Source organism: Streptomyces sp. NPDC051452, from assembly GCF_044454765.1.
In the GTDB taxonomy this organism is placed as follows: domain Bacteria; phylum Actinomycetota; class Actinomycetes; order Streptomycetales; family Streptomycetaceae; genus Streptomyces.
Genome location: NZ_JBITEB010000008.1, coordinates 1 through 115,343, shown reverse-complemented (window position 1 = coordinate 115,343; position 115,343 = coordinate 1). Strand labels below are relative to the sequence as shown.

Below are 115,343 nucleotides of genomic sequence, written 5' to 3'. Positions count from 1 at the left end.
CGATGTACCTCGCGCTGATCCGCCGCACCGGCTGACACGGTTCCCGGGAAACCCCCGTCCGTCCGGGCCGTCGGCGACGACGAGTCGCCCGGGAAGTGGGACAAAACGGCGCGCGCGGGGTCGTGTTGGCGCAGGGGCCGAGCCGGGCCCTCCGTCAAGCGACCCGGGTCTACGGCGGGCGGAAGCCGGATGTCGCAGGGCGGGGTACGCCCGGTGTCGTCCACAGGCAGTCGCATATGGTCGTACAAGTGCGATGAACCGTCTCGCCTGTGGACCAGCGCGAACATCAGTGCCCCGGACATGGCAGGCTTGGGGCATGGCCGTGCAGATCAACCCCAGCATCCTGTCCGCCGACTTCGCTCACCTCGCGGAGGAGGCCAAGGCGGTCCGAGGCGCCGACTGGCTCCATGTCGACGTCATGGACAACCACTTCGTCCCGAACCTGACGCTCGGTGTGCCGGTGGTGGAGTCCCTGGCCCGTGCGACGGACACCCCGCTGGACTGCCATCTGATGATCGAGGACCCCGACCGCTGGGCCCCGCAGTACGTCGAGGCGGGCGCCTCGTCGGTCACCTTCCATGTGGAGGCCGCCGCCGCCCCCGTGCGGCTCGCCCGGGAGATCCGGGCCAAGGGCGCCCGCGCCTCGATGGCGCTCAAGCCGGCGACGCCGATCGAGCCGTTCGAGGACCTGCTGCCGGAACTCGACATGCTGCTGATCATGACGGTCGAGCCGGGCTTCGGCGGCCAGGCGTTCCTCGACATCATGCTGCCGAAGATCCGCCGGACCCGGGAGTTGATCGGCAAGCACGGCCTGGATATCTGGTTGCAGGTCGACGGCGGTGTATCGGCCTCGACGATCGAGCGGTGCGCGGAGGCGGGAGCGGACGTGTTCGTGGCCGGCTCGGCGGTCTACGGCGCGCAGGACCCGGCCGAAGCGGTCCGTGCGCTGCGGGGGCAGGCGGAGGCCACCATCGCCGGTGCGTCGTGGGCATGCGACCACTGAGCCACCGGTAAGTGAACGGTTAAGTGAACGGCGCCCTTCGGGGCGGATCAGTTGCGCCGAATCTGCGAGGATGAACGGCGAATCCACAGTGTGAACAGCAGTGAAGGAGATCGCCGTGTCGGGTATGTCGGCGGGCCGGTCAGCCATGCGGATGGGACCCGCTGAGCTGGTGCAGGCGGCGGCCATGGCCCGCCGCTTCTACCTCGAGGGCAAATCCAAGATCCAGATCGCGGAGGAGTTCGGCGTCAGCCGCTTCAAGGTGGCCCGGGTCCTGGAGACGGCCCTCGAACGGGATCTCGTGCGCATCGAGATCCGGGTGCCGGCCGAGCTGGACGCGGAGCGCTCCGACGCGCTGCGCGCCCGCTACGGCCTCAGGCACGCAGTCGTGGTCGAATCCCCGGCCGAGGCGGAGGAGACCCCCGACCCCGAGAACCTGGGCGAGGTCGCCGCCGACCTGCTCGGCGAACTCGTCAACGAAGGGGACGTGCTCGGACTGGCCTGGGGCCGGTCCACCATCCACATGGCGGCGGCACTCGACCGGCTGCCGCCGTGCACGGTGGTGCAGCTGACCGGCGTGTACGACGCCGGCACCGCCGAACGCGGATCCGTGGAGGCGGTACGCCGCGCCGCGCAGGTGTCGGGCGGCGACGCGCACCCGATCTACGCGCCGATGCTGCTGCCGGACGCGGCCACCGCGGTGGCTCTGCGCAACCAGACCGGGATCGCCCGGGCCTTCGAGTACTTCGACAAGGTCACGGTCGCCTGTGTCTCCATCGGCTCCTGGGAGCCCGGTATCTCCACCGTGCACGACATGCTCAGCGACGAGGAGCGCGCGCACTACGCCTCGCTCGGTGTCGCCGCCGAGATGTCCGCGCACCTCTTCGACGCCGATGGCCGCCGGATCGGGCGTGACCTGGGGGAGCGGTGCATCACGGTCAAGACCGACCAGCTGCGCCGTATCCCGGAGGTCGTGGCGATCGCCGGCGGCCAGCGCAAGGCGTCCGCGATCGACGCGGTGCTGCGCTCCGGCCTGGTCACCAGCCTGGTGACGGACACCTCCGCGGCGGACTACCTGATGACGGCGGGACCGGCGCCGAAGTCCGCGCTCAACCGCGCGGACCCCGACGGGGTCTGAGCGGCGTCCGACAGGCACCCGCCGGGTCCCTCCGGCGGGTCGCGACGTCGTCGTGACGGGACGGCCGTGGCAGCATCGTCCGCATGCTGCTGCGGTTCGTCCCCCGTGCGCTCGCCGGGTTGCTCGTCTGTCTCTGCGTCCTGCTGACCGGATGCTCGTCCCCGTCCGCGGGCACCGCCACGGCCCCCGGCCCCGCCGCCCCGGGCGGCCCCACCCCGGCGTGGGCGAAGGGCATGGACACCGTCCGGGCGTCGCGGCTCCCCGCGGAGGCGCGCGCCACGCTCGCCCTCGTCGACCACGGCGGCCCCTACCCCTACGCCAGGGACGGCATCGTCTTCGGGAACCTCGAGGGCCATCTGCCCCGGCACCAGCGCGGTTACTACCACGAGTACACCGTGCGGACACCCGGTTCCCACGACCGCGGGGCCCGGCGCCTGGTCACCGGGCTCGGCGCGGAGATCTACTACACCGACGACCACTACGACTCGTTCCGGGCGGTACTGCGATGAACGAAGACCTGGCGGGCCGGTTCACGGTCGTGCTGGAGCTGGACCACGTCCGGGACAAGGCCGGCTTGATGGACGCCGTCGCCCGGGCCCTGGCACTGCCCGACTGGTTCGGCCGCAACTGGGACGCGCTGGCCGACTCGCTCGCCGACCACACGGTGTGGCCCGAGGGCGCCGTCGAGCGGGGGCTGCTGATCCTCATCCGGGGCTGGCAGCCGTACGCCGAGGCGCGACCCGGGGAGTGGCGGACCGCGCAGGAGGTGTTCGGTGAGGCGGTGGACCGCACCCCCTCCCTCACCGTCCTGCTCGCCCTTGGAGGATCGTCCCAGGTGATCGGCCACGACCCTGGAGGTTCCGTCGGGGCGTGACAGGCCCCGTGACATGGGACAATGAGGTACGTGCTCTTTCCCCCTGGCACACCTGTCCGGGGGCCGCCTCCGATCCACCTGGGATGTGCAGCACGTGCGTTTCCTCAACGACCTCCAGCCCCCGTACGACCTGACGTACGACGACGTGTTCATGGTGCCGAGCCGCTCCGCGGTGGGCTCCCGTCAGGGCGTGGACCTCAGCTCGCCGGACGGCACGGGCACCACCATCCCGCTCGTCGTCGCCAACATGACCGCCATCGCCGGCCGCCGTATGGCGGAGACGATGGCCCGCCGCGGTGGCCTGGTGGTCATCCCGCAGGACATCCCGATCGACGTCGTCACCGAGGTCGTGTCCTGGGTGAAGAGCCGCCACCTGGTGCTGGACACCCCGATCGTGCTGGCCCCGCACCAGACCGTCGCCGACGCCCTGGCCCTGCTGCCCAAGCGGGCGCACAACGCCGGCGTGGTCGTCGACGAGAACCAGCGGCCCGTCGGTGTCGTCACCGACACGGACCTGACCGGCGTCGACCGCTTCACCCAGCTCGAAGTGGTCATGTCCAAGGACCTGCTGCTCCTCGACGCGGACATCGACCCGCGCGAGGCGTTCAACCGGCTGGACGCGGCCAACCGCCGCTACGCCCCGGCCGTGGACGCCGAGGGCCGGCTCGCCGGCATCCTCACCCGCAAGGGCGCCCTGCGCGCCACGCTGTACACCCCGGCGGTCGACGCGCGGGGCAAGCTGCGCGTCGCCGCGGCCGTCGGTATCAACGGCGACGTCGCCGGCAAGGCCAAGCAGCTGCTCGACGCGGGCGTGGACACGCTCGTCATCGACACCGCGCACGGCCACCAGGAGTCGATGATCAGCGCCATCAGGCTGGTGCGCGCGCTCGATCCGCAGGTGCCGATCGTCGCGGGCAACATCGTCTCCGCGGAGGGCGTCAAGGACCTGATCGACGCCGGCGCGGACGTCATCAAGGTCGGCGTGGGCCCCGGCGCCATGTGCACGACCCGCATGATGACCGGCGTCGGCCGGCCGCAGTTCTCCGCCGTCCTGGAGTGCGCCGCCGAGGCGAGGAAGTACGGCAAGCACGTGTGGGCCGACGGCGGTATCCGGCACCCGCGCGACGTGGCCATGGCCCTCGCGGCCGGCGCGTCCAACGTGATGGTCGGCTCCTGGTTCGCGGGCACCTACGAGTCCCCCGGCGACCTCCAGCAGGACGCGGGCGGCCGCCTCTACAAGGAGTCGTTCGGCATGGCCTCCGCGCGTGCCGTGGCCAACCGCACGTCGGACGAGTCGGCGTACGACCGGGCCCGCAAGGGGCTGTTCGAGGAGGGCATCTCGACCTCCCGCATGTTCCTCGACCCGGCGCGCCCGGGCGTCGAGGACCTGATCGACTCGATCATCGCGGGTGTCCGCTCCTCCTGCACCTACGCCGGTGCCGCCTCCCTCGAGGAGTTCGCCGAGAAGGCCATCGTCGGCATCCAGAGCGCGGCCGGCTACGCCGAGGGCAAGCCGCTGCACGCCAGCTGGAGCTGACCCGCCCCGGCTTCGTCCGGCCCCGCTTCGTCCGGCCCCCGTCCCTCCCGTACCAGGGAAGGGCGGGGGCCGTCGGCGTGCCGGGGTACCCGCCCGTAAAGGCGACCCGTGCGGCTTTCGTGCGGCGGGTGGCGGCCCATGTGCAACGAATGGGCGTTCCTGCGGGAGGAACGCAATGATCATGCGTGGACACGCAAGGTTGCTGCATTACGCCCGCGAAGTCCCGCCTCGTAGGGTGCTCAGCTGTACGTGGCGTGGCGGGGACCCCGCTCGGTGGGTGCCTGCCGTCGCAGAGCCGCCTGCCGTCCCCGTCCACACCGACCGGCAGCGACAAAGGAGCCAGCGCGTGCTCGACCAGGGCGCACCCCCGCACCAGCAGACAACGGCCGCCGCCTCGGCCCCGGGCGTCGCCGCGCGCCTCATGCGCCGCAAGCCGGTGGAACGCCTGGTCGCCGAGGGCGGCCACGGTGAGGGCGGCCAGCTTCGGCGCTCGCTCGGACTGTGGCAGCTGACCATGATCAGCATCGGTGCCACCCTCGGCACCGGCATCTTCGTCGTCCTCGGCCAGGCCGTTCCCAAGGCCGGCCCGGCCGTCGTCCTGTCCTTCGTGATAGCCGGCTTCACCGCCCTGTTCTCTGCACTGTCCTACGCCGAGCTGGCCGGCACCATCCCGGTCTCCGGCTCCTCCTACTCGTACGCGTACGCGACGATGGGCGAGCTGGTCGCCTGGGTCTGCGGCTGGTGTCTGCTCCTGGAGTACGGCGTCTCGGTCGCCGCCGTGGCCGTCGGCTGGGGCGAGTACCTGAACGAGCTGCTGTCCGGCACCATCGGCGTGACCCTCCCGAACGCCCTGGCGCATCCGCCCGGCGTCGACGGCGGTGTGTTCAACCTGCCCGCCCTGATCGTCGTGCTCCTGGCGATGGCGTTCCTGCTCGGCGGCGCCAAGGAGTCGGCGCGCGCCAACACCATCATGGTGTGTGTGAAGATCGCCGCGCTGGTGCTGTTCTGCGCGATCGGCCTCATGGGCTTCAAGTCCGGCAACTACTCCCACTTCATGCCGCTCGGCATGGGCGGGGTCAGCGCGGCCGGCGCGACGCTGTTCTTCTCCTACATCGGCTTCGACGCCGCCTCCACCGCCGGCGAGGAGGCCAAGAACGCCCAGCGCGACCTGCCCCGCGCCATCATGCTGTCCCTGGCCATCGTGACGGCCCTGTACGTGCTGGTCGCCGCCGTCGCGGTCGGTGCCAGGCCGTGGCGGCGGTTCAACGACTCCGAGGCCGCCCTCGCCCAGATCATGAAGGACGTCACCGGGCAGAGCTTCTGGGGCACTCTGCTGGCCTTCTGCGCGGTCATCGCCATCGCCAGCGTCGTCCTGACCGTGCTCTACGGCCAGACCCGCATCCTCTTCGCGATGTCCCGCGACGGCCTGGTGCCCAAGGTCTTCGGCCGGGTGCACCCGAGGTCCGGCGCGCCGCGCGCCAACACGGTCATCGTGGCCCTGTTCTGCGGTGTGCTCGCCGCCGCGATCCCGCTGGGCCGGCTCGCCGACGCCACCAGCATCGGCACGCTGTTCGCCTTCGGGCTCGTCAACGTGGCCGTGGTGGTGCTGCGCCGGACCCGCCCGGACATGGAGCGCACCTTCCGTGTCCCGCTGTCGTGGGTCCTGCCCGCTCTGGGCTTCGTGTGCTGCGCCTGGATGATGGTGAGCCTGTCCGCCGTGACCTGGATCGTGTTCGGTGTCTGGATGGCCGTCGGGCTCGTGTTCTACTTCGTGTACGGCTATCGCCGTTCCCGTCTCGCGACCGACGAGGGTCTCGCGGTGACGGCAGAGAAGTGACCGGACCGAAGAAGTGAACCACCCGACGTGCTGAACGATCTCGACGAACGCATCGTGCACGCCCTCGCCGAGGACGCCCGACGCTCCTACGCGGACATCGGACAGATGGTCGGCCTGTCCGCGCCCGCCGTGAAGCGGCGCGTGGACCGGCTGAGGGCCACCGGAGCCATCACCGGATTCACCGTCCGGGTGGACCCGGCGGCGCTCGGCTGGGAGACCGAGGGATACATCGAGATCCACTGCCGGCGCAACACCTCGCCGGAGACCATCCAGCGAGGGCTGGAGCGGTACCAGGAGGTCGTGGCCGCGTCGACCGTCACCGGCGACGCGGACGCGATCGCCCAGGTCTTCGCCTCCGACATGCGTCATTTCGAACGCGTCCTGGAGCGCATCGCGGGCGAGCCGTTCGTGGAGCGCACCAAGTCGGTGCTGGTGCTCTCGCCCCTGCTGCGCCGCTTCTCCTCCGGGGCGCCCGGGTAGGGCGAAACCGGCAGGGGTGCCCACCGTCCTATTCCGCCGTCTTGCGGGCCAGCGCGTTGTTGCCGATCGAGTTGTACACGCTGAAGCTCACGGCGTCCGAGCGGTAGCGGTCGTCGGACCACTCCACCGGGCGCCCCTCGCGTGTGGTGGTCACCCGGCGGACCCGCAGCAGGGGACTCGTCCGGCGGACCCCGAGCAGCTCGGCGTCCCTGGCTCCCGCCGCCACCGCGTCGATGACGTGCTCGCCGTAGGCGAAGACCAGACCGGTGTCGTCGTACAGACGCTGCGTGACCGACGGGCAGTCGGGCTCGATCGCCGCCACCGCCGGGGAGATCCAGCCGGCGTACACCGTGCGTTCCAGCAGCACCGGTTCGCCGTCCAGCCCGCGCACCCGCAGCACCCGCAGCACCGGTGTGGCGACGGCCACCTGGAGGCGTACGGCGTCCTCGTGGGTGGCCGGCCGGTACTCCTGCTCCACCACCCGGCCGGTGGCCTCGCGGCCCATCGCGCGGGCCCACTGGGCGAAGCTGCGAAGCTCCTCGAAGCTCTGGCTGCGGCGGCTGGCCAGGACCGTGCGCCGCGCCCCCTGCCGGGAGCCGATGATCCCCTCGGTGGTCAGAGCCGACACGGCCTGGCGGACCGTGCCGCGCGAGACGCCGTAGTGCGCGGCCAGCTCCGACTCCGAGGGCAGCAGACTGCCGACCGTGTACTCCTCGCGGTCGATCGCGCGCCGCAGCTCGTCGGCGATCTCCTCGTGTCGCGCCGTCATGCTTCCCCTCTGCTCAAGGTCGCTGTGCACAGCGTGACCAGCCTAGTCGACGTCCACGGGTGATCCATGTCGACCGGAAGACGGCCGAAAGTGTGCAGGGAAACGGGGTCTGGAGTTTCGTCGGTGTTCATGGACAGGACACCGACGCCGGGCGTACTGAGGCCAACTTGTTCAGACAAGTTTTCCGCACTACTCCACTCCCCGTGCGCCCCCTGGAGAGACCGTGACCGTGTCCCTGCCGAGAAACGCCGTCCTCGGCGGCTGCCTCGCCGTCGTCGCCGCGCTGGCTCTGAGCGCCTGCGGCGCCGCCTCCGACAACGCGTCGAACACCACCGAGAACGGCAAGAGCGCCGCCACCGCCACCTCCGCGGCCGACTTCGGCGGCCTGGACGCCCTGGCCAAGGCGGCCAGGAAGGAAGGCACGCTGCACGCCATCGCGCTGCCTCGCGACTGGGCCAACTACGGAGCCCTCATCGACGGCTTCCAGAAGAAGTACGGCATCAAGGTCGCGGTGGAGGCCCCCGACGGCACCAGCCAGGACGAGATCAACGCCGTCACCTCCCGCAAGGGCCAGGACCGCGCGCCCGACGTCCTCGACCTCGGCAGCTCCTTCGCCCTCGGCGCCGCCCAGCAGAACCTGCTCGCCCCCTACAAGGTGACCTCCTACTCCGACATCCCCGAGGCCCAGAAGGACCCGCAGGCCCGCTGGTACAACGACTACGGCGGCTACCTCTCCATCGGCTGCGACGCCAAGCGCGTGAAGTCCTGCCCGACGACCTTCAAGGACCTGCTCAAGCCCCAGTACAAGGGCCAGGTCGCGCTCAACGGCAACCCCACCAAGTCCGGCTCGGCCTTCGGCGGCGTGTACGCGGCCGCCCTCGCCGGCGGCGGCTCCTTCGACGACATCCAGCCCGGCCTGGACTTCTTCGCCAAGCTGAAGAAGAACGGCAACTACACCCCGGTCGAGTCCACCCCGGCCACCGTCGAGAAGGGCGAGACGCCCATCAGCATCGACTGGGACTACCTGAACGCCGGATACGCCGACGAGTTCAAGTCCAAGGGCGTGGACTGGACGGTGGCCATCCCGGCCGACGGGCGGTACGCCCAGTACTACTCCCAGGCCGTCAACAAGACCGCCCCGCACCCGGCGGCCGCCCGCCTGTGGCAGGAATACCTCTACAGCGCCGAGGGCCAGAACCTCTGGCTCAAGGGCTATGCCCGCCCGGTCCTGATGGCCGCCCTGGACAAGGCCGGCACCCTCGACAAGACCGCCGCCGCCAAGCTCCCGAAGGTCACCGGCACGCCCTCCTTCCCGACCGAGGACCAGCAGAGCAAGGCCAAGACGGTCATCGCGCAGGGCTGGGGCAAGGCCGTCTCCGGATGACCGCGACCCTCACGCGTGTGGACGTGGCGCCCGTCGCTTCGGCGAAGCGACGGCGCCGCGCCCCCGGCTGGCTCGCCGTGCTGCCCCTGCTGGTCTTCACGGCCATCGCCTTCGGGCTGCCGGCCCTGGCCGTCCTGGACGGCGCCTTCACCGTCAAGAACCCGACGACCGGGGCGACTTCGTACACCGGCGCCAACATGACGACCTCACTGCGAGGCCCGTACCTCACCGCGCTGCTCGGCAGCGTGAAGCTGTCCGGGATCTCCGCCGGACTCGGCGTCCTGCTCGGGCTGCCGCTCGCCCAGGCCGTGGTCGGCTCCCGCTCCCGCGCGCTGCGCGAGGCCGTGCTGACCGCCTCCGGCGTGCTCGCCAACTTCGGCGGGGTCCCGCTGGCCTTCGCCTTCGTCGCCACCCTCGGCAACGCGGGCGTGCTGACCGTGCGCCTGGGCCTGACCGACCACGGCTGGAGCCTCTACAGCTTCTGGGGCCTGGTCCTCGTCTACCTCTACTTCCTGATCCCGCTGATGGTCCTCACCATCACCCCGGCCCTGGACGGACTGCGCTCCCAGTGGCGGGAGGCCGCGCTGAACAACGGCGCCACCGGTGTGCAGTACTGGCGGCACGTGGCCCTGCCCGTGCTCGCACCCTCCCTGCTCGGCGGCCTGGTGCTGCTGTTCGGCAGCGCCTTCGCCGCCTACGCCACGGCCGCCGCGATGGTCGGCAGCGCGGTCCCGCTGGTCACCCTGCAGATCGCCGACGCCCTGTCCGGCAACGTGCTGGTCGGCCAGGAGAACGTGGCCCTCGCCCTCAGCCTCGACATGGTGCTGGTGGCGGGCCTGGTGATGGCCGTGTACCTGCCCCTGCAACGACGGAGCGCGCGATGGCTCGACGCCTGACCCCCTGGCGCTGGGCCGTCCTCGGCCTGGCCGCCCTGTACTTCCTGGCGCCGCTGGCCGCGTCCGTGGTCTTCACCGTCGACGTGCCCGGCCACGGCGTCACCTTCGACGCCTACACCCGGATCCTGTCCGCCGACGGCTTCGTCCCCAGCCTGCTGCTCTCGCTGGAACTGGCCCTCGCCACCATCGCGGTCGTGCTGCTGCTGATGGTGCCCGCCGTGGTCGCCCTGCGGCTCGGCTCGCCCCGGCTGCGGCCGGTCGTCGAGGTGGTCTGCTCACTGCCGCTGGTGGTACCGCCGATCGCGTTCGTCGCCGGGATCGTCACCGTGCTCAAGTGGGGCCCCGAGCACCTGTCCCGCACCCCGCTGTTCCAGACGTTCGTGGTGATCCAGGACGAGAACTTCCCCGTGGTGCTGGTCCTCGCGTACGTCGTGATGGCCCTGCCCTTCGTCTACCGCGCCCTGGACGCCGGGCTGCGCTCCATCGACGTACGCACCCTCGTCGAGGCGGCGCGCAGCTGCGGTGCCTCCTGGCCGCAGGCGCTGGTGCGGGCCGTCCTGCCCAATCTGCGCGGCGCCCTGCTCAACGCGGCCTTCCTCACCCTGGCGCTGGTGCTCGGGGAGTTCACCGTCGCGCAGCTGCTCGGCTTCCGGCCCTTCGCCGTGTGGATCTACGACGTCGGCGGCTCGCAGGCCCAGATGTCCGTCGCCGTGTCCGTGCTCAGCCTGCTCGTCACCTGGGCCCTGCTCCTCGCGCTCGCCGGTGCCGGCGGCGAACGCAACCGAACCGCTTCTTCCCGGGGATGACCCACATGACCGTCACCACGCTCGAGAAGGCCACCGCAGAGAAGGCCGCCACCGTCGAATTCCGCGGACTGCGCCGGGAGTTCGGTGCCACCGTCGCCCTCGACGGACTCGACCTGACCGTACGGCCGGGGGAGTTCCTGGCCCTGCTCGGCCCCTCCGGCTGCGGCAAGACCACCGCGCTGCGCATGCTCGCCGGGTTCGAACACCCCGACTCCGGAGCGGTGCTCGTGGACGGCGAGGACGTCACCCGCGTCCCGGCCCACCGCCGCGACGCCGGCATGGTCTTCCAGTCGTACAGCCTCTTCCCGCATCTGAACGCCGCCGACAACGTCGCCTTCGGACTGCGCATGCGCGGGGTCCGCACCGGCGAACGGCGGACGCGCGCCGCCGAGTTGCTGGAGCTGGTCGGCCTCGCCGACAAGAGCGAGCGGTACCCGCACCAGCTCTCCGGCGGCCAGCAGCAGCGCATCGCGCTCGCCCGCGCCCTCGCCCTGCGCCCGCGCGTGCTGCTGCTCGACGAGCCGCTGTCCGCGCTGGACGCCAAGGTGCGCCTCACCCTGCGCGAGGAGATCCGCCGGCTCCAGCGGGAACTCGGCATCACCACCCTCTTCGTCACCCACGACCAGGAGGAGGCACTCTCGGTCGCCGACCGGGTCGCCGTCATGCGCGCCGGACGGCTCGAACAGTGCGCCGCGCCCGCCGAGTTGTACGGCCGCCCCGCCACCGCCTTCGTCGCCGAGTTCGTCGGCACGATGAGCCGCGTCCCGGGAGAGCTGACGGACGGCACCGTCGAGGTGCTCGGACAGCGGCTGCCGGCCGACGGCGAGGTGGCGGACGGTCCGGTGGACGTCTTGGTGCGGCCCGAGGCCGTCCGGGTGCGTGCCGACGCGGACGGCGGCGCCCGGGTGGTCGCCACGGCCTTCCTCGGCGCGGTCGTCCGGATCACCGTACGGCTCGCCGACGGCACCGAGGCCAAGGCCGACCTGCCCGCGCACGAGGCCACCGGGCTCGGCGCCGGAAGCGCCGTCAGCGTGTCGCTGCCCGAACGGCCCGTGCTGGTGGCCGAACGCATCCAGAAGTGAGGAAGGACTCCGACGTGACCCCCCGCAACCGACCGGTGCCCTCCCACACCCCCGCCCGCCCGCAGAGCCCGCCCGGGTCGCTGCAGGCAGTCCTCTTCGACATGGACGGCACGCTCGTGGACACCGAGCGACTGTGGTGGGAGGCGGTCGAGCAGGTCGCCGGCCGCCCGCTCACCGAGGCCGACCAGCCCGACGTGCTCGGCCGGCCGGTCGAGCACACCGCCGCCTGGCTCGCCCCCGCCACCGGCCGGCCGGCCCCCGACCTCGCCGCCGACCTGCACCGCGAGTTCGCCGAACGGGTCCGCACCGGCATCGTGCCCCGCCCCGGCGCCCTGGACCTGCTGGACGGGCTGGCCGCCGCCGGTGTCCCCACCGCCCTGGTCACCGCGTCCCCGCGCGCGGTCGCCGACCTCGTCCTCGACGCCCTCGGCGCGACACGGTTCGCGGCCTCGGTCACCGCGGACGACACCGTCCGCACCAAGCCCGCGCCCGACCCCTACCTCGCCGCCTGCCGCGCCCTCGGCGTCGACCCGGCGGCGTGCGTCGCCGTCGAGGACACGGAGACCGGCGTGGCCTCCGCCGAGGCCGCCGGGTGTGCCGTACTGGCCGTCCCCTCGCTCGCGCCGATCGCACCGGCGCCCGGCCGGACCGTCCGCGACACCCTCGCCGGCGTCACCGAGGCGGAACTGCGCCGGATGGCCGCGCCCGGACTGCGCGTCCTGAGCTGGAACCTGTGGCTCGGCGGCAGCAGGGTCGACGACCACCGCGCCAAGCAGCTCCGGGTGATCCTCGACAGCGGCGCCGACGTCGTCGGGCTCCAGGAGACCGGCGGCACCGCCACCGAGGAGCTGGCCGGGGCCCTCGGCTGGCACCACCACCGGGCCGGCGAGAACCTCGGCATCCTCAGCCGCCACCCGATCACGGCCCGCTTCGGCGACCCGGACGTCGGCTTCTACGGCGCCGCGGGCGTCCGTCTCGCGACGGTCACCGGCCGCGAGGTCGACATATGGACCGTGCACCTGCACTACACCCCCTACGGGCCCTACGAGGCCGTCCTCGCCGGGCTGGCGGCGGAGGAGCTGATCGCCCACGAGGAGACGCGGCTCACACAGATGCGTGACGCCCTGCGCCGCATCGGCGAGACCTCCACCGACGGGGTCCCGGTCGTCCTCGTCGGCGACTTCAACTGCCCCTCGCACCTCGACTGGCCGGAGGTGGCCTGGCCGGTGACCCGGGCGGCCGCCGACGCGGGGTTCGCCGACTCCTTCCGCGAGGCCCACCCCGACCCCGCCGTCGAACCCGGGCACACCTGGTCGCCGATCCATCCGGTGCACGAGGACGGCAGCGGACGACCCGAACCGCAGGACCGGATCGACTACGTGCTGCACCGGGGACTGACCGTGCTGGACTCCCGGACCGTCGTCACCGGCACCCCGCGCCCCTGGCCGGACGTGGCGCACAACACATGGCCGTCCGATCACGCGGCGGTCCTCACCACCTTCGCCCTGCCCCTGAGGTAACCCACCGCCGGGCGGGGGCGGGACCGGTCAGGCGGTGCGCCCGCGGGATCGCTTCGACAGACCAGGTCACCGCCATGAAGACCGCCGGCCCGCGACCCGATCCGACGACCCCCCGTGCCGCCCTCCACGGCCCCGCCCGGCGGGGCCTTTCGCGGCATCGGCCACCGCGGTCCCGGGCGCGCGCAACGAATCACCGTCTGAGGCCCGCCGCACGCAACGATTCGCGCACCGGCGCGCAACGGCTCCTTCTTGTCCGCTCGAGCGCGCCGACCGTACCGTTTTTGCGGCCCCCAAAACGCACACAGTTCCGGTGAGGATCCCGCATGCGCACCGCCCTGCTCCAGAGCTCCGGCCGTCCCGGTTCCCTCGTCGAGAACCTCAAGGTCCTCGACGAGGCCGCGGGCCGTGCCGCCGCCGCGGGTGCCGCACTGCTGGCCGCCCCGGAGATGTTCCTGACCGGGTACGCGATCGGCGACGACATCGCGCGCCTCGCCGAGAGCGCCGACGGCGACTCCGCGGACGCGATCGCCGAGACCGCCGCCCGGCACGGGCTCGCCATCGCCTACGGCTACCCGGAGCGCGACGGCGACACCGTCTACAACTCCGCCCAGCTGATCTCCGCCGACGGCACCCGGCTCGCGAACTACCGCAAGACCCACCTCTTCGGCTGCTTCGAACGCGACCACTTCACCCCGGGCGATCAGCCGGTCGTCCAGGCCGAGCTGAACGGCCTGACCGTGGGCCTGCTGATCTGCTACGACGTCGAGTTCCCGGAGAACGTCCGCGCCCACGCGCTGGCCGGCACCGACCTCCTCGTCGTCCCGACCGCGCAGATGCACCCTTTCCAGTTCGTCGCCGAGTCGATGATCCCGGTGCGGGCCTTCGAGAACCAGATGTACGTCGCCTACGTCAACCGGGTCGGACAGGAGGGCGAGTTCGAGTTCGTCGGCCTCTCCACCCTGGCGGGCCCCGACGGCATCGCCCGCACCCGCGCCGGCCGCGCCGAGCAGCTCGTCCTCGCCGACGCCGACCCCGCGTTCCTGGCCGCCTCCCGCGCGGCCAACCCGTACCTGGAGGACCGCCGCCCCGGTCTGTACGGGTCCCTGGCCTGAGCCCCCCCAGCCTTCCCCCGAGTCACCCCCGCGCAAGGAGTCCGTACCCCATGACGTCCACGGTGCCCAACGCCGTCGAGCACACCGACGAGCAGCAGCCGCCGATCACCATGTTCGGCCCGGACTTCCCCTACGCCTACGACGACTTCCTCGCGCACCCCGCGGGCCTCGGCCAGATCCCCGCGACCGAGCACGGCACCGAGGTCGCGATCATCGGCGGCGGCCTGTCCGGCATCGTGGCCGCGTACGAGCTGATGAAGATGGGCCTCAAGCCCGTCGTCTACGAGGCCGACCAGATCGGCGGCCGGCTGCGCACGGTCGGCTTCGAGGGCTGCGACGAGTCCCTGACCGCCGAGATGGGCGCGATGCGCTTCCCGCCGTCCTCCACCGCCCTCCAGCACTACATCGACCTCGTCGGCCTGAAGACCAGCCCCTTCCCGAACCCGCTGGCCGAGGCGACGCCGTCGACCGTCGTCGACCTCAAGGGCGAGTCGCACTACGCCGAGACGATCGACGACCTGCCCCAGGTGTACCGGGACGTCGCCGAGGCCTGGGGCCGGTGCCTGGAGGAGGGCGCCGACTTCTCCGACATGAACCGCGCCATGCGCGAACGCGACGTGCCCCGCATCCGTGAGATCTGGGCGCAGCTCGTCGAGAAGCTCGACAACCAGACCTTCTACGGCTTCCTCTGCGACTCCGAGGCGTTCAAGTCCTTCCGGCACCGCGAGATCTTCGGCCAGGTCGGCTTCGGCACCGGCGGCTGGGACACCGACTTCCCGAACTCCATCCTGGAGATCCTGCGCGTCGTCTACACCGAGGCCGACGACCACCACCGCGGCATCGTCGGCGGCTCCCAGCAGCTGCCGCTGCGCATGTGGGAACGCGAGCCGGAGAAGATCGTCCACTGGCCCTACGGCACCTCCCTGAAGTCCCTGCACCCGGACGGCGAGCCGCGCCCCGCCGTGACCCGGCTGCACCGCACCGCGGGCAACCAGATCACCGTGACGGACGCGAACGGCGACATCCGCACCTACAAGGCGGCGATCTTCACCGCCCAGTCCTGGATGCTGCTGTCCAAGATCGCCTGTGACGACTCGCTCTTCCCGATCGACCACTGGACCGCGATCGAGCGCACCCATTACATGGAGAGCTCCAAGCTGTTCGTGCCCGTCGACCGGCCGTTCTGGCTCGACAAGGACGAGGAGACCGGCCGGGACGTCATGTCGATGACGCTCACCGACCGCATGACCCGCGGCACCTATCTGCTGGACGACGGCCCGGACAAGCCCGCCGTGATCTGCCTGTCGTACACCTGGTGCGACGACAGCCTGAAGTGGCTGCCGCTGTCCGCGAACGAGCGGATGGAGGTCATGCTGAAGTCGCTCGGCGAGATCTATCCCAAGGTCGACATCCGCAAGCACATCATCGGCAACCCGGTGACGGTGTCCTGGGAGAACGAGCCCTACTTCATGGGCGCGTTCAAGGCCAACCTGCCGGGTCACTACCGCTACCAGCGGCGCCTGTTCACCCACTTCATGCAGGACCGGCTGCCCGAGGAGAAGCGGGGCATCTTCCTCGCCGGCGACGACATCTCCTGGACGGCCGGCTGGGCCGAGGGCGCGATCCAGACCGCGCTGAACGCGGTCTGGGGCGTCATGCACCACTTCGGCGGCGAGACCGACGCGACGAACCCCGGTCCGGGTGACGTCTACGACGAGATCGCCCCGGTGGAACTTCCCGAGGACTGACCCGGGAACGCCAAGGACCAAGGCGCGGCCGGCCGGCCTCAGACTCCGGCCGCCCGCGCCTTCTCGAACACCTCGGCGGCGACGTCCGTCAGCTCCCGGGCGTCGCGCGCGGTGCTCTGGAGGTCGACGAGGATCTCGTCCAGACCGATCCGGGCGTGCTCCACGAGGTCCGCCACGATCTGGTCGGCACTGCCCTGGAAAGGCCTGCGATCGGTGCCCTGGTACGGCTCGGCCCGCCAGTCGGTGTTCACCCGCAGCACCGTCCGGATCGGCTCGGTACGGCCCCGCTCCTCGGCGAGGTCGCGCAGCCGCCGCCACTCGGCGGCGAGCCGCTCGGCCCCGGCGCTCACCGGCAGCCATCCGTCGGCCCGGTCCACCAGCCGCCGCAGGGCCCGGTCGCTGCCCGCCGCCAACAGGATCGGGATGGGCCGCGCGGGCTTGGGCCCGACCACGGCGGAGGCGATGTCCGCGGTGGGCCCGCGGTGGACGACCGGATCCGGCCCCCACACCGCGCGGCACAGGTCGATGACCTCGTCGAGCACCTTCCCGCGCTGCTCGAAGGGCCGTACGCCCGAGGCGGCGTACTCGTCGAGGGACCAGCCCGAACCGAGGCCCGCCACCACCCGGCCGCCGCTGGCCGCGTCCAGCGTGGCCAGGGACTTGGCGAGCTGGAACGGCATGTGCAGCGGCGCCACCAGGACGCTGGAGCCCAGCTCCGCCCGTTCGGTCGCCGCGGCGGCCAGGGTCAGGGTGACCAGCGGGTCCGCGACGGCCCGGTAGTCGTCGGGCCAGGGCAGGCCGTCGACGCCGTAGAGGCCCTGGCGGGCGGGTTCCGGGAACAGCGCCCGCTCGAACACCCACAGACTGTCGTAGCCGATCCTCTCGGCGGCGCGGGCCACCTCGGGGACGTCCTCGCCGATCGAGTACTGGCGCATCTGGGGGAGACCGAGACCGAGCCGGGTCGTCATACCGTCGCCCCTTCGCCGTCGGGTGGTGGGCGGTCAACGTCCCGGGGCCGCCCGGCAATTCCGCGGTGGGAGTGCCCAGGGGCGAGATCGGGCCACGTCAGTCGCGCAGCGGGGTCAGCAGCATGCGCCCCGCGAATCCCACGGCCGCGTCCAGCCGTTCGGTGAAGTCCTCGGCCACGTCCGAGCAGTGCCGCAGGGCGTACAGCGCACGCGCCGCCGCCCAGGTCGCCTCCCGGGCCCGCTCCAGGCTCCAGGAGCCCAGCAGATGGGTGAGCGGGTCGGCGATCTGGAGCAAATCGGGGCCCGGCATCAGATCCTCGCGGATCCGTTCCTCCAGCGAGACGAGGAGATCGCCCACGCGGTCGAACTCGTCCTCCAGCTCGGTGGGCCGGCAGCCGAGCGTGCGGCAGGTGTCCACCACGGCGAGCGCCAGGTCGTGCCCGATGTGCGCGTTGATGCCCGCCAGCGCGAACTGCAGCGGCCGTACGCCGGGATGGCGGCGGAGCTGGAACAGCGGCCGCCAGCAGGCGGGCGGACGGCGGTCCGCGTCCGCCGCGTCGACCGCCGCCAGGTACCGCTCGGCGAACCGCACGTCCAGCGTGGTCGCCGCCCGCGCGTCGGTGAACTCCCCGGCGCTCAGACGCCGGCCGACCTCCTCGGTGACGGCGAGGTAGACGCGGTTGAACACGGCGACCCCGTCCCGCTCGGGCAGGGCCGCGTCGAGCGCGCGCATCCGGGAGAGGACCGCGTCGACGGGAGTGGTGAGCTGTTCCAACCGCGCCATGAGGGAAGGGTGACAGGCCACACCCCACCCGGACGCCGACCGGCCCGGCGCTTCGCCGGAACGGGGGAACGCTCCTGGGTCCTGTCCGGCAGGCAGGGCCTAGCGCGGTCCTGCCTCGGTGGCCGGGCCCTCCTCGTCGTAGCGGGACGTGCCCTCGTCCAGCAGGGGGCCTTGTCCCTTCAGATGGGCGGGGGCGAAGGCGCGCAGCGCGTGGTAGCCGGTGATGACGACCAGGGTGCCGAGGGCGATGCCGCTGAGCGAGAAGTGGTCGCTGAACTTCATGCTGACGTTGCCGACGCCGATGATGATGCCCGCGGCGGCCGGCACCAGGTTCAGCGGGTTGCGCAGGTCCACCTTGGCGTTGAGCCAGATCTGGGCGCCGAGCAGGCCGATCATGCCGTAGAGGATCACGGTGATGCCGCCCAGCACACCGCCCGGGATCGCGGCCACGACCGCGCCGAACTTCGGGCAGACGCCGAAGAGGAGGGCGAAGCAGGCGGCGGCCCAGTAGGCGGCGGTGGAGTAGACCCGGGTCGCGGCCATCACGCCGATGTTCTCGGAGTAGGTCGTGTTGGGCGGCCCGCCCACCGCGGTCGACAGCACGGAGGCGACACCGTCCGCGGAGATCGCCGTGCCGAGTTTGTCGTCCAGCGAGTCGCCGGTCATCTCGCCGACCGCCTTGACATGGCCCGCGTTCTCGGCGACCAGCGCGATCACGACGGGCAGCGCCACCAGGATCGCCGACCAGTGGAAGCTCGGCCCGTGGAAGGAGGGCAGGCCGATCCAGTCGGCCTTGGAGACGCCGGACAGGTCGAGCCGCCAGTGGTCGGTGACCTTACCGCTCGGGCTCGTCGAGTGGATCCTGCCGAAGATCCGGTCGAAGGCCCAGGAGATGCCGTACCCGAAGACCAGGCCCAGGAAGATCGCGATACGCGACCAGAAACCGCGCAGACACACCACGGACAGCCCGGTGAACAGCATGACCAGCAGGGCCGTCCACTGGTCCTGCGGCCAGTAGGTGGACGCGGTCACCGGGGCGAGGTTGAAGCCGATCAGCATGACCACCGCGCCGGTGACGATCGGCGGCATCGCGGCATGGATGATCCGCGCGCCGAAGCGCTGCACCGCGAGCCCCACCAGGAACAGCACGACACCGACGACGAGGATCGCTCCGGTCACGGTCGCGCTCGTACCGCCCTGCGCGCGGATGACGGCCGCCACGCCGACGAACGACAGGGAGCAGCCCAGATAGCTGGGGACCCGGCCGCGCGTGGCGAGCAGGAAGATCATGGTCGCCACGCCGGACATCATGATCGCCAGGTTGGGGTCCAGGCCCATGAGCACGGGTGCGACGAAGGAGGCCCCGAACATCGCGACCACGTGCTGGGCGCCCAGGCCCGCGGTACGAGGCCAGGAGAGCCGTTCGTCGGGGCGTACCACCGCTCCGGGCGCGGGCGTGCGCCCGTCACCGTGCAGCTTCCAGCGGACGCCGAGATCCATGGTGGGGTTTCGCTTTCTCTGTACGTGAAGACGGTCCGCACCATTGTCACGGGTACCTGGCGGCCCTACGCTCACACGGTCCTATTCGTGAACACTGTTCATGTATCTGACCTGTCGATCGGAGTGCCCGATGAGTGGAAGACCTCGAACCGCCGTGCTCCTGGCCGCCCTGGCGACCGCCGCGACCCTGCTCGCCCCCTCCGCACACGCGGCCCCGGCCGCCACGCGATCCACCCATGTGACGTCCACGACCGCGCGCACCGTCGTCCTCGACGGCGCCCGCCTGAAGCGGACCCGGGCCCGCCTCGGTCACGACCCCCGGTTGCGGCTCACCCTCGCCGCCCTGACCGCCCGCGCCGACGCCTGGCTGGACCAGGGCCCCTGGACGGTCGTCGACAAGCCGAAGCCCGCGCCCGGCGGCGACGTCCACGACTATCTGAGCCAGGCCCCCTACTGGTGGCCCACGACCGCCCCCACCGCCGGCAACCCCTGGGGCTGCCCGTACGTCCAGCGCGATGGTGAGCGCAATCCGCAGGTCGACAGCGGGACGGACCGGCAGGACGCCGAGAAGGTCTTCGACTCCGTGTACGACCTCTCGCTCGCCTGGTACTACACGGGCCGCCGCGACTACGCCGACAAGGCCGGACGGATCCTGCGCACCTGGTTCCTGGACCCGGCCACCCGGATGAACCCCAACCTGGACCACGCCCAGTTCATCCCGTGCAAGTACGACGGGCGGGCCATCGGCGTCATCGACTTCTCGCAGTCGTACACCAGCGTCCTCGACGCCGAGGCGATCCTCGCCACCGGCGCCCCCGGCTGGAGTGCGAAGGACCGGACCGCCATGGACGAGTGGAACGCCGACTTCCGCGACTGGCTGGAGAACAGCGACTTCGGCCGGCAGGAGGGTGCCGCCGCCAACAATCACGGCACCTTCTACGACATGCAGCTCGCCGCCCTCGCGTACGCCACCGGCGACACCGCCCTGGCCAGGCGTACGGTCCTCGACGCGCGAGCCAAGCGGATCGACCCGCAGATCGCGGCCGACGGCGGCCAGCCGCAGGAGCTGGCCCGCACCCGCAGCTGGCACTACTCGACCTTCGACCTGGTCGCCTACACCCGGCTCGCCGCCATCGGCCGGCACGTGGGCGTGGACCTCTGGAGATACCGGGGGCCGGACGGGCAGAGCGTCTCCAAGGCGGTCGACTACCTCCTGCCCGCCGCGACGGGCGCCGCGGCCTGGCCCCACCCCGAGCTGGAGTTCCACCGCTACGCGGCGAGCGACGTCGTGCACGCGGCGGCGGACGCCGGAGACCAGGCGGCCAGGGCGGCGCTCGGGGAGCTCCAGACACCGCCCGGGGGAGACCTGTGGGCACTACGCCCCGCCGCCGAACAACTGGACTCGATCGCCACCGCCTGACGCCTGGCCGCCGCGCCCCAACCGGGCTCCCGGGGGCGCCTCCACGGCTCCTTCCGGAAGCCACCCGGGCGAGCCCCGCAGGCCGGCGGCCCGCCCCGGAGGATCCTGAGCGGTCGCTTAGTATGGGACGTGTACCGGGGTGTCCGCCCCGTTCCCCGCCGCTCAGGAGTCTTCCCGTGACCGCCGAAGCCCCGTCCGCCCCCGCCGTCTCCCACGGCCGGCTGATCCCCGTCACCGTGCACTTCGACGACCTCGACGCGCTCGGGCTCCTGCACAACGCCCGCTACCCGCTGATGGTCGAGCGCGCGTGGACGCAGCTGTGGCACGGATACGGCGTCCGCTTCGACGGGGACTGGGGCGCGGCCGGGGACGCCTGCAACGCGGTCAAGGAACTGCGGATCACCTATGAGGCGCCGGTGACCCGCCCCGGCGCCTACGCGGTCCACCTCTGGCTGGAACGCCTCGGCACCACCGGCCTGACCTACGGCTTCCGCTTCTGCTCGGCGGACGGGGCGCAGACCTACGCCCAGGGCACCCGGGTGCTGGTCCGGCTGGACGCGGCGACCCTGCGCCCGGCGCCGTGGACCGACGCCTTCAGGGCCGCGGGTCGGGAACTGCTGCGGCCCGCGGACTGACCTGCGCGCGGCCACCCCGCTCGGCGGTGCGCAGTACTCCGGCGAACGCCGCGAGTCCGCACGCCAGTACCGTCACCACGCAGAACGACACCACCAGGCTGGTCGCCTGGGCCACGCCGCCGATCAGGCTCGGCGCGATCAGCCCCGACGTGTAGGTGATCGTCGCCACGCCCGCTATGGCCTGGCTCGGATGGGGGCCGGAGTGCCCCGCCGCCGCGAAGCACAGCGGCACCACCACCGCGATGCCGAGCCCCATCAGCGCGAACCCGCCCATCGCCACGGCCGGATGGCCGGCCACGACGATCAGCAGCCCGCCCAGCACGGCGAGGACGCCGCCCGTCCGGACCGTGCGCACCGCGCCGAAGCGGTTCACCACCGCGTCCCCGGCGATCCGGGCCACGGCCATGGTCAGCATGAAGCCGGTCGTCGAGGCCGCCGCCAGCCCGGCCGACGTGTCCAGCCGGTCCCGCAGGAACACCGCCGACCAGTCCAGGCTCGCGCCCTCGGCGAACACCGCGCAGAAGCCGACCATGCCGATGAGCAGCGCGGACCGGGGCGGGAGGGTGAAGCGTGGCGGCGGTTGCTCGTCCTCGGCGGGCTGTACGTCCAGCACCCAGGCGCAGGCCACCAGCCCGAGGAGCGTGAGGGCGGCCGCGGCGAGCGCGTGGTGCAGCCGGGCGTCGGCACCCCAGTGCGCGGCGAGCGTCCCCGCCGCCGACCCGACCAGCGCGCCCGCGCTCCACATGCCGTGCAGACCGGACATGATCGACTTGTCGAGCCGCCGCTCGATCTCCACGCCCAGCGCGTTCATCGCGACGTCGGCCATCCCCGCGGTGGCGCCGTAGACGAACATCGCCGCGCACAGGGTGTACAGGTTCGGCGCCAGGGACGGCAGGACCAGCGCCAGCGTCCACAGCGCGAGGAGCCCGCGCAGCGCCGTACGGCTGCCGAAACGGTGGCTGATCCGGCCCGCCAGCGGCATCGCGCACGAGGCGCCGAGCGCCGTGAAGGCCAGCGCGAACCCCAACTGGCCCGCACTGAGCGAGGCGTGGTCCTGGATCCACGGCACCCGGGTCGCGAAGGATCCCGTCACCGCGCCGTGCACGGCGAAGACGGCCGCCACGGCGTACCGCGCACGCCGCGCCTCGTCTCGTGCGGAGTCCACGTCACTCATGTTCCCGTCCCTTCCCGGGAGTTCCCCGGACCGCCCTGCAGCACGCGCCGTAAACTATCAGGGACCCTGCCTGATAGATAGGTGGTTTCCTGGCCGCCTGCCCCGTGGCCTTCGCGGGTTCGGTCGGTCCGGTCGCAGCGATCTGGGAGGATTCCCGCCATGCCCGCATCACCCAGCACCGCCCGGGCCATCAACGACCGGCTCGCCCTGTCGCTGTTGCAGCAGGAAGGCCCGCTGACGGCCGGGCAGTTGAAGCAGCTCACCGGACTGTCCCGGCCGACCGTCGCCGACCTGGTCGAACGCCTCACCGCCGCCGGTCTCATCACGGTGGTCGGCGAGTCCGGCGAACAGCGCCGGGGACCGAACGCCCGGCTCTACGGCATCGTCGCCGACCGCGCCCACCTCGCCGCCCTGGACGTGCGCACCGAGGGCGTCCTGGTGCTGGTCTCCGACCTGGTCGGACGGGTGCTCGCCGAGGCGTCGGTGCCGATCGGCGACGACGCCGGGACCGGACCGGCCGTGGAACAGGCGGTGGCCGCCGTGGAACGGGCGGTCAAGGAGGCCGGTGCCGACCGGCTGCACACCGTCGGCATCGGCGCCCCCGGCCTCATCGATCCGGCCACCGGGGACCTGCGCGACTCCGCCGGCCTGCCCGCCTGGCACCGCAGCCTGGCCGCCGCTCTGCCGGAACGGCTCACCGGGGCCCGGGTCACCGTGGAGAACGAGACCAATCTGGCCGCCCTGGCCGAACAGCGCGAGGGCGCCGCCCGGGACCGGGACACCTTCGTCCTCCTCTGGCTCGGCCACGGCGTCGGCGCCGCGGTGGTCCTGGACGGCACGCTCCGGCGCGGCGCCTCGGGCGGCACGGGCGAGATCGGCTTCCTGCCGGTCCCGGGGACGGGCTCGCTGCCCTCGGCGACGGACTGCGCCGGCGGCCTGCACTCACTGACGGGCGCGGCGGCGATCGCCTCCCTGGCGGCGGAGTGCGGCCTGCCCGCGCCGACCGCCGCGGACGGGACGGGTGTGGCGGCGGTGGTGCGGAACGCCGTCACGGCGCAGGCGCGGGCCGCCCGGCCGACCGAGGCCCCCGCAGCCCAGCGCTTCCTGGGTACCCTCGCCGACCGGATCGCCGTCGGAGCCGCCTCCGTCGTGGCCGTCCTGGACCCCGGATGCGTGGTGCTGGGCGGCGAGATCGGCCGGGCCGGGGGAGAGACGCTCGCGGGGCTCGTGGCACGCCGACTGCGCCGGATGTCACCTCTGCCCACGGAGGTGCGGCCCAGCGGACTGGGCGGCACCGCCGTGCTGCGCGGAGCCCTCCTGACCGCCCGCGACCGAGCCCAGGACGAACTCTTCGCCCCACCCGAGCGCTGAGTCGCCGTGGCCGGGCCCGGCCGGCGACCGTCCTCGCCCTCCTCCGCCCGGCGGCTCAGGACTGCCGGGCGGCTTCGGGCAGTCGGGCCAGGTGCTCCTCGAAGGTCACCTTGCCCACGGCCCGTTCCGGCGTCAGGTGGCCGCCCGCGCGGAAGGCGCGGTAGGTACCGCCGAAGAGGCGCACCCCCGCCACCGGACGGCGCCGGCCGGTCGCCCGCAGATAGGCACGGGCCAGCGACCGGAGCGTACGGACCTCGGGGCCGCCCATGTCCGGCACGCGTCCGGCCGGTGCCCCGAGGGCCAGCTCCGCCAGCCGGTCGGCCACCTCGGCGACCTCCACGGGCTGGTCCGACACCCCGGCCGGGACCAGCGCCACCGGCGGCCTGGCCAGCCCCCGCATCAGCGTCACCACCAGGTCGTGGAACTGGGTCGCGCGCAGCACGGTCCAGCCGAGCCCCGACCGCTCGATCTCCCGCTCCACGGCGAGCTTGCTCGCGTAATAGCCGAACGGCACCCGGTCGACGCCGACGATGGAGATGTAGACCAGATGGCCCACGCCCGCCCGGGCCGCCGCCGCGATCAGATTCCGCGCGGCCTCCTCGTCCCCGCCCCGGACCGTGCTCGCGCAGTGCACGACCGTGTCCACGCCCTCCAGGGCCGCGTCCAGCCCGGCGCCTGCCTCGCGCAGATCGACGGCGTACGGCTGCGCGTGCCGACTGAGCACCCGCACCACGTGCCCGTCCGCCCGCAGCCGCTCCGTGACAAGCCGGCCGAGCGTTCCCGTCCCGCCGGTCACCAGGATCGTGGTCATGCTCCACTCCGTCCCCTCGGGTACCCGGGCGCCCCGTCCGGAACGCCCCCCACCCGCTGGGACCAGACAGCACCCCGGAAATGTGACACCCTCGCGCAGCCGCGTTCACCGGCGCGCGAGCTGCCGCCGGGCGAAGTCCAGCTTGTCCGGGTTCACCACGCATCGCAGATGCGCGATCAGTCCGTCCCGTACCTCGAAGGCGACGATCCCCACCAGCGTGTCGCCCGCCCAAGCGGTCAGCGCGCTCGCCCCGTTCACCTCCACCACCGTGAGGTCCAGGCCCGCCGCGAACCGCTGCGAGCCGCCCACCAGGAAGCGCACCACCTTGTCCCGGCCCACGATCGGCCGCCGGGCCGCCGAGACCTTGCCGCCGCCGTCGCCCCACCAGGTCACATCGGCCGCCAGCAGCTTCTCCAGACCGGTGAGGTCACCCTCGCGGGCGGCAGTGAGGAACGAGGTCACCAGGCTCTCCCGGGCCCGCGCAGCCACCTCGAAGCGGCCCTCGGGCACGGCGATCCGGGCCGCCGCCCGCCGGTAGAGCTGACGGCAGTTGGCCTCGCCCAGGCCCAGCACGGCCGCGATCTCCCGATGGCCGTACGCGAAGGCCTCGCGCAGCACGTACACCGCCCGTTCGGCCGGCGTCAGCCGCTCCAGCAGGACCAGCATCGCCATCGAGACCTGCTCCCCCCGCTCGGCCGACTCCAGCGGCCCGAGCGCGTCGTCGCCGCTGACCACCGGCTCCGGCAGCCAGGGCCCGACGTACCGCTCGCGCCGGGCCCGTGCCGAGGTCAGCCGGGTGAGACAGAGGTTCGTTGTGGCCTTGGCGAGCCAGGCGCCGGGGTGTTCGATGCGAGAGCGCTCGGCGCCGCTGAACCGCAGATAAGCGTCCTGCACCGCGTCCTCGGCCTCCGTGGCGGAGCCGAGCAGCCGGTAGGCGAGGCCGAACAGCCGGGCGCGATGCGCTTCGAACTCGTCCGCCGACGATACGGGGCTCATGCCCTCACCCTGTCAGAGAGCCGGCCACGACATGGCGAGGCCCCCGGCCCTCCGGGTTGCCGGCGGCCCGGCGGCGGGCAAGGGCCGTCGTCACCGCCGCCGGGCCCGCCCGCACCCTAAAAGGACTAGACCAGTGTGGTCAATAGGTCCGGACCAAGGGCAACGTCCCGGCCGACGGCGGAAGTTGACCCGGGCGACCGCGCCGCGCAAGTCCGGCGACACGCACTGTGAGCGAGCCCACATCCGAGGCCTGTCTGGGCGGCCGCCCGGCGTGGCAGACTGACCCTGTACCAGAAGCAGCGCACTCCGGGGTCGGTGAAAGTCCGAACCGGCGGTTATAGTCCGCGACCCGGTCGCTTCCAGCGGCCGGTTGACCAGGTGGAATTCCTGGACCGACGGTTAAAGTCCGGATGGGAGGCAGTGCGCGGCGGGCGGGCACGCATGTGCGCGTCGCCGTATCTGGGCTCGTCCGAATCCGGGCGGGTCCCCGTCGGCGTCGCCCCGGCTGTGCTCACCCGTACATGCTGTCGTCATCGACAGGCCCCGGAGTCCGTGCCCGAAGAGGCAGGAGGACCCGGGAAGTGTTCACCGGAATCGTCGAAGAACTGGGTGAGGTCACCGCCGTCGAGAACCTCGGCGACGCCTCCCGCTTCCGGCTCCGCGGCCCCGTCGTGACCGAGGGCGCGCAGCACGGCGACTCCATCGCCGTCAACGGCGTCTGTCTCACCGTCGTCGACCACGCGGACGGCGAGTTCACCGCGGACGTCATGGCCGAGACACTCAACCGCTCCAGCCTGGGCGCGCTCGCCGTCGGCTCCCGCGTCAACCTGGAGCGCCCCACCGCCGTGGGCGCGCGCCTCGGCGGGCACATCGTGCAGGGACACGTCGACGGCACCGGACGGGTACTGGAGCGCGTGCCGTCCGAGAACTGGGAGATCGTGAAGATCTCGCTCCCCGCGGACCTCGCGCGCTACGTCGTGGAGAAGGGCTCCATCACGGTCGACGGCATCAGCCTCACCGTCGTCGAGGCCGGCCCGGACCACTTCACCGTCAGCCTCATCCCGACCACCCTCGCCCTGACCACGCTCGGCCACAAGCAGCCCGGCGACCCGGTCAACCTCGAGGTCGACGTCATCGCCAAGTACGTGGAGCGGCTGCTCGCGGCGGGTCGGGGGGCCGGCCGATGAGCTGGCTGAACTCCGAGGCGTTCACCCTCTTCGGCCAGCACATCATCTGGTCGGACATGGTCGGCAACATCCTCGGCCTGATCACCCTGGCCCTCGGCTGGCGCCGCTCCCTGCTGACCTGGCCCGTGCAGTTCCTGTCCGGCCTCGTCCTGTTCACCGCCTTCTACGGTCATCTGACCGGCAGCGCCGGCAAGCAGGCCGTCGTCATGGTCGTGGCGCTGTTCGGCTGGTGGCAGTGGCGGCGCACCGAGGACCGGTCGGCGGACGGCCACATCACCCCGCGCTTCGCCACCGGGCGCGAGCGCGCGGCGATGCTCGCCGCCGCCGCCGTGGGCACCGTCGCCGTCGCCCTGCTGTTCAAGGCCTACCCCAGCCTCTCCTGGGACCCCTGGCCGGACGCCTACATCTTCGTCGGCACCATCGTCGCCATGTACGCGCAGGCCAAGGGCATGGTCGAGTTCTGGTTCGCCTGGCTGCTCGTCGACCTCGTCGGCGTGCCGCTCAACTTCGCCAACGGCTACGCCTTCTCCGGATTCGTCTACGTCATCTACGGCGCGCTCGTCCTGTGGGGCATGCGCGACTGGTGGCTGCGCTCCCGCAAGGGCCCGCGGCCCGTCATGGAAGGAGCCCCGGCATGACCTCGGCACCGCCGCTGTACGACACGGACGCCCCCGAGACCTTCGCGCTCGACCCCGTCGAGCAGGCCATCGCCGACATCGCGGCCGGCCGCCCGATCGTGGTCGTGGACGACGAGGACCGGGAGAACGAGGGCGACCTCGTCATCGCCGCCGAGAAGGCGACCCCCGAGATCATCGCCTTCATGATGAGCGAGTGCCGCGGACTCATCTGCGCCCCCATGGAGGGCGAGGAACTCGACCGGCTCCGGCTGCCGCAGATGGTCGACGACAACACCGAGTCGATGAAGACCGCCTTCACCGTCTCCGTGGACGCCTCCGCCGCGCACGGCGTGAGCACCGGCATCTCGGCCGCCGACCGCGCCACGACGCTCCGGCTCCTGGCCGGCGGCACGGCCGAACCCACGGACTTCGTCCGCCCCGGCCACGTCTTCCCGCTGCGCGCCAGGCCCGGCGGGGTCCTCGTCCGCAACGGCCACACCGAGGCCGCCGTCGACCTCGCCCGGCTCGCGGGTCTGCGCCCGGCCGGCGCCATCGTGGAGATCGCCGGCGAGGACGGCCGGATGCTCCGGCTGCCCGAACTGATCCCCTTCGCCCGCAAGCACGGCCTGACGATCATCTCCATCGAGGACCTGATCGCCTACCGCCGCGACAGCGAGCCCACCGTCCGCCGCGAGGCCGAGACCCGGCTGCCCACCGCCCACGGCACCTTCACCGCCTACGGCTACCGCTCCACCGTCGACGGCGTCGAGCACGTCGCCCTCGTCCACGGCGAGATCGGCGACGGCGAGGACGTCCTCGTCCGTGTCCACTCCGAATGCCTCACCGGCGACGTCTTCGGCTCGCTGCGCTGCGACTGCGGCCCCCAGCTGGACGCCGCCCTGGACCGCATCCACGACGAAGGCCGCGGAGTCGTCGTCTACTTGCGCGGACACGAGGGACGCGGCATCGGCCTGCTCTCCAAGCTGCGCGCCTACCAGCTCCAGGAGCAGGGCCACGACACCCTCGACGCCAACCTGGAACTCGGCCTGCCCGCCGACGCCCGGGACTACGCCGCCGGCGCCCGGATCCTCGCCGACCTCGGCGTGCGCAGCGTCCGGCTCATGACCAACAACCCCGACAAGACCGAGGCGCTGCTGCGCCACGGCCTGCGGGTCACCGGCCGGGTCTCGATGCCCATCCAGGCCGGCGAGCACAATCTGGGGTACCTGCGCACCAAGCGGGACCGGATGGGCCACGACCTGCCGTGGCTGGACACGCCCGCCGTGCCGGCCCCACCGGCCGCACCCGCGGCCACCTGCGGCAATCAGTAAGACGAGAACGCAACAAGGAGAGACGTGAGCGGCAAGGGTGCACCGGAGCTGGCCGTACGCAACGCGAGCGACCTCAGGGTCGCCGTCATCGCGGCACAGTGGCACGAGAAGGTGATGGACGGTCTGGTGAACGGCGCCCTGCGCGCCCTGCACGACCTCGGGATCGACGAGCCGACCCTGATCAGGGTGCCGGGCAGCTTCGAACTGCCCGTCGCCGCGAAGGTCCTCGCGGGCCGCGGCTACGACGCGGTGGTCGCCCTCGGTGTCGTCATCCGGGGCGGCACCCCGCACTTCGACTACGTGTGCCAGGGCGTGACCCAGGGCCTCACCCAGGTCTCCGTCGAGACAGGCGTGCCCGTCGGCTTCGGCGTCCTCACCTGCGACACCGAGGAACAGGCCCTGGACCGGGCGGGCATCGAGGGCTCCACCGAGGACAAGGGGCACGAGGCGGTGACGGCGGCGGTGGCGACCGCGGCCACCCTGCGTTCAGTATCCGAACCCTGGCACTAGCCCGGCCGCCACAACGGCTAGGGTGGGGCTCACCATGTCCAAGAAGACGTTCGAGGAGCTCTTCACCGAGCTCCAGCAGAAGGCCGCCCAGGGCGATCCCGCCACCTCACGCACCGCCGAACTGGTCGGCAAGGGCGTCCATGCCATCGGCAAGAAGGTCGTCGAAGAGGCCGCCGAGGTCTGGATGGCCGCCGAGTACGAGGGCAAGGAGGCGGCCGCCGAGGAGATCTCGCAGCTGCTCTACCACGTCCAGGTGATGATGGTCGCCCGCGGGATCTCCCTGGACGACGTCTACGCCCATCTGTGAACCGCGCCGGTTCACGATCCACTCCCCACGCGAAGGAAGCCGACCCCATGCTGCGCATCGCCGTCCCCAACAAGGGTTCCCTGTCCGGACCTGCGGCGGAGATGCTGCATGAGGCCGGCTACCAGCAGCGCCGGGAGGCCAAGGAACTGCGGATCGTCGACCCGGAGAACGAGGTCGAGTTCTTCTACCTCCGCCCCCGCGACATCGCGATCTACGTCTCCTCGGGCCGCCTCGACATCGGCGTCACCGGCCGCGACCTGCTGGTCGACTCCGGCGCCGAGGCCGAGGAGATCCTTCCGCTGGGCTTCGCCCGCTCCACCTTCCGCTTCGCCGCCAAGCCCGGTACCGCCGACGGCATCGCGGACCTCAAGGGCCGCACGGTCGCCACTTCCTACGAGGGCATCGTCGCCAAGCACCTCGCCGACAGCGGCGTCGACGCCTCCGTCGTCCACCTGGACGGCGCCGTGGAGACCGCGATCGAACTCGGTGTGGCCGAGGTCATCGCCGACGTCGTGGAGACCGGCACCAGCCTGCGCAACGCGGGCCTGGAGGTCTTCGGCGAGCCGATCATGAGGTCCGAGGCCATCGTCATCCGCCGGACCGGCGCCGGAGCCGAGGAGGCGGCCGAGCCGAAGGTGCAGCAGTTCCTGCGCCGCCTCCAGGGCGTCCTGGTCGCCCGGACGTACGTGATGATGGACTACGACTGCCGCGTGGAGCAGCTGGAGAAGGCCGTGGCGCTGACCCCCGGCCTCGAATCGCCCACCGTCTCCCCGCTGCACAACGAGGGCTGGGTCGCGGTCCGCGCCATGGTGCCCGCCAAGGAGGCGCAGCGCATCATGGACGACCTCTACGCCATCGGCGCCCGCGCCATCCTGACCACGGCCATCCACGCCTGCCGCCTCTAGGGAGGTACGCACCGAGATGTCCGACATCCCCACCCTTCCCGTCACCTTCCGGCCGGGGCGCACCCGGGCCATCCTGCTCACCGCCGGTGTCGCGATCCTCGTGGTCCTCTCCGGGATCGCGATGCTGCTGGAGTTCACTCCGGGGGAGCGGGTCAGCTTCATCGTCACCGGGGCGCTCATCTTCTGGGCGCTGGCCCAGCTGGCCCGGGTCAAGGTCGTCGCCGACGAGAGCGGCGTCACCGTGGTCAACATCGCCGGAAAGCGGCACCTGGACTGGGCGGAGATCGTCCAGGTGAACCTCCGTCCGGGCGATCCCTGGGTGTTCCTGAACCTCAGCGACGGCACCAGCCTGCCCGCGCTCGGCATCCAGCCCGGCGTCGCCAAACAGCGGGCCATCGCCGACGCCGGGGCCCTGCGCGCCCTCGCCGAAGCCCATGCGGCGACCCGCCAGGGACAAGATCAGCGCTGACTCGGGGGCGCCCGCCCTGCCCCTACCGCCCATGTCTTGATTAATCTGGTGACGGAGGCCCTTTCGCTGCGCCTCCGCCCCTGTGCGCCGCCCGGTGCCAGGGGTTCCTGCAACCCGAGGAGTGACTCCCTCCGGCGATGGACGGATCGTCCTGTAGTACCTGCGCCGCCCCGACCCGACATACCGGGAAGGCGGTGGCCGCGTGACCAGCTCCCTGCTGCTCCTAGGAGCGGCGTTCCTGCTCATTCTGGCCAACGGCTTCTTCGTGGCCGCCGAGTTCGGCCTGGTGACGGTCGAGCGACCGGACGCCGAGCGGGCCGCCGCCGAGGGCGACAAGCGCGCCCGTACGGTCGTCGAGTCGCTGAAGGAGCTGTCCTTCCAGCTCTCCGGCACCCAGCTCGGCATCACCATCACCTCCCTGGTCGTCGGCATGCTCGCCGAACCGGCCCTGGCCGGGCTGCTGCACGCCCCGTTCGCCGCGCTCGGCCTCCCCGAGGGCGTCGTCTCCGGCGTGGCCGTGGTCGTCGGCATGCTGTTGGCCTCCGCGATCCAGATGGTGATCGGCGAACTCGTGCCCAAGAACTGGGCCGTCTCCAAACCGCTGCAGGTCGCCCGCTTCGTGGCCGGCCCGCAGCACCACTTCTCCCGCCTGTTCCGGCCGGTGATCGCCGCGCTCAACACGGTCGCCAACCGGCTGGTCCGCGCGCTCGGCGTCGAACCCGCCGTGGAACTGGCCTCCGCCCGCACCCCGGGCGAGCTCGTCTCCCTGGCCAGGCACTCCGCGCAGGCCGGGGCCCTGGAACAGGACACGGCCGACCTGTTCGTGCGCACCCTGTCCCTGGGCGAGCTGACCGCGCAGCACGTGATGACCCCCCGGGTGAAGGTCAGCGCCCTCCAGGACTCGGCCACCACCGAGGACGTCGTCAACCTCACCCGGGCCACCGGCCTGTCCCGCTTCCCCGTCTACCGGGAGAAGATCGACGAGATCGTCGGGATGGCCCATCTCAAGGACGCCCTGGCCGTCCCCGTGCACGACCGGCTGCGCACCCCGGTCGGCCGCATCGCCCGCAAAGCGCTCCTCGTCCCCGAGACCCTGCCCGTCCAGCCGCTGCTCGCACGCCTGCGCAGCGAGCAGCCCATCGCGGTCGTCGTCGACGAGTACGGCGGCACGGCCGGCGTCGTCACCCTGGAGGACATCGTCGAGGAACTCGTCGGCGAGGTCCGCGACGAGCACGACGCCAAGGACATGCCCGAGCTGGCCACCGCCCAGCCCGAGGACGGCAAGCCGGCCTGGGACGTCGACGGCAGCTGCCGTGTCGACATCCTGCGGCGCATAGGCCTCGACGTGCCCGAGGGTCCCTACGAGACCGTCGCCGGCCTCGTCGCCGACCTGCTCGGCCGCATCCCGGCCCCCGGCGACCGGGCCGAGCTGCCCGGCTGGCGGCTCTCGGTCCGCCAGGTCGGCCACTACCGCGCCGAACGGGTCCGCCTGGTCCGCACGGCCACGGTCAACGTCATGGAGGCGGCCCGATGAGCGTCCTCCAGCTGTTCTTCGCCGCCCTGCTCGTGCTCACCAACGGCTTCTTCGTCGGCGCCGAGTTCGCGCTCGTCTCCGTGCGCCGCAGCCAGATCGAGCCGCTCGGCACCGCACGGGCCCGTCAGGTGCTGTACGGCCTGGAGCGGCTGCCGCAGATGATGGCCGCCGCGCAGTTCGGCATCACCGTCTGCTCCCTGACGCTCGGCGCGGTCGCCGAGCCGACGGTGGCGCGTCTGCTGGAGCCGGTGTTCGAGGCGATGCACCTCCCGCAGGGCATGATCCATCCCCTCGGCTATGTCATCGCCCTGGCCGCCGTGGTCTTCTTCCACCTGGTCATCGGCGAGATGGTGCCGAAGAACCTCGCCATGGCGGCGCCCGAGAAGGCGGCCATGTGGCTCAGCCCGGGGCTGGTCTGGTTCGCCCGGCTGTGCAAGCCGATCACCGTGGCCCTCGGCGCCTGCGCCCAGGGCATCCTGCGGCTCTTCCGCGTCGAGCCGAAGGACGAGGTGGAGGCCGTCGTCACCAGTGAGCAGCTCAACCGGCTGCTGGAGGACTCCGGCCAGGCGGGGCTGCTCGACCCGGAGGAGCAGGAGCGCCTGGAGGACGCCCTGGAGCTGGGCTCCCGCCCGGTGACCGACGTGCTGCTGCGCCGGGAGACCCTGGTGACGGTGGCTCCGTCGGTCACGCCGGGCGAGATCGTGCGGCTGACCGCCCGCACGGGCTACTCCCGCTTCCCGGTCGCGGCATCGGAGAAGGGGGCCTTCATGGGGTACGTCCATGTGAAGGACGTCCTCGACCTCGAGGACTCCGACCGTGCCGTGCCCCAGCACGTGTGGCGCCCCATGACCACCCTCCGCGCCGAGCTGCCGCTGGACGACGCGCTCACGGTGATGCGCCGGGCGGCCACGCACCTCGCCCAGGTCGCCGACGCGTCCGGCAAGGTGCTCGGTCTGGTGGCGCTGGAGGACGCGCTGGAGCTGCTGGTCGGCGAGGTGCGGGATCCCGCCCACCGCGAACCGGCCGACGTGCGGCTGACGGAGCCGCGGGTCAGCGGCGAGCCGGAGAGCGCGCTGGCGACCTGAGGGCCGCCCGCCGGCGCCTGTACGGCCGCGGGCGCGTGGGGGCCGGCCGCACGGCTCCCCGCGCCCCGGACGGGTGCGGTGCGGGCGGTCGGGGGGCCGGCGGTCCGTCTACATCGTCGACGGGTCCTGCGGGCCGCGGCCCGACAGGACCTCGCCATAGGCCTGCATCAGGTCGGGCAGCCGTAGGGTGGCCAGGTCCTCGCGGGCGAGTGTGCCGGCGTACGTCGAAAGCCGTAGATCCCGGTACGCGCAGCTCTTCTCGTACAGCGTCCGCAGGAACCGCCCGTTGCCCAGCTCGTCGATCCACCCCTGAGCGACCACGTGCCCGGCGACCGACCGCAGCTCCTCCAGCGCCTCCCCGTCCCACGCGTCCCCGTTCTCCCCGGCCAGCACCTTGCCGATCTCGGTGAGTTCCTGCGGCCGGTAGGAGGGGAAGTCGACCCGGGTGGTGAACCGCGAGGACAGCCCGGGATTCGCCGCCAGCAGCCGGTCCATGCCCTCCGGATAGCCGGCCAGGATCACCACCAGGTGGTCCCTGTTGTCCTCGGCCCGCTTGAGCAGCACCTGAAGCGCCTCGTCGCCGTACGCGTCGCCCTTGCCGTACCCCGAGTTGGACAGCGAGTACGCCTCGTCAACGAACAGCACCCCGCCGATCGCGGAGTCGATCAGCTCGTTGGCCTTCACGGCCGTCTGCCCGAGGTACTCGCCGACGAGGTCGGCCCGCTGGGCTTCCACCAGATGGTCGCCGCCCAGCAGACCCAGCGCGTAGAACACCCGCCCGAGGATCCGCGCGACCGTGGTCTTCCCGGTCCCGGACGGCCCCGAGAAGACGAAGTGCCGTTTCGGGGGCTGCACCGGCAGCCCCTGCCCGGTCCGCAGCCGGGCCATGTTCAGCTGCGCCGACAACGCCTTGACCTGGCGTTTGACCGGCTCCAGCCCCACCATGCGCTCCAGCTCGGCGAGCGCCTCCTCCAGGAGGGCGGGATCGGTCGGCCCGGCCGGCATCGCCGACGAGGACACCCCGGTCTTCACCCGCACCGCCGCATCGGACACCGACGGCAGGGGACCCGTCGGCAGATCCGGTTCGGACAGCCGCAGATCGCGGCCGTCCAGTCCGAAGAGCGGATCGAATCCGTCCGCCCCGTCCACGGTGTCCTGCCCGGAGCCGGTCAGGGTGATCGCCGCGAGATCGACCGCCTCGTCGTACCCGTCGCCCTCGGCGATCGCGGCGAGTCGTGCCGAGGTGTCCATGAACGCCGGGTCGACCCGGTGCACCGCGCGGTACAGCGGGAGCGCGGCGGCCGAGCGGCCGGTGCCCTCGTGAGCGCGGGCCAGCCAGTACCGCAGCTCCTTGCGCTGCGGCTGCTCGCTGCGGCACCGCATCAGCGCCGCCGACAGCAGCGGCTCGGCCTGGCCGTACATCTCCAGCCTCACCCGGGCCATGCCGCCGAACAGACCGGCCTCGATGCCGAGCAGGGGATCGTCCAGCAGGGAGTCGGTGTGCCGGACGAGCTGGTCCCAGTCCTTGACCAGATAGGCGCGGCAGGCGTGCAGAAAGCGGACCTGCGGGTCGGTGTCGACCGGGGGCAGCCCGGCGAGCGCCCGGTCCAGCTCGGGCACATGCCGGCCGTCCAGCCAGTGCGAGGCGTGCGCGAGCAGCAGGTCACGCGGGCTCTCCAGCACCGGCTGCACCCACCAGCCGAGCCAGTACCAGGAGTTGAGGGTCCGGCGGTGCCGGGCGCGCTGCTCGCCGAAGCGCTCGCGGTGCCGGAACATCCGCAGCAGCGCGGTCGTCGTGTCGACCCGCAGCGCGTGTAACCCCAGCCAGGCGTCCGCCATGCCCGGATCCATCCGCACCGCGGCGCGGAACTCCTCCTCGGCCTGCGGGTAGGCGCCCATCGTGTAGGCGTCCACACCTCGCAGCCAGGCGAGGTCGGCCGGGGCCTCGGGGCCCTGCGTGCCGAAGTCCATCACGTCCCCCCACAAACCGTGCCCCCGTGGTTCACCACCGGGCAGTCGCCCGATGGTCGCCGCGGTCGAACCGCTGTGCCGCGGACCGGAGTTGCAGGTGCGCGAGGCAGCCGCTCGAAGGTCGCACCGAGGGCATCGTACCCGTGGGGCCACCGCGTGCCGAAGGGTGCCGCACGGGCCGTTCGCCGAGGTGGGAGCAGACGGGGCGCACGCCATGTCGTGACCGAGGGTGAGCGGATCGATGCGCGGGGCGGCCGGAAAACGGGCCGCGGGCAGAACGAAGCCCCCGATCACGGGGGAACAACCGGGGGCTTCGCGTCACTGGGCGGCTCCCAAGGGCCGCACATTGAGAACGTAAGACCTGTACGGGCCCCCGGTCAAGCGCAGTTGAGGCACTCGGGAAAGTTCACCGGCGCGCCTCTTCGCAACCTCACCACATGGGCGACGGGTGTTCACTCTGTGTAGTGATTTGGTCCGGTCCAGCGGCCGACTCGGGTCCCGGCAGCACCTCGTACCCCTCGCGTGTCTGCCGTACCAGGAGCCCGGCGTGAGGGCGCGAAGGATCCTCGGTGAAGTGCGCCCGCTCCGCCTCGACCCAGCCGTTCCAGAACTCGCGCTGGCTCTCCCCGTCCCGCGAGCGGCCGCGCGCCCAGGACCGTGCCGCCGGCAGGTCCATCCACAGCAGCTCCGCCAGATGCGGCCGCAGTGCACGGCGGCCCGCGCCCACGCCCTCGATCAGCACGACGGGCGCGGGTGGCAGCGGGCGGGGCGCGCCGAACGCGCGGGCCTGCCAGTCGTATGGGGTGTATCGCGCGCTCGCCCCGCGGGCCAGGGGCTCGATCACCTGGGTCAGGAGCCGGTCGGTCCAGGCGAAGAGCTGTTCGTGGCTGGCGAGGTCGTCGAGGTGGAGCACCGGCGCTCCGCCCAGCGCGGCGGCCAGTCGCCCGGCGAAGGTGGACTTCCCGCTGCCGGCGTGCCCGTCGACGCCGATCAGCCGGACCGGCCCCAGGGAAGGGGGAAGCCCGCGCAGCCGGGCGGCGAGGTCGCGAATGGTGGTTCCCGGGGTGTGATGCGGTGTGTGGGGACTTTCGGGAATCAGTCTAGTGGTGGCCCGGGGCGGGGGAGCGGACGTGCCGTCGGGCCGGAAGCAGTCGCGTTTTGAACGACCGGCCGGCAGCCAGTCAATCACACCTATAAACAATCCGAATCCCCTGACCGATATGTCGAATTCGGCGTTCCAGGGGTGGCCGCCGCTGAGTAAGGTGCCTCCTGCGCAACTGCGACGCGTCGAACGGGGATGGGCGGGTGGACATGGCCGCGGAGTTATTCGAAGGGCACTATGTATGGCATCCGGCGGCCGACGACCGTGTCTTGGCGAGCGTTTGCGTCGACGTGCGCGCCGGACGTTATCGATACGCGCACGAGGCGCTCGCCGAGACGCGTACCGACTTCGCCCTGCGGGCCCACCGCTCGCTGGTGCTCGCGTCCGAGGCGGCCGGTACCGACCTGGTGGAACGCTGGCTGGACGAGGAGCCGACGCCCGAGGCGTCCCTGATGTGGGCCCGGGTCGCGGTCCAGCGCGCGCTGCGGGCCGCCGACGCGCGGGACGAGCGCGCCGAGCGGCTGGAGCGGATAGCGCTGACCGCCTGTGACCGCGCCGCCGCCATGGCCCCCGACGACCCCACGCCCTGGGTCGCCAAGCTGGCCATGGCCCGGCTGCACCGGCTCCGCGACCCCGCCCCGAAGGGGCTGCTCACCGCCCCGCCGGGCCCCTGGCGGCTCTTCGCGCACGTGCTCTCCCTCGACCCGTGGCACCGCGAGGCCCACCACCGCTTCCTGTCCTGCTTCTTCACGCGCTACGGCGGCTCGGTCAACGCCGCCTGGGACGTGGCAGCCTTCCTCAGCCAGCGGGCGCCCGCCGACTCCGCCCTGCGGCTGCTGCCGCTGGTGTCCCTCGTGGAGAGCTATAACCCCACCCAGCTGCTGGCCGACCGGGTCTGGGAGCAGCCGCAGTGGCGCTCCACCGCGCTGGCGATCTACCACAACTGGCTGCCCGCAGCGGCCGGTTACCGCTTCACCCCGGTGCTCGACCTGGCCTACCTCGCACACGCGCTGGTCATGGCCCAGCGCGAGTTCGAGGCCCGGGCGGTGTTCACGGCGATGGGTCCCTACGCCTCGCGTATGCCCTGGAGTGCCTTCGGCGACCCCGTCGAACAGCTCTCCCGGGCCCGACGCGCGTGCGGGCTGCCCGTCCCGGGACCCGTCTGACCCCGCTCGTCCGCCCTTTTCCCCCACCGAGAGAAAGGCCGATCCGTGTCGGAACGGACATCGACGCAACGCGCAAAGGCCCGCGCGGGCGACGACCCGGTCGTGCTAGACGACGACGCGACCCTGCATGCGATGGGTTATCCGCGAAAACTCACCCGGCGCTTCCGGGCTTTTGACAATTTCGCGATCTCCTTCACCATCATCAATGTCCTTTCGGGTATCTTCTCATCCTTCGGATTCGGTATGAGCGCGGGCGGCCCCCGCATTCTCGTATTCGGCTGGATAGGCGTGTCCGTCATGGTGCTGCTCATCGGTGCGGCCATGGCGGAAGTCGCCTCGGCCTATCCGACGAGCGGCGCTCTGTATTTCTCGGCCGGAAAACTCGCCAAGCGGCACAAGGGCGCCTGGTCCTGGTTCACGGGCTGGCTGAACTTCGTGGGCCAGATCGGCGGCACCGCCGCCACCGGCTACGCGGCCGCCACCTTCATCCAGGCGTTCGCGCAGCTGCAGTGGCCCTCCTACCAGCCGACCGCGCACCAGACGGTCCTGATCACCGCCGTGATCATCGTGCTCCAAGGACTGGCCAACACTTACACGGTCCAGCTCGTCGCCCTGCTCAACCGCATTTCCGTGTGGTGGCTGCTGGTCGGACTCGTCGTGATCGTGGGCGCACTCATAGTGATGCCCGATCATCATCAGCCGGCGTCCTTCGTGACGCATTTCGAGAACAACACCGGCTTCACGAGCGGACTTTACGGCGGCATGCTCGGGCTGCTGGTCACCAGTTGGACCTTCACCGGGTTCGACGGAAGCTTCCACATGTCCGAGGAAACGGTCGGCGCCACGGTCAACGCGCCGAAGGGGATCACCCGCGCCATCGGCTATTCGGCGATCACCGGCCTGATCCTGATGCTTGCACTGGTCTACAGCATTAGCGACTACGCCAAGGTGGCCGCGGCCGGTACGCCACCGGTCCAGATCCTCATCGACGGCCTCGGTCTCGGCGTCGCCAAGGTCATGCTCCTGATCGTCATCGGCGCGATGCTCTTCTGCGGTCTGGCCAACCTGACCAGCAACACCCGGCAGATCTTCGCCTTCTCCCGGGACGGCGCCATGCCCGGCTCCCGCTGGTGGCACTCGGTCTCGCCGCGCACCCGTACGCCCGTGAAGGCGGTGTGGTTCGCGGTGGCCTGCTCGCTGGCCCTCGTGCTGCCCGGCTGGTGGTCCCACACGGCGTTCACGGCCATCGTCAGCGTCAACGTGGTCGGGCTCTTCCTCGCCTACGCCGTACCGATCTTCCTGCGGCTCCGGCTCGGCGACGCGTTCCAGCCGGGGCCCTGGCACCTGGGCCGCTGGGGCCGGCCGATCGGCTGGCTCGCGGTGGTCTGGATCATCCTCAGCAGCGTCCTGTTCATGCTGCCCCAGGCCTCGCCGATCACGGTCGACTCCTTCAACTACGCGCCGATCGCGCTCGCCGCCGTCCTGCTCGTGGCCACGGTGTGGTGGTTCGCCACCGCCCGCCGCCGCTTCCAGGGCCCGGTCAGCTACGGCCGCCCCGACGAGGTCGCCGCGATGGACCTCGTCTGACCGACGGGACGCCGAGGCCGAGCGGTCCGACGGCACGGCTACGGTTGGAGCGTCCACGGAGCCGGCCTGCCGGACCAATGGGTTCGGCCGGAGCTGCCCAGAGGACCGGCCGGACCGGCCACCGGTCCGGCCGACGGGAGTTACCGGTCTCGTCGACGGAGTCATTGGTTCGGTCCGCGGGGCCGATGGTCCGTCTGCTCGGACCGGGCCGTCGGGCGGACGTATTGCCCGGCAGTCGGGTCGGCCCGCTCGCCACCGGCCCTGATTGCCCGGCCGGATCGGCTCTCCGGCCGGGCAATCAGGGCCGGCGGCCACCGGGTCGGCTCGCGTGGCCGTCGGATCCGGGCCCATCTGGCCACCGGCTCGGATTGTCCGATCGGACCGGCCGCCGGCGGCCGGCCGTTCCCGTGCCCAGTCGCCGCATGGCGCGTCCCCGTCCCTCGGCCTTGGCGTAGGGGACGCGTCTGCCAAGATACGCAGTCGCACGCCGGGGCGGTCGGGGACGGGAGCCCGGTGCGCAGATGAGCCAGGGTGACCAGTACGCGGTCGGCCCCGCCGCCTGAATCCCTCAGCGCCGAGTGGCCAGATCTCGTCCTCGAACTGAGACCACGGCCAGGGAAACCCAGGCGCCCGGCCGACTGGAGGATTCAACACGCGAAGCGCGCGGACTCGTCAGTCGCTGTCCGGGATGTCGGCTTCTGCGAGGAGGCGCGTCGCGAGGTCGTCGGCCCACTCCAGGGCCCAGACGCGCAGCGCGGTGATGGTGGCACCGTCGAGCCCATAGGCGGCGAAGGCTTCGTCGTCAGTCCACTCGGCGCCCGTCAGATTCGACTGCAGATCCTCACGCTCGAAGCGGCCGCGGGCGTGACGGCGGCCGAACTCCTCGAGCTCGACATTGCTCCAGCGACGGGAGGCCGCGTACACGTCGATCAGGTCGCGGGGTGCTCCGCGGTCGGCAAGGGCACGGACCTTGGCCCCGATCACGTCTTCCTCCGCGAGGACAGGTCCGTAGGGGCTCTGGGCGGCGGGCCGCGAAAAGATCTCCTTGAGGCCAGCCGCGGGCTTCCAGGCCGACGCGGAGCGTGGCCGCGATATCGGCCATGGGCGCCGGGTTCTCGGTGGCAACATCGAGATCCTGGCTGGGGCGGTTCACGAGGCGGTGTGCCCGCACGGCGTAGCCACCGGTGAGAACCAGCGGATACCGCGATCCGAGCGCGATCACATCCGCCAGGAGCCGCGTGTGCAGCTCCGGCATCTCCGTCACGCCGCTGCTCGGCTGCGGGCGGCGAGCTGGGGGAAGGCCTCTTCCCACACGGTGCGTACGGTGCGACCGACGAGTGTGCGCAGCACCGGCCACATCTGCAGGAGGAGATCCCGGTTGAGGAACTGGGGCAGATCGTCGCGCAGGCCCTCGTGCAGGACGGTGCGGTAGAGGCCCATGCGCTGACGAGGCTTGCCCAGGTCGTACGAGGTCATCCCCGACCAGGCCACGTGCAGCGGCAGCTGCACGATCCCCTGGGTCGGACCCCGCAGCTCCTCCAGCGACTCCGGCAGACGCCGCCGAAACTTCTCCCGGTACAGCGCGAGATCCTCGGCGACCGCTCCCGAGAGGTCGCTCACCGCGGTTCCGGGGAGCTGAGGGCTGAACGACATGCACCCATTATGGCGGCAGTGGAGTGGTGAGGGGCATGATCCGTGAGCTCGCGTCCGCAGCAGGCGGGATGGGCGGGCGGCTTCAGTGATGTCCGTACCCGGTCGGGCCGCAGAGGCAGGTCGGCGACTCAGCGCACGGAAGGCGTGCTGAGTCGCTGACCTGCACTTATGTGCAGTTCCTCGTAACGTGCAGGTCAGAGCCTTGCGATCGTCGTGCAGGCTGCTCGATGTGTGAGGACGGGGGTCAGGAAGGCTTGACCGCCGAGACCGGGGTGACGGTCACCTTGTTGTCGCACTCGGCCCACCACCCGTCGTTCAGGGCGACCTGGTGCTTCCCGGAGTGCGGCAGCCCGATGACCATCGTCGGATACACCTTCGGGGTCGTGCCCGACACGCAGTAGCCGTCGGCCTCCCCTTGGACCTGGACGAAGGTCAGCTTCACCCACGCCTTGCCGTGCGGCCGGACCGTCACGTTGGCCGCCCTGCCGGTGCGGGTGACCTTGAGCGGGGTGTTGTGGGCGGGGGAGCCGTTGCCGGCGCCCGCGACCGTCGGGTGGCCCTTCAGGATGCATGTGTGCCGGGAGACGTTGGTGAACTGCACGACCGCCGCCCCCGTCCCGGTCCCGACGGGCCGGTGGGCGGCCTGCCAGGCGCTGACCTTGAGGGCGGAGGCCGCGCAGGCGGGCGGCGGGGTGGAGGTGGTGGTGGTCGCCGCCATGGCGGTGCCGGGCAGGATGCCGGCCACCGCCGCCGCGACGGCCGTGACCGCCGTCGTCGCCAGAGCCGCCCTGCGAATGCCGTTGTTGTGCTGCCGCATGCTGTCGTCCCCCTGAGTCGTCTCGTCCGCGGGTTTCGGTCGTCGGTTGTTGCCCCGCGGTACGCGTGTCGTGGTACGTGAGTGCAGACAGGGCGGGAGAGCGGCGGGGTTCCGTGCGGCGACTCTTGTGACGGAACGGTGACAACAGGCCGCACCCGCGCGGATGGTGGTCAGGGCAGACAGAAGCACCTCCAGGTGGCGGGTGCCGCTGCCACCGACCACGTCAGCCTCCAACGCGCGATGGCGGGTCAGTGGTCGACGGACACGGCGTGAACGGCGCCGTCCGGCCCGGGCCGGCCCTCCTGGCCCCCTACCGGACTCACCCGGCCACCGGCCCCGGCTAGTCCGGCCACCGGCCCCGACTCGTCTCCGCCGGCCCCGGCTAGTCCGGCCACCGGCCACCGGTCCCGACCCGCCCGGCCGCCGGCCCCGGTCCGCCCGGTCGCCGGACCCGGGCCGCCAGGCCACCGGCCCTGACTCGTCGCCGCCGGCCCCGGCCAGTCCGGTCGCCGGCCCCGGCCCGCCCGGTCGCCGGCCCTGGCCCGCCAGGCCACCGGCCCCGGCTAGTCCGGCCACCGGCCCCGGCCCGCCCGGTCAGCGGACCAAGGCCGCCCGGCCGCCAGCCGCGGTCCGCCCGGTCGCCGGACCCGGGCCGCCAGGCCACCGGACCCGCCCCGTCCCGTCACCGAAGTCCGGCGTGCCGCACGGGGACCGCGTCGGGGGCTTCGTGAATGCCGGGAACCCTCTTCAGGGGTCCAGACCAATATTGGTGGCGCGGCATGCGCCGAAGTGCTGGCCGGGGCCCGCGGCCTGATCCATAGTTGGCGCACAACCGTGCACCGGACCAGCCCCGACTCGGATACCTGGGGGGATTCGCGCCCATGAGCAGAGCCGAACAGCCGTCCCGTAGAACCGTCCTGGCGGTCGCCATCGCCGCGGCGGTGACCGGCACCGCGACCCCCGCCGCCGCCACCGCCCGGCGGACGCCCCGCGCGGCCGACTCCGGCCGGGCGCAGGTCCGCCCGATCGAGTACCACGGCTGGACCACCGCCCGCGAGTGGCGCTCCGGCACCGGACAGGGCACGCGGGTCGCCGCCGGGCACCGTCCGGGCCTGGTGATCGGCGCCCCCGCGGGCCGCAGCGACTACACCGACCCGCACACCGGCACCACCGCCACCTGGGAGTTCGCCACCTGGACCACCCCGGCCCACCGGCTCGCCGTCCCCGCCACCGAGGTCGTCGCCTCCTGGAACGCCGACACCCCCGAGGGCACCTGGATCCAGGTCGAGCTGGGGGGCACCTACTCCGACGGCACCGACACCCCCTGGTACGTGATGGGCCGCTGGGCCGCCGGCGACCAGGACATCAAGCGGACCTCCGTGGACGGTCAGACCGACGGCAAGAGCACCGTCTGGACCGACACCTTCTCCATCGACGACGCGAGCACCGGCCTGCGCCTGGCCGCGTACCGGCTGCGTCTGACGCTGTACCGCAGGCCTGGCACCCGGCTGACCCCCACCGTCTGGCGGCTCGGCGCGATGGGCTCCGACGTCCCCGACCGCTTCACCGTCCCGGCCTCGACTCCCGGCCTCGCCCAGGAACTGGCCGTCCCGCGCTACTCCCAGGAGATTCACAAGGGCCAGTACCCGCAGTTCGACAACGGCGGCGAGGCCTGGTGCAGCCCCACCTCATCGCAGATGATCATCGAGTACTGGGGCGGCCGGCTCACCGCCGAGCAGCTGTCCTGGGTGGATCCGTCCTATGCCGACCCCCAGGTCGACAACGCCGCCCGCTTCACCTACGACTACCAGTACGAGGGCTGCGGCAACTGGCCGTTCAACGCCGCCTACGCGGCCACCTACCCGGGTCTGCAGAGCGTCGTCACTCGGCTCGGCTCGCTGACCGACCTGGAGACGCTGGTCGCGGCGGGTATCCCGGCCATCACGTCCCAGTCCTTCCTCAGCAGTGAGCTGACCGGCGCCAGCTACGGCACCTCCGGCCATCTGATGACCGTGATCGGCTTCACGGCGGACGGGGACGTGATCGCCAACGACCCGGCCTCACCGAGCGACGCGGCCGTACGGCGGGTCTACCTGCGCCGCGAGTTCGAGAACATCTGGCTCAGGACCAAGCGGCACAACGCCTCCGGCGCGGTCGTCTCCGGCACCGGGGGAGTCTGCTACCTGTACTTTCCCGCCCATCCGAGCCCGCGCCAACGCAAGGCGCTCGCCGCCGTGGGCGTGCGCTGACCCGGCCCGTGTGAGCAAGGTCTCGACCGCGAACACCGTCGCGGGTGGCAAGGTGGACAAATGGGTGGGGAAGCCCCGTACGTCCGACCTCTGTGAGCAATCATGACCGCACACCCGGCCACCGCCACCCGCGTCCGCACCGGCGGGCCCCAGGAAGACGGCCCGAAGATCCTCGAGCACGTCATGGGCTGGGTCCTCGTCGTGGTGACCGCGATGCTCGTGACCCAGCTGGGCCTGCTCTGAGCCGCCCCTGGGCGGTCGGCATGTTCTGACATACTGCGGATGTCCCGCCGACTCCGAGACCAGGGTCGAGAGTGAATATGCCTCAGCAGCGTGCCGAAGCCGGTCCCCAGGCTCTCGACGCGACGCGCGCCGGGGAAGCGTCCGGCCGGGCGCGGGGCACCGAGCGCTCGGTGGCCCGGCGCGCCGAACTCATCGCCGTCGGGCGCAAGCTGTTCGCCGACACGTCCTACGACGCGCTGTCCATGGACGACATCGCCCGCCAGGCGCAGGTCGCCAAGGGGCTGATCTACTACTACTTCCGCTCCAAGCGCGGCTACTACCTGGCGATCATCGAGGACTCCGTCGCCGGTCTGGTCTCGTTCGCCGCGAGCGGTCTCGAACTGCCCGCCGTGGACCGCGTCCACCGCACCATCGACGGTTATCTGCGGTACGCCGAAAGCCACCAGGCCGCCTACCGCACCATCGTCGGCGGCGGCGTCGGTTTCGACGCCGAGGTGCACGCCGTCCGGGACGGCGTGCGCGCGGCGATCATCACGACCATCGCCGAAGGCGCCTACGGCCGCCGCGACATCTCCCCGCTCGCCCGCATGGGCCTGCTGACCTGGGTGTGCGGCGTGGAGGGCGCCACCCTGGACTGGATCGGCCGCCCCGAGCTGACCCGGGCCGCCATGTGCGAGCTGCTGGTCAAGACGCTCGGCGGGGCACTGCGCGCCATCGAGGAACTGGATCCGTCCTGTCCGGCGCCGCCCCCGGCCCGCCGCGACGGCTGACGCACGCGAGGGAGCGGAGGCTCGTGGTCCTCCGCTCCCAAGCCCCCCGTGGTCCGGGTCAGTTGATGGCCCTGATCAGCTCACCGTTCGCGGTGTCGCCGCTCAGCTCCCAGAAGAACGTGCCGCCCAGTCCCTGCTGGTTCTTGTACGTCATCTTCGTGGCGATCGTGGCGGGGGTGTCGTAACTCCACCAGTCGCTGCCGCACTTGGCGTAGGCCGTGCCACCCACCGTGCCGGTCGCCGGGCACTTGGCCTTGAGCACCTTGTAGTCGTCGATGCCCTGCTCGTAGGTGCCCGCCGCCGGTCCGGTCGCGGTGCCGCCGGGCGCCGTCTGGGTGACACCGGTCCAGCCGCGCCCGTAGAAGCCGATGCCGAGCAGCAGCTTGGAGGCCGGGACGCCGAGGCCCTTGAGCTTGGCGATGGTGGCCGAGGTGGAGAAGTCCGCCTTGGGGATGCCGGAGTAGGACGTCAGCGGGGAGTGCGGCGCGGTCGGGCCGGTGGCGTCCCAGGCGCCGAAGTAGTCGTACGTCATCGGGTTGTACCAGTCGACGTACTGGGCGGCTCCGGCGTAGTTCGCCGCGTCTATCCTGCCGCCGCTGCTGGCGTCCGCGGTGATCGCCGCCGTGACCAGGCCACCGGAGCCGAACTTCGCGCGCAGGGCCGCCAGTACGTTCTTGAACGCCTCCCGGCCGCTGGTGTCGCAGGTGTTACCGCAGGCGTTCGGGTACTCCCAGTCGATGTCGATGCCGTCGAAGACGCCCGCCCACTTGGAGTTCTTCACCAGGTCGTAGCAGGACTGGGCGAAGGCCGCCGGGTTCTTCGCGGCCTCCGCGAAGCCGCTGGACCAGGTCCAGCCGCCGAAGGACCACAGGACCTTCAGCCCGGGGTGCTTCTTCTTCAGCTTCAGCAGCTGGTTGAAGTTGCCCCGCAGCGGCTGGTCCCAGGTGTCGGCCACGCCGTCCACCGACTCGGCGGCCGTGTAGGCGCGGTCGGTGGCCGCGTAGGAGTCGCCGAGTGCACACTTGCCGCCGGTGACGTTGCCGAACGCGTAGTTGATGTGGGTCAGTCTGGCCGCCGAGCCCGAGGTCTCGACGTTCTTGACGTAGTACTTGCGGTCGTATGTGCCCCATTCGGTGAAGTAGCCGACGACCTTCGAGCCGGCCTGGACCCGCGGGGTGGCGGGAGCGGCCGCGCTCGCGGTGCCCGCGCCGGCCAGCAGTCCGGCGCCCAGCACGGTGGAACACGCCGCGGAGACGAGCGCCCGGAACCGGGTGCGATTGCGGAGGGGAGAGTGCATCGGGGTGGCTCCTCGTGGGGGTGGGGGAACGCGCGCCGATTGGCATGAACGCGGTAAAGCGTTGGTCATGCACAGTAGGAGGACTAGACCACTAGGTCAATGGTTCGGACCAATACAACCGGGTGGGTGACCTGGATCCGGCTTCCTGAAGTAAGCGGTCGTTAACTGGTGACGCCGGGGCGCGGATCGGGCATACTCACAGCGCACAGCCGCTGGTCAGCAGCTTCCGAGACCCGGAAGCGGGCCCCACGGCCGACCGGAGCGACCGCGTGGAGCCGCCCCCACCCCGGGCCGGACCGCCGGTGCCCGAACAGGGAGGAGACCGACGCCATGTCCGACCGCGATCCGCAGCCGGTGGAGCGTCAACTGCCGACGGAAGAGGCGAGGGATCTGCTCGCGCTCGTCCGGGAGATCGGCCGGCGCGAGATCGCGCCGAGGGCCGCTCAGGAGGAGGACGCGGAGCACTTCCCGCGTGAGGTCTTCACCCTGCTCTCCGAGTCCGGCCTGCTCGGCCTGCCGTACGACGCCGAATACGGCGGCGGCGGCGGCCAGCCCTACGAGGTCTACCTCCAGGTCCTGGAAGAGCTGGCCGCCGCCCGGCTCACCGTGGGTCTCGGGGTCAGCGTGCACACCCTCGCCTCCTACGCGCTCGCCGCCTACGGCACCAAGCAGCAGCAGGTCGAGCACCTGCCCGCGATGCTCGGCGGCGGACTGCTCGGGGCGTACTGCCTGTCCGAGCCGTCCTCCGGCTCCGACGCGGCCTCCCTGCGCACCAAGGCCGTCCGGGAGGGCGACGAGTGGGTGATCGACGGGACCAAGGCCTGGATCACCCACGGCGGCATCGCCGACTTCTACACCGTGATGGCCCGTACGGGGGAGGACGGCCCGCGCGGGATCACCGCGTTCCTTGTGCCCGGTGACGCCCCGGGGCTCAGCGGTGCGGTGCCCGAGAAGAAGATGGGCATGAAGGGCTCGCCCACCGCGCAGGTCCACTTCGACGGCGTCCGGGTCCCCGACGGCCGGCGCATCGGCGAGGAGGGCCAGGGCTTCGCCATCGCCCTGTCCGCCCTGGACTCGGGGCGGCTCGGCATCGCGGCCTGCGCCATCGGCGTCGCCCAGGCCGCGCTCGACGAGGCGGTCGCCTACGCCACCGAGCGCCGGCAGTTCGGCCGTCCCATCGCCGACTTCCAGGGCCTGCGCTTCATGATCGCCGACATGGCGACCCAGATCGAGGCCGGCCGCGCGCTCTACCTGGCCGCCGCCCGGCTGCGCGACGCGGGCAGGCCGTTCGCCAAGCAGGCCGCCATGGCCAAGCTGCACTGCACGGACACGGCCATGAAGGTCACCACCGACGCCGTGCAGATACTCGGCGGCTACGGCTACACGGCCGACTTCCCGGCCGAACGCCTGATGCGCGAGGCCAAGGTCCTGCAGATCGTCGAGGGCACCAACCAGATCCAGCGGATGGTCATCGCCCGTCATGTGGCGGGACCCGAGGGTCGCTGAACTGGCCCGCCAGGACCGTCGGGGCCGCCAGTCTGACCCACTCCGGGTCGTGGCGCCCCGGCAGCGTCCGGCCCCGGTCGGCCCAGGTGCGCAGGAGATCCCGGTAGATGGGCGGGTCCTGCGGCACGGGTGGAGGCGGAACCGATTCTGCGGGCCGGGGGACGAAGATGCGGCGCTGACGCCCGGTCGCCGAGTACGTGGGGGTCATGTCCGGCCAACGCCCCGGCGGCCGGACAGGTCACCCCCCGGCGGAATCGCGCGTCAGTTCACGCCCGTCCGGCTCCCCTCTCTGGTCACCTCCCGCGATCTGACGTACCGTCAGCGAATCGTCTCCCAGGGGGTGTCCGTGGCCGACGACCGTCCCGTACCGCTCGACGAGTACCCGGTGCACCAGGTGCCGCTGTCCATGAAACACGTGGCCACCGGCGACCGGAACGCCTACGACCGCTGCATCTTCCACGTCCTCGACCACACGGGCCGGGCCCTGCTCATTCTCGGCCTCGGCGTCTACCCCAACCTCGGCGTGATCGACGCCTACGCCACCTTCCGCACGGGCGACACCCTGCACGCGGTCCGCGCCTCGGACGCGCTCGGCGAGGACCGCACCCGGCTCGCCGTCGGCCCGCTGCGCATCGACGTCCAGGAGCCCCTGCGCCGGCTGCGGCTGCGCTGCGCGGACGAACTCCTCTCCTGCGACCTCACCTGGACGGCCGCCTTCCCGGCGCTCTGGGAGCCGCACCACCTGCAGCGCCGGGGCGACCGGCTCACCCTGGAGGGCCGCCGCTTCGTCCAGGCCGGGACCGTACAGGGCGCGATCCGGGCCGGGGGTGAGCGGTTCACCGTCGCACCCGGGAGCTGGACCGGCACCCGGGACCGCAGCTGGGGCGTCAGGCCGTTGCCGGGCGAGGACGGCGGACGGCTCGCCGGTGACCATCCCACCGAGGGCTTCCACTGGATCTGGTGCCCGGTCGCCTTCGAGGACCGCTTCCTGATGGTCGTCACCCAGGAGGACGCCGACGGCTACCGCTCCCTCAACGACGCCACCGTCGTCCGACCCGGTCACCGCGACCGCCAACTCGGCTGGCCCCGGGCCCACATCACCTATCTCCCGGGCACCCGCCACCCGGAACGCGCGCTCATCCGGCTCGGGGACCCGCGCGAGCCCGGGGAACTGGAGGTGGAGATCCTCGCCTCCTCCCCGCTCGCCGTCGGGGCCGGCTATCCGCCGGCCGGGGACTGGCAGCACGGGACGTGGCGGGGCCGGGGCTGGGTGGACCGCCGTACCTACGACATGAAGTCGCCCGACCCGCTCGCCGCGTACGGCGTCACCGACCACTCGGCCCGCTTCCGGCTCGACGGACGGACCGGGTACGGCATCTTCGAGCACGGCACCTTCGGACGGCACGATCCGAGCGGGTTCACCGGATTCGACTCGGTCGCCCCCTGAGCCGCGCTTCGAGGGAGGACACAATGGCCCCCGCGCCCCGCCCGCGCACCACCACCCGCGACCCCGGGGAACTCGCCCGGCGCCTGACGGCCTGGCTCGGCACCCGGCTGCCCGGCGCCAAGGCCACCGGCGTCACCGTCCCGGCCTCCAACGGCATGTCCAGCGAGACCCTGTTGTTCGAGCTGGAACACCCCGGGCCCCCGGTCCGCGCCTGCGCGTTGCGGCTGGCGGCCGACCCGGCGGCGTACACCGTGTTCCCGGAGTACGACATGGTCCGGCAGTACCGCACCCTGCGGCTGGTGGCCGAACACTCCGACGTGCCCGTGCCCCGGGTGCTGTGGCTGGAGGAGGACCCGGGCCCGCTGGGGGCGCCGTTCTTCGTCATGGAGGCGGTCGCCGGACGCGTGCCGCCGGACGTCATGCCGTACACATACGAGGGGAGTTGGCTGCACGCGGCGAGCGACGGCGAACGCGAGCGGCTCGAAGCCACGACCCTCGGCGTCCTCGCCCGGCTGCACGACCAGGTGCCCGTCGCCCAAGCCGGCTTCCTCGCCCCGCCCGGCGAGGGCGACCCGCTGCGCCGGCACGTGAGCGCCCAACGCGCCTACTACGCCTGGGTGGTCGACGGCCTGGCCCGCTCCCCGCTCATCGAGGCCGCGTTCGAGCGACTGGAGCGGATGTGGCCCCGCGATCCGGGCGACCCCGTCCTGAACTGGGGTGACGCCCGGATCGGGAACGTCGTCTACGACGGCTTCGAGCCCGTCGCCGTCCTGGACTGGGAGATGGCGGCGCCGGCCCCGCGCGAGGTGGACCTCGGCTGGACCGTCTATCTGCACCGCTTCTTCCAGGACCTCGCGGTCGGCTCCGGACAGCGCGGCCTGCCCGAACTCCTGCGCCGCGACCGCGTCGAGGGCCGCTACGCCCGGCTGACCGGCCACACCCCGCGCGACATGGACTTCTACACCCTCTACGCCGCCCTGCGGCACGCGATCGTGATGCTTCGCATCGCCTACCGGCAGGCGTACTTCGGGGAGGTCGCCGTCCCGGCGGACCCGGACGCGCTGATCCTGCACCACGACACCCTGCGTGCCATGGTGCGGGGCGACTACTGGGACCGAGTGGACCGAGGGGACTGATGGACTGAGCCGGGGAGGCCGGCCCGGCGGCGCGTCAGGCGGCCTGGCGGCCCATCACCGACACGCGCATCGGGCGCGAACCCGGGCCGCCGACGTGCGAGAACGGCTGCGTCCGCCAGTCAAGGCCCTGGGGGAGCGTGAGCAGCAGGGCGGTGTCCTGCTCCTGCGGCGTGGCCGACTCGTCGGCCGGGCGGGCGTCGGCCGCCGCACGGCCGGTGCCCGCGCAGACCGTGAGCCCGAACGGGTTCCAGGGCGAGACGCACAGCGCGTGCTCCGGCAGGACCTCCTCGTCCGCCAGCAGCGCGATGGGCTGCGCGCAGTCCGGGCAGATCACCCGGAACATCTCGAAGGTGTCGTAGGCGTCCAACTCGTCGTCGAAGGCGTCGGGTTCGACGCCCTCCGGCTCGGGTTCGACGACGGGCTGCTGCCGCTTGGACGCGGATCGACCAGGGCGCTTGACACTCTGCATGGGTTCTCCCCCTAAGGCTGGGCCGTGACGGCACTGCGGCCTCGACCACACCAAGCACTTCCCGTCCGACCTCCGGGGTAATCACGAGACCATCACGGAGCGCGTCCGAGACGTGTGGTGTTCGTCACATGCCCACCGTGACCGGCCGATGCGGGCGCCGGTTCGGGGTTTTTCGCCGGGAACCTGCCATGACCTGCGCTCTCCGCTATCCGTGGAGATCAGCGACACGGTAGGTTCTGGCGCCATGGAGGAGCTGGACCGACAGATCGTGCAGCTGCTCGTCAAGGACGGGCGGATGAGCTACACAGACTTGGGCAAGGCCACGGGCCTGTCCACGTCGGCCGTGCACCAGCGGGTGCGCCGGCTCGAACAGCGTGGCGTCATCCGCGGCTATGCCGCGGTGGTCGACCCCGAGGCCGTGGGGCTGCCGCTCACCGCGTTCATCTCGGTGAAACCCTTCGACCCCAGCGCCCCCGACGACATCGCCGAGCGGCTCGCCGACGTCCCCGAGATCGAGGCCTGCCACAGCGTCGCCGGCGACGAGAACTACATCCTCAAGGTGCGCGTGGCCACCCCGCACGAACTGGAGGAACTGCTGGCCCGCGTGCGCTCCCTGGCCGGGGTCTCCACCCGGACGACGGTGGCCCTCTCAACGCCGTACGAGGCACGACCGCCGAAGATCTGAGGACACGCCCGCCCCGTGGCCCCGGTGCCTCGCGTGCCCCGCGCACACGAGAGACTGTCGGCATGAGTGAGCAGTCCGCCGAGCCCCAGACCGTCCTGCTGCGCCGCGGGGAGGTGCACAGCCCCGCCGACCCCTTCGCCACCGCGATGGTGGTGGAGCGCGGCCAGGTCGCCTGGGTCGGCTCCGAAGGCGCCGCCGACGCCTTCGCCGACGGGGTGGACGAGGTGATCGACCTCGACGGCGCCCTGGTCACGCCCGCCTTCACCGACGCCCATGTGCACACCACCGCCACGGGTCTCGCCCTGACCGGCCTGGACCTGACCGGCGCCGCCTCCCTCGAGGCGGCCCTCGCCCAGGTCCGCGAGTTCGCCGCCGCCCGCCCTCGCGACCGGGTCCTGCTGGGCCACGGCTGGGACGCCGCCCGCTGGCCCGGCGGTCGCCCGCCCACCCGCGCCGAGCTGGACGAGGCCACCGGCGGCCGCCCCCTGTACCTCTCCCGGATCGACGTGCACTCGGCGGTCGTCACCACCGCCCTGCTCGACCTGGTCCACGCGGAGGTCCCGCGCGAGGACGCCCCGCTCACCCGGGACGCCCACCACACCGTGCGCGCGGCCGCCCTCGCCGCCGTCACCCCCGCCCAGCGCGCGGAGGCCCAGCGCACCGCGCTCGCCCACGCGGCCTCCCTCGGTATCGGCTCGGTGCACGAGTGCGGAGGGCCGCAGATCTCCTCCGAGGACGACTTCACCTCGCTGCTGCGCCTCGCCGCCGAGATCCCCGGCCCCCGGGTCGTCGGCTACTGGGCCGAGCAGGCCGACGAGGGCGTGACCAGGGCGCGGGAACTGGGCGCCCTGGGCGCCGCGGGCGACCTCTTCGCCGACGGCGCCCTCGGCTCGCACACCGCCTGTCTGCACGAGCCGTACGCCGACGCCGGCCACCAGGGCACCGCCTACCTGGACGCCGACGCCGTCGCCGCCCATGTCGTCGCCTGCACCGAGGTCGGACTGCAGGCCGGCTTCCACGCCATCGGCGACGCCGCCGTGACCGCCGTCGTCGAGGGGGTGCGCGCCGCCGCCGAGAAGGTCGGCCTCGCCCGGATCCGCGCCGCCCGGCACCGCGTCGAACACGCCGAGATGCTCACCCCGCGGACCATCGCCGGCTTCGCCGAGCTGGGCCTGACCGCCTCCGTGCAGCCCGCCTTCGACGCCCTGTGGGGCGGTGAGGACGGCATGTACGCCCGCCGTCTGGGCGTCGAGCGGGCCCGCACCCTCAATCCTTACGCGGCCCTGCTGCGGGCCGGTGTCCCGCTCGCCTTCGGCTCCGACAGCCCGGTCACCCCGCTCGACCCCTGGGGTACGGTCCGCGCCGCCGCCTTCCACCACACACCCGAGCACCGGGTCTCCGTGCGCGCCGCCTTCACCGCACACACGCGCGGGGGGTGGCGGGCGGTGGGCCGGGACGACGCGGGGGTGCTGGCGCCGGGCGCACCCGCCGACTACGCGGTCTGGCGCACCGACGAACTGATCGTCCAGGCCCCCGACGACCGGGTGGCGCGCTGGTCGACCGACCCGCGCTCCGGCACCCCCGGTCTGCCCGACCTCACGCCCGGCCGCGACCTCCCGGTCTGCCTGCGCACCGTGGTGGGCGGACGGACGGTGTTCGTACGGCCGGGCGAGTGATCTCCCGGGGTGGCGCGGCGGCGTCGGGTCCGGGCCGCCCCGTCGTCCGACCTGCGCATCCTTTGCGGCCGTCGCCCGGCAGGTAGCGTTCGCACTGGTCAGGAGGCTGTTGACAGTCGGCGGCCGGGGGCCGGTAGGTTCGGCCGGGTCCACCACCGGACGCCCGACCGGGGAGTGTTCGCGCAACTCGTCGCAGCGCCGCTGGGTCAGGGACGGTGTGCCGCACCGGGGCACCGTCACTGGGAGCCAGGCTCAGCGCCCGCGCCGGCGAGGGATTCGTTCCGGCCGGTCGGCAGGGTGTGACCCGGGTGGGGCCCGGGCGCTCAGTAGACAACGGCTTTCGGTCGACCCGCAGCCAGCGGGCCCCAGGTCGGCCCGAAGGGCGCCGGGCCCCCATCCGTCGCGGCACGCGCGGGTACCGAGAAGGTTCCGAAACCGCTGTTCTTACCCCATCAATGGGGAATCCACACCACCACACGACCGAGTCGGCAGGTCATCCCAGGCCGCGGCCACTATGGTGGTTGCCTGCGTACGACACGAAGGGGCAGCAGTGAACGACGGCGACGGGACCCGCGCGGCCAAGGCCCAGGGAAGGCAGTTCGGTCCGCTCGGCACGGCCTTGGTGATCATCCCGACCTACAACGAGGCGGAGAACATCAAGAGCATCGTCGGCCGGGTACGCGAAGCCGTCCCCGAGGCCCACGTGCTCATCGCGGACGACAACAGCCCCGACGGCACCGGCAAGCTCGCCGACGAACTGGCCGCCGGGGACGAGAACGTCCAGGTGTTGCACCGCAAGGGCAAGGAGGGCCTCGGCGCCGCCTACCTCGCGGGCTTCCGCTGGGGTCTGGAGCACGACTACGGCGTGCTGATCGAGATGGACGCCGACGGCTCCCACCAGCCCGAGGAACTGCCCCGGCTGCTCACCGCGCTTAAGGGCGCCGACCTGGTGCTCGGGTCGCGCTGGGTGCCCGGCGGCCGGGTGGTGAACTGGCCCAAGTCCCGCGAGTTCATCTCCCGCGGCGGCAGCCTCTACTCCCGCCTCGCCCTGGACCTGCCGCTGCGCGACATCACCGGCGGCTACCGCGCCTTCCGTCGCGAGACCCTGGAGGGCCTGGGACTCGGTGAGGTCTCCTCGCAGGGCTACTGCTTCCAGGTCGACCTCGCCCGCCGCGCGGTGAAGGCCGGCTACCACGTGGTGGAGGTGCCCATCACGTTCGTCGAGCGGGAACTCGGCGACTCCAAGATGAGCAAGAACATCGTCGTCGAGGCGCTGTGGCGGGTCACCGCCTGGGGCGTGGGCGACCGCGTGGACAAGATCACCGGTAAGGACAAGCAGGCCTAGGGCCGCCTTGACCCCGCCCGCCGATCACCCCCTTATCCCGCGCTGAGCCGCTGCCAGGCACACTGGGAGCATGACGACTGGCGCTCCGAGCTCCCCGCACACCGACCGGCCCCGGCGCTCCCGGCTGCGCAGGTATCTGCCCCTGGGCGTCGCCCTGTGGCTGGTGCTGGAGATCTGGCTGCTGACCCTGGTCGCGGGCGCGGCGGGGGGCGCCACCGTGTTCCTGCTGCTCGTGGCGGGCGTCGTGGCCGGCTCCGTGGTCATCAAGCGGGCGGGACGGCGGGCCTTCAGGAACCTGAACGAGGCGTTGCGGCGGGGCGGCTCGCCCGAGCGCGGCGGCAACGGCAACGGTAACGGCCTGACGATGCTCGGCGGCCTGCTGCTGATCATCCCCGGCCTGCTCTCCGACGTGGCCGGACTGCTCCTGCTGCTGCCGCCGGTCCAGCGGGCGGCGAGCCGCTCCACCGAGAGCGCGCTGGAGAAGAGGCTCCGCGCGGCCGTCCCGGGCAGCCTGGGCGGCGCCTTCCAGCAGGCCCGCATCCACCGCCCCGACGGCAAGGTGGTGCAGGGAGAGGTCATCCGGGAGGACCGCCGCCCCGAGCCGGGCGGACAGCGACCCCCGCTGACGCACTGACACCCCGTATGCGCTGACATGCCCGGCATACCGACATGTCCGGTGTGCCACCGGGCCGAGCGCGTCCGGCGGGCACGCGAAAGCCGCGGGCGCCGTACGTGAGACTCACGTACGGCGCCCGCGGTTTTCGTGCGTATCCGGTGTTACGCGGACTTGCGGCTGTCCCGGGGATGAACCGCGATGTTCATCGCTCCCGAGCGCAGAACCGCCAGACGCTCCTCGAGGACCTCTTCGAGCTCCTCGCGGGTGCGTCGCTCCATCAGCATGTCCCAATGGGTACGCGCGGGCTTGGCCTTCTTCTCCTCAGGGCCGTCGCCGTCGACGAGGAGTGCCTGAGCCCCGCAGACCTTGCACTCCCACTCCGGCGGGATCTCCGCCTCGACCGAGAAGGGCATCTCGAAACGATGCCCCTTCTCGCATGCGTACTCCACGGCCTGGCGCGGGGCCAGGTCGATACCGCGGTCCGTCTCGTAGCTGGTCACTACGAGGCGTGTACCGCGAAGAGCTCGCTCACTCATGAATCGTGCCTCCCGGGCTTGTCGCCCACAGGACAGGTGTCGCTGTCGTCGTCATCCGGTCAACGTCCGGTCGGCGGTAAAGATTCCCGTTCCGGGTCTCGTTCCGGGTCATGCGTCGCCGTCGTAGCCGCCCCTTGTTCTACCCACAGGCGCCCGGTTTGTCACATCTGCTAGCAGATGTCACCCAGCGTTTCGGCATCTTTGACGCGCAGTAACGGTACGCCTGGCAGACCAAACGCGTACACTACCGCCCTTTCGTGTTGAACGCTAAATCGGCGCTAGATCTTTTCCGGAATCGCGTTGCCCGCCTCTCCGATCGCCCGCCGGACGGGCACCCGGGCGAGCAGGGCGAACCCGATCACGAAGAAGACCACCAGCGAGACGATCGCGGACCGATAGCTGCCGGTCAGCTGGTACGTCACCCCGAACAGCAGCGGGCCGAGCCAGCTCATCCCGCGGTCGCTCATCTCGTACGCGGCGAAATACTCGGCCTCCTTCCCCGGCGGCACCAGATGGGAGAACAGCGACCGGGACAGCGCCTGGCTGCCGCCCAGGACCAGGCCGATCCCGCAGGCCAGCACGTAGAACCACACGGGTGCCCCGGCGGGCAGGAACCAACCGGCCGCGAGTGTCACCGTCCAGGCGACCAGCGAGCCGAGAATCGTCCGCTTGGCCCCGTACGCGCGGGCCAGCCGACCCATCGCAAGCGCCCCGGCCACGGCGAGCACCTGCACCATCAGCACGGCTCCGATCAGCGTCGACTGCCCGAGCCCCAGCTCCTGCGAGCCGTAGACCGACGCCTGGGAGATCACCGTCTGGATGCCGTCGTTGTAGACGAGGTACGCCAGCAGGAACGCCAACGTGAGGGGGTGCCGGCGCATGTCCCGGACCGTCGCCGCCAGCCGGCGCGGCCCCGGAGCCATGGCCCGCTCGACGCCCACGCCTACCTGCCGGTCCCGCAGCTGGCGCAGCGGCACGAGCGTGAAGGCACCCCACCACAGACCCGCCGAGGCCAGACAGACCCGGACCGCGGCCGTCTCGGACAGGCCGAAGGAGTCGTGTGCCGTGTACAGCGCCAGGTCGGCCACGAGCACCAGGGCGCCGGCCGCGTAGCCGAAGGCCCAGCCCCGGGAGGAGACCGCGTCGCGCTGCTCGGGCGGGGCGATCTGCGGGAGGTAGGAGTTGTAGAGCATCATCCCGACGGACTGCGCCGCGTTGGCCACGACGAGCAGCACTCCGCCGAGCAGATAGCGGTCGCCGTCGAGGAAGAACATGCCGGTGGTCGCGGCCGCCCCGGTGTACGCCGCCGCCGCGAGCAGCGGCTTTCTGCGGCCCGTCCGGTCGGCCACGCCGCCCACCAGGGGCATCACGACGACGGCCAGGACCACCGACAGCGACACCGAGTAGGCGAAGAACGAGCCCGCCCGGACCGGGACGCCCAGGGGATGCACATAGCCGTCGGCGTCGGCGGCGCGCTCCGCGACCGCGGTGAGATACGGGCCGAGGAACACCGTCAGCACGCTGGTGGAGTAGACCGAGCACGCCCAGTCGTAGAAGTACCAGCCGCGCTGTTGGCGTCCGAGGTCCGCGCTCTCGTCCGTCGCCTGTGTGCGCACGGTGTCGGTGCCCACCCGTGCCCTCGCTTCCCCGCCGAAGTGTCGTGCGAAGGCGCGGTCCGCCCGGCCGGTCAGACCCAGACGCCCCGGTCCTCCATGACCTTGCGCAATGTGTCGATGTGATCGGTCATGATGCCATCGACTCCCAGGTCCAGAAGCCGGTGCATCCGCCGTGCCTCGTTGACGGTCCACACGTGCACCTGCAGCCCGCGCGCGTGGGCGACCCGTACGAAGCGCTGGTCGACCACCGGGACGCCCGACTGGGCCTCGGGCACCTGAGCCGCGACGGCCGACCGGCGCACCGCGGCCGGCAGCCCCCACGAACGCAGCCGCAGGCTGAGCACTCCCCAGGTGCCGAAGGAAGTGGCCAGGCGCGGCCCCGCCAGCCGCTGCGCCCGCAGCACCCGGGCCTCCGAGAAGGAGCCCACGCAGACCCGGTCCCAGGCGTTCGCGCGCTCGATCAGCTCCAGCAGCGGGCGCAGGGCGGGCTCCGTCTTGACGTCGACGTTCCAGCGCACGCCGGGAAAGGTCTCCAACAACTCCTCGAACAACGGCACGGGTTCCCTGCCGCCCACGCGCGCGTGCCGTACGTCCTCCCACGACAGCTCGGCGATCCGGCCCGCGCCGTCGGTGACCCGGTCCAGGGTCGCGTCGTGGAAGGCGACGAGCCGGCCGTCCGTCGTCACGTGCACATCGGTCTCGATGTACCGATAGCCCAGCTCGACCGCGCGCCGGAACTGGGCCACGGTGTTCTCCAGGCCGTCGGCGGCCCCGCCCCGGTGGGCGAAGGCGATCGGGCCCGGGTGGTCCAGGTAGGGGTGGCGCGGGCGCGGTGTCGTGAGGGTCACCCTGGCAGTATCGCCCGTTCCGGTGTCGGGCCGGCGACGACCGTGCTGCCGGCCGATGCCCGCGGGACGGCGAACACCCTCAGGAACAGCTGGGCCAGCGGTCCGATGGCCACGGCGTACAGCACGGTGCCCACCCCGATGGTGCCGCCCAGCGCGAACCCGGTGACCACCACCGCCACCTCGACCACCGTCCGCGTCAGCCGGATCGAGCGGCCGGTGCGCCGGTGCAGCCCCGTCATCAGTCCGTCGCGCGGGCCCGGACCGAACCGCGCGGCGATGTACAGACCGGTCGCCGCGCCGTTCAGCAGGATCCCGGCGAGCAGGAGCGGGATCCGGACGGCGAGGGAACGCGCGTCCGGGACGAGCGTGAGCGTGCCGTCCATGGCGAGGCCGATGACGAAGACGTTGGAGACGGTGCCGAGCCCGGGGCGCTGACGCAACGGGATCCACAGCAGCAGCACCAGCGCGCCCACGATGATCGACACGACGCCGATGGTCAGCCCGGTGCGCCGCGCGATGCCCTGGTGCAGCACGCCCCAGGGTTCCAGTCCGAGACCCGCCGCCACGAGCAGCGCGGAACTGACGCCGTACAGCGAGAGCCCGGCGTACAGCTGGATCAACCGACGCCCGAGACCGGCTCTATCGGACATGACATACCCCCCGGGGTGGTGGCTGTGGCCTGACGCATGTCACTCTGTGGCTTGGGATGCGATGCCATCCATGGCCAATCCGGGGAAGGTGGACTGATCTTCATGGCGCAGTGGACCTCGGCGGTGGGAGCCGCGCAGCTCGCCCGGCTGCTCACCTCCCAGCAGGACCGGCCCGCCGGCCCCGGCACCCGCCGTCCGCCCGCCTACCGCGCGCTGGCCGACGGCGTCCGGCTGCTGGTGCTCGAAGGCCGCGTCCCGGTGGCCGCCCGTCTGCCCGCCGAGCGGGAACTCGCCCTGGCCCTCTCGGTGAGCCGCACCACCGTCGCGGCCGCCTACGAGGCGCTGCGTGGCGAGGGTTTCCTGGAGTCACGGCGCGGAGCGGGCAGCTGGACCGCCGTACCGGCCGGAAACCCGCTGCCCGCCCGCGGCCTGGAACCCCTGCCCCCCGAGGCCCTGGGGTCGGTGATCGACCTCGGCTGCGCCTCGCTCCCGGCGCCCGAGCCGTGGCTCACCCGTGCCGTGCAGGGCGCGCTGGAGGAACTGCCGCCGTACGCCCACACGCACGGCGACTACCCGGCCGGCCTGCCCGCCCTGCGCGCGATGATCGCCGAGCGCTACACCGCGCGCGGGATCCCCACGATGCCCGAGCAGATCATGGTGACGACCGGCGCGATGGGCGCCATCGACGCGATCTGCCACCTCTTCGCGGGGCGCGGCGAGCGCATCGCCGTGGAGTCCCCCTCGTACGCCAACATCCTTCAGCTGATGCGCGAGGCGGGTGCCCGGCTGGTGCCCGTGGCGATGGCCGAGGGACTCTCCGGCTGGGACATGGACCGCTGGCGCCAGGTCCTGCGCGAGGCCGCGCCGCGCCTGGCCTACGTGGTGGCCGACTTCCACAATCCCACCGGCGCGCTCGCCGACGAGGACCAGCGGCGGCGGCTGGTGGACGCGGCCCGCTCGGCCGGCACGGTCCTCGTGGCCGACGAGACGATGACCGAGCTGTGGCTCGACGATGACCTGGGGGAGAGTGGCCTGCCGCGCCCGGTGTGCGGGTTCGACCCGGCCGGCTCCACGGTCGTCACGGTCGGCTCGGCCAGCAAGGCGTTCTGGGCGGGCATGCGGATCGGCTGGGTGCGCGCGGCACCGGACGTCATCCGCAGTCTGGTCGCGGCGCGCGCGTACGCCGACCTGGGCACGCCGGTGCTGGAGCAACTGGCCGTCAACTGGCTCTTCAGTACGGGTGGCTGGCAGCAGGCCGTCGCCGTGCGCCGCCACCAGGCCCGGGGGAACCGGGACGCCCTGGTGGCCGCCGTCCGCCGGCAGCTGCCCGACTGGGAGTTCGAGGTGCCCCGCGGCGGGCTGACCCTGTGGGTGCGCGCCGGCGGGCTCTCCGGCTCCCGTCTCGCGGAGGCGGGCGAGCGGGTCGGCGTCCGTGTCCCCTCCGGCCCGCGCTTCGGCGTCGACGGCGCCTTCGAGGGGTATGTCCGGCTTCCGTTCACCGTCGGGGGAGCGGTGGCGGAGGAGGCGGCGACACGGCTCGCCGCGGCGGCCCGGCTGGTGGAGAAGGGTGCGACGGGCGGCACGGAGGCTCCCCGCACGTTCGTGGCGTAGGGGGTGCGGGTGCCCTCCAGGAGCGGGGAGGCGAGGGCTCCGGGCGCGTCCTTGGTGCGGGCCGGTGCGGGCCGGCCGCGCAGTTCCCCGCGCCCCCGGGGGGTGTGGTCGGGGGCGGCGCCCGGGTGGGGTCAGGTCTCGGCTGCCAGGGCCTCTGTTGCCAGGGGGGTTGCCTCGATCCTCGTTTTGGTGAGGTCCGCCGGTTGCGCGGCGCGCTCGGGCGTCTCCACCGGCTGGGCGTCCGCGGGGGTGCTGCGGGGCGGCAGCAGGGCCAGCACCGCCTGCCGGTCGGCATCGCTGGTCGCGTCGTCGTACGGATCCGGTGTGCACGGCACCTGGAGCCGGTGCACCGGGCCCGACCCGAGCCGGGCGTATCCCCGGCCCGGCGGCACCTGGGCCGGAGGCGTGGTGTGTGGCGGCACCCCGAGCACCGCCTCCACCTGCCGCTGCGCGGCGGGGCCGAGCACCACACGCGCGCGCGTGTGCTGCCGTACCGCGTCGTCGAGCACGTCCGCGCTGTCGAACAGCTCGGCCACGACCACGGTGACGTTCGCCGCGCGGCCGTGCCGCAGCGGAACCTGGAGCAGCGTCTGCGGATCCTGGCGTCCGTCCGTCAGCGCGAGGTGCGAGAAGACGCTCGGGTGGTCCACCAGGATCCACAGCGGGCGCCGGGTGTCCTCCGGCGGCGGGTCGCCCGCCTGCCGGGCCTGGTTGATCGCGATGAGCCGCCGCTCGGTCTCCTGCGCGGCCCACTCCAGGCTGGCCAGCGCCCCGGGCAGGGCGCACTCCACGGCCAGCACGCCGTCCCGGCCGCTCAGGCACGCGTACTCGCCGGTGCCGCCGCCGTCGACGATCAGGACGTCGCCGTACCGCAGGGCCTGCAGGGCGATGGAGCGCAACAGGGTGGAGGTGCCGCTGCCCGGGTGGCCCATGACCAGCAGGTGCGGCTCGGTCGAGCGGACGCCGGTGCGCCACACGACCGGCGGGATGTCGATCCGCTCCTCCCCGTAGGCCAGCGGGAGTGTGCGCTGGACCTCGCCCGGGTCGGTGAAGCCGAGGACCGTCTCGCCGGGTGCGCTCACGAAGCGCTGGGCGCCGATGTCACCGGGGAGCGGGGCGAGGACCCTGACGGTGAGCTGGTTGCCCTCCTCGTCCCACGCGAAGTGGTACTCGCGGCCCCGCCCGGCCTTCGCGGCGAGCAACTGCTCGATCCGCGCGCGGGACGCGGGCTCGCCGTCCGGGAAGTACGCGGGATAGCGGATCTCCAGGTGGCCGACCCGTCCGCCGTCGTCGAACTCGTGCGCGGTGAAGGCCTTCTGCCACTCTCCGCCGTGCGCGTACAGCGGAGCCGGGTCCTCGGCGCCGGCGAAGTGCGGAACCAGGGCCTCGTACAGCGCCCGGAGCCGTTCGGTCTGGGACTCGTCGGGCCCCTCGGGCGCCGACGGGGCACGGTCGCGGCCCTGCCAGGCCGCCGCCGCCATCACGGTGACGACGGCGAGCAGCGGCCCGTACGGCATCAGCGCCACGACCAGGACCCCGGAGGCCATGAGGAACAGCAGCGGCCCGCGTTTGTCCTTGGGCGTGTCCGCCCATCTGCGCCGCCCGGCCGAGGCCAGCCGGCGCAGCCCGCGCGAGACGGTGATCAGCGGGTGCAGGACATCGGTGGCGCTGTCGGCCGCCGTCCGGGCCAGCTCCCGGCTCCGGGCGATCTGCATCCGGGCGATCTGGGCGCTGTCTTTGCTCAGAATGCGGGGGAGAGGGCGCCGGGCCACTGCTGTCTCCTGAGGGTGCGTACGGGCGGGACGGGCGGTCAGAACTTGATGCCGCCGAGGAGGCTCGCCAGGCTCTCCCCGCCGGCCTTGATGCTGGGGGCGATACCGGTGCTGGCGAGATAGAAGCCGAACAGCGCCGAGGTGCACGCGTGCGAGCCCTTGAGGCCGTCCTTCCGGAAGAACAGGAAGACGATGACGCCGAGCAGCAGGACGCCTGACAGGGAGAGGATCATTTCGGTCTCCTGGTGTTCGAGAGGGGACAGTCACCATGAGTACTTCCAGGATCACAGGATGTATCCATACGATTAAAGGTGCAACTGGGTGAAATACGGGTGATTTCGCCCGCTCGGCGGAGCCGTCCCGCCCTGTTCGACCAGGTCTGTAGCCTCTCGAGGGGTCTGTCGCTGATCTTTACCTGGGGCACATCGGGTCATGTGCCGCGTCAGCCAGTACTCTGGCGATTCACTCGTACGGCCGCGCTCCGCGCACTGCCGTACGCTCCCTGACGTTCACCGGAGTTCCAAGGAGAGGCGGTTCGGCCGATGAGTGAAGCCCCCGACCCCGAGGTCGTGGAGCTGGCGACCAAGATCTTCGATCTGGCCCGCCAGGGCGGGACCGAGGCGCTCGTCGCGTACGTCGACGCCGGCGTGCCGGCCAACCTCACCAACGACCGGGGCGACTCCCTGGTGATGCTCGCCGCCTACCACGGCCACGCCGACGCGGTGCGCGCGCTGCTCGCCCGCGGCGCGGAGGCCAACCGGATCAACGACCGCGGCCAGACCCCCCTCGCGGGAGCCGTGTTCAAGGGCGAGACGGACGTGATCAAGGCCCTCCTGGAGGGCGGGGCCGACCCGTCCGCCGGGACGCCGTCGGCCGTCGACACGGCCCGCATGTTCGGCAAGGCGGAGCTGCTGGAACTGTTCGGCGTCAGCTGACCCGAACATCCTGACAAGGTACGACACGGAAAACGGGGGAGGCGGTACCAGGCCGCCGGAAATAGGTCGCGGCAGGACACACCGCGGGTCATCATGACGACGTGATTCACGGACGCGATGGCTGGGCAGGTGTTGCCGCACCGCGCGGGCCGTGAAGCGGTCCGCATGGGCCACCGACGAGAGGCAGAGAGAGATGGTCTACAGCAAGCAAGAGACGGCGGGCGCTCCGACGTTGTGTCACGCGGCCAGGTAGTGCGTGTTCCCCGGTTGCGTCGACGCTTGATGTGAGGCTGTTTCCCATGTTCGATCCGGTCATAGCGCCCAGCGGTACGCTGCTCGGGCTGCTCCAGCGCGGCCGTGGCGACGGCACGCTGCACGCGCTCACCGCCCCGCGGGCCGAGGCGCTCGCGGCCCTGAACCACTGTGTGCTGCGCGATCCCCGCCACGACTGGCAGGTGGAGAACCGCTCCCTCTACTACGCCCGGCTCTACCTCGATCTGGGCGGTGGCCTGGACGCCGTCGAGGCGCACCTCTTCGACGCCGAGGACGTCCTCGACACCGACGAGTCCCGCACCGGCCTCGCCCTGGCCGTCCTCGGGCACCTCGCCTCCTACGGCCGGCGCGACGCGCTCGACCTGCTGCGCCGCTACGCCGCCCACGGCTGCAACTGGGCCTGGGCCCTGGACGAACTGGCGCTCCGGGACGATGACGCGGGCCTGCGCGCCCTCGCCGCCCCCGTCCTGGCCCGCTTCCCGGCCGATCCGGAGGGCGAGGCCGAGCTGGCCGCCGCCGTACGCGACGCCTTCGAACCACGGCCCTGGCGGCTGTGGGCCGAGGATCCCCGCGCATCGGTCGCCACGCGGGTGCGCGCCGCCCAGGAGACCGGCTGCTTCGACCGCTGGCAGCGGCAGATGCGGCCGACCGGGCCACGCCCCGGCTGGAGCGTGCGCGCCGTCTTCGAATGGGCCCAGCAGGGCCTGGACCGCGGCGCCGCCCTGCACGTCCCGGCCGCCCGCTGCCTGGTCGCCGTGGCCGGTCCCGAGGACCGCCCCGAGATCCTCCGGGCCGCCCGCGAGGGCGACGACGGCGCCCGCTGCACCGCACTGCGCTACCTCGCCGACAGTGCCGACCCGGATGCCCTCGCCCTGATCGAGGCCGCCGTCGCGGACGGCACGGCGCCCGTCGTGGAGGCGGCCCTCGACGCCTTCGAACGGATGCGCGGCATCGCCGCCGTCGAGCGCGCCCGCCGCTGGGCCCAGCGCCCCGACGCGCTCGGCGCCGCCGCCGGACGCATGCTCGCCTGCCGCGGCGGCGCCCAGGACAGCGACCTCGTGCTCGGCGCCCTCCGCGAGGCCGTACGAGGCGAGGGCCCCGACGCGCCCACCCTGTGGACCCTCGTCGACGGCGCCGGACGCCTCGGCATCGTCTGCGCGGCCCCCGTGCTGCGCCACGTCTACCGCGAGACGGCCTCCTCCCATCTCCGCGGCCGCGCCGCCCGCGCCCTGGCCGCCACCGACCCCTCCTTCGCCGCCGGGTTCGCCGTCGAATGCCTGTGGGACTGTGAGGAGACCACCCGCGAGATCGCCGCCCGGCACGCCGAGACCGGTGACACCCGCGTCGTGGAACGCCTCCGCCGCCTGGCCGCCGACCCGGCCGAGGAGGACGAGGTGCAGACGGCGGTACGCAGCCGCTTCGGGCCGGACATCGCCGCCGGCTGACCCCGGGTATACGCCCGATAACGGGGTGACTCCGGGCCCGCGCCTACTCCGGCACCGGCCGACCCGCGCGTGCCACGTGCCCGGCCCCTGCGGACCACCGCCCGCCGTGTGAACACGGGATGACCCGCGGGTCAGGCGGCCATGACGGCCGTCTGGCCCGCTCGGGTGCGCAGCCCAACGCTCATGGGACGTTCCCCGCGCGGAAAGATCGAAGTTGACGCGACCACGTGCGGCACGGCGACAACACCCATATGCGTGTCGTCATCGTGACCGAATCCTTTCCCCCCGATGTGAACGGCGTGGCCCACTGCGCGCTCCAGACCGCCCGGCACCTCGTAGATCGCGGTCACCTCCCGCTCGTCGTCGCGCCTGCCCCCGCACCCGGCAGCGCACCGGACAACGACGCCCCCTGCCCGGTCGTCCGCGTCCCCTCCCTCCCCCTCCCCGGCTACCCCCAGGTGCGCGTCGCCCTCCCCAGCCGACGCCTCGCCCAGGCGCTCCTCGACCACCGCGCCGACGTCGTCCACCTGGCCAGTCCCTTCGTTCTCGGCGTCCGCGGCATGGCGGCCGCCGCCCGCCTCGGGGTCCCCGCCGTCGCCGTCTACCAGACCGACCTGGCCGGCTACGCCCGCACCTACATGGGCGCCGGAGAGACGGCCGCCTGGCGTCGGATCCGTTCCGTGCACGCCGCCGCCGACCTCACCCTGGCCCCCTCCAGTGCCGCCCTCGGCGACCTCGAAGCCCACGGAGTACCGCGCGTGCGGCTGTGGCGGCGCGGCGTGGACACCGTACGTTTTCGGCCAGAGCGCCGGGACGACACCCTGCGCCGCGAACTCGCCCCGAACGGCGAGGCGATCGTCGGCTACGTCGGCCGGCTCGCCCCCGAGAAGCACGTGGAACTCCTCGCCGGAGTCGCCGGCCTGGCGGGCGTGCGGCTCGTGATCGTCGGTGAGGGGCCCAGCCTGCCGCACCTGACCGAGGCGCTGCCCGGCGCGGTCTTCCTCGGCCGCCGCACCGGCGACGACCTCGCCCGGATCTTCGCCTCGCTTGACCTGTTCGCGCACACCGGCCCCTTCGAGACCTTCTGCCAGACCGTCCAGGAGGCCATGGCCAGCGGCGTCCCGGTCGTCGCACCGGCCGTCGGCGGCCCCCTCGACCTGGTCGCCCACCGCCGCACCGGCCTGCTCGTCCCACCCCGTGACGCCGACGCCCTACAGCGGGCCGTCGGCGACCTGGCCGCCGATCCCGCGCGACGCGCCGTCTACGGGGCCGCCGCCCGCACCCTGGTGGAGGGCCGCACCTGGGCCGCCGTCGGCGACCGGCTCATCGCCCACTACGACGACGTGCTCGCGGCTCGCAGGACGGCGGTGGCGGCATGAACGGCCGGCCCCTGCGCATCGTGCGGCTCGCCAACTTCGTCGCACCCGCCTCCGGCGGACTGCGCACCGCCCTGCGCGAACTCGGCCGGGGCTTCCGGGTGGCGGGCCACGAACCGGTGCTCGTCGTGCCCGGCGCACGGCACACCGACCGCGACACCGAACAGGGCCGCGTCATCACCCTGCCCGGACCACTGCTGCCCGGCACCGGCGGCTACCGCGTCCTCACCGACAAGCGGCGCCTGGCCGCCCTCCTCGAAGAGCTGGCCCCGGACCGGCTGGAGGTCTCCGACCGTACGACCCTGCGCTGGACCGGCCGCTGGGCCCGCCGCGCGCGCGTGCCCGCCGTGATGGTCTCCCACGAGACCGCCGACGGCGTGCTGCGCACCTGGGGCCTGCCCGAAAACCTCTCCCGGCGGGCCGCCGACGCCCTCAACACCCGCACCGCGCACGTCTACGCCCGGGTGGTGTGCACCACCGAGTTCGCCGAGCGCGAGTTCGTGCGCATCGGCGCGCGCAACGTCGTACGCGCCCCCCTGGGTGTCGACCTCACCGCACGCCACCCCGCACTGCGCGACCCCGGCTTGCGCGCACGGTACGCGCGCGGGGACGAGGTGCTACTCGTGATGTGCTCCCGGCTGTCGGTGGAGAAGCGCCCCGGCACGGCGCTGGACGCGCTGGAGGCGCTGCGGCGGCGGGGAAGGCGGGCGGTGCTCGTGGTGGCCGGCGACGGACCGCTGCGCGGTCGTCTCGAGCGGCGCGCCCGGGAGCGCGGACTCCCGGTGACCTTCCTCGGGCACGTCCGCGACCGGGCCGCCCTGGGTGCGCTGCAGGCGTCCGCCGACGTCTGCCTCGCGCCCGGGCCCGCGGAGACCTTCGGGCTCGCCGCCCTGGAGGCCATGGCCTGCGGCACGCCGGTGGTGGCCAGCGCGTCGTCCGCGCTGCCCGAGCTCATCGGGTCCGCCGGGGCCGCCGCGGCCGACCACGCGCAGGCGTTCGCGGACGCCGTGGACATGCTCCTGGAGCGCGGCGAGCCCGAACGCCGGGACGCGGCACGCGCGCGTGCGGAGTGCTTCGGCTGGGGAGCGGCCGTGGAGGCGTTCCTCGCGGCCCACGACGCACAGGTGCCGCGCCGCGCGGGCCTCGCGCGCACCGTCCCGGAGGGGGTGGCATGAGACCCGTCCGCTTCGTCGCCCTCGGCGATTCGCTGACCGAGGGCGTGGGCGACCCCACCGGAACCGGCCGACGAGGCTGGGCCGCACTGCTGGCGGCCTCGCTCGTCGCGTCGGGGGAGGCCCGGGCAGGTGAAGGCGCCTCGGCGGAGGCGGGGGTGGCGGGAGCCGCGCTCGCGGAGGCTGGGGTGGCTGCGTCGGGGTCGGCCGAAGTCGCCCTGTCGGAGGCCGCATCGGGCTGGGCCGTGCCGGCAGGGACCGTAGGGGAGGCCGGGGCAGGTGGAGGCGCCTCGGCGGAGGCGGGGGTGGCGGAAGCCGCGCTCGCGGAGGCTGGGGTGGCTGCGTCCGGGTCGGCCGAAGTCGCCCTGTCGGAGGCCGCATCGGGTTGGGCCGTGACGGTAGGGACCGTGCCGGCAGGGGTCGTGACGGTGGGGCGGGGCCGAGGGGCCGTGGGGGTGGAGTTCACCAACCTCGCGGTCAGCGGGGCGCAGACGAGGGACGTGTGGGAGCGGCAGACCCCGGCCGCCCTCGCGCTCCACCCCGACCTGGCTTCCGTGGTCGTCGGCGTCAACGACACCCTGCGCCACACCTTCGACATCCACGCCGTGGCCGCCGAACTGGACCGGGTCTACGCCGCCCTCACCGGGCAGGGCGCCACCCTGCTCACCGCCTGTCTGCCCGACCCCGGCGCGATGCTGGGGCTGCCCGGTGCGCTGGCCCGCCCGCTTGCCCGGCGGCAGCACGCGGTCAACGCCGTCGTGCACGCGCTGTCCGACCGGTACGGCGCCGTCCACCTGCACGCGGCGGACGGTGACTGGGTCGACGACCGCACTCTGTGGAGCGTCGACCGGCTGCACCCCGGTGAGCGCGGGCACCGGCAGTTCGCCGTCCGCTTCCACGCCCTGCTCGCCGAGGCGGGACACGCGACGGGGCAACCACCCTCGCCCGAACCGGAGTTCCCCGCTCCGACCCGGACGGCCGGCCTGTGGTGGCTCGCCACCGCCGGCACCGGCTGGGTGGCCCGGCGGTGCGGGGACCTGCTGCCGCAACTGCTGCGCCTCGCCGCCGACGAACTGCGCCATCATGCCCGGGGCACCGGCGCCCGCCTCGACCTGCGAGCCGCGGCGACGGTCTCGGCGGCCCTCGCGGCCCTGCCCGCGCCCGCCCCCGAGGATCAGCGCCGCCGCACCGGAACAAACCGGACGGGGGTTCCCGGCACGGCCTGCGCGGCCGCCGGGAGGTCGGCGGCGCGGACCACCGCGATCACCGGATAGCCCCCGGTCGTCGGATGGTCCGCCAGGAAGACCACCGGGCGCCCGTCCGGGGGCACCTGGACCGCGCCGAGGACCATGCCCTCGCTGGGGAGTTCACCGGGCCGTGCCCGCTCCAGCGCGGGCCCCTCGGTACGCAGACCGATGCGGTTGCCGGCCGAGGAGACCCGGTACACGCGCGTGGTGAGGTCCCGCACCGCCCCGGCCGTGAACCAGTCGGCGCGCGGCCCGGGCGCCACCCGGAGCACCAGCTCGGCCGGCGGACACGGCTGCGGTACGCCGTCCACGCGCGCGGGCGCTCCGGCCGGCGCCCCGAGCGGCAGCAGCGTGCCGTCGGTGAGCGGCGGCGGGCCCAGACCGGACAGCAGATCCGTGGCCCGGCTGCCGAGCACCGGCTCCACGGCGACACCCCCGCCGACTCCCAGATAGGCGCGCACGCCGGCCGTGGTCGTGCCCACCTCCAGCAACTCGCCCGCCGGGACGACGACCGGGGCGCCCCATGCGGCCGGCCGGCCGCTCACCCTGACCGGACAGGGCGCGCCGGTGACCGCCACGGTCACCGTGGAACGGGGCCGCAGCGCACAGCCGTCGAGGGTCGTCTCCAGGACGGCCGAGTCCGGCCCGTTGCCGACGAGCCGGTTGGCGAGCGCCGCGGCGGGCGGGTCCAGTGCCCCGGAGCGGGGCACGCCGAGGTGCGCGTACCCGGGCCGTCCCCGGTCCTGCACGGTGGTCAGCGCTCCGGAGCGCACCACGACGAGGGCGCGATCACTCACGGGGCCTCCACCGGCACGAACCGCACCCGGGCCCCCGGGGACAGCAGGGCGGCGGGTACGCGCGTGTGGTCCCACAACACCGCGTCGGTCGTGCCGATCAGCTGCCAGCCGCCCGGCGAGGCACGCGGGTACACGCCCGTGTACGGGCCGGCCAGGGCCACCGAGCCGGCCGGGACCGCCGTGCGCGGGGTGGCCCGGCGCGGGACGTCGTAGCGGGCCGGCAGCCCGGTCAGATAGCCGAAACCGGGGGCGAACCCGCAGAAGGCCACGGTGAACTCGGTGTCCGCGTGGATACGGGCGACCTCGCGCGCGGGCACCCGCCAGTACGCGGCGACCTCCGCGAGGTCCGGGCCGTCGTAGCGCACGGGCAGTTCGACCAGCTCGCGCGCGCGTGCGGGCGGCGGCGGCGCCGTCGGGGAGGTCAGTTCGGACATCCAGCGGGCCGGGTCCTCCAGGCCGTCGAGCAGGACGGTCCGTGCCGCCGGGACGATCTCGCGGACGGTCAGCGTGCCCGCCGCCCGGCGTCTCGACAGCTCCGCGTGCAGGGCTTGCGCCTCTTCACCCGAGGACACCTCGACGAGCAGCGCGTCGTCGCCGACGGGAAGTGCTCTCACGCGAACGCCTCCACCCGCACACCGGCCGCGACCAGTCGCTCGCGCACCCGCCGGCCCAGGTCCACCGCGCCGGGCGTGTCGCCGTGCAGACACAGCGAACGGGCGCGCACGGCGATACGCGCGCCCGAGTGCGCGATGACCGAGCCGGAGCGCGCGAGGCTCACCGAACGCTGCACCACGGCCTCCGGGTCGCTCACCACGGCGCCGTCCCGGCCGCGGGGCACCAGCGTGCCCTCGTCGGTGTACGCGCGGTCCGCGAACGCCTCGGTGACGGCCGGCAGCCCCGCCCCGGCGGCCAGCTCCAGCAGCCGCGAGCCGGGCAGGCCGAGCACCGTAAGCTCGGCGTCCGCGAGGAGCACGCCCTCGACCACCGCGCTCGCCTGCTCCTCGTCGTGTACGACCCGGTTGTACAGGGCGCCGTGCGGCTTGACGTACGCCACGCGCGCCCCGGCCGCCCGCGCGAACACCTCCAGGGCGCCGATCTGGTAGGCCACCTCGGCGGCCAGCTCGGCGGGAGGTACGTCCATCGCGCGCCGCCCGAACCCGGCGAGATCCCGGTAGGACACCTGCGCGCCGATCGTCACCCCGCGCTCGACGGCCAGTTCGCACACCCGGCGCATCGTGGCCGCGTCCCCGGCGTGGAACCCGCAGGCCACGTTGGCGCTGGTGACGACCGACAGCAGTTCCTCGTCGTCGGTCAGCCGCCAGCGGCCGAAGCCCTCGCCGAGATCGGCGTTCAGGTCGACCGGGCCCGCGTCGGTGCCGCGCACACCGATCGGGGTCACGGCGCGGGCGGTCGCCTCGTGTCCGGTCGCCTCACGCGCGGGCGCGCCGCTCGCGGTCGTGACGTTGGTGGTCGTGTCCTTCGTGGGCGTGACATCCGTGGCCATCGTGGTCTCGTGCCTCCGGTTCTCTTACGGCTTTCTCGCGGCCGCCCGCGTGCGCGCGGGCGGCCGATCAGCGGTCTCAGTCGATCCCGGACAGCCGGTACTGCTCGTCTCGGGCGTCGGTCAGGAACATCCGGCCCGGTGCGTGGGTGATGGCGAACGGCGGCCCGGACGCCGCCACCGCGGCCTGCGGGGTCACTCCGCAGGCCCAGAACACCGGAATGTCCCCTTCGGCGAGGGAGACCGGGTCGCCGAAGTCGGGCCGGTCGAGGTCCTCGATGCCGAGCGCCGAGGGATCCCCGCAGTGGACGGGGCCGCCGTGCACGGCCGGCATCATGCTGCTCTCGCGGATCGCGGCGGGCAGCGCCTCGGGCGGCACCGGACGCATGGACACCACCATCGGTCCGCGTAGCCTGCCCGCCGCCCGGCACTCCCGGCCGGTCACGTACATCGGCACGTTGCGGCCCTGCTCCACATGCCGGATCGGCACCCCCGCGCGGGCCAGCGCCCACTCGAACGTGAAGCTGCATCCCAGGAGGAACGACACCAGGTCCGGGCGCCAGTGCGCGCGCACGTCCGTGGGTTCCTCGACCAGCTTCCCGTCCTGCCACACCCGGTAGCGCGGCAGGTCGGTGCGCAGGTCGGCGCCGTCGGCGAGCACGGTCGTCCAGGCGCCGGCGTCGGTGACGTCGAGCACCGGGCAGGGCTTGGGGTTGCGCTGGCAGAACAGCAGCATCTCGTAGGCCCAGTCGGCGGGAACCGCGATCAGGTTGGCCTGCGTATGGCCCGCCGAGACACCGGCCGTGGGACCGGCCAGGCCCGCCCGGAACCGGGCCCGCGCGGCGGCCGGGCTCCACGCGTGCGCGTGCTCGTCGACCACGACGACCGGGCGGTCGTCGACCGGGCCGGGCACCGCCACCCCGGAATCCCCCGGCGCCGCCGCGGCTCCCCCCAGCGCCGCCCCGGCGCCTTCCCGCGTCACACCGGCTCCTGACCGGGTCACCTGGGCACCTTCCCTGGCCACCTGGGCACCTTCCCTGGCCACCTGGGCACCTTCCCTGGCCACCTGGGCACCTTCCCTGGCCACCTGGGCACCTTCCCTCGCCACCTGGGCACCTTCCTGGGCTGCCTCCGCTTCCGACCGGGTCACCTGGGCACCTTCCCGCGCCGCTCCCGCTTCCGACCGCGTCACGCCGATCCCCTCCCGAGTCACGTCAGTTCCTTTCCGCGGGTCTCCGGCAGCCCGAACAGGGCCAGTGCCGCGAGGCCGTAGCCGAGCGCCCCGAACACCAGCGCGCCGCCCACCCCCCAGCTGTCCGCGAGGAAGCCGACCAGGGTCGGGAAGACCGCGCCGACCGCGCGGCCGGTGTTGTAGGTGAAGCCCTGTCCGGTGCCACGCACCGCCGTCGGGTACAGCTCGCTCAGATAAGAGCCGAAGCCACTGAAGATCGCCGACATGCAGAAGCCGAGCGGGAATCCGAGCACCAGCAGCAGGGTGTCGGCGCCGTGCGGGATGTTCGCGTACGCCAGGACGCACCCGGCCGACAGCAGGGCGAACAGCCAGATGTTGTTCCGCCGGCCGAGCCGGTCGGTGAGATGGCCGCCGGTGAGGTAGCCGAGGAACGCGCCCGAGATCAGGAAGGTCAGGTAGCCGCCGGTCCCGACCACGGACAGGCCGCGCTCGGACTTCAGGTACGTCGGCACCCAGGTGGCGAGGGTGTAGTAACCGCCCTGCACGCCCGTGGACAGCAGGCTCGCGAAGAGCGTGGTGCGCAGCAGGCCGGGGGCGCCGTCCCGCGCGGGACGGAAGATCGCCGTGAACGAGCCCCGCCGCGGGTCCTGTTCGCGGGCCGTCGTCGCCGTCGGGGCGTCGTGCACCCGGCGGCGCATCCACAGCACGAACAGCGCGGGCAGCGCGCCGGTCCAGAACATCACCCGCCAGGCCAGGTCGTCGCCGACGAAGGAGAAGACCAGCGTGTAGCTGATCGCCGCCAGCGCCCAGCCGACCGCCCAGGAGCTCTGTACCGCGCCGAGCGTCCGTCCGCGGTGTCGGGCGCCGGCGTACTCGGCCACCAGGATCGCGCCGACCGCCCATTCGCCGCCGAAGCCGAGCCCCTGCAGCGCGCGGAAGACCAGCAGCGTCTCGTAGGTGGGCGCGAAGCCGCAGGCCACCGTGAAGACCGCGTACGTGAGCACCGTGATCATCAGTGCCCGGACCCGGCCCACGCGGTCCGCGAACACCCCCGCGACGGCCCCGCCCACGGCGGAGACCACCAGCGTGACGGTGGTGAACAGCCCTGTCTGGGCACTGTCCAGACCGAAGTACGCCGAGAGCGCCACCATGCTCAACGGCAGCGTGAAGTAGTCGTAGGAATCCAGCGCATATCCGCCGAAGGCTCCGGCGAAGGCGCGTCGTCCGCGCGGGCCGAGGGCGCGCAGCCAGCCGAACGCGCCGTCCTCCGTGGCGTGTTCACCTCGCACGGGTCGTACGGCGGAGGGCGCGGACCGTGACGGTGGGGTCGTGCTCATGGGCACCTCGCAGAAGGGGACGGAGAGTGCTGGGAAGTGAGCCGTGCGGAGCACCGTAGGGGATCGTTCAACGATCCTTCAATACCCACGTTGTCTCGTCCCGGTGTCTGCGATTGAATTCCGGGCATGACAGAGCAGCCGGCGGGACTGGCCGACGACCGTGCCCTCCTGGGGCGCACGAGCACGGCGGAGCGTGTTTCGGACATCCTGCGAAGCCGCATCGCCGACGGGTACTTCCCGCCCGGCACCCGGCTGTCCGAGGACAGCATCGGCGGGGCGCTGGGAGTGTCCCGGAACACACTGCGCGAGGCGTTCCGGCTGCTCACACACGAACGCCTGCTGGTCCACGAACTCAACCGGGGCGTGTTCGTCCGGGTGCTGACGGTCGAGGACGTCGAGGACATATACCGCACCCGCTCCCTCGTCGAGTGCGCTGTCGTCCGAAGTCTGGGCGAGCCGCCGTACCCACTGCGGGGGCTGGCCGCGGCGGTCGAAAAGGGGGACGCGGCGGCCGTCGAGAATGACTGGAAAGCGATGGGCACAGCCAACATCCACTTCCATCGGGAACTGGTGGCCCTGGCGGGCAGCGAGCGCACCGACGAGCTGATGCGCAGCGTCTTCGCCGAGCTACGGCTCGCCTTCCACGTCGTCGACGACCCGCGCCGGCTGCACGAGCCGTACCTCGCCCGCAACCGGCGGATCCTGAAGGCCCTGGAGGAGGGCGACCGCACGGCCGCCGAGCGACTGCTGCGGACCTACCTCTCGGACTCGCTGGAACGGGTGGTGGAGGTGTACCGCCGCAGGGTCGGCGAGGACAACACCCCCTAGCGGCACGGGCAGGGCCGCCCGTGACGGAAGGCCGGTCCGTGCCCGGAGACCGGCCCGTGCGGCTGCCGGGCAAATCGGCGGAGCCTCTCGTTTGGGTCGATGTCAGACCGAGGACCTAGTCTGTGCACCGTGACTTCGCCTGCATCGACGGACAGCGTTCCGCCCCAGCTCAGCGCGGGGCCGCGCCCGGCGCCGGGCCCGGCCGCCGACGAGGGGCTGGCGCGTCGGCTGCGCGCGCTCGCCTGCACGGCGCCGCTGCACGACCTCGACGCGCGCAAGGCCAATCTGGCCGGCGAGTACTCGGTGTACGGGATGGCGGAGGTGGCGCTGTCCGCCATCGACCTGGTCACGCTCAACATGGACTTCGACACCGGCGCCGACCACGAGCAGATCGTCGCCCGGCTCGTCCCGCGCATCGCCGCCCAGGCCCCGCGCCGGGCCGCCGCCGAGCACGAGCGCGTGGCCCGCTGGGTCCTGGAGAACCTGATCAACGTCGGCAGCGTCGACCGGGGTTTCCGCGCGGTCTACGGCACCTTCGCGCCGGACGGCACCTACGTCCGGCGGGACTACGACTTCAAGCTGATCGAAGAGGTCCCCGGCCCCGGCGGAACCGTCTACCTGCGCACCACCGACGAGGCGGTCAACGTCCTGGTCGGCGCCCTCGACACCGACGTCACCAGCGCCCAGATCGCCGCCGAGGTCAAGCTGGAGGTGCTGATCAACCGAGGCCGCCTCGCCGACGCCCAGCTCGCCGCCGAGCAGGCCCGCTACCGCACGGTGCAGTACTCCGAGACCCTGCGCCGCGCCCTGGACGCCACCCGGCGCAACGTCCGCGCGGTCGACTGGCTCAGCGCCGTGCCCGACATGATCGCCGAGGCCCTCGACCACGTGGCCGAGCGCTACCGCCACGAGAACGCGATCCTCACCAACATCCGCAAGGCCCGCGACGAGACCGAGGACCCCGAGCACAAGCGCCGCGCCGCCGAACTCGTCGACATCGTCAAGGACTGCATCCGGCGCCACACCCAGCTCCAGTCGCGTCTTCTGGAGGCCGGCCCGCTCTTCCGGGCCGAACAGGACCGGCAGGCCTTCGCCACCCCCGCGTCCACGTCCGGCATCGACCTGTACGGCCATCTGGTCGCCCCCGTCCTGCCCTTGCCGGTGGAGCACGCCATCCGGGTCACGGACGCGTTCTTCGCCCAGGGCACCGGGCTGCGCACACCGGTGTCGGTGCGGGTCGGCGACCTCGTGGAGATACTGCTCACGCCCCCGGTCGAGCGGGAGCACCTGGGCGCGGAGATGCCCGAACCCGATCTGATCGCCACGCCCGACGACAGCCGGTTCAGCGAGGAGCAACTGGCCGCCGCCATGGAACTGCTGGACCTGCCCGCCGACGCGCCGAGAAGACTGTCCGGACTGCTGGCGGAGGCGCGGCGGACCGGAGACCCGGACCTGGCCTACCTGGTCGCGCTGCTGGCGGTCCACGCGGCCAGCCCCGCCGTCGGCACGGCCTACCGACAGGGCGAGGAGAAACTGCTGTTCGCGGTGGACGACGGCACCGAGCTGGACGATCCCGAGTTCGGCGGGGCCGATCTCATCGTGGGAACCGCCCTGCTGGACGCCGTCGGGATGGCGGCGGACCGGACGGAAGCAGCATGAGCCGATCAGCGAACGACAGCCGGTCGGAGAACGACAGCCGATCAGTGAACGACAGCCGGTCGGAGAACGACAAGGAGTCACAGCCGTGAGCGAGCACGTCGAGTGGAGTGACACGGAGGCCCAGGCCCCGTCGGCATCCGCCGCCGTCACCCCCGCCGACGCCGCCGACGCGGCGCGGCTCGTCGCCTTCGGGCTGCAGCCCAAACTGCAGCCCGCCCGCGACCAGGAGTACGCCGAACTGCTGCGCCGCCACCGCGACGACCCGGCGTTCGCGCGGCTCGCGGACGCCGTCGCCGCAGGCCTCGGACTCGTCGTGCTGGAGGTGTCCCCGCGCGCGGGGATGGCCGTCACCGCGGCCGAGGACTCGGTGTTCGCGGTCCGCATGGGGGACTACGCGCGTCGCACCGCCGCCGACTCCGGCGACCGGTTCCTGCACGGCCTGGCCCATCTCGCGGCCGCGGCACTGGCCTTCCCGCGCCCCGAGGACCTGGCCGACGACACCTACTTCGGCCGGGTCACGGTCAACGGCGTCGACGCCTTCGTACGGCAGGCCTGCCGCCGGCTGGAGGAGCGAGCCGAGGAACTCGGCGAGAACACCGACCCGGCGACCGACGCGCCCGGCCTGGAGGCCGCCTGGCGGATCTGGGCCCGCCGCAGCGCCACCGGCGCCACCAAGGACGCCCGCCGCCCCGCCGCCTCCACCACCGGCATCGTGGCCAAGGCCCTGGCCTTCCTCACCGACTCGGGTTTCCTGCAGCGCACCGGCGACGACAGCGGCGGCACCTACCGCACCACCGCCCGCTACCAGCTCCAGGTCCGCGACATGGCCGGCGCCGCCGCCATGGCCGAACTGCTGGAGCTGGGCGTCGTCCCGGTCACGGACGGCACCGCCAGCCTGCTGCCCGCCGAGGACACCGACGACCTGGAGCTGGTGGCCGACGCCGGGCTGCCCTTCCACGCGCCGTCGCACTCCTGACCACCTCCCCGATCCGCCAGAAAACTGACGAGAGTCCGCCATGTACGAGCTGTCCCGGGTCCGCCTCTACTCCATCGGGCCCGCCGGTGCGCGCTACGCCGACACCGTGCTTGACCTGCGGGGCGTGGGGCAGCCCGTGCCCGACCCGGCGCCCACGCAGGCGGAGTTCTTCCAGGAGGAGCCGACCGGTCCGCCGCGCCGGCCCGCACCCGCCGGCGTGCTGTTCCTGGAGAACGGCGGCGGCAAGTCCGTCCTGCTGAAGCTGATCTTCTCGGTGATGCTGCCGGGCCACCGCAACACGCTCGGCGGCGCCAGCTCCGGCGTGCTGCGCAAGTTCCTGCTCGCCGACGACTGCGGGCACGTGGCCCTGGAATGGCAGCACGTGCTGACCGGCGAGTGCGTCGTCGTCGGCAAGGTCAGCGAGTGGCGCGGCCGGCAGGTCTCCAACGACCCGCGGAAGTTCGCCGAGGCCTGGTACTCCTTCCGGCCCGGCCCGGGACTCGGCCTGGACAGTCTGCCCGTGGCCGAGACCACCGCCGTGCGCCCGCCAGCCGAGGGGACGTCCGGAGCCCAGGGCCGCCGCCGCACCATGAAGGGCTTCCGCGACGCCCTCATGGAGGCGGGCAAGGCCTACCCGCATCTGGAGGTGCACTGGGAGGAGATCCACGACCGCTGGATCGAGCACCTCGGCGATCTCGGCCTCGACCCCGAACTCTTCCGCTACCAGCGGGAGATGAACGCCGACGAGGGCGAGGCCGCCGGTCTCTTCGCGGTCAAGAAGGACTCCGACTTCACCGACCTGCTGCTGCGCGCCGTCACCGACACCCGCGACACCGACGGCCTCGCCGACCTGGTCGCCGGCTTCGGCAACAAACTCGGCCGGCGCGCCGAACTCATCGCCGAACGGGACTTCACCGCCGGCTCCGTCGATCTGCTCGGCCGGATCGTCGAGGCCGCCGAGACCCGTTCCCGCGCGCGTGACATCCACGCCGGCGCCGAGCGCCGCACCCGCACGCTGGCCCGGCGGCTGTCCGCACGGGCCGTGCGGGAACGGGTGCGCGCCACCGACCTCGCCCAGCGGGTCACGGCCGCCGCCTACGCCGTCACGCACTCCGAGGGCGCGCGCGAGCGCAGCGCCCTGATCGCCGCCGAACTCGCCTACCGGCACGCCTCCCTGGCACTGGCCGCCGCCGAGAAGTCGGCCGCCGCGCAGAAGCGGGAGCTGGCCGACGCCCGCACCCTGCACTCCGCCTGGCAGGCGGCCGAGGCCGTGCTGCGCCACCGCGCCGCCGCCGACCGCGTCGCGCGCGTGTCCGCCGCCATCCAGGAGGCCGAACGGGACGCGGCCCCCGCGCTCGCCGCCCGTGCCAAGGCCGCCGTGGACCTCGTACGGGCACTGCACGCGGCCGCGGAGAGCGCCGAGACCCTCGCCGACGAGGAGGAGGAGCGCTCCGCCGCCCTCCAGGAGGTCGGCGACTTCGCCCATCGGGACGCCACCGCCGCGGCCACCGACGCGCAGCGCGCCCGCAGCGAGGCCGGGCATCTGCGCCAGCGCCTCGCCGAGGTCGAGCAGGAGACCGCCGAGGCCGTCCGGGCCGGCTGGCTCGACGACAGCTCCCCGGACGCCGACCCGGCGCGTGCCGCGCTCGCCGCAAGCGACGCCGAGAAGACCGCCGTGGCCGCCTGGGACGCGGCCCGCGAGGCCGCCCGCAAGGCCACCGAGCACGCGCGCGAGACGGCGTCGGCGGAGTCCCGCGCGGAGCTGACGGCGGCCCGCGCGGCCGACGCGGCGACCGCGGCCGGACGCGCCTGGGAGGCCGAGCGGCGCCTGGCCGAGTCGCTGGCCACCGAGGAGCGGCTCGCGGAGCTGCTGAGCCTGCCCGGCGCCCCCGGGACGCGCCGCGTGGCCGTGCCCGCACCCCGCACGGGCGCGGACGACGGCACACCCGACGCCCCGGCCACCGACCCCGCCGAGGGCCCGCTCACCGCCGAGGAACTCGACCGCTTCGCCGACGAACTGCGCGACCTCCTCGACGACGCCGTGGCGAGCGCCGAACGGCATCTCTTCGAACTGCGCACGGCCGCCGCCGACGACTCCCGCATCCTCGGTGCCCTCGGCGACGGCGGACTGCTGCCGCCCGGCCCCGACGTGTTGGCCACCGTCGAATTCCTCGGTGAACAGGGCATCCCCGCACTGCCCGGCTGGCGCTACCTCGCGCAGGCCGTCGACCCGGCCGACCACGCGCGCGTGCTCGCCGCCCGCCCCGAACTGGTCGACGGCGTGATCATCACCGACCCGGACACCCACGCGCGGGCCCGCGAAGCCCTCGGCGACGCCGCCCTGCTGCCCCGCTCCGCCGTGGCCGTCGGCACGGCCGCCGCCCTGCTCGCCCCGGCCCCCGCGGACGACGCCGGACCCGGTGACGTCTTCCTCGTGCCGCCGAACCCGGCCATGCACGACGAACACGCCGCCGACGAGGAACGGCAGACCCTGCGCGCGCGGGCGGGGGAGCGTGACGAGGAGATCCGCGCCCTCGCCGCCCGGCTCGGCAAGGACCGCGAACTCGCGGCCCGGCTCGCTTCCTGGCGCACCGGCTGTCCCGCCGGACGCCTCACCGAACTCCACCGGGCCGCCCAGGACGCCCGCACGTTCGCCGAGGAGGCCGAAGCCGAACTCGCCGAGGCCCGCACCGCGCGCGCGGAGGCCGACGAGACTGCGGCCGAGGCCGCCCAGGTCCGCGACGAGCGGCAGGAGGCCGCGCAGAAGGCCCGCCGCGCCGCCGACGCCCTGGCCGGACTCGCCTTCCGGCTCCGTGAACGCGCGGGCTGGCAGGTGAGACTGCGCGAACTCGCCGACGAGGCCGCCGAGTCCGAGGCTCGGGCCCAGGCATGCCTGGAGCGCGCCCGCGCCGCCGACGAGGACCGCCGTGCCGCCCAGCGCGCGGCGGACGACACCCGCCGCACCGCGCGTGCCCTGCGCGCCGAACGCTCCGAGATCGCCGGCGCCCCCGACGACGTACCGGTCGAGGACTCCGACGCCCCCCGGACGTCGCTGCCCGCTCTGCGCGAGGCCTACCGGGCCGCCTCGCAGGTGTACGAGAAGGTCGGCGTCGGCGCCGACCTGCGCGCCGAGCAGGCCCGCGCCGAGAGCGACGAGAGCGCCGCCCGCGCCGATCTGGACCGGCTCAGCAACAAGGTCCGCACCCGCGCCGAGCAGCTGCTGCAGTCGACCGACGGCTCCGACGGACCCTCCCGGCAGGCGGCGGCCGCGCGCGCGGAGGAACTGGTGCAGCTCCTGGAGACCCGCGTGTCGACCGCGAGCGAACAACTCGGCCGGCTGCGCGGCGAGACCGAGCGGCACGCACCCGAGGACGCCGAGGCGCACACCGAGCTGCCCGGGGAACTCCTCCCGCGCGACGCCGAGCACGCCCAGGCACTCCTGCGCACGGCGACGGCCGAACTGGCCACCCGCGCCGAGGCGCTGGCCGGGGCCCGCGACGCGCACGCGGAGCTGCAGGCGGCCCACCGCGCCGCCGAGGACGCGGCAGGCGGCTTCGACGAGATCGCCGCGATGCTCCGCGACCTGTTGCGCGAGCCCGCCCCCGAGGAGGAGCGGGAGGAGTCCGAGCCGTACCCGGGCAGCCTGGAGGAGGCACGGCAGGCCGCGGCCGAGACCCGCCGATCACTGCGCGGCTGCGCGGGAGACCTGTCCGCCGCCGAGTCGTCCGTGCGCGAGGCGAGCGACGTCCTCGTCCGGCACGCCAACTCCACCCGCTACGAGCAGGTCCGCACCCCCGCCCGGCAGCAGATCCGCGAGCTGCCCGCCGCCGCCCTGCCCGAGCACGCCCAGAAGTGGGCCGACGCCTTCGCACCCCGGCTGCGCGTCCTGACCGACGAACTGGCCCAGCTGGAACGCAACCGGGACTCGATCGTGGACCGGCTGCGCGGTCTCGTGGAGTCGTCCCTGGCGACCCTGAGGTCCGCCCAGCGGCTCTCCCGGCTGCCGGAGGGACTCGGGGAGTGGTCGGGACAGGAGTTCCTGCGCATCCGCTTCGAGGAACCCGACCAGGCCACGCTCACCGAACGGCTCGGGGAGGTCGTCGACGAGGCCACGCGCGCGGCCGTGAAGAAGAACTCGGACCTGCGCCGCGACGGCGTGTCCCTGCTGCTGCGCGGAGTGGCGGCGGCGCTTCAGCCCAAGGGCGTGGCGGTCGAGATCCTCAAGCCCGACGCGGTGCTGCGCGCCGAGCGCGTCCCGGTCGGCCAGATGGGCGACGTCTTCTCCGGCGGCCAGCTGCTCACCGCGGCCATCGCGCTGTACTGCACGATGGCCGCGCTCCGGTCGAACGACCGGGGCCGGGACAAGCACCGGTACGCGGGCACGCTGTTCCTGGACAACCCGATCGGCCGCGCCAACGCCACGTATCTGCTGGAACTCCAGCGGGCGGTCTCCGACGCGCTGGGCGTACAGCTGCTCTACACCACGGGCCTGTTCGACACCACCGCGCTCGCGGAGTTCCCGCTGGTCATCCGGCTGCGCAACGACGCCGACCTGAGGGCCGGCCTGAAGTACATCAGTGTGGAGGAACACCTGCGGCCCGGGTTGCCGCAGCAGCCCCAGACCGGAGAAACGGTGCGCAGCGAGATCACGGCGACACGGATGTACCGGAAGCCGGCCCCGAGCATGCCGTAGCGGGGGCCGGCCAGGCCGGTCGACGCCCAGGAGCGCTCAGCTCCTAGTCGGCCGGCGGAGCGCTGAGGGGGGTGGCCGGGGCGGCGGCGGACGACGACTCCAGCCGGTGCTCGGCGAGGACGCCGGTGCGATGGCGCTGGACCAACCAGTAGTAGGCGAAGCCACCGCCCGCGATGACCGCGACGAACAGCACCGCTCCCCAGCGCAGGTACCAGTGGTGGGGAGCGGTCGCGTTGTACACCGCGGCCCGGGGCCAGATCAGATTGACCGTCATGCCCGCGCCCCACACCACGGCCACGACGTTCACCGGCAGCCCCCAGCGCCCCATCGAGAACCTTCCCCCGCCGGCCGGCCGCCACCTCCCGCGCAGCCGGGCCACCAGCATCGGCGCCGTGACGCCGAGGTAGGCGAGGTAGATCATGATGATGCCGATGCTGGTGACGACCGTGAAGATCTGCGGCTGGCGGATGTTGACCACGAGGATCGCCAGCGCCAGCACACCGATGATCACGGCCGGCAGTACCGGGGTCCGGAACCGCGGGCTGACCCGGGCGATCAGGGAGGACGCCGGCAGGTTGGTGTCCCGAGCCATCGCGAACGCCAGCCGGATCGCCGCCGTGTGCACGGCCAGCGCGCACACCGTGACCGCGATCAGCACACACCAGAGCATCGCCTTGCCGGCCGTCGGACCGAGCACGTCCAGCACGGCGTACTGCAGGCCGTCCGTCGACAGCTTGGCGCCCCGGAGACTGGAGACGCTCATGAGCGCCAGCAGCAGCACCAGACCACCCAGCACGAACGAGGCGACGATCGCCCGGATGATGGCGCGCGGCGCGTTCCGGGAGGGGTCGAGCGACTCCTCACCGAGCGAGGCGGCGGTGTCGAAGCCGTACATGACGTAGGCCGACGCCAGCGAGGCCACCAAGAACGCGCCGAGATATCCGGTGGAGTGGCCCGTGCCGGTGTGGTTCGTCTGCATGACGACTTGAGGGCCGCGGGTGATGTGGACGGCGAACAGGATGATCAATACAACCGTCGCGATCAACTCGATGAAGACACCGGCCGTGTTGATCGTGGCCATCAACTTGACGCCGAAGGCATTGACCAGCGTGGTGAACAGGATCAACACCGTCGCCAGAACGACCGCGTTGGTCGCCACGTCGTACTTGCCCGTGCCGTCCCCGACGAGCTGGAACGTGGACGAGATCTGCGGCAGCGTCAGCTGATACGCCAGCGCCACCGCCGCGATGGACACGATCGACGCGACCAGCATCATCCAGCCGGCCAGCCAGCCCAGATGCGGACTGCCGACCTTCTTCGACCAGTTGTAGACCGAGCCGGCCACCGGATAGCGGGCGGCCAGCTCGGCGAAGCACAGCGCCACCGCGAACTGGCCGGCGAACACCATCGGCCACGACCACCAGTACGCGGGGCCACCACTGCCGTACCCGAAGTAGAACAGCTGGAAGGTGCCCGTGAGGATCGAGATGTAGCTGATCCCGGCGGCGAAGGTGTGGAAGTTGCCCAGGGTGCGTTTGAGTTCGGGTTTGTAGCCGAACTCGGCGAGCTCGGCGTCGTCGTGGTGGTGCGGGCCCGCGCTGTGCGGGCCCGGCGATGGATCGGTGGTCGTCATGAGCGGACTCCTGCGGCTGTCGGTCGGACCGGAGCTGGGGTGCCGGCGCGGTATCGCGCCGGATGCGGTTCGTCTAGAGGTGGATCAGGCGTCGGCGTCCCCCAGCCGGTTCAGCAGCCACGCGTGGAAGACCCCGATGTGGTGTTCGTTGGGGACCAGTACCCCGCCCGCGCGGTACGCGCGCGAGGACATCGCCGGCTGGGTGCGCTCACAGGCCTCGAAGTCCTGGACGTTGACGCGGTGGAACAGCTCCACGGACCTCGACACGTCCGCGCCCGAGGCCACCACCTCCGGCGCGTACAGCCAGTCGCACTCCACCACCGTGCGGTCCTCGGCCAAGGGGAACATGCGGTGCAGGATCACATGATCGGGGACGAGGTTGACGAACACGGTCGGCTTGATCGTGATGGCGTAGTAGCGGCGGTCCTGATCGGCACCCACCTCGGGCAGTCTGGCGAAACCCGGGCTGCCGTCCACCGTGAAGCCCTCGATCCCCGCGCCGAACTCCGCGCCGTGGCCCACGTAGTACTGGGCCGCGTACCCTTGCGCGAACTCCGGCAGCACCTCGGTGAGTTCCGGATGGATCGTCGCGCAGTGGTAGCACTCCATGAAGTTCTCGACGATCAGCTTCCAGTTGGCCCGCACGTCGTAGGTGACGCGCTTGCCGAGAGCGAGTCGCTCGGTGCCGTAGCGCTCCAGGACGGCCGCGTCGCCGAGCCGCTCCACGGCCGCGTGCGTCACCGTGTCCTCGAAGGACGGCGGTTCGTCGGCCAGGCACACCCAGGCGTAACCGAGCCATTCGCGCAGGGACACCTTGATCAATCCGTACGCGAGCCGGTCGACGTCCGGCATCTTGATCAAGTTGGGTGCGGCGATCAATGTGCCGTCAAGGTCGTACGTCCATGCGTGGTACGGGCACCGCAGGGCGCGGCCTGCCTCGCCGGACTCCTCCAGGCACAGCCGGGCCCCGCGGTGCCGGCACACATTGAGGAACGCGCGCAGCGCCCCGGCACGGGTGCGGATGACGATGACGCTCTCCCGGCCCACCCGGACCGTACGGAACGCGCCCGGCCGGTCCAGATCGGCGGTGCGGACCGCGCAGAACCACATCGACTCGAAGAGGGTCTCCTGCTCCCGCCGGAAGACCTCCGCATCGGTGTAGTAGCGGCCCGGCAGCGTAGCGATGAGACTCGCGGAGGCGGAGGTCGCGGAGGTCGGGGGGATCGGGGTCGTCGGCACGGGCGGGCTCCTCAGGCGGGCGCGGCGGTGAGGCGGGCGGGGTCGAACAGACCGATCGGGTGCGCGGTGGAGCCGGTGAGCGCCAGGTCGGCCAGGATCTCGCCGACGACCGGCACGAACTTGAAGCCATGCCCGGAGAAGCCGCAGGCCACGGTCACCGACTCCGGATGGAGCGGGTGCCGGGCGATCACGAAGTGCTCGTCCGGGGTGGTGGAGTACATGCAGGTGGCCGCCTTGAGGAAGGTGCCGGGAAGGTCCGGGACGTGGCGGGACATGTGGTCGGCCATGGCCCGGACCTCGTCGTCGTGCACCGTCCGGTCGATGGTCTCCGGCGTGGTGACCCGCCCCTTGCGGAAGAAGGCGACCTTGGCGCCCCCCTCCGGCCCGTCGATGGCCGGGAAGCCGTACACCTGGACACCGGCCGTGTCCTCCCAGACGTAGATCGGGTGGCGGCGGGGAACGAACCGCTCGATGCCGCTCCTGGGCTGGAACCAGTACATGACCTGCCGCTCGACGGTGACCGGTACGCCGATGTCATCGAGCAGCCGAGGCGCCCACGCGCCCGGGCAGATCACCAACCGCTCGGCCGTGTAGGTGTCCTCGGCCGTGTGGACGCGTACACCGTCCCGGTACGGCTCCCAGCGCAGCATCGGCTCCTCGAAGTGCAGCCGGGCACCCTGGCGGGTGGCCAGTTGAAGATGCGCGGCGACCGTGTTCTCGGGGCGGAGCAGGCCGGCCTTCCGCTCGTACAGCGCCACCTCGTCGTCGTCCGGGGCCAGAGTCGGAAACCGGCGGCGGATCTCCTTCGCGTCGAGCATCTCGTGCGGCAGGTCCCACCGCCGGGCCGAGAGCAGGGAGCCCGAGACGGTCCGGGACTCCGGCCGGCCGACCATCACCCCGCCGCTCAGCACCGCGATCTCCCGGCCGGTGGCTCGCGCCAGGTCCTCGTACAGCTCGTAGGCGCGCAGCAGGAGCGGCACGTACGCCGGGTCCTCGAAGTAGGACTGCCGGGTGATCCGCGAACCGCCGTGGCTGGAGCCCCGGTTGTGCACCGGGCCGAACCTCTCCAGGCCGAGGACGCGGGCACCGCGCGCGGACAGATGGTGGGCGGCGGCGCTGCCCATGCCGCCGAGACCGATGACGATGACGTCGTAGGACGGGGACACGGGCGCCTCCTAGCGGCGGATGCGGGTCATCTCCGGGTCGACCAGCGGCTCGTCGGCGACCGTGGCCGCGATCTTCTCGCCGAAGTACTCGATGTGGACGTCCGTGCCGGTGGGGAGCCCCGCCGGCAGCCAGGCATAGGCGACGCAGCGACCGAGCGTGTAGCCGTACGCCGCGCTGGTGACGTGGCCGGCCGGGGCGCCGTCGACCCGGACGGGCTCCTTGCCGAGCACCACGGCCGCGGGATCCGTCAGGAGCAGCGGGGTGAGACGGCGCGTGGGCTCGGCCAGGTCCCGCAGAGCTGCCTGGCCGGTGAAGCCCTCCTTGTCCATGCGGACGGCGAAGCCGAGTCCGGCCTCGAAGGGAGTGTCCTCGGCTGTCATGTCGGTGCCCCAGGCCCGGTACCCCTTCTCCAGCCGCAGGGAGTTGAACGCGGAGCGCCCCGCCGCGACCACCCCCAGCCGTTGCCCGGCCTCCCACAGCGTGTCCCAGAGCCGCAGCCCCGAATCGGCGGTGGTGTACAGCTCCCAGCCCAGCTCGCCGACGTAGCTCAGCCGCAGTGCCGTCACCGGTACGTGCCCGATGTGCGTCCGCTTCGCGCGGAAGTAGCCGAAGCCCTCGTGGGAGAAGTCGTCGTGGGTGAGCGGCTGGACGAGGTCGCGGGCCAGGGGGCCCCAGACGCCGATACAGCAGGTGCCGGAGGTGACCTCCCGGATCCGGACGTCCGCCGGCGCGTGGCGCAGCAGCCGGTCCAGGTCGGCGGGGGAGTTGGCACCCACCTGGAAGTGGTCGGGAGCGAGGCGGGCCACGGTGAGGTCGGAGCAGATGCCTCCGCCCTCGTCCAGAAGCAGGGTGTAGGTGACCGCGCCCGGCTTCCTGCGCAGGTTGTTGCTGGTCATCCGGTCGAGGAAGGCGAGGGCGCCGGGGCCGGTCACCTCCAGGCGGCGCAGCGGGGTCATGTCGTACAGCGCCACCCGCTCGCGCGTCGCCCTCGCCTCCGCCGCCGCGATCGGGGACCAGTACCGCGCGGACCAGGCGTCCCGCTCGGGCAGTTCGCCGAGGGTGTCGACGAGCGGGGCGTTGGCCTCGTACCAGTGCGGGCGCTCCCAGCCGCCGCCCTCCAGGAAGAAGCCGCCGAGTTGCTGCTGCCGGGCGTAGAACGGGCTGACCCGTAGCGGCCGGGCCCGCTCCGCCGGCTGGAGCGGATGGAGGACGTCGTACACCTCGACGAACTGCTGCGCGCCGCGTTCACGGACGTACGACGGTGAGCGCTGCGCCTCCTCGAACCGGGTGAGGTCGCACTCGTGCACGTCGAGGGACGGCCGCCCGTCGACCATCCACTCGGCCACCGCCTTCGCCACCCCGGCGGAATGGGTCACCCAGACCGCCTCGGCCAGCCAGAAACCCCGCGGCTCGCGCGCCTCGCCGAGGAGCGGCATACCGTCCGGGGTGAAGGAGAACACCCCGTTGAACCCGGTCTCGATCTCCGTCTCCCGCAGGGCGGGCAGCAGCCGCCGGCACTCCTCCCAGCTCGGCGCCCAGTCCTCGGCGGTGAACGGGTAGGAGGACGGCATCTCCCTGTCCTGGGCACGCGCCTCCTCGTAGGACGGGACGGCGAACGGGTCGACGGGCAGGGGCCGGTGGGCGTACGAACCGATACCGATGCGGTCGGTGTGCTCACGGAAGTACAGATCCCGGTCCTGGAAGCGGAGGATCGGCTTCGAGGCCTCGGCCGTGGCGCCACTCAGCTCGGGGAGCGGCGCCGTTCTCGCGTACTGGTGGGCAAGGGGCTGCAGCGGTACGTCGACTCCGGCCATGCGCCCGATCACGGGTCCCCAGAAGCCGGCCGCCGAGACGACGTGGTCCGCCGGGAAGGTGCCCCGGTCGGTGACGACCGCGGTGACCCGGCTGTTCTCCCGCTCGATGCCGGTGACCGTGTGCCGGTCCAGGAAGCGGGCACCGCGCGTGGTGGCCCGGTCCATCTGGGCGCGGGCCGCGAGCAGCGCCCGGGCCAGGCCGTCGCCGGGGGTGTGGAAGCCGCCGAGGACGACCGACTCGTCCAGCAGGGGCCACAGTTCCTTGCAGCGGGCGGTGCTCACGATCTCGCCGCGGATGCCCCAGGCGGTGGCGTAACCCGCCCTGCGGTGCAGGTCGGCGAGGCGTTCGGGGGTGGTCGCCAGCTCCAGACCGCCGACCTGGGCGAAGCAGGGCACACCGTCCACTTCGAGAGTGCGGAACTTCTCGATCGTGTACGCGGCGAACCGCGCGAGCGTCTTCGAGGGACTGGTCTGGAAGACGAGGCCGGGAGCGTGCGAGGTGGATCCCCCCGGAGCGGGCAGCGGACCCTGTTCCAGCACGGTGACGTCGGTCCAGCCACGCACGGTCAACTCGTCGGCGAGGGAGCAGCCGACGATCCCGGCGCCGATGACGACGACCCGGGGGCCCACGGTCCGGCCCCCGGCGACGACAGGGGAACGCATGCCGGGCGATGGGGGGTGGGATTCGGCAGTGCTGGACATGCCTCTCCTCGTGGTGGCGGGGACGGCGGTGAGCGGGAGCCGTTCGGACGGCGGGGGAAGCCGAACCACCGAGTGGCGACGGTCGTCCCGGCCGTGGCCCGGGTGGACGACGGCTCCTCCGCTGTTGCGCATTGCACGATGGGTTGCGTGGTGGGGAACATCTTGAGAACGGCGTCATGGGGCCGTCAAGGGGCCCGCGTTAACCCTTGGCAAAAGGAACCCGCGGAGCGAAACGTCTCGGTCACACGAGGGCGGGGCCGGGGGAGACACGGCCCCGCGCTTGCCCGCTCAGAAGCCGTACCCCATACGGCGGGACAACTCGGCGCCCGCCGCCACCGCCCGCTTGGCCACCTCCGGCAGCCGGTCGGCGGTCAGCCGGTACACCGGTCCGGAGACGCTGATTGCCGCGATCACCTTGCCGTCGTGCGCGTGCACCGGCGCCGCGACGGCCGCGAGCCCCGGCTCCAGCTCCTCCAACGTGACGGCGTAGCCCTGTTCGACCACGGCCTCCAGTTCCGCCCGCAGCATCGACGCGGCGGTGAGCGTGCGCTCGGTGAACCGCGGCAACGGCCGTGCCAGCAACCCCTCGCGCAGGGTGGCCGGCAGATGCGCGAGCAGCACCTTGCCGCTGGAGGTGGCGTGCAGCGGGGTGCGTCTGCCCAGCCAGTTCTGCGCGGTGACCGAAGCGGTGCCGCGGGCCTGCATGATGTTGACCGCCGCGTCGTCGTCGAGCACGGCGATGTTCACCGTCTCACCCAACTCGTCGGCGACTTCCCGGCAGACCGGCACGCCCTCCTGGGAGATGTCCAGACGCACCGCCGCCGCCCCGGCGAGGCGCAGTACGCCGGCCCCCAGGTAGTACTTGCCGCGATCCTTCGCCTGGGCCACCAGGCCCCGGTTCTCCAGGACGCCGAGCAGCCGGAACGCGGTGGACTTGTGGACCTCCAGCTCGTCGGCGATCTCGGTGACGCCCGCCTCGCCGTGCCGGGCGAGGATCTCCAGCACACTCACCGCGCGGTCCACCGACTGCACCGCACCGGCCGTGCCCCGGCCGTTGCGGCTCGCCGGGATGCGTGGGCTCCGCGTGCTCTCCTCGCCGTGGTCGGACGGCTCGCGCGTGCGGGTCATGGCTCAACTCCCACCACTTGTGGGCCCGGTTCGGGCCGCATCCGCGGGAAGCCCTTGACGCGACGCTCGTCCCGCGCGGATTCTGTTGCGCACGGCGCTGGAGCGTGCGCCATGCGCAACATCATGTTACTGAAGCGCCTCGGTCCCGGAAGGGTGCCGGACTGTCCTGCGCAGCGCCGCGCGCACGGTCCGGAGCACTCGACCAACGCAAGTACCCGGACCAACGTAACTACCAGCGACGGAAGCACCAGGACCACTCGGAGTACCGGACCACCCGGATCACTCGGGCTACTCGGGAACGCCCCGACCGAGGACGCCACGGGCGCTCCCGATTCGCTTCACCGGGCCGGACCGGCCGAAGTCCCGGTTTCCGCCCGCCATCCCTGACGCCTGCATCGAGCAGGTCCCGGACCCGAGTGTCCCGGACCGAGAGGGGGGCCCGTGATTCCCGTCTGCCGCCTCGAAGACCTCCCCGAGGGCGAGTCCGTCCGCGTCGAGACCACCCCACCCATCGCCGTGTTCCGCACCGAGCAGGGCGAGCTGTACGCCATCGACGACACCTGCACCCACCAGGACGCCTCGCTCTCCGAAGGCTGGCTGGAAGGCTGCCAGGTCGAATGCCCGCTGCACGCCGCGTCCTTCGACCTGCGCACCGGCGAACCGACCTGCCTCCCGGCCCGCCGCCCCGTGCGCACCCACCGGGTGACGGTCGAGGACGGCGTCGTCCACGTGGACCTCACGGCGAAGGAGGGCACGGCCGCGTGACCGCGGCCGACGACCGCCGTGGGCCGCCCGGCGCCGGCCGCCCGCCCTTCCGCCCGCGTCGCGAGTGAGACCGGTGGGCTGAACCGCTCCCGATCCGCCGCGCCGGCACGCACCGGCCGCTCGCGTCCCGCTCCGTCGGCGCCGGCCCGTTGGACTCGAACCGGGGATCCGGCCCCGCGCTCAGGGATGCGACAGCTGTCCGGCGCCCCCGCGCCTGCGTATCCGCTCCTGTTCACGCAGGGCCGTCCGCTCCTGGCGGTGGCGGGCGCGACGCTCGCGGCGCAGCGCCCGGGCCGTGCTGCTCGGCTCGGAGACCACGCCGTAGCGCTGGCTCCACACCTGACGGGTCACCCATACGTCCACCACGGCCCAGGTGGCGACCACCGTGCCGACCACGCCGCCGATGACCATCGGGAAGGCCGTCCAGGACCCCGCCATGGTGCACAGGAACGCCACCATCGCCTGGATCAGGGTCACCGCGATGACGATGACCGCGCGCACCGCCGCCGTACGCACCGGATCCGGCATCGGGTGCCGTCGCGCGGGCTCCTCGACCCACAACGGCCGGGACATCCTCGACTCTTCTTCAGCGTCCGGCCCCCCGCCCCGCCAGGGCGACGGAATGCCACCTTCCACTGCCTTCGTGCCCGGCCGCGCCGCCGAGCGCACCGCCACGCTCTCCTCGGGCGCCTCGCGCCGCTCCGCCGTGCCCATCACCGTGTCACTCCCCACCGCCGGCAGACCATTCGCCCGGTGTCCGACGACACCCGACTCCCCAGTGGCTGCCCGGCTTGCGCTGCTTTACGCCGCCGGGATGCGGGATGCGGCTCCTATGTCCCATTCCGCCCCCGTCTCCCACGGGTAAGGACGCGCGAGATCACGCAAAGATTCCCGCCTGGCGAAAAAATCCAGCCAACCGCCCGCCCGGACGCCACCCCCGATCGCGGAACTCCCCGCCGAAACTCGGTGGCAATCTCCCCCAATGCACGGACAACTCCCCATGTCTCGCCGCTGATACGGAAGTTCGCCCTCCGGACACGTCTTCGAGTTAGCCGCGCGTCGGTAGTAGGCTCGCGCCGTTTGTTGACGCACATATGCACCCCCGGCCGGCGGGGGTCGAGCTGGGGGAGGCCATGCGCTTTCGCGGGAAGTCGATCCGCCGGAAGATCGTGGCGCTGCTTCTCGTGCCGCTGGTGTCCCTGGCCGCCGTATGGGGTTTCGCCACGGTACTCACGGGGCGTGAGGTCGCCCGGCTGTTCCGGGTGTCCGATGTCGTACAGGACATCGGCTATCCCACCGAGGACACCGTCCGCGTCCTGCAGCAGGAGCGTCGCCAGACCCTCGTCTACCTCGCCGACCCGCGGGCCGCCGACGCCCTCGCCGCTCTGCACCGCACCCGCGGCGCCACCGACCGGGCGGTCGGCGAGATCCGCAGGAACGCCGACCACGACACCCGCGACGGCATGGACGCCGCCGACCGCGAGCGTCTCAACGCCGCCCTGGACGCCTTCACCGGCCTCGGCTCGCTGCGCCGCAGCGTCGAGGAGGGCACCGTCACCCGGGCCCAGGCGTACGACCTCTACAACCGTCTCGTCGATCCCTGCTACACGCTGCTCGCCGCTCTCGAGGGCATCGACGACGTCGACATGGACAAGCAGTCGCGCGCCCTGGTCAACATCACCCGCGCCCGCGAACTGCTCTCCCGGGAGGACGCCCTCCTCGGTTCCTCCCTCGTCGTCGGCCGGCTCACCCGTGACGAGATCCGGGACATCTCCGACCTCGCCGCCCAGCGCAGCCTCCTGTACGACATCAACCTGCCGCTGCTGCCCGACGCCGAACGCGAACGGTACGAAAGCTTCTGGAAGAACGCCACCACGGCGCCGCTGCGCGTGGCCGAACAGGACGTCATCGACGCGGGTGCCGGTACCCCCCACGGAGTCACCGCCAAGAGCTGGGACTCCGCCGCGGCCGGAGTGCTGAAGGAACTCGGCACCCTCGACGACCAGGCGGGTGACCGCTTCCAGGACCGGATGCGCCCCGTGGCCATGGGCGTCATCGCGCAGGCCGCCGTCGCGGGCCTGCTCGGCCTGGCCGCCCTGCTGTTCTCCCTCTTCCTCTCCGTCCGGATGGGCCGCACCCTCATCCGCGATCTGCGCCAGCTGCGCATGGAGGCGCACGAGGCGTCCGGTATCCGGCTGCCCAGCGTGATGCGCCGGCTGTCGGCCGGTGAACAGGTCGACGTCGAGACGGAAGTGCCGCGCCTGGAGTACGACAAGAACGAGATAGGCGAGGTGGGGCAGGCCCTCAACACCCTGCAGCGCGCGGCGGTCGAGGCGGCCGTCAAGCAGTCCGCGCTGCGCTCCGGCGTCTCCGAGGTCTTCGTCAACCTCGCGCGCCGCAGTCAGGTGCTGCTGCACAAGCAGCTCACCCTGCTCGACACCATGGAACGCCGGACCGAGGACACCGACGAACTCGCCGACCTGTTCCGCCTGGACCACCTCACCACCCGCATGCGCCGCCACGCCGAAGGCCTGGTGATCCTCTCCGGCGCCGCGCCGTCCCGGCAGTGGCGCCGCCCGGTGCAGCTGATGGACGTCGTCCGCGCCTCCGTCGCCGAGGTCGAGGACTACGAGCGCATCGAGGTACGGCGTCTGCCCCGCATCGCGGTCACCGGGCCGGCCGTCGCCGACCTCACCCACCTCGTGGCCGAACTCCTGGAGAACGCCACGGTGTTCTCGCCTCCGCACACCGCCGTCCAGGTCCTCGGCGAGCGGGTCGCCAACGGATTCACGCTGGAGATCCACGACCGGGGTCTCGGCATGACGGCCGAGGCACTCCTGGACGCCAATCTCCGCCTCGCCGAGACGCCCGAGTTCGAACTCTCCGACACCGACCGGCTGGGTCTGTTCGTGGTCAGCCGCCTCGCCCAGCGCCAGAACGTCCGCGTCTCCCTCCAGCCCTCGCCCTACGGCGGCACCACCGCCGTGGTCTTCGTCCCGGACACGCTGCTGACCGACGACGTACCGGACACCAACGGCATCGGCTTCCGCCTCGACAGGGCCCGGCCCTCAAGGGAGCCCGGGCCGGCGGTGAGCCGTGCCGCCGGACGGTCCCAGGCGCCCGTGCAACTCCCGGGCATGCCGACCTCCCTGCTGGACGGCCCGGTCGAGCTGGAGCCGCCCGTCGACCTGGACGCCCTCGACGACTTCCCCGGCGTCCTCGCGGACGAGGACAGTGAACGCGGGGGGCTCTTCCGGCCCCGCCGCTCCCTGGCCGGCGGCGAGGACCGGACGGCGAACCTGCCGGACGACCTCCCCTCGCATGAGGGCGGCGTCGACCGCGGCGCCGTGCCCCTGCCGCGACGACAGACCCCCAAGCTGGTCAGTTCACACGGCAAGCCCGTCACCGACCAGCGCTCCCGCCGGGCGGACGGACCGGACGGGCAGCACCCGCACCGCACGGAACCGGACCAGCAGCCCTCCGGCGGCCCCCGCCGAGTCGACACGGGCGGCCTGGCTCCGCTGCCCGCCCGGCGCCGGGGCGCGGCCTCCCGGCGCCCGGCCGAGGTCGCCGACCACGTGGACGAGCCCGGTACCGCTCCGGCCGCCGGAAGCGGCGAGTCGTCCGAGCCCCCGGTGCTGCCCATGCGCGGCCGGCCCCCGACGCTCCCGCCCGGGGGCCGGGGCGACGCGCCCCGCCAGGCACCCTTCGGTGACACGCCCCGGTACGCAGACGCCGCACCTCGGTCCGACGGCACTCCGTCCCTTCCCGCACGCGACACGCCGTGGTCCGCGGGCGGCACACCCCGCACCACAGCCGGCACGCCGGTGGGCGCGGCGGCCGACGGACAGAGCACCGGGGCACTGCCCCGGCGTATCCGCCAGGCCAGCCTGGCCCCCCAGCTCAAGCAGGACACCGAACGCCGCTCCACGCGCGCGGCCCAGCCCGCCGACCGCGACGCGGACGAGGTCCGCAGCCGGATGGCCTCGCTCCAGCGCGGCTGGCAGCGTGGCCGTGAGGAGAACGCCACGGGCGACGGGGCCCAGAACGACACAGCACAAGGAACCACTAAGGGGGACGGTCGATGACCGCACCGAAGGCGACCGACCACACCGCGACGACGAACAGGGGGGAGCTGAACTGGCTCCTGGACGAGCTCGTCGACCGGGTCGCCAGCATCCGGAAGGCCGTCGTCCTGTCCGGCGACGGGCTGCCCACCGGGATCTCCAAGGACCTGACCAGGGAGGACAGCGAGCATCTGGCCGCCGTCGCGTCCGGCTTCCACAGCCTCGCCAAGGGGGTGGGACGCCACTTCGAGGCGGGCAGCGTGCGCCAGACGGTGGTCGAGCTCGACGACGCCTTCCTGTTCGTCACCGCCGCCGGTGACGGCAGCTGCCTCGCCGTCCTGTCCGACGCCGACTCCGACGTCGGACAGGTCGCCTACGAGATGACGCTCCTGGTCAAGCGAGTCGGCGTGCACCTGGCCAGCGCCCCGCGCACCGACACGCCCGCAGGCGGGTAGTGGGATGACATGAGCGGAGACGGTCAGGGAAGCAACCACTGGTTCGACGACGAGGCCGGACCGGTCGTCCGCCCGTACGCCATGACGCGGGGCCGCACCACGAGTGTGGCCCAGCACCGCCTCGACCTCATCGCGGTGGTCGTCACGGAGCCCGACGCGGGCGACCCGGAAGCGGACCCGACGCTCTCTCCCGAGCACGTGGAGATCGTCGGGCTCTGCCGGGACACGCCACAGTCGGTGGCCGAACTCGCCGCGGAACTCGATCTGCCCACCGGGGTGGTCCGGGTCCTCATCGGCGACCTCGTGCACGCGGAGTTCGTCCATGTCACCCGTCCGGTGCCGCCGGCCGAGCTGCCGGACGAGAGTATTCTGCGCGACGTGATCAACGGCCTCCGGGCGCTGTGACCGGCGCGGAAGCGGAGTACTGACGTGACAGGCTGGCAGTTCTGGGTCGACCGAGGCGGCACCTTCACCGACATCGTCGCGCGGCGCCCGGACGGCCGGCTGCTCACCCACAAACTGCTGTCCGAGAACCCCGCCCGGTACGACGACGCGGCCGTCGCCGGCGTACGCGAACTCCTCGGCGACTCGACGGAACCCGTCGAGTCCGTCCGCATGGGCACCACGGTCGCCACCAACGCCCTGCTGGAACGCAAGGGCGAACGCACCCTCCTCGTCATCACCCGCGGATTCCGTGACGCCCTGCGCATCGCCTACCAGAACCGCCCCGACATCTTCGCCCGCCGTATCGAGCTGCCCGAGCTACTCCACGAGCGGGTCGTCGAGGCGGACGAGCGCGTCGCCGCGGACGGCACCGTCCTGCGCGCCCCCGACCTGGACGCCCTCGCCGGCCCACTGCGGCAGGCGTACGACGACGGGATCCGGGCGGTCGCGGTCGTCTGCCTGCACAGCCATCTGTATCCCGCCCACGAACAGGCGATCGGCGACCTCGCCGCCCGCACCGGCTTCCCGCAGATCTCGCTGTCCAGCGAGGTCAGTCCGCTGATGAAACTCGTGCCGCGCGGGGACACCGCTGTCGTCGACGCCTACCTCTCGCCCGTGCTGCACCGCTACGTCCGGCGGATCGCCGACGAACTCCACGGCGTACGGCTGATGTTCATGCAGTCCAACGGCGGACTGACGGAGGCCGGACAGTTCCGCGGCAAGGACGCCGTGCTCTCCGGGCCGGCCGGCGGCATCGTCGGCATGGCACGGATGTCGCAGCGCGCCGGCTTCGACCGCGTGATCGGTTTCGACATGGGCGGCACCTCCACCGACGTCTCGCACTTCGCCGGCGACTACGAGCGCGTCTTCACCACCCGCATCGCGGGCGTCCGGCTGCGCGCCCCCATGCTGGACATCCACACCGTCGCGGCCGGCGGCGGCTCCGTCCTGCACTTCGACGGCTCCCGCTACCGCGTCGGCCCCGACTCCGCGGGCGCCACCCCGGGCCCCGCCGGCTACCGCGCGGGAGGGCCGCTCACCGTCACCGACGCCAACGTGATGCTCGGCCGGATCCAGCCCGACCACTTCCCGGCCGTCTTCGGCCCCCACGGCGACCAGCGGTTCGATCGCGACCTGGTGCGCGACCGGTTCACCGCCCTCGCGGGCGAGATCCACGACCGCACCGGCGACGACCGCACCGCGGAACAGGTGGCCGAGGGCTATCTGCGGATCGCCGTCGCCAACATCGCCAACGCCGTGAAGCGGATCTCCGTCCAGAAGGGGCACGACGTCACCCGCTACGCCCTGACCACCTTCGGCGGAGCCGGCGGCCAGCACGCCTGCCGGGTCGCCGACTCGCTGGGCATCCGCACCGTGCTGGTGCCTCCCATGGCAGGCGTCCTGTCCGCGCTCGGCATGGGGCTCGCCGACACCACCGCCATGCGGGAACAGTCCGTCGAGGCACCGCTGGAAGCCGCCGCCATGCCGGCTGTCCGCGACACCGCCGACGACCTGGAGAGCGCGGCCCGGGCCGAACTCCTCGACGAGGACGTGCCCCAGGACCGCATCCGGGTCACCCGGCGCGCCCAGCTGCGCTACGACGGCACCGACACCACCCTCACCGTCGAACTGGCCAATCCCGACACCATGCGGCGGGCCTTCGAAGAACGTCATCGCGCCACGTACTCCTTCACCCTCGACCGCCCGATCGTCGTCGAAGCCCTCTCCGTCGAAGCCACCGGCATCACCACACCCCCCGAACTCTCCGCCCTCGCCCCCTACGAGGGCCGGCCCGCCACGCCCGACACCGTCCGCCTCCACACCGGCGGCGCCTGGCGCGACGTGCCCCTCCACCGCCGCGAGGCCCTTCCCCCCGGCGAGACCGTCACCGGCCCCGCGATCATCACGGAGGCCGGCGCGACGACCGTCGTCGACGACGGCTGGCGGGCCGCAGCGACCGACGACGGGCATCTGGTCATGGAACGCACGACGGTCACGCAGAGTTCCGATCTCGGCACTCGAGCCGATCCGGTTCAGCTCGAGGTGTTCAACAACCTGTTCATGTCGATCGCCGAACAGATGGGCGCCCGGCTGGAGTCCACCGCCCAGTCCGTCAACATCAAGGAACGCCTGGACTTCTCCTGCGCCCTGTTCGACCCCGACGGCGGCCTCGTGGCCAACGCCCCCCACATCCCCGTCCACCTGGGCTCCATGGGAACCACCGTCAAAGAGGTCATCCGACGGCGCGGCACCGCCATGCGGCCGGGCGACACGTACGCGGTCAACGACCCGTACCACGGCGGCACACACCTGCCCGACGTCACCGTGATCACCCCGGTGTTCGACACCGAGCGGGCGACGGACACGCCCGCGGACACGGGGAGTGACACGCCGGGGGAGCCGAGGATCCTTTTCTACGTCGCCTCGCGCGGCCACCACGCCGAGATCGGCGGCATCGCCCCCGGCTCCATGCCGGCCCACAGCCACACCATCGACGAGGAGGGCGTCCTCTTCGACAACTGGCTCCTCACCGAGAACGGCCGCTTCCGCGAGGAGGAGACCAGCCGTCTGCTCACCGAGGCACCCCACCCCTCCCGCAACGTACGGACCAACCTCGCCGACCTGCGCGCGCAGATCGCCGCGAACCGCAAGGGCGTCGACGAAGTCCGCCGCATGATCGACGACTTCGGCCTCCCCGTCGTCCAGGCCTATATGCGGCACGTCCAGGACAACGCCGAGGAGGCGGTGCGCCGCGTCGTCGACACCCTGGACGACGGCGAGTGCGCCTACGAGACCGACTCGGGCGCCGTCATCCGTGTCCGCGTCCGCGTCGACCGCGCCGAACGCCGCGCGACCATCGACTTCACCGGCACCTCCGCACAGCTGACCACCAACTTCAACGCCCCCCTCGCGGTCGTCAACGCGGCCGTCCTGTACGTCTTCCGCACGCTGGTCGCCGACGACATCCCGCTCAACGACGGCTGTCTGCGCCCCTTGGACATCGTCGTGCCGCCCGGCTCGATGCTCGCTCCGGAGCCGCCCGCCGCCGTGGTCGCGGGCAACGTCGAGACGTCCCAGGCCATCACCGGCGCCCTGTACGCCGCGCTCGGCGTCCAGGCCGAGGGCTCCGGCACCATGAACAACGTCACCTTCGGCAACCAGCGCCACCAGTACTACGAGACCATCGCCTCCGGATCGGGAGCCGGCGACGGATTCCCCGGCGCCGACGTCGTCCAGACCCACATGACCAACTCCCGGCTCACCGACCCCGAGGTCCTCGAATGGCGGCTGCCGGTCCGGCTCGAGGAGTTCGTCGTCCGGCGGGGGAGCGGCGGCGCCGGACGCCGGCGCGGCGGCGACGGTGCGGTGCGCCGCATCCGCTTCCTGGAACCCATGACCGTCTCCACACTCTCCCAGCATCGCCGTGTGCCCCCCTACGGCATGGCGGGCGGTGCGCCCGGAGCGCTCGGCGCCAATCGCGTGGAGCGGGCCGACGGCACGGTCACCGACCTCGGCGGCAGTGGTTCGGCCGACGTCGGTCCCGGCGATGTACTCGTCATCGAAACCCCGGGTGGCGGAGGCTACGGCCGTCCGTCACCCGACCACCATCAAGCGGGAGAAGAGATCGATGATCTTCGGGCGTTCTGAGCGCGGCAAGCCCCCGGTCGAGCCCGTCACGCTCAAGATCCTCGTGGCCGGCGGCTTCGGCGTGGGCAAGACGACCCTCGTCGGCGCGGTCAGCGAGATCAGGCCGCTGCGCACCGAGGAACTGCTGACCGAGGCCGGTCGTCCGGTCGACGACACCAGCGGGGTGGAGGGCAAACACACCACCACCGTGGCCATGGACTTCGGCCGCATCACCCTGCGCGAGGACCTGGTGCTCTACCTCTTCGGCACGCCGGGGCAGGAGCGGTTCTGGTTCATGTGGGACGAGCTGTCCGAGGGCGCGCTCGGTGCCGTCGTCCTCGCCGACACCCGTCGCCTGGAGGACTGCTTCGCCGCCGTCGACTACTTCGAACGGCGGGCGATACCCTTCATCGTCGCCGTCAACTGCTTCGCGGGCGCGGCCCGTTACCCGGTCGACGCCGTACGCCGGGCCCTCGACCTGGACGCCGACGTGCCCGTCCTGCTGTGCGACGCGCGCGACCGGGAGACGGTCAAGGAAGTGCTCATCGGCGTCGTCCAGCACGCCATGGACTACGCGGCCGAAACGCGCCAGACCGTCAGCGGCTGAGGCACCCGCACGGCCCGCGCCTCGGGGAGACACCGGGACGACCTGCGCCGCGTGGCACACCGACACGACCTGTTCCCCCTCGGGCACCGGCGCGACGGCGCGGCCCGTACCCCCGCCGACTGGGGTACGGGCCGCGGTCCGGGGCGGGTGTGATCACGCGCGCGTACGATCACGCGCGCGTGCCGTGACGTCTACGCACCGTCCTCCTCCAGCCAGCCGAAGCTCTTCTCCACGGCCCTGCGCCAGTTGCCGTACTCCCGCTCGCGCGTCGAGGCATCCATGGCGGGCGTCCACTCCGCGTCCTTGCGCCAGTGCGACTTCAGCTCGTCCAGGTCGTCCCACACACCGGTCGCCAGCCCGGCGGCGTAGGCGGCGCCCAGGCAGGTGGTCTCCGACACCCGGGGCCGGATCACCGGGACGCCGAGCACGTCCGCCTGATGCTGCATGAGCAGGTTGTTCTTCGTCATGCCGCCGTCGACCTTCAGGGTCGTGATCCGCACCCCGGAGTCCTGGTACATGGCGTCCACGACCTCGCGCGTCTGCCAGCTCGTCGCCTCAAGCACCGCGCGCGCGAGGTGCGCCTTGGTGACGTACCGGGTCAGCCCGGTGACGACACCGCGCGCGTCGGATCGCCAGTAGGGCGCGAACAGACCCGAGAAGGCAGGCACGATGTAGGCGCCGCCGTTGTCCTCGACACCGGCCGCCAGTGTCTCGATCTCGTCGGCCGTGCGGATGATGCCGAGTTGGTCGCGGAACCATTGGACCAGCGCGCCCGTTATCGCGATGGACCCCTCCAGGCAGTATACCGGCGCGGCACCGCCGATCTTGTAGCCGACCGTCGTCAGCAGCCCGTTCTTGGACGGGACCGGCCGGTCGCCGGTGTTCAGCAGCAGGAAACTGCCGGTGCCGTAGGTGTTCTTGGCGGTGCCGACGTCGTAGCAGGCCTGCCCGAACACGGCGGCCTGCTGGTCGCCGAGCGCGGAGGCCACCGGCACCCCGCCCAGCTGCCCGACCGCGGTGCCGTAGACCTCCGCCGAGGACACGATCTCGGGCAGCACCGCCTCGGGGAGGTTCATGGCCGACAGGATGGAGGAGTCCCACTGGAGGGTCTCCAGGTTCATCAGCAGGGTGCGGCCGGCGTTCGTGACGTCGGTGACGTGCCGGCCGCCGTCCGTGCCGCCGGTGAGGTTCCAGATCAGCCAGGAGTCGATGGTTCCGAACGCGATCTCGCCGCGCTCGGCCCGCTGCCGCAGACCCGGCACCTGGTCGAGCAGCCAGGCCGCCTTGGGGCCGGAGAAGTAGCTGGCCAGCGGCAGTCCGGTCCGGTCGCGGAAACGGTCCTGGCCGTCCCCGCCGCCCAGTTCACGGCAGAGAGCGGCGGTGCGGGTGTCCTGCCAGACGATCGCGTTGTGCACCGGCTTGCCGGTTGTGCGGTCCCACAGGACCGTGGTCTCCCGCTGGTTGGTGATACCGAGCGCGCTCAGCTGATCGGCGCGCAGTCCGGCCTTGGCGAGTGCCCCGGCCACCACGGCCTGCACCTTGGACCAGATCTCGGTGGCGTCGTGCTCCACCCATCCGGGTTGGGGGAAGATCTGGCGGTGCTCACGCTGGTCGACGGCGACGATGGCGCCGCCGCGGTCGAAGACCATGCAGCGGCTGGACGTGGTGCCCTGGTCGATGGCGGCGACGTACTTCTCGGTGTCCGTCATGGCTGTCCCTGGGTCGCTGGTCGCTGGGATCGGGTCGCTGGGCAGAGGGCCGGCAGGCTCGGGCCCGCGCGGCCCCGGCGGAGCTGTGAGCGGGTCGGAGGGCCACGCCTCGGAAAGCGTCGTCAGAAGGCCACGTTGTAGAGGAGACCGGCGAGCGCCCCGCCGATGAGCGGCCCGACGACCGGGATCCAGGCGTAACCCCAGTCGGACGTGCCCTTGTTGGGGATCGGCAGGAACGTGTGCACGATGCGCGGGCCGAGGTCGCGGGCCGGGTTGATGGCATAGCCGGTCGGGCCGCCGAGCGAGAGCCCGATGCCGACGACGAGCAGCGAGACGATGAGCACCGTGGTGCCGGACTCGCCGAGCCCCTTCGTGAGCCCGAAGGCGAGGACGGGCAGCACCAGGGCCATGGTCGCGATGATCTCGGTGACGAGATTGGCGACGGGCTTCCGTATCTCCGGGATGGTCGAGAAGATGCCGAGCGTCGGCACCGGTTCGCCGGCCCCGCCCTCGGGTGTGCCCTCCCCGCGGACGTTGGCCTGGAACTGCGCGAGGTACACCAGGTAGGCCAGTACGGCGCCCAGCACCGCGCCGACGGTCTGACCCAGCAGGTACACCCAGACCTTGTCCCACTTGCCTGTGTCCACGGCGATGCCGATGGTGACCGCGGGGTTGAGCTGGCCGCCGGACAGGGGAGCGGCGGTGTACGCGCCCGCGAGAACGCCGAAGCCCCAGCCGAACGCGATCACCACCCAGCCCGCGGCCCGTGCCTTGGAGTACCTGAGGGTGACGGCGGCACAGACGCCCGCACCGAACAGGATCAGGATCGCGGTGCCGATGACCTCGCCGACGAAGATGTCTCCGTTGCTCATGGCGGCTCCCTTGACGCGGTGAGGGCGATCAGCCCAGGCCTTCGTGCAGGAACGGTTCCCTTGGCGACTTCCGCCGAAGGCAGGGAGGCCTCGCGCCCCGCTCGGCGTCCGTGGCGAGCGTGCCGTCGCAGCCGGATCGCCCTGGAAGGGCGGCCCCTGGAACAGGACAGACCCGTCGAGCGGTGCCCCCATGACACTCGTGTACGGGGCGAGGTCGGCTGACACCGGGAAGTGTTCACCGGCGCCCCGGGGGCGTCAAGGTTGCCGACGGCAAACGGTGTCAGGGCTGCCAGGACGACGGCGGCCGAGCCTCGGGCGGCCACGTTCGGGGCGGTTCACCGGCCCGGCTCGGTGGTCCGTCATCAGGCTCGGTTGTCCGTCATCCCGGCCCGGTGGTTCACGACCCCGGCCCGGTGGTTCACGACCCCGGCTCGGCGGCCGCGTACCCGACACGCGCCGATCCCGCTCCCGGGACGCCACGCCGTACCTCGTGGCCGGGCAGCCCGGCACGGCCGAGAACCCAGCTCGCACCGGACAGCTCCTTGGCCGCCTTCTTCAGCGGTGCGAGGTGGGCGGCGGCCTGACGGTGATCGCCGACGCTGCCCGGGGCGCACACGACGGTCGCGAGCGAGAGTGTGACCGGCCGGCCGGCCACCGACCAGGGCGCGTCGAGCACGGAGGCGACCAGCGTGACGGGTACCGCCTCGTCGGCCAGCACCAGGAAGTCGTCACCGCCGATGTGCCCCACGCGCGCGTGCCCGGCGACCGTCTGCTGCAACGCTCGCCCCACCGACCGGATCAGCTCGTCGCCGGCCGCGAAACCGGCTCCGTCGTTGACCTGTTTGAAGTGGTCGATGTCCAGCCAGCTGAGCGCGAACGCCCGCCCTCCGGCGATCCACCGGTCCACCTCACCCGTGATCGCGTCCGAACCGGGCAGCCGGGTCAGCGGATTGAGCCCGGCGGCCTCCTCGACCCGGCTCTCGGCCAACGCCCGCACGAGGTCCGCGAGCCGCACGGTTCCCACGCACCGACCGTGTTCGTCGACCACCGCCACGTCGTCGGAGGTCCGGTCGCTGCCACCGACGGCGACCACGTCCAGCACCTCCCAGGCGGTGGCGTCGACGCCGACCGTGCGGGGCACGTCCCCGAGTTTGCGGGCGGGGCGGTCGGCGTACAGGGCATGGCCATAGGGGCCCGACATCGACAGCAGGAAGCGCGAGCGGTGCACCGAACGGACCGGCCTGCCCGCCTGGTCGACCAGCAGCACACCGGAGACGTCCGGGGAACCGGTCAGCAGTGCCCGCACCTGCCCCGCCGATGCCGTCATCGGCAGGATGGCGGCGGGACGGACGAACTCCCGTACCGAGGGTCCCGACCTGGGCATCGCCGGCGATCCCGGCGAGCGGGGCGGAACGTACACGTCCGCGACGGGGATCCGGGCCGGCGGCGCGAACAGCTCACCCTGCGCGAGCTGCGCCCCGGCCGCCACCGCCGCCGCGCACTGCGCTTCGGTCTCCACGCCCTCCACCGCGACCAGGGCACCCAGCTCCTCGCACAGCGTGCGCATCGCCCGCACGGCGGCCGGCCGGGCCAGCAGTGAGGCATCGAGTTTGACCAGGTCCGGCGAGAGGTCGGTCAGCAGCCTCAGCGGTATGTCGCCCTCCCCGATGCCGTCGGCGCAGATACGGAAGCCCTGTTCGCGCAGCGCCGCCACCGCCTCCAGCAGGGCCCGCTGTGGCACATGCGTACAGGGCGGCACGATGTCGAGCGTCACTTCCCAGGGCAGGCGCCCCACCGCGCGCACGGCGTCGTGCAGCGGTGTGAGGCCACCGAGGTCGGCGAGCGTGGCCGCGAACACGTTCAGGTGCAGCGGCAGCATCGTCTCCCTGCGCGCCACCGCGCGAAGGGCCAACACGGCGAGGACGCCGTCGAGTTCGGGGTCGCGGCGGGCCTCGGCGAGGATGTCGCCGCTCTCCGGGCGGGCAAGCGTCTCCAGTGCGGCGACCGCGCCCGTCCTCAGGTTGACCACCGGCTGGAAGGCGAAACGGAGAGTATCCGTCCAGGAGTACACGGCAGCATGATGGCGCTGCCCGCTCACGCCCAGGCGCAGTTCATAAGACGTTCACAGAGGATTCCGAGCCGATCACACAGCGTGTGGATCCCCGTGGCTCCTCCCGTCGCACGGAACCCGTCCGCCGCGCGTGGTGCGCTCGGCACCCTCCTCTCAGCCGACGGCGACCACCGACGATCCATGCCCGAACAACCCCTGGTTGGCGGCGATGCCCACGCGCGCCCCGGCGACCTGCCGGTCACCGGCCGAACCTCTCAACTGCCAGGTCAGCTCGCAGACCTGCGCGATGGCCTGGGCCGGCACCGCCTCACCGAAGGAGGCCAGGCCGCCGCTGGTGTTGACGGGTATGCGGCCGCCGGGTGCCGTCGCCCCCTCGCGCAGCAGCTTCGCCGCCTCGCCCTCGCCGCAGAGCCCCAGATCCTCGTACCACTGCAACTCAAGTGCCGTGGACAGGTCGTACACCTCGGCCAGGTCCAGGTCCTGCGGGCCGACTCCCGCCTCCTCGTACGCGGTCCGGGCGATGGACGCCCGGAAGGTCTCGGCCGGCGGTGCCACCGAGGCCGCGCAGTCCGTGGCGATGTCGGGCAGGTCCAGCACCGTGTTGGGGAACCGTGGCGTCACCGTGGACACGGCCCGGATGCGCACCGGGCGGGCCACGCCGTGCCGGTGCGCGAACTCCAGGCTGGACAGCACCAGCGCCGCGCCCCCGTCGGAGGTGGCACAGATGTCGAGCAGCCGCAGCGGATCGGCGACCACCGCCGAGGCGGCGACCTCCTCGACGGTGACCCGCCTGCGGTAGCGGGCGTACGGGTTCAGCGCGCCGAGCGCGGCGTTCTTCACCTTCACCAGGGCGAAGTCCTCCGGCGTGTCTCCGTGCACCGCCATGCGCCGCCGGGCGTACAGCCCGAAGTACGCCGGGTTCGTCGCGCCCAGCAGGTGAAAGCGCTGCCAGTCCGGATCGTCGGGCCGGTCGCCGCCCGCGGGGCGGAAGAACCCCTTGGGCGCGGCGTCCGCTCCGACCACGAGCACCACGTCGGCGAGCCCGGCGAGGATCTGCGCGCGGGCGGCGGCGATCGCCTGCGCACCCGACGCGCAGGCCGCGTACACACTGGCGACCCGGGCACCCTGCCAGCCCAGGGCCTTGGCGAACGTCGCCCCCGCCACATAGCCGGGGTAGCCGCCACGCACGGTGTCCGCCCCCACGATCGAGCCGACGTCCCGCCAGTCGAGCCCGGCGTCCGCGAGGGCCGCCCGGGCCGCCGCCGTCCCGTACTCGACGAAGTCGCGGCCCCACTTGCCCCACGGGTGCATCCCCGCACCGAGCACCGCCACGTCCGCCGTCATGCCGCCACCTCCCTGGGCCGCCAATGCCAGATCGTCCAGCTCGTCTCCGCGTCCTCGTACAGCACCCCCGAGACGACCTCCACCTCCATGCCCACGCTCAGATCGGCGGCGGTGACCCCCGGAACCGCCTGCCCCAGCACCACGATCCGCTCGGATTCCAGCTCCACCGCGATCAACGTGTACGGCTCCCACGGAAGTTCCCGATTGCTCACATAGGGTGACGGTGGCCGGTAGCGGCTGTCGGTGTACGACCAGATGCGGCCCCCTCGCGACAGCGGAACCTCCTCCAGGCCGCCGCCGACGCAGTGCGGGTTGCGGCAGTGGGCGTCCTCGCGCGGGAAGAAGACCGAGGCGCAGGACGAGCAGCGGGTGCCCAGCAGCCGGAAGGCGTCCCCCTCACCGGCGAACCAGCCGGCGACGGCGGGTGTGCGTGTGCGCGCCAAAGCCCCTCCCCAGGAAAGTTCTGACGGATCGTCAGGAGTTTGTCACGGCTCGCGGGAAATCGGCAGGCCGCCCGGTGAACCAAAACGCCCCTCGGGACGTCGTGGTACGGGAGGGGCGGGCGGGCTCGACGGGGGTGACTCCGGCCGCCCCTTCCGGAGCCGTCGTTTCCCGTACGCCATTGCCGGAAGACGACCCTCCTCTGATCGGATACAGTCCGCGCGTGTCCGAAATTCAACTCCCATCCGCCAACTCCGCGCCCGGATCCCACTGTTCGAGCTGCGGAGCGCCCTTCGGCGAAGGCGTCTCCGGCTGGCCGCGCAGCTGCCCGGTCTGCGGCTCGGTCGCCTATCGCAATCCGCTGCCGGTCGCGATCGCGCTCCAGCCCGTGTACGACACCCAAGGCACCGCCCTGGTCGTCATCACCCGAACCATCGACCCCGCGCGCGGAGGCATGGCCCTGCCCGGCGGTTACGTGGACGACCGGGAGGACTGGAAGCAGGCGGTCGTACGGGAACTCGAGGAGGAGACCGGCATCGACGCGGCCACCCGTGACGTCCGGCTCGTGGACGCCATGAGCTCGCCCGACGGGCATCTGCTGCTCTTCGGACTCCTCCCGGAACGGCCGGCCGACGGACTCCCACCGTCCGGCCCGACCGACGAGACCGAGGGCTGGCACCTGCTGCGCAGGCCCGTGGAACTCGCCTTCCCGCTGCACACCGTGGCAGTGCGCGCCTGGTTCGAGGGCCGGTACATCTGAGCGGCCCAGGGGCGTACATCCCCGTGTGCGCGGGCCCGGTACGGCTGAGCGGGTGACTCGGGCCCGGCGCCCCTCACAGGCGGCGCTCGCGACGAGCCGACCCCACGAGGGCCGGCTCAGTCCAGCCCTCGTACCCGCACCGGACGGCCCGGCTCGCCCGATCCGTTCTCCCCTTCCCTGGTGATCACCACCTGTCGCCCCTGTCGGCGGACGGCGTACCGTTCGACCTCCGGCTCGTCCCAGCCGTCTCCCGCGTCGGGCACCACCAGGCCGCCTCCCGTGCGGCCCGGTGCGGGCGCCCACACCTCCAGCTCCGACTCACCGTCGGCGCCCCGTACGGGCACGACCGCTCCCGCGCGCGCGAAGACCGGTATGCGTGACAGCGGCGCGTCCACGACAACCTGCCCGGGCCCCTTGTACGCCTCCTCCGTGACCGTGTCGTACCAGCGGCCCCGGGGCAGACGCACCGGACGGCGGGTGGCCCCCGGCTCCAGGACCGGGGCCACGAGCAAGCCGTCACCGAGCAGAAACGTGTCCTCGCAGTCGCGCAGCGCCCGGTCCTCGGGCGCCCCCCACCACGGCGGCCGTACATAGGGCGCGCCCGTGCGCCGGGCCAGATGCGCCAGCGTCACGAAGTAGGGCGACAAACGCCGGCGTCCGAGCAACGCCGCGCGCGCGTGCTCCAGGATCTCCACACCGAAGTCCCACGGCGCCCCGTGCCCGGCACGCGCGCTCGCGTGCGTGCGGAACAGTGGCAGATACGCGGCCAGCTGCAACGACCTCAGATACAGCTCCGCCGACGGACCGCCGTCCTGACCGCCCACGTCCGCGCCCGAGTACGGCACCCCGCACAGCCCGAGCCCCAGCACCAGCGACAAGGACGCCCGCAGTCCGGGCCATCCCGGGGCCACGCCCCCCGACCAGATGCCCCCGTAGCGCTGCGATCCCGCCCACCCGGAGCGCGAGAACACGAAGGGGCGCTCCCGAGGCGACAGCTCCCGCAGCCCCTCGTAACCCGCCTGGGCCATGCACAGCGCGTACACGTTGTGCGCCTCGCGATGGTCGCCGCCACGCCCCTCCAAGGCGTGCCGGGCCGACCGCGGCAACGTCCGCTCACCGAAGGCGTTGAACGACGTCGGCTCGTTCCTGTCGTGCCAGAACCCCGCGAACCCCTGCCCAAGCCGCTCCTCGTAGAGGCCACCCCACCACTTGCGCACGCGCGCGTGCGTGAAATCCGGAAAGGCCGACTCCCCGGCCCGCGTCACACCCCGCACCGTGCACCCCGAGGCGTCGCGCACGAACGCGTCCAGCGTCGAACCCCCGTCGTGGACGGCATCGCCAGGCGCCGCCCGCACCGCCGGTTCCACGACCGACACCAGCCGTACCCCGTCCCGGCGCAGCTCCTCGGCGAGAGCGGGCAGCCGGGGAAAGCGCTCCCGGTCGACGGTGAACACCTGACGGTCGGCATGGTGATCGAGGTCGAGATGGACGGCGTCCAACGGCAGGCCACGCTCCTGGTAGCCCGCCACGATCCGGCGTGTCTCCCGCTCGCCGCCCAGACCCCGCCCCGCGTGATGGTGACCCAGCGCCCACGACGGCGGCACCGCCGGCGCCCCCGTCAGCGAGGCCCAGGTGTGCAGTACACGCGCGGGAGTGCCCACCAGCACCCAGCAGCGCAGCGGACCGCCGTCCATCCGCACCTCACATCGCCCCACCCGGTCGTGCCCGGACCCGGCGCCCTCCTCACCCTCGCGCAGAACCACCGTGCCGTCCCACGTGGTGTCGTGAAACACCAGATGCGTGCCCGCGTCGGCCACCACGAGCTGTACCGGCATGGTCACGGACAACGGACCCCCATCCGGCCCGAACACGCGACCCGGATCGGTGTTCCACAACCGGTACCTGCCGTCGCGCAGACGGGGCCCCGACGACCGCCCGCCCAGGCCGAAGAACCGGGCGTCCGCCGGCACCTCCGAGCGCTGCATCCACCGCGCCGCACCACCGTCGACCGGTTCCCACCAGCGCGGCGGCAGGTCGCGCCGCAGCGTCAACCCGCCGGGCGTGCACACCTGCACCGCGCCGTGCCGCGAGACCACGAGCGTCGCCCGCTCGGCGACCACCCGCCAGCCGCCGTCCTTGTCGGGCTCCAGCACCGCCCGCGGATCCGGCTCCGGACCGCTGCCGGCCAGCGCGTACGACGGCAGCGGACCCGCCCCGTCCCAGCCCCAGAAGAGGGCCCCGTTCACCGCGACGGTGATCCGCAGCTCGGACCGGCCGAAGCGGATCAGCCCGCCCCCCGGCCCCGGCTCCACGTCCCGCACCTGCCCCGGAACCCGCGCCCGCTCGGCCCCCCGCTGCGGCAGCCAGACAGCGTCGATACGCCGCCTGCGCCACGCGGCCCGCACGGTACGCAAGCCCCGAGCCGCCCTCCCCGCATTGCCCACACCCACCGAACGCACCAGGTCACGACCGTCCATGCCGCTCACCCTGCCACCGAGCGCCCTGCACCCGTGTGTCGTTCAACTGCCGTTCACCTGTGCCAGGACCACATCTTCACGACATGGACTGTGTGGGGCTCACCCTGGTGCAGAAGTCGATCACGTGGCATCGTCCCTGTCAGCCGCGTCACGCGCACACCCCAGCCCGTGCGCGGACCGACGCCCACGACGCGCACAGCCGGGAGCCGCCCATGTCCACCGCGAACCCCCAGCCACTCTGGCAGCCCGCCCCCGAGCGGATCGCCCAGGCCCGCATCACCCGCTTCCAGGCCTGGGCCGCCGAACGCCACGGCGCTCCGGCCGAGGGAGGCTACCCGGCTCTGCACCGGTGGTCCGTCGAGCAGCTGGACACCTTCTGGAAAGCCGTCACGGAGTGGTTCGACGTACGGTTCTCGACCCCCTACGCGCGCGTGCTGGGCGACCGCTCCATGCCGGGCGCCCACTGGTTCCCCGGCGCCACCCTGAACTACGCCGAGCACGCCCTGCGCGCCGCGACCGACCGCGCGGACGAACCCGCCCTGCTGCACGTGGACGAGACGCACGAACCACGCCCGGTGACCTGGTCCGAGCTGCGCCGCCAGGTCGGCTCCCTGTCCGCCGAACTCCGCGCCCTCGGCGTACGCCCCGGCGACCGCGTCAGCGGCTACCTCCCCAACGTCCCGCAAGCCGTCGTCGCCCTCCTCGCCACGGCCGCCGTCGGCGGCGTCTGGACGTCCTGCGCGCCCGACTTCGGCGCCCGCAGCGTCCTCGACCGCTTCCAGCAGGTGGAACCGGTCGTCCTGTTCACCGTCGACGGCTACCGCTACGGCGGCAAGGAACACGACCGCCGCGAGACCGTCGCAGAGCTGCGCCGCGAGCTGCCGACCCTGCGCGCCGTCGTCCACATCCCGCTCCTCGGCACCGACGCCCCCGACGGCGCCCTGGAGTGGTCGGCACTGACGGCCGGGGACACCGCACCCGTCTTCGAACAGGTCCCCTTCGACCACCCCCTGTGGGTCCTGTACTCCTCCGGCACGACCGGCCTGCCCAAGGCCATCGTCCAGTCCCAGGGCGGCATCCTCGTCGAACACCTCAAGCAACTGGGGCTGCACTGCGACCTGGGACCCGAGGATCGTTTCTTCTGGTACACGTCGACCGGCTGGATGATGTGGAACTTCCTCGTCTCCGGCCTGCTCACCGGAACGACGATCGTCCTCTACGACGGCAGCCCCGGCTACCCCGACACCGGCGCCCAGTGGCGGATCGCCGAACGCACCGGAGCCACCCTCTACGGCACCTCGGCCGCCTACGTCATGGCCTGCCGCAAGGCCGACGTCCATCCCGCCCGAGACCACGATCTCTCCAAGGTGCGCTGCGTCGCCACCACCGGTTCGCCCCTGCCGCCCGACGGTTTCCGCTGGCTGCACGACGAGGTACGCGACGACCTGTGGATCGCCTCCGTCAGCGGTGGCACGGACGTCTGCTCCTGTTTCGCGGGAGCCGTCCCCACCCTCCCCGTGTACACCGGCGAACTCCAGGCATCCGGTCTGGGCACCGACCTGCAATCGTGGGACCCCAGCGGCAACCCCCTCCTGGACGAGGTCGGGGAACTGGTCGTCACCAACCCCATGCCGTCCATGCCGATCCGCTTCTGGAACGACCCCGACGGCAGCCGCTACCACGACAGCTACTTCGACACCTACCCCGGCGTCTGGCGCCACGGCGACTGGATCACCGTCACCTCACGCGGGTCCGTGATCATCCACGGCCGGTCCGACTCCACCCTCAACCGGCAGGGTGTACGCATGGGCTCGGCCGACATCTACGAAGTCGTCGAGCGACTCCCCGAGATCAGGGAATCCCTCGTCATCGGCGTCGAACAGCCCGACGGCGGCTACTGGATGCCGCTGTTCGTCCATCTCGCACCGGGCACCGACCTCGACGAGGCCCTCCTGAACCGCGTCAAACAGGCCATCCGCGCACAGCTGTCGCCCCGGCACGTGCCCGACGAGATCATCGAGGTGCCCGGCATCCCCCACACCCTCACCGGCAAGCGCATCGAGGTCCCCGTCAAACGCCTCCTGCAGGGCACCCCGATGGAGAAGGCCGTCAACCCGGGATCCATCGACGACATCGCCCTCCTCGCGTTCTATGAGGAACTGGGCCGCAAGCACGCCTGACCCACCGCCCCCTCTCCTCCGGGTGGGCTGCCTCGGACTCGCCGAGCACGACATCGCGTCACCGAGTCCGAGGCCGCGCCCGTCGCCGCCACGGTCGCCACCGAGGCGACCTCCTCGGCGGAGGCCGTTGTCAGTGCCGCCGGTTACGGTGAGTGAGCATTGATCGACTGCGCATCAGGGGGAAAACATGGCGCACACCGACCAGCGGACCATGCGACGCGTCCTGCGCCGCGAGATCGCCGGCACCATCGGCCTGCTCACCGACGAACACGACTTCCGCGCCATGCGGCGCTACCGCAGTTTCGTCTTCGACGACCACACGACCTACCTGCGGCAGGTTGAGGCCCTCCTCAAGTCCCGCGCCGCCCAGGGCAGCCACACCACACTCGCCCTGTTCGACCCCGAGGACTACGCCGCGTACTGCACCGAGACCGGCCTCGACCCGGAGAGCCCCGCCAACCGCACCCGGTTCACCGCGGAACTCGCGGCCACCGGCGCCACCATCCCCTACGACGGCCGGCCACTCGACACCCTCCCGCCCGCCCTCGTGGACGAAGCCGTACGCCAGGCCACCTGGGAGTACGCGACCACCCTCCTGACCCGCCTCGGCCCCTGTCCCACCTGCGGCGAGGACATCGGCAGGGCGGCCTTCACCCGCGCCTCCGAACTCCTGGCGCGCATCCTCACCGCGGCACCGCCCGGCGAACGGCACCTCGTGTGCAGCGTCTCCGGACCACCGGAGACGCTCGTCTCCGCTCTGCACGCCGACCAGGACACCCAGGGCAACCTCCGCCTCGACGAAGCCGAGAGCCTGGAGTTCACCAGCGTCCTCGCACTCGGCCTCGGCACCCGCAGCCCCGGCGGACTCGTCATGCGCGCCAGCGCCCCCGGCACGGCCGACCGCGTCTACGGCTGGCGGATGCGCGTCGGCGGACTGGAACCGCTCACCGCTTCCGAGGTCTTCGACGCCTACTGCACCGACGTCGAGACCGGCGACCTGATCTCCCCGGAACCCGGCGTCGACTACTGCGAGCCGCCCGACCTCGGAGAGGAGAGCACCGCGAACGGGCACCGCCACTGAACGCGCGCCGAGGACGAACCGAGGACAAGACGTACCGAAGACGACCGAAGACGAACGAGCACGCACCCCGAGAACGCACCCCGAGGACGAACCGAACGCGCCAGGGGCGCCCCACCCGAAGGCGGGACGCCCCTGATCACCCGGCACACCACGGGCGCGCCGGCGTTGCTACTCGCCGGACAGCACCGCCTGCGCCGCGGCGCGCGCCTCCTCGGCGCTGTCGGCCGCCCGGGCGGCCGCGGCCGCCCGCTCGCACTGGGCCAGCGTGTGCTTCGCCAGCGTCGCCCGGACATAGGGGAGCGACGCCGCACCCATGGACAGGGAGGTGACACCCAGGCCGGTCAGCACACAGGCCAGCAGCGGGTCGGACGCGGCCTCGCCGCACACACCGCAGCTCTTGCCCTCGGCCCTGGCCGCCTCCGCGGACAGGGCGACCAGGTCGAGCAGCGCCGGCTGCCACGGGTCCTGAAGCCGCGAGACCGCACCGACCTGGCGATCCGCCGCGAAGGTGTACTGCGCGAGGTCATTGGTGCCCAGCGAAAGGAACTCGACCTCCTGCAGGATCGAACGCGCCCGCAGGGCGGCGGAGGGGATCTCCACCATCGCGCCGAACTTGGCGCGCAGCCCCGCCTCGCGACAGGCGTCCGCGAACGCCTTCGCGTCCGCCCGGTCGGCCACCATGGGCGCCATGACCTCGAGGTACACGGGCAGCCCCTCCGCGGCCTTCGCCAGGGCGGTGAGCTGCGTGCGCAGGATGTCGGGGTGATCGAGCAACGTGCGCAGACCACGCACACCGAGCGCGGGGTTCGGCTCGTCCGCGGGCGTCAGGAACTCCAACGGCTTGTCCGCACCCGCGTCCAGGACGCGCACGACCACACGGCCCTCGGGGAACGCCTCCAGCACCTGCCGGTAGGCCTCCACCTGCTTCTCCTCGGAAGGAGCGCTCTTGCTGTCGTCCAGGAACAGGAACTCGGTCCGGAACAGACCGACACCCTCGGCGCCGGCCGCCACGGCCGCCGGGACGTCCGCCGGGCCGCCGACGTTGGCCAGCAGCGGCACCTTGTGCCCGTCCGCGGTCGCGCCAGGCCCGGTCGAAGCGGCCAGCGCGGCCTTGCGCTCGGCGGCCGCGGCCCGCAGCTCCGCCTTCTTGCGCTCACCCGGGTTCACGAAGACATCACCCGTGCTGCCGTCCACGGCGACGACCATGCCCTCGGCCAGCTCACCGGCGCCCGGCAGCGCCACGACGGCCGGTACGCCCAGAGCCCGCGCCAGGATCGCGCTGTGGCTGGTCGGACCGCCCTCCTCGGTCACGAAGCCGAGCACCAGAGAGGGGTCGAGCAGTGCCGTGTCGGCGGGCGCGAGATCGCGCGCCACAAGGACGTACGGCTCGTCGCTGTCCGGCACACCCGGCATGGGCACGCCCAGCAACCGCGCGACGATGCGGTTGCGCACGTCGTCGAGGTCGGCCACCCGGCCGGCGAGGTACTCCCCGGCCGCCGCCAGCAGCTCGCGGTAGGAGGCGAACGCGTCGTACACCGCACGCTCGGCCGTGCTGCCGACGGCGATCCGCCGGTCGACGTCGGCCATCAGCTCGGGATCCTGGGCCATCATGGCCTGCGCCTCGAGCACCGCCTGGGCCTCGCCCCCCGCCAGGTTGCCGCGCGCCACCAGATCGGCGGCGACGGCGTCCACCGCCTGACGGGCGCGGCCCTGCTCGCGCTCCGCCTCCTCGGCGGGGATCTGCTTGGCCGGCGGCTCCAGCACCGCCGTACCCATGTGCCGAACCTCGCCGATCGCCACACCGTGGCTCACGCCGACGCCTCGCAGCGTTGTCTCCATCTCACCCGTCTCCGATAGTGCGGCGGACCCCGCCGCCGCGGTGGTTGTCCTGTCGCCGTCCCGGGACGGCACCGCCGTCAGTTCCAGGCGAAGAGGCTGTCGCCGGCCTTCACGTCGCCACTGTCACGGAGGTCGCCGAGGGAGTCGGCGGTGGCTTCGAGCGCGACGACGGGGCACACCGGGGACTTGCCCGCGGCCTCCACCGCGGCGGGGTTCCAGCGCACGACGCTCTGCCCCCGCGTCACGGTGTCGCCCTTGTTGACGAGCAGCTGGAAGCCCTCGCCGTTGAGCTGCACGGTGTCGATGCCGAGATGCGTGAGCACTCCGTGTCCGCTCTCGTCCACTACGACGAAGGCGTGCGGGTGCAGGGAGACGATGACGCCGTCCACGGGCGCCACGGCCTCGGAGGGCTCACGTACGGGATCGATGGCGGTGCCCGGGCCGACCATGGCCCCGGAGAAGACCGGGTCCGGCACTGCGGCCAGTCCGATGGCGCGTCCGGCAAGAGGGGACGTCACGGTGGTCATGGGAAGCCTCCCAAGGAGTGGAGCTGCTTACGGGCCGTCACTACCAGTCCCGGACGGCATCTGAGCAGCAGGGTATGTCAGATGAAGTGGCGGTTCCGTTTTGAAGCTACCAGTTAGTGGTCTAGACCACCAACCCATCAGATTTGCATGCGGTTCACGGGCCCGTGTACTGTCGTACTCCTGCTTGGGGCGGAGGGATGCAACAACGTCTCCGCTCGGCAGCACCCCAAACTCTTCAGATCCTATCTCTGGGTCTCCTTCTGCGTGCTCGCAGCGAGGCGGTCAGAGAGGCGGAAAAACCCTGATAGAGTTTGAAACACCGAAGGGAAGCCCGGAGGAAAGCCCGAGAGGGTGAGTACAAAGGAAGCGACCGTTCCTTGAGAACTCAACAGCGTGCCAAAAATCAAC

At 72.5% G+C, this 115,343-nt stretch carries 96 protein-coding genes, 2 pseudogenes and 1 riboswitch (1 of these 99 running past the window's edge); of the genes and pseudogenes, 58 read left to right on the top strand and 40 right to left on the bottom strand.

Annotated features, from left to right (window positions below):
* The 8 genes and pseudogenes from ACIBA9_RS20310 to ACIBA9_RS20275 form a co-directional block, all read left to right on the top strand.
* Positions 1–35 carry the 3' portion of an RsmB/NOP family class I SAM-dependent RNA methyltransferase gene (locus ACIBA9_RS20310; RefSeq protein WP_399364776.1) on the top strand. Its footprint begins 1,384 nt before the window's first position, so 35 of the gene's 1,419 nt are visible here — the last part of the coding sequence; its start codon lies off the left edge, out of view; its stop codon occupies positions 33–35.
* Positions 36–316: 281 nt separating this feature from the next.
* The gene (gene rpe / locus ACIBA9_RS20305; RefSeq protein WP_399364774.1) at positions 317–1,003 is read left to right on the top strand and encodes a ribulose-phosphate 3-epimerase; all 687 of its coding nucleotides are present in this window, start codon (positions 317–319) and stop codon (positions 1,001–1,003) included.
* A 90-nt stretch (positions 1,004–1,093) separates the two neighbouring features.
* Positions 1,094–2,138 (top strand): annotated as a pseudogene (locus ACIBA9_RS20300) (sugar-binding transcriptional regulator).
* 83 nt (positions 2,139–2,221) lie between these two features.
* On the top strand, positions 2,222–2,647 hold the full coding sequence (locus ACIBA9_RS20295; protein WP_399364772.1) for a ribonuclease domain-containing protein: 426 nt from the start codon (positions 2,222–2,224) through the stop codon (positions 2,645–2,647).
* Positions 2,644–3,012, top strand: a complete 369-nt coding sequence (locus tag ACIBA9_RS20290; RefSeq protein ID WP_399364770.1) for a barstar family protein — start codon at positions 2,644–2,646, stop codon at positions 3,010–3,012. The genes ACIBA9_RS20295 and ACIBA9_RS20290 overlap by 4 nt, the downstream gene beginning before the upstream one ends.
* A 94-nt stretch (positions 3,013–3,106) precedes the next feature.
* A complete protein-coding gene (locus ACIBA9_RS20285) occupies positions 3,107–4,549 on the top strand; it encodes a GuaB1 family IMP dehydrogenase-related protein (protein WP_393900122.1) in 1,443 nt (480 codons plus the stop codon).
* Between the two features lie 346 nt (positions 4,550–4,895).
* On the top strand, positions 4,896–6,386 hold the full coding sequence (locus tag ACIBA9_RS20280) for an amino acid permease (protein WP_399364768.1): 1,491 nt from the start codon (positions 4,896–4,898) through the stop codon (positions 6,384–6,386).
* 27 nt (positions 6,387–6,413) lie between these two features.
* Positions 6,414–6,866, top strand: coding sequence for an Lrp/AsnC family transcriptional regulator (locus ACIBA9_RS20275; protein WP_189951605.1), 453 nt, complete (start codon positions 6,414–6,416; stop codon positions 6,864–6,866).
* Positions 6,867–6,894: 28 nt separating this feature from the next.
* Here ACIBA9_RS20275 and ACIBA9_RS20270 read toward each other — a convergent pair whose 3' ends face one another.
* The gene (locus ACIBA9_RS20270; RefSeq protein ID WP_399364766.1) at positions 6,895–7,635 is read right to left on the bottom strand and encodes a GntR family transcriptional regulator; all 741 of its coding nucleotides are present in this window, start codon (positions 7,633–7,635) and stop codon (positions 6,895–6,897) included.
* 223 nt (positions 7,636–7,858) lie between these two features.
* Between ACIBA9_RS20270 and ACIBA9_RS20265 the strand changes: the two genes are divergently transcribed.
* The 7 genes from ACIBA9_RS20265 to ACIBA9_RS20235 all read left to right on the top strand — a co-directional run bounded on the left by ACIBA9_RS20265 (position 7,859) and on the right by ACIBA9_RS20235 (position 16,183).
* Positions 7,859–9,019 (top strand): ABC transporter substrate-binding protein, encoded by a 1,161-nt coding sequence (locus ACIBA9_RS20265; protein ID WP_399364764.1) that lies wholly within the window; start codon positions 7,859–7,861, stop codon positions 9,017–9,019.
* On the top strand, positions 9,016–9,915 hold the full coding sequence (locus ACIBA9_RS20260) for an ABC transporter permease (RefSeq protein ID WP_393900111.1): 900 nt from the start codon (positions 9,016–9,018) through the stop codon (positions 9,913–9,915). The genes ACIBA9_RS20265 and ACIBA9_RS20260 overlap by 4 nt, the downstream gene beginning before the upstream one ends.
* The gene (locus ACIBA9_RS20255; protein WP_399364761.1) at positions 9,900–10,721 is read left to right on the top strand and encodes an ABC transporter permease; all 822 of its coding nucleotides are present in this window, start codon (positions 9,900–9,902) and stop codon (positions 10,719–10,721) included. The genes ACIBA9_RS20260 and ACIBA9_RS20255 overlap by 16 nt, the downstream gene beginning before the upstream one ends.
* A gap of 5 nt (positions 10,722–10,726) precedes the next feature.
* The gene (locus tag ACIBA9_RS20250; protein ID WP_399364759.1) at positions 10,727–11,803 is read left to right on the top strand and encodes an ABC transporter ATP-binding protein; all 1,077 of its coding nucleotides are present in this window, start codon (positions 10,727–10,729) and stop codon (positions 11,801–11,803) included.
* A gap of 35 nt (positions 11,804–11,838) precedes the next feature.
* The gene (locus tag ACIBA9_RS20245; protein WP_399365062.1) at positions 11,839–13,323 is read left to right on the top strand and encodes an HAD-IA family hydrolase; all 1,485 of its coding nucleotides are present in this window, start codon (positions 11,839–11,841) and stop codon (positions 13,321–13,323) included.
* A 323-nt stretch (positions 13,324–13,646) separates the two neighbouring features.
* Positions 13,647–14,435, top strand: coding sequence for a carbon-nitrogen hydrolase family protein (locus tag ACIBA9_RS20240; protein ID WP_399364757.1), 789 nt, complete (start codon positions 13,647–13,649; stop codon positions 14,433–14,435).
* 50 nt (positions 14,436–14,485) lie between these two features.
* On the top strand, positions 14,486–16,183 hold the full coding sequence (locus ACIBA9_RS20235) for an NAD(P)/FAD-dependent oxidoreductase (RefSeq protein WP_362161499.1): 1,698 nt from the start codon (positions 14,486–14,488) through the stop codon (positions 16,181–16,183).
* Between the two features lie 38 nt (positions 16,184–16,221).
* On the opposite strand, the gene ACIBA9_RS20230 is transcribed toward ACIBA9_RS20235, so the two are convergent.
* From ACIBA9_RS20230 to ACIBA9_RS20220, 3 genes are all read right to left on the bottom strand, one after another.
* Positions 16,222–17,151 carry an LLM class F420-dependent oxidoreductase gene (locus ACIBA9_RS20230; RefSeq protein ID WP_399364755.1) on the bottom strand — a complete coding sequence of 310 codons (930 nt, stop codon included), beginning with the start codon at positions 17,149–17,151 and terminating at the stop codon, positions 16,222–16,224.
* A gap of 97 nt (positions 17,152–17,248) precedes the next feature.
* Entirely contained in the window at positions 17,249–17,935 is a 687-nt protein-coding gene (locus ACIBA9_RS20225) for a DUF5995 family protein (protein WP_362161504.1), read from the bottom strand.
* Between the two features lie 99 nt (positions 17,936–18,034).
* Positions 18,035–19,435, bottom strand: a complete 1,401-nt coding sequence (locus tag ACIBA9_RS20220) for a uracil-xanthine permease family protein (protein WP_399364752.1) — start codon at positions 19,433–19,435, stop codon at positions 18,035–18,037.
* 130 nt (positions 19,436–19,565) lie between these two features.
* Here ACIBA9_RS20220 and ACIBA9_RS20215 point away from each other — a divergent pair, with 130 nt between their 5' ends.
* Positions 19,566–20,855 (top strand): alginate lyase family protein, encoded by a 1,290-nt coding sequence (locus ACIBA9_RS20215; protein WP_399364750.1) that lies wholly within the window; start codon positions 19,566–19,568, stop codon positions 20,853–20,855.
* A gap of 176 nt (positions 20,856–21,031) precedes the next feature.
* On the top strand, positions 21,032–21,490 hold the full coding sequence (locus tag ACIBA9_RS20210; protein WP_362161512.1) for a thioesterase family protein: 459 nt from the start codon (positions 21,032–21,034) through the stop codon (positions 21,488–21,490).
* On the opposite strand, the gene ACIBA9_RS20205 is transcribed toward ACIBA9_RS20210, so the two are convergent.
* Complete coding sequence (locus ACIBA9_RS20205; RefSeq protein ID WP_399364747.1) at positions 21,450–22,664, bottom strand: MFS transporter; 1,215 nt, start codon at positions 22,662–22,664, stop codon at positions 21,450–21,452. The two genes, ACIBA9_RS20210 and ACIBA9_RS20205, sit on opposite strands and share 41 nt — an antisense overlap.
* Before the next feature lie 159 nt (positions 22,665–22,823).
* Between ACIBA9_RS20205 and ACIBA9_RS20200 the strand changes: the two genes are divergently transcribed.
* Positions 22,824–24,035 carry an ROK family transcriptional regulator gene (locus ACIBA9_RS20200; protein WP_399364745.1) on the top strand — a complete coding sequence of 404 codons (1,212 nt, stop codon included), beginning with the start codon at positions 22,824–22,826 and terminating at the stop codon, positions 24,033–24,035.
* A gap of 55 nt (positions 24,036–24,090) precedes the next feature.
* Here the strand turns inward: ACIBA9_RS20200 and ACIBA9_RS20195 are convergent, their stop codons facing one another.
* The gene (locus ACIBA9_RS20195; protein WP_399364743.1) at positions 24,091–24,846 is read right to left on the bottom strand and encodes an SDR family oxidoreductase; all 756 of its coding nucleotides are present in this window, start codon (positions 24,844–24,846) and stop codon (positions 24,091–24,093) included.
* 105 nt (positions 24,847–24,951) lie between these two features.
* Positions 24,952–25,842 (bottom strand): RNA polymerase sigma-70 factor, encoded by an 891-nt coding sequence (locus tag ACIBA9_RS20190; protein WP_399364741.1) that lies wholly within the window; start codon positions 25,840–25,842, stop codon positions 24,952–24,954.
* A 297-nt stretch (positions 25,843–26,139) separates the two neighbouring features.
* Positions 26,140–26,270, top strand: a riboswitch (FMN riboswitch).
* A 153-nt stretch (positions 26,271–26,423) separates the two neighbouring features.
* Here ACIBA9_RS20190 and ACIBA9_RS20185 point away from each other — a divergent pair.
* The 9 genes from ACIBA9_RS20185 to ACIBA9_RS20145 all read left to right on the top strand — a co-directional run bounded on the left by ACIBA9_RS20185 (position 26,424) and on the right by ACIBA9_RS20145 (position 33,787).
* Positions 26,424–27,029: a riboflavin synthase gene (locus ACIBA9_RS20185; protein WP_362161523.1), complete on the top strand. Its 606-nt coding sequence runs from the start codon at positions 26,424–26,426 to the stop codon at positions 27,027–27,029.
* Complete coding sequence (gene pnuC, locus ACIBA9_RS20180) at positions 27,026–27,667, top strand: nicotinamide riboside transporter PnuC (protein ID WP_362161526.1); 642 nt, start codon at positions 27,026–27,028, stop codon at positions 27,665–27,667. Before ACIBA9_RS20185 ends, pnuC begins: the two co-directional genes overlap by 4 nt.
* Positions 27,664–28,977 carry a bifunctional 3,4-dihydroxy-2-butanone-4-phosphate synthase/GTP cyclohydrolase II gene (locus ACIBA9_RS20175; protein WP_362161529.1) on the top strand — a complete coding sequence of 438 codons (1,314 nt, stop codon included), beginning with the start codon at positions 27,664–27,666 and terminating at the stop codon, positions 28,975–28,977. The genes pnuC and ACIBA9_RS20175 overlap by 4 nt, the downstream gene beginning before the upstream one ends.
* 24 nt (positions 28,978–29,001) lie before the next feature.
* Complete coding sequence (gene ribH / locus ACIBA9_RS20170) at positions 29,002–29,487, top strand: 6,7-dimethyl-8-ribityllumazine synthase (protein ID WP_362161531.1); 486 nt, start codon at positions 29,002–29,004, stop codon at positions 29,485–29,487.
* A 34-nt stretch (positions 29,488–29,521) separates the two neighbouring features.
* Positions 29,522–29,794 carry a phosphoribosyl-ATP diphosphatase gene (locus tag ACIBA9_RS20165; RefSeq protein WP_171158221.1) on the top strand — a complete coding sequence of 91 codons (273 nt, stop codon included), beginning with the start codon at positions 29,522–29,524 and terminating at the stop codon, positions 29,792–29,794.
* Between the two features lie 47 nt (positions 29,795–29,841).
* Positions 29,842–30,699, top strand: coding sequence for an ATP phosphoribosyltransferase (gene hisG / locus ACIBA9_RS20160; RefSeq protein WP_362161533.1), 858 nt, complete (start codon positions 29,842–29,844; stop codon positions 30,697–30,699).
* 16 nt (positions 30,700–30,715) lie between these two features.
* Positions 30,716–31,168, top strand: coding sequence for a PH domain-containing protein (locus ACIBA9_RS20155; RefSeq protein ID WP_399364737.1), 453 nt, complete (start codon positions 30,716–30,718; stop codon positions 31,166–31,168).
* A gap of 202 nt (positions 31,169–31,370) precedes the next feature.
* Positions 31,371–32,702 carry a hemolysin family protein gene (locus ACIBA9_RS20150; RefSeq protein ID WP_399364735.1) on the top strand — a complete coding sequence of 444 codons (1,332 nt, stop codon included), beginning with the start codon at positions 31,371–31,373 and terminating at the stop codon, positions 32,700–32,702.
* Positions 32,699–33,787: a hemolysin family protein gene (locus ACIBA9_RS20145; protein ID WP_362161542.1), complete on the top strand. Its 1,089-nt coding sequence runs from the start codon at positions 32,699–32,701 to the stop codon at positions 33,785–33,787. Before ACIBA9_RS20150 ends, ACIBA9_RS20145 begins: the two co-directional genes overlap by 4 nt.
* Before the next feature lie 108 nt (positions 33,788–33,895).
* On the opposite strand, the gene ACIBA9_RS20140 is transcribed toward ACIBA9_RS20145, so the two are convergent.
* Together ACIBA9_RS20140 and ACIBA9_RS20135 are read right to left on the bottom strand one after the other, a co-directional pair.
* Complete coding sequence (locus tag ACIBA9_RS20140) at positions 33,896–35,758, bottom strand: AAA family ATPase (RefSeq protein ID WP_399364732.1); 1,863 nt, start codon at positions 35,756–35,758, stop codon at positions 33,896–33,898.
* Between the two features lie 430 nt (positions 35,759–36,188).
* Positions 36,189–36,809 (bottom strand): uridine kinase, encoded by a 621-nt coding sequence (locus ACIBA9_RS20135; protein ID WP_399365060.1) that lies wholly within the window; start codon positions 36,807–36,809, stop codon positions 36,189–36,191.
* A gap of 260 nt (positions 36,810–37,069) precedes the next feature.
* Here ACIBA9_RS20135 and ACIBA9_RS20130 point away from each other — a divergent pair, with 260 nt between their 5' ends.
* Positions 37,070–38,026 carry a hypothetical protein gene (locus tag ACIBA9_RS20130; protein WP_393900091.1) on the top strand — a complete coding sequence of 319 codons (957 nt, stop codon included), beginning with the start codon at positions 37,070–37,072 and terminating at the stop codon, positions 38,024–38,026.
* A 45-nt stretch (positions 38,027–38,071) separates the two neighbouring features.
* Positions 38,072–39,613 carry an amino acid permease gene (locus ACIBA9_RS20125; RefSeq protein ID WP_399364730.1) on the top strand — a complete coding sequence of 514 codons (1,542 nt, stop codon included), beginning with the start codon at positions 38,072–38,074 and terminating at the stop codon, positions 39,611–39,613.
* A gap of 672 nt (positions 39,614–40,285) precedes the next feature.
* Here the strand turns inward: ACIBA9_RS20125 and ACIBA9_RS20120 are convergent.
* The 4 genes and pseudogenes from ACIBA9_RS20120 to ACIBA9_RS20105 all read right to left on the bottom strand — a co-directional run bounded on the left by ACIBA9_RS20120 (position 40,286) and on the right by ACIBA9_RS20105 (position 42,083).
* On the bottom strand, positions 40,286–40,597 hold the full coding sequence (locus tag ACIBA9_RS20120; RefSeq protein WP_399364728.1) for a nucleotidyl transferase AbiEii/AbiGii toxin family protein: 312 nt from the start codon (positions 40,595–40,597) through the stop codon (positions 40,286–40,288).
* A gap of 39 nt (positions 40,598–40,636) precedes the next feature.
* Positions 40,637–40,868, bottom strand: a pseudogene (locus ACIBA9_RS20115) (nucleotidyl transferase AbiEii/AbiGii toxin family protein); the annotation flags it as partial.
* 5 nt (positions 40,869–40,873) lie between these two features.
* Complete coding sequence (locus ACIBA9_RS20110) at positions 40,874–41,266, bottom strand: hypothetical protein (RefSeq protein ID WP_399364726.1); 393 nt, start codon at positions 41,264–41,266, stop codon at positions 40,874–40,876.
* A gap of 244 nt (positions 41,267–41,510) precedes the next feature.
* The gene (locus ACIBA9_RS20105; RefSeq protein WP_399364724.1) at positions 41,511–42,083 is read right to left on the bottom strand and encodes a DUF4232 domain-containing protein; all 573 of its coding nucleotides are present in this window, start codon (positions 42,081–42,083) and stop codon (positions 41,511–41,513) included.
* 881 nt (positions 42,084–42,964) lie between these two features.
* Between ACIBA9_RS20105 and ACIBA9_RS20100 the strand changes: the two genes are divergently transcribed.
* The 3 genes from ACIBA9_RS20100 (at position 42,965) to ACIBA9_RS20090 (ending at position 45,345) form a co-directional block, all read left to right on the top strand.
* Positions 42,965–44,332: a peptidase C39 family protein gene (locus tag ACIBA9_RS20100; RefSeq protein WP_399364722.1), complete on the top strand. Its 1,368-nt coding sequence runs from the start codon at positions 42,965–42,967 to the stop codon at positions 44,330–44,332.
* Positions 44,333–44,434: 102 nt separating this feature from the next.
* A complete protein-coding gene (locus ACIBA9_RS20095) occupies positions 44,435–44,575 on the top strand; it encodes an SCO1431 family membrane protein (RefSeq protein WP_362161557.1) in 141 nt (46 codons plus the stop codon).
* 71 nt (positions 44,576–44,646) lie between these two features.
* Positions 44,647–45,345: a TetR/AcrR family transcriptional regulator gene (locus tag ACIBA9_RS20090; protein WP_399364719.1), complete on the top strand. Its 699-nt coding sequence runs from the start codon at positions 44,647–44,649 to the stop codon at positions 45,343–45,345.
* 58 nt (positions 45,346–45,403) lie between these two features.
* On the opposite strand, the gene ACIBA9_RS20085 is transcribed toward ACIBA9_RS20090, so the two are convergent.
* Positions 45,404–46,642 carry a glycoside hydrolase family 18 protein gene (locus ACIBA9_RS20085; protein ID WP_399364717.1) on the bottom strand — a complete coding sequence of 413 codons (1,239 nt, stop codon included), beginning with the start codon at positions 46,640–46,642 and terminating at the stop codon, positions 45,404–45,406.
* 330 nt (positions 46,643–46,972) lie between these two features.
* On the opposite strand from ACIBA9_RS20085, the gene ACIBA9_RS20080 reads away from it, so the two are divergent.
* From ACIBA9_RS20080 to ACIBA9_RS20070, 3 genes are all read left to right on the top strand, one after another.
* A complete protein-coding gene (locus tag ACIBA9_RS20080) occupies positions 46,973–48,148 on the top strand; it encodes an acyl-CoA dehydrogenase family protein (RefSeq protein ID WP_399364715.1) in 1,176 nt (391 codons plus the stop codon).
* Positions 48,149–48,494: 346 nt separating this feature from the next.
* On the top strand, positions 48,495–49,595 hold the full coding sequence (locus tag ACIBA9_RS20075) for a hypothetical protein (protein ID WP_399364713.1): 1,101 nt from the start codon (positions 48,495–48,497) through the stop codon (positions 49,593–49,595).
* A 23-nt stretch (positions 49,596–49,618) separates the two neighbouring features.
* Entirely contained in the window at positions 49,619–50,731 is a 1,113-nt protein-coding gene (locus tag ACIBA9_RS20070; RefSeq protein ID WP_399364711.1) for a phosphotransferase family protein, read from the top strand.
* A gap of 34 nt (positions 50,732–50,765) precedes the next feature.
* On the opposite strand, the gene ACIBA9_RS20065 is transcribed toward ACIBA9_RS20070, so the two are convergent.
* Complete coding sequence (locus ACIBA9_RS20065) at positions 50,766–51,200, bottom strand: hypothetical protein (protein ID WP_362161573.1); 435 nt, start codon at positions 51,198–51,200, stop codon at positions 50,766–50,768.
* 244 nt (positions 51,201–51,444) lie between these two features.
* Between ACIBA9_RS20065 and ACIBA9_RS20060 the strand changes: the two genes are divergently transcribed.
* From ACIBA9_RS20060 to fxsA, 4 genes are all read left to right on the top strand, one after another.
* The gene (locus tag ACIBA9_RS20060; RefSeq protein WP_362161576.1) at positions 51,445–51,885 is read left to right on the top strand and encodes an Lrp/AsnC family transcriptional regulator; all 441 of its coding nucleotides are present in this window, start codon (positions 51,445–51,447) and stop codon (positions 51,883–51,885) included.
* 62 nt (positions 51,886–51,947) lie between these two features.
* A complete protein-coding gene (locus ACIBA9_RS20055; protein WP_399364708.1) occupies positions 51,948–53,561 on the top strand; it encodes an amidohydrolase in 1,614 nt (537 codons plus the stop codon).
* Between the two features lie 550 nt (positions 53,562–54,111).
* Positions 54,112–54,906 carry a polyprenol monophosphomannose synthase gene (locus ACIBA9_RS20050; protein ID WP_393900081.1) on the top strand — a complete coding sequence of 265 codons (795 nt, stop codon included), beginning with the start codon at positions 54,112–54,114 and terminating at the stop codon, positions 54,904–54,906.
* A 70-nt stretch (positions 54,907–54,976) separates the two neighbouring features.
* On the top strand, positions 54,977–55,540 hold the full coding sequence (gene fxsA / locus ACIBA9_RS20045) for an FxsA family membrane protein (RefSeq protein ID WP_399364706.1): 564 nt from the start codon (positions 54,977–54,979) through the stop codon (positions 55,538–55,540).
* A 143-nt stretch (positions 55,541–55,683) separates the two neighbouring features.
* Here the strand turns inward: fxsA and ACIBA9_RS20040 are convergent, their stop codons facing one another.
* The 4 genes from ACIBA9_RS20040 to ACIBA9_RS20025 all read right to left on the bottom strand — a co-directional run bounded on the left by ACIBA9_RS20040 (position 55,684) and on the right by ACIBA9_RS20025 (position 59,172).
* On the bottom strand, positions 55,684–56,058 hold the full coding sequence (locus tag ACIBA9_RS20040; protein ID WP_003977404.1) for an RNA polymerase-binding protein RbpA: 375 nt from the start codon (positions 56,056–56,058) through the stop codon (positions 55,684–55,686).
* 278 nt (positions 56,059–56,336) lie between these two features.
* On the bottom strand, positions 56,337–57,689 hold the full coding sequence (locus tag ACIBA9_RS20035) for an MFS transporter (RefSeq protein WP_399364704.1): 1,353 nt from the start codon (positions 57,687–57,689) through the stop codon (positions 56,337–56,339).
* A gap of 56 nt (positions 57,690–57,745) precedes the next feature.
* Entirely contained in the window at positions 57,746–58,522 is a 777-nt protein-coding gene (locus ACIBA9_RS20030) for a glycerophosphodiester phosphodiesterase (protein WP_399364702.1), read from the bottom strand.
* A complete protein-coding gene (locus ACIBA9_RS20025) occupies positions 58,519–59,172 on the bottom strand; it encodes a YitT family protein (protein ID WP_399364700.1) in 654 nt (217 codons plus the stop codon). The genes ACIBA9_RS20030 and ACIBA9_RS20025 overlap by 4 nt, the downstream gene beginning before the upstream one ends.
* A 102-nt stretch (positions 59,173–59,274) precedes the next feature.
* On the opposite strand from ACIBA9_RS20025, the gene ACIBA9_RS20020 reads away from it, so the two are divergent.
* Positions 59,275–60,783 (top strand): PLP-dependent aminotransferase family protein, encoded by a 1,509-nt coding sequence (locus ACIBA9_RS20020; protein ID WP_399364698.1) that lies wholly within the window; start codon positions 59,275–59,277, stop codon positions 60,781–60,783.
* A gap of 131 nt (positions 60,784–60,914) precedes the next feature.
* Here the strand turns inward: ACIBA9_RS20020 and ACIBA9_RS20015 are convergent, their stop codons facing one another.
* Both ACIBA9_RS20015 and ACIBA9_RS20010 read right to left on the bottom strand, forming a co-directional pair.
* Positions 60,915–62,555: a hypothetical protein gene (locus tag ACIBA9_RS20015; RefSeq protein ID WP_399364695.1), complete on the bottom strand. Its 1,641-nt coding sequence runs from the start codon at positions 62,553–62,555 to the stop codon at positions 60,915–60,917.
* A 38-nt stretch (positions 62,556–62,593) separates the two neighbouring features.
* Complete coding sequence (locus ACIBA9_RS20010) at positions 62,594–62,788, bottom strand: hypothetical protein (RefSeq protein WP_161287045.1); 195 nt, start codon at positions 62,786–62,788, stop codon at positions 62,594–62,596.
* Between the two features lie 309 nt (positions 62,789–63,097).
* Between ACIBA9_RS20010 and ACIBA9_RS20005 the strand changes: the two genes are divergently transcribed.
* From ACIBA9_RS20005 to ACIBA9_RS19985, 5 genes are all read left to right on the top strand, one after another.
* Complete coding sequence (locus tag ACIBA9_RS20005; RefSeq protein ID WP_362161597.1) at positions 63,098–63,490, top strand: ankyrin repeat domain-containing protein; 393 nt, start codon at positions 63,098–63,100, stop codon at positions 63,488–63,490.
* Positions 63,491–63,789: 299 nt separating this feature from the next.
* On the top strand, positions 63,790–65,208 hold the full coding sequence (locus ACIBA9_RS20000) for a HEAT repeat domain-containing protein (RefSeq protein ID WP_399364692.1): 1,419 nt from the start codon (positions 63,790–63,792) through the stop codon (positions 65,206–65,208).
* A gap of 251 nt (positions 65,209–65,459) precedes the next feature.
* On the top strand, positions 65,460–66,587 hold the full coding sequence (locus ACIBA9_RS19995) for a glycosyltransferase family 4 protein (protein WP_399364690.1): 1,128 nt from the start codon (positions 65,460–65,462) through the stop codon (positions 66,585–66,587).
* Positions 66,584–67,759 carry a glycosyltransferase gene (locus ACIBA9_RS19990; protein ID WP_399364688.1) on the top strand — a complete coding sequence of 392 codons (1,176 nt, stop codon included), beginning with the start codon at positions 66,584–66,586 and terminating at the stop codon, positions 67,757–67,759. The genes ACIBA9_RS19995 and ACIBA9_RS19990 overlap by 4 nt, the downstream gene beginning before the upstream one ends.
* Positions 67,760–68,163: 404 nt before the next feature.
* The gene (locus ACIBA9_RS19985; RefSeq protein WP_399365058.1) at positions 68,164–69,030 is read left to right on the top strand and encodes an SGNH/GDSL hydrolase family protein; all 867 of its coding nucleotides are present in this window, start codon (positions 68,164–68,166) and stop codon (positions 69,028–69,030) included.
* Here the strand turns inward: ACIBA9_RS19985 and ACIBA9_RS19980 are convergent.
* From ACIBA9_RS19980 to ACIBA9_RS19960, 5 genes are all read right to left on the bottom strand, one after another.
* Complete coding sequence (locus tag ACIBA9_RS19980) at positions 68,931–69,800, bottom strand: biotin-dependent carboxyltransferase family protein (protein ID WP_399364686.1); 870 nt, start codon at positions 69,798–69,800, stop codon at positions 68,931–68,933. The genes ACIBA9_RS19985 and ACIBA9_RS19980 overlap by 100 nt on opposite strands.
* Positions 69,797–70,414: an allophanate hydrolase subunit 1 gene (locus ACIBA9_RS19975; protein WP_399364684.1), complete on the bottom strand. Its 618-nt coding sequence runs from the start codon at positions 70,412–70,414 to the stop codon at positions 69,797–69,799. The genes ACIBA9_RS19980 and ACIBA9_RS19975 overlap by 4 nt, the downstream gene beginning before the upstream one ends.
* Positions 70,411–71,304 carry a LamB/YcsF family protein gene (locus ACIBA9_RS19970; protein ID WP_399364682.1) on the bottom strand — a complete coding sequence of 298 codons (894 nt, stop codon included), beginning with the start codon at positions 71,302–71,304 and terminating at the stop codon, positions 70,411–70,413. Before ACIBA9_RS19970 ends, ACIBA9_RS19975 begins: the two co-directional genes overlap by 4 nt.
* A gap of 76 nt (positions 71,305–71,380) precedes the next feature.
* Positions 71,381–72,220 carry a putative hydro-lyase gene (locus ACIBA9_RS19965; protein WP_399365055.1) on the bottom strand — a complete coding sequence of 280 codons (840 nt, stop codon included), beginning with the start codon at positions 72,218–72,220 and terminating at the stop codon, positions 71,381–71,383.
* A gap of 290 nt (positions 72,221–72,510) precedes the next feature.
* Entirely contained in the window at positions 72,511–73,830 is a 1,320-nt protein-coding gene (locus tag ACIBA9_RS19960) for an MFS transporter (RefSeq protein WP_393900070.1), read from the bottom strand.
* Positions 73,831–73,956: 126 nt separating this feature from the next.
* Between ACIBA9_RS19960 and ACIBA9_RS19955 the strand changes: the two genes are divergently transcribed.
* From ACIBA9_RS19955 to ACIBA9_RS19940, 4 genes are all read left to right on the top strand, one after another.
* On the top strand, positions 73,957–74,658 hold the full coding sequence (locus ACIBA9_RS19955; protein WP_393900069.1) for a GntR family transcriptional regulator: 702 nt from the start codon (positions 73,957–73,959) through the stop codon (positions 74,656–74,658).
* Positions 74,659–74,787: 129 nt separating this feature from the next.
* Positions 74,788–76,317 (top strand): hypothetical protein, encoded by a 1,530-nt coding sequence (locus ACIBA9_RS19950; protein ID WP_399364680.1) that lies wholly within the window; start codon positions 74,788–74,790, stop codon positions 76,315–76,317.
* Positions 76,318–76,402: 85 nt separating this feature from the next.
* A complete protein-coding gene (locus ACIBA9_RS19945) occupies positions 76,403–77,293 on the top strand; it encodes a hypothetical protein (RefSeq protein WP_362161619.1) in 891 nt (296 codons plus the stop codon).
* A gap of 40 nt (positions 77,294–77,333) precedes the next feature.
* Positions 77,334–81,986: a hypothetical protein gene (locus ACIBA9_RS19940; RefSeq protein WP_399364677.1), complete on the top strand. Its 4,653-nt coding sequence runs from the start codon at positions 77,334–77,336 to the stop codon at positions 81,984–81,986.
* 43 nt (positions 81,987–82,029) lie between these two features.
* On the opposite strand, the gene ACIBA9_RS19935 is transcribed toward ACIBA9_RS19940, so the two are convergent.
* The 5 genes from ACIBA9_RS19935 to ACIBA9_RS19915 form a co-directional block, all read right to left on the bottom strand.
* Positions 82,030–83,619 (bottom strand): APC family permease, encoded by a 1,590-nt coding sequence (locus ACIBA9_RS19935; RefSeq protein WP_399364675.1) that lies wholly within the window; start codon positions 83,617–83,619, stop codon positions 82,030–82,032.
* 84 nt (positions 83,620–83,703) lie between these two features.
* Positions 83,704–84,858 (bottom strand): aromatic ring-hydroxylating dioxygenase subunit alpha, encoded by a 1,155-nt coding sequence (locus ACIBA9_RS19930; RefSeq protein WP_399364673.1) that lies wholly within the window; start codon positions 84,856–84,858, stop codon positions 83,704–83,706.
* Positions 84,859–84,869: 11 nt separating this feature from the next.
* Positions 84,870–86,024, bottom strand: a complete 1,155-nt coding sequence (gene solA / locus ACIBA9_RS19925) for an N-methyl-L-tryptophan oxidase (RefSeq protein ID WP_399364671.1) — start codon at positions 86,022–86,024, stop codon at positions 84,870–84,872.
* Positions 86,025–86,033: 9 nt separating this feature from the next.
* On the bottom strand, positions 86,034–88,502 hold the full coding sequence (locus ACIBA9_RS19920; RefSeq protein WP_399365053.1) for an FAD-dependent oxidoreductase: 2,469 nt from the start codon (positions 88,500–88,502) through the stop codon (positions 86,034–86,036).
* Positions 88,503–88,829: 327 nt separating this feature from the next.
* Positions 88,830–89,573, bottom strand: a complete 744-nt coding sequence (locus tag ACIBA9_RS19915; RefSeq protein ID WP_399365051.1) for an IclR family transcriptional regulator — start codon at positions 89,571–89,573, stop codon at positions 88,830–88,832.
* Positions 89,574–90,110: 537 nt separating this feature from the next.
* Here ACIBA9_RS19915 and ACIBA9_RS19910 point away from each other — a divergent pair.
* On the top strand, positions 90,111–90,434 hold the full coding sequence (locus tag ACIBA9_RS19910; RefSeq protein ID WP_362161628.1) for a bifunctional 3-phenylpropionate/cinnamic acid dioxygenase ferredoxin subunit: 324 nt from the start codon (positions 90,111–90,113) through the stop codon (positions 90,432–90,434).
* A gap of 180 nt (positions 90,435–90,614) precedes the next feature.
* Here ACIBA9_RS19910 and ACIBA9_RS19905 read toward each other — a convergent pair whose 3' ends face one another.
* Complete coding sequence (locus ACIBA9_RS19905) at positions 90,615–91,166, bottom strand: hypothetical protein (protein ID WP_399364669.1); 552 nt, start codon at positions 91,164–91,166, stop codon at positions 90,615–90,617.
* 401 nt (positions 91,167–91,567) lie between these two features.
* On the opposite strand from ACIBA9_RS19905, the gene ACIBA9_RS19900 reads away from it, so the two are divergent.
* From ACIBA9_RS19900 to ACIBA9_RS19880, 5 genes are read left to right on the top strand one after another with little or no spacing between them, the layout of a single operon-like run.
* Positions 91,568–94,522: a nitrate- and nitrite sensing domain-containing protein gene (locus ACIBA9_RS19900; protein WP_399364667.1), complete on the top strand. Its 2,955-nt coding sequence runs from the start codon at positions 91,568–91,570 to the stop codon at positions 94,520–94,522.
* Positions 94,519–94,956 (top strand): roadblock/LC7 domain-containing protein, encoded by a 438-nt coding sequence (locus ACIBA9_RS19895; RefSeq protein WP_362161632.1) that lies wholly within the window; start codon positions 94,519–94,521, stop codon positions 94,954–94,956. Before ACIBA9_RS19900 ends, ACIBA9_RS19895 begins: the two co-directional genes overlap by 4 nt.
* Positions 94,957–94,965: 9 nt before the next feature.
* Complete coding sequence (locus ACIBA9_RS19890) at positions 94,966–95,361, top strand: DUF742 domain-containing protein (protein ID WP_362161634.1); 396 nt, start codon at positions 94,966–94,968, stop codon at positions 95,359–95,361.
* Positions 95,362–95,385: 24 nt separating this feature from the next.
* Positions 95,386–99,048: a hydantoinase B/oxoprolinase family protein gene (locus ACIBA9_RS19885; protein ID WP_399364665.1), complete on the top strand. Its 3,663-nt coding sequence runs from the start codon at positions 95,386–95,388 to the stop codon at positions 99,046–99,048.
* Positions 99,029–99,634, top strand: coding sequence for a GTP-binding protein (locus tag ACIBA9_RS19880; protein ID WP_399364663.1), 606 nt, complete (start codon positions 99,029–99,031; stop codon positions 99,632–99,634). The genes ACIBA9_RS19885 and ACIBA9_RS19880 overlap by 20 nt, the downstream gene beginning before the upstream one ends.
* Before the next feature lie 191 nt (positions 99,635–99,825).
* Here the strand turns inward: ACIBA9_RS19880 and glpK are convergent, their stop codons facing one another.
* The 5 genes from glpK to ACIBA9_RS19855 form a co-directional block, all read right to left on the bottom strand.
* Complete coding sequence (glpK, locus tag ACIBA9_RS19875; protein ID WP_399364661.1) at positions 99,826–101,343, bottom strand: glycerol kinase GlpK; 1,518 nt, start codon at positions 101,341–101,343, stop codon at positions 99,826–99,828.
* 122 nt (positions 101,344–101,465) lie between these two features.
* Positions 101,466–102,215 carry an MIP/aquaporin family protein gene (locus ACIBA9_RS19870; protein WP_399364658.1) on the bottom strand — a complete coding sequence of 250 codons (750 nt, stop codon included), beginning with the start codon at positions 102,213–102,215 and terminating at the stop codon, positions 101,466–101,468.
* 418 nt (positions 102,216–102,633) lie between these two features.
* Entirely contained in the window at positions 102,634–104,286 is a 1,653-nt protein-coding gene (locus ACIBA9_RS19865; RefSeq protein ID WP_399364656.1) for an EAL domain-containing protein, read from the bottom strand.
* A 153-nt stretch (positions 104,287–104,439) separates the two neighbouring features.
* Positions 104,440–105,630 carry a lipid-transfer protein gene (locus ACIBA9_RS19860; protein ID WP_399364654.1) on the bottom strand — a complete coding sequence of 397 codons (1,191 nt, stop codon included), beginning with the start codon at positions 105,628–105,630 and terminating at the stop codon, positions 104,440–104,442.
* Positions 105,627–106,073, bottom strand: a complete 447-nt coding sequence (locus ACIBA9_RS19855) for a Zn-ribbon domain-containing OB-fold protein (RefSeq protein ID WP_399364652.1) — start codon at positions 106,071–106,073, stop codon at positions 105,627–105,629. Before ACIBA9_RS19855 ends, ACIBA9_RS19860 begins: the two co-directional genes overlap by 4 nt.
* Positions 106,074–106,294: 221 nt before the next feature.
* On the opposite strand from ACIBA9_RS19855, the gene ACIBA9_RS19850 reads away from it, so the two are divergent.
* Positions 106,295–106,831: an NUDIX domain-containing protein gene (locus ACIBA9_RS19850; RefSeq protein WP_399364650.1), complete on the top strand. Its 537-nt coding sequence runs from the start codon at positions 106,295–106,297 to the stop codon at positions 106,829–106,831.
* 116 nt (positions 106,832–106,947) lie between these two features.
* Here ACIBA9_RS19850 and ACIBA9_RS19845 read toward each other — a convergent pair whose 3' ends face one another.
* Positions 106,948–109,308 carry a glycoside hydrolase family 31 protein gene (locus tag ACIBA9_RS19845; protein ID WP_399364648.1) on the bottom strand — a complete coding sequence of 787 codons (2,361 nt, stop codon included), beginning with the start codon at positions 109,306–109,308 and terminating at the stop codon, positions 106,948–106,950.
* Between the two features lie 212 nt (positions 109,309–109,520).
* Here ACIBA9_RS19845 and ACIBA9_RS19840 point away from each other — a divergent pair, with 212 nt between their 5' ends.
* Positions 109,521–111,488, top strand: coding sequence for an acetoacetate--CoA ligase (locus ACIBA9_RS19840; protein ID WP_399364646.1), 1,968 nt, complete (start codon positions 109,521–109,523; stop codon positions 111,486–111,488).
* Between the two features lie 187 nt (positions 111,489–111,675).
* The gene (locus ACIBA9_RS19835) at positions 111,676–112,569 is read left to right on the top strand and encodes a hypothetical protein (protein WP_399364644.1); all 894 of its coding nucleotides are present in this window, start codon (positions 111,676–111,678) and stop codon (positions 112,567–112,569) included.
* A gap of 168 nt (positions 112,570–112,737) precedes the next feature.
* On the opposite strand, the gene ptsP is transcribed toward ACIBA9_RS19835, so the two are convergent.
* Together ptsP and ACIBA9_RS19825 are read right to left on the bottom strand one after the other, a co-directional pair.
* A complete protein-coding gene (ptsP, locus tag ACIBA9_RS19830; RefSeq protein WP_362161663.1) occupies positions 112,738–114,408 on the bottom strand; it encodes a phosphoenolpyruvate--protein phosphotransferase in 1,671 nt (556 codons plus the stop codon).
* Between the two features lie 77 nt (positions 114,409–114,485).
* Positions 114,486–114,935: a PTS glucose transporter subunit IIA gene (locus ACIBA9_RS19825; protein ID WP_399364642.1), complete on the bottom strand. Its 450-nt coding sequence runs from the start codon at positions 114,933–114,935 to the stop codon at positions 114,486–114,488.
* Positions 114,936–115,343: the final 408 nt, after the last annotated feature.

What these genes read in the sequence shown, in the direction of transcription:
- rpe (WP_399364774.1), top strand. Translation starts at nt 317, where the DNA reads ATGGCCGTGCAGATCAACCCCAGCATCCTGTCCGCCGACTTCGCTCAC.
- ACIBA9_RS20295 (WP_399364772.1), top strand. Translation starts at nt 2,222, where the DNA reads ATGCTGCTGCGGTTCGTCCCCCGTGCGCTCGCCGGGTTGCTCGTCTGT.
- ACIBA9_RS20290 (WP_399364770.1), top strand. Translation starts at nt 2,644, where the DNA reads ATGAACGAAGACCTGGCGGGCCGGTTCACGGTCGTGCTGGAGCTGGAC.
- ACIBA9_RS20270 (WP_399364766.1), bottom strand. Translation starts at nt 7,635, where the DNA reads ATGACGGCGCGACACGAGGAGATCGCCGACGAGCTGCGGCGCGCGATC.
- ACIBA9_RS20260 (WP_393900111.1), top strand. Translation starts at nt 9,016, where the DNA reads ATGACCGCGACCCTCACGCGTGTGGACGTGGCGCCCGTCGCTTCGGCG.
- ACIBA9_RS20255 (WP_399364761.1), top strand. Translation starts at nt 9,900, where the DNA reads ATGGCTCGACGCCTGACCCCCTGGCGCTGGGCCGTCCTCGGCCTGGCC.
- ACIBA9_RS20250 (WP_399364759.1), top strand. Translation starts at nt 10,727, where the DNA reads ATGACCGTCACCACGCTCGAGAAGGCCACCGCAGAGAAGGCCGCCACC.
- ACIBA9_RS20240 (WP_399364757.1), top strand. Translation starts at nt 13,647, where the DNA reads ATGCGCACCGCCCTGCTCCAGAGCTCCGGCCGTCCCGGTTCCCTCGTC.
- ACIBA9_RS20235 (WP_362161499.1), top strand. Translation starts at nt 14,486, where the DNA reads ATGACGTCCACGGTGCCCAACGCCGTCGAGCACACCGACGAGCAGCAG.
- ACIBA9_RS20230 (WP_399364755.1), bottom strand. Translation starts at nt 17,151, where the DNA reads ATGACGACCCGGCTCGGTCTCGGTCTCCCCCAGATGCGCCAGTACTCG.
- ACIBA9_RS20225 (WP_362161504.1), bottom strand. Translation starts at nt 17,935, where the DNA reads ATGGCGCGGTTGGAACAGCTCACCACTCCCGTCGACGCGGTCCTCTCC.
- ACIBA9_RS20220 (WP_399364752.1), bottom strand. Translation starts at nt 19,435, where the DNA reads ATGGATCTCGGCGTCCGCTGGAAGCTGCACGGTGACGGGCGCACGCCC.
- ACIBA9_RS20215 (WP_399364750.1), top strand. Translation starts at nt 19,566, where the DNA reads ATGAGTGGAAGACCTCGAACCGCCGTGCTCCTGGCCGCCCTGGCGACC.
- ACIBA9_RS20205 (WP_399364747.1), bottom strand. Translation starts at nt 22,664, where the DNA reads ATGAGTGACGTGGACTCCGCACGAGACGAGGCGCGGCGTGCGCGGTAC.
- ACIBA9_RS20200 (WP_399364745.1), top strand. Translation starts at nt 22,824, where the DNA reads ATGCCCGCATCACCCAGCACCGCCCGGGCCATCAACGACCGGCTCGCC.
- ACIBA9_RS20195 (WP_399364743.1), bottom strand. Translation starts at nt 24,846, where the DNA reads ATGACCACGATCCTGGTGACCGGCGGGACGGGAACGCTCGGCCGGCTT.
- ACIBA9_RS20190 (WP_399364741.1), bottom strand. Translation starts at nt 25,842, where the DNA reads ATGAGCCCCGTATCGTCGGCGGACGAGTTCGAAGCGCATCGCGCCCGG.
- pnuC (WP_362161526.1), top strand. Translation starts at nt 27,026, where the DNA reads ATGAGCTGGCTGAACTCCGAGGCGTTCACCCTCTTCGGCCAGCACATC.
- ACIBA9_RS20175 (WP_362161529.1), top strand. Translation starts at nt 27,664, where the DNA reads ATGACCTCGGCACCGCCGCTGTACGACACGGACGCCCCCGAGACCTTC.
- ACIBA9_RS20165 (WP_171158221.1), top strand. Translation starts at nt 29,522, where the DNA reads ATGTCCAAGAAGACGTTCGAGGAGCTCTTCACCGAGCTCCAGCAGAAG.
- hisG (WP_362161533.1), top strand. Translation starts at nt 29,842, where the DNA reads ATGCTGCGCATCGCCGTCCCCAACAAGGGTTCCCTGTCCGGACCTGCG.
- ACIBA9_RS20155 (WP_399364737.1), top strand. Translation starts at nt 30,716, where the DNA reads ATGTCCGACATCCCCACCCTTCCCGTCACCTTCCGGCCGGGGCGCACC.
- ACIBA9_RS20145 (WP_362161542.1), top strand. Translation starts at nt 32,699, where the DNA reads ATGAGCGTCCTCCAGCTGTTCTTCGCCGCCCTGCTCGTGCTCACCAAC.
- ACIBA9_RS20140 (WP_399364732.1), bottom strand. Translation starts at nt 35,758, where the DNA reads ATGGACTTCGGCACGCAGGGCCCCGAGGCCCCGGCCGACCTCGCCTGG.
- ACIBA9_RS20130 (WP_393900091.1), top strand. Translation starts at nt 37,070, where the DNA reads ATGGCCGCGGAGTTATTCGAAGGGCACTATGTATGGCATCCGGCGGCC.
- ACIBA9_RS20110 (WP_399364726.1), bottom strand. Translation starts at nt 41,266, where the DNA reads ATGTCGTTCAGCCCTCAGCTCCCCGGAACCGCGGTGAGCGACCTCTCG.
- ACIBA9_RS20105 (WP_399364724.1), bottom strand. Translation starts at nt 42,083, where the DNA reads ATGCGGCAGCACAACAACGGCATTCGCAGGGCGGCTCTGGCGACGACG.
- ACIBA9_RS20100 (WP_399364722.1), top strand. Translation starts at nt 42,965, where the DNA reads ATGAGCAGAGCCGAACAGCCGTCCCGTAGAACCGTCCTGGCGGTCGCC.
- ACIBA9_RS20095 (WP_362161557.1), top strand. Translation starts at nt 44,435, where the DNA reads ATGACCGCACACCCGGCCACCGCCACCCGCGTCCGCACCGGCGGGCCC.
- ACIBA9_RS20085 (WP_399364717.1), bottom strand. Translation starts at nt 46,642, where the DNA reads ATGCACTCTCCCCTCCGCAATCGCACCCGGTTCCGGGCGCTCGTCTCC.
- ACIBA9_RS20080 (WP_399364715.1), top strand. Translation starts at nt 46,973, where the DNA reads ATGTCCGACCGCGATCCGCAGCCGGTGGAGCGTCAACTGCCGACGGAA.
- ACIBA9_RS20070 (WP_399364711.1), top strand. Translation starts at nt 49,619, where the DNA reads ATGGCCCCCGCGCCCCGCCCGCGCACCACCACCCGCGACCCCGGGGAA.
- ACIBA9_RS20065 (WP_362161573.1), bottom strand. Translation starts at nt 51,200, where the DNA reads ATGCAGAGTGTCAAGCGCCCTGGTCGATCCGCGTCCAAGCGGCAGCAG.
- ACIBA9_RS20060 (WP_362161576.1), top strand. Translation starts at nt 51,445, where the DNA reads ATGGAGGAGCTGGACCGACAGATCGTGCAGCTGCTCGTCAAGGACGGG.
- ACIBA9_RS20055 (WP_399364708.1), top strand. Translation starts at nt 51,948, where the DNA reads ATGAGTGAGCAGTCCGCCGAGCCCCAGACCGTCCTGCTGCGCCGCGGG.
- fxsA (WP_399364706.1), top strand. Translation starts at nt 54,977, where the DNA reads ATGACGACTGGCGCTCCGAGCTCCCCGCACACCGACCGGCCCCGGCGC.
- ACIBA9_RS20040 (WP_003977404.1), bottom strand. Translation starts at nt 56,058, where the DNA reads ATGAGTGAGCGAGCTCTTCGCGGTACACGCCTCGTAGTGACCAGCTAC.
- ACIBA9_RS20025 (WP_399364700.1), bottom strand. Translation starts at nt 59,172, where the DNA reads ATGTCCGATAGAGCCGGTCTCGGGCGTCGGTTGATCCAGCTGTACGCC.
- ACIBA9_RS20020 (WP_399364698.1), top strand. Translation starts at nt 59,275, where the DNA reads ATGGCGCAGTGGACCTCGGCGGTGGGAGCCGCGCAGCTCGCCCGGCTG.
- ACIBA9_RS20010 (WP_161287045.1), bottom strand. Translation starts at nt 62,788, where the DNA reads ATGATCCTCTCCCTGTCAGGCGTCCTGCTGCTCGGCGTCATCGTCTTC.
- ACIBA9_RS20005 (WP_362161597.1), top strand. Translation starts at nt 63,098, where the DNA reads ATGAGTGAAGCCCCCGACCCCGAGGTCGTGGAGCTGGCGACCAAGATC.
- ACIBA9_RS20000 (WP_399364692.1), top strand. Translation starts at nt 63,790, where the DNA reads ATGTTCGATCCGGTCATAGCGCCCAGCGGTACGCTGCTCGGGCTGCTC.
- ACIBA9_RS19995 (WP_399364690.1), top strand. Translation starts at nt 65,460, where the DNA reads ATGCGTGTCGTCATCGTGACCGAATCCTTTCCCCCCGATGTGAACGGC.
- ACIBA9_RS19990 (WP_399364688.1), top strand. Translation starts at nt 66,584, where the DNA reads ATGAACGGCCGGCCCCTGCGCATCGTGCGGCTCGCCAACTTCGTCGCA.
- ACIBA9_RS19970 (WP_399364682.1), bottom strand. Translation starts at nt 71,304, where the DNA reads ATGGCCACGGATGTCACGCCCACGAAGGACACGACCACCAACGTCACG.
- ACIBA9_RS19960 (WP_393900070.1), bottom strand. Translation starts at nt 73,830, where the DNA reads ATGAGCACGACCCCACCGTCACGGTCCGCGCCCTCCGCCGTACGACCC.
- ACIBA9_RS19955 (WP_393900069.1), top strand. Translation starts at nt 73,957, where the DNA reads ATGACAGAGCAGCCGGCGGGACTGGCCGACGACCGTGCCCTCCTGGGG.
- ACIBA9_RS19940 (WP_399364677.1), top strand. Translation starts at nt 77,334, where the DNA reads ATGTACGAGCTGTCCCGGGTCCGCCTCTACTCCATCGGGCCCGCCGGT.
- ACIBA9_RS19935 (WP_399364675.1), bottom strand. Translation starts at nt 83,619, where the DNA reads ATGACGACCACCGATCCATCGCCGGGCCCGCACAGCGCGGGCCCGCAC.
- ACIBA9_RS19920 (WP_399365053.1), bottom strand. Translation starts at nt 88,502, where the DNA reads ATGCGTTCCCCTGTCGTCGCCGGGGGCCGGACCGTGGGCCCCCGGGTC.
- ACIBA9_RS19900 (WP_399364667.1), top strand. Translation starts at nt 91,568, where the DNA reads ATGCGCTTTCGCGGGAAGTCGATCCGCCGGAAGATCGTGGCGCTGCTT.
- ACIBA9_RS19895 (WP_362161632.1), top strand. Translation starts at nt 94,519, where the DNA reads ATGACCGCACCGAAGGCGACCGACCACACCGCGACGACGAACAGGGGG.
- ACIBA9_RS19890 (WP_362161634.1), top strand. Translation starts at nt 94,966, where the DNA reads ATGAGCGGAGACGGTCAGGGAAGCAACCACTGGTTCGACGACGAGGCC.
- ACIBA9_RS19880 (WP_399364663.1), top strand. Translation starts at nt 99,029, where the DNA reads ATGATCTTCGGGCGTTCTGAGCGCGGCAAGCCCCCGGTCGAGCCCGTC.
- glpK (WP_399364661.1), bottom strand. Translation starts at nt 101,343, where the DNA reads ATGACGGACACCGAGAAGTACGTCGCCGCCATCGACCAGGGCACCACG.
- ACIBA9_RS19870 (WP_399364658.1), bottom strand. Translation starts at nt 102,215, where the DNA reads ATGAGCAACGGAGACATCTTCGTCGGCGAGGTCATCGGCACCGCGATC.
- ACIBA9_RS19860 (WP_399364654.1), bottom strand. Translation starts at nt 105,630, where the DNA reads ATGACGGCGGACGTGGCGGTGCTCGGTGCGGGGATGCACCCGTGGGGC.
- ACIBA9_RS19845 (WP_399364648.1), bottom strand. Translation starts at nt 109,308, where the DNA reads ATGGACGGTCGTGACCTGGTGCGTTCGGTGGGTGTGGGCAATGCGGGG.
- ACIBA9_RS19840 (WP_399364646.1), top strand. Translation starts at nt 109,521, where the DNA reads ATGTCCACCGCGAACCCCCAGCCACTCTGGCAGCCCGCCCCCGAGCGG.
- ACIBA9_RS19835 (WP_399364644.1), top strand. Translation starts at nt 111,676, where the DNA reads ATGGCGCACACCGACCAGCGGACCATGCGACGCGTCCTGCGCCGCGAG.
- ptsP (WP_362161663.1), bottom strand. Translation starts at nt 114,408, where the DNA reads ATGGAGACAACGCTGCGAGGCGTCGGCGTGAGCCACGGTGTGGCGATC.
- ACIBA9_RS19825 (WP_399364642.1), bottom strand. Translation starts at nt 114,935, where the DNA reads ATGACCACCGTGACGTCCCCTCTTGCCGGACGCGCCATCGGACTGGCC.